The following is a 115,343-nucleotide window of genomic DNA, read 5'->3' on the forward strand; positions in this document are numbered from 1 at the left end:
GCAGGGAGCAATGATGCCGCAGATGCCGCACCAGATGCCGCAGGTGCAGGGAGCAATGATGCCGCAGATGCCGCACCAAATGCCGCAGGTGCAGGGAGCAATGATGCCGCAGATGCCGCACCAGATGCCGCAGGTGCAGGGAGCAATGATGCCGCAGATGCCGCACCAGATGCCACCGGGTGTGATGGGCGCAGAAGACATAGGAATGCAAATGCCGCATCAGATGCCACAGGTGCAGGGAATGGAAGAATCCCCAGGCATGTCTCAAAAGCCATTGATGCCTGGCTCGGTGATGGGAGCTTCCAATGATTGCGGCTGTGGAGGACCGCAATTTGCTCCTGGAGGCTTCGGACCTGGACCAGGATTTGGTCCAGGGCAGGGGTATGGTCCGGGATTCGGCTATGGCCCGGGACCTGGTTTCGGTCAGGGTTTTGGCCCAATGGACGGAGCGGCTTTCGGAATGCCAAGAAACATAGACGAAAGCAGTGAATACGACGGTTAATAATGGAGGAGACGATTTAGTTCAAAATCGTCTCCTCTCCTATTTGCAGGATCAGCTGCCATTTAAAATTGAAGAATTAAAGCCAATCAGAAAGAAGGTTTATTTACTGAGGACACAGGAAAGCTCCTTTATACTTAAAGGGTTTTCATCCTATCACCGTCTAAAGCTTCAGGAAGCATTCACCTCTTCATTAATGAAGGAAGGATTTTCAAAAACATATATTTTTTACGAAGTTGCCAAGGAACCGCCTTTGTTTTTTGACAGGACTTATTACGGCTGCTTGGAATATTTACCGCCTTCGAAAGAAGTTTTTACTTATTACCTGAAGACAGATCGTTTAGAAGGGCTGGAGCTGCTGAAGAAATTCCACGATACTACAGAGAAGCTCGTCAGCCGCTATCAAACGGTTGTACCGGCATATAGGCAGGTGGATAAGTGGAGAGAAAGAGCAACCCTTTTCCTTAATAATCTCCCTGTAGTAAGGTATTTTGTCCAAAAAGAAATTATTAATGAGCTATTAGCCTGGGCAGATTGGTCCTTAAAAGGCATGGAAGACGAAGCCTGGCTATTTCAGTCAGGGAAGCAGGTAATTCTGCACGGTGATGTAGCACATCATAATTTTCTCAGAGCAAAAGATCAATCTTTATATTTGCTCGATTTTGACCTGGTAGCAATAGGGTCTCCTCATTCTGATTATCTGCAGTATGCAAATCGCATCCTTCCTTATATGAATTGGTCCTTTGAAGATTTGAGAAAATACCCCATCTTAAAATCCAATCTTGAAGAAAAGGGTTTTCTTCATGCCTTGGCATTTCCTACTGATATATTCAGGGAATGGAATCGTGTAATAAGGGATAGATCATATCTTGATTCTGTGAAAATTCGTCCTGTTCTGGACTTAACTGTAGGCCAGTTTGCTGAAAGACAGCGTTTTATTAAAGCTCTTAAATATGCTGCCAATGACAAAAACTAATAATGCCCATTAAAAAATTGGACGTAAATGGACAGAATGAAAGCCTCTCTTCGCTCACAAGCTAAATAAGAGCAGAAATGCTCAAGGCTTGTAATATTAGCGAGGGGGGTTTTTCGCTTGCACAAGAAACTGCTTGCAGTGCCGATGGCTGCTATTTTATCAATGGGATTGACAGGATGCGGAATGAACGAAGATGCAGGTGTTGAACGGAACAATGAAATTGGTCAGCCCATGGGATATTACTCGAATGAGAATCACGGAAACCGCGGCGGCAATGCCCGGGTGGAAGATGGTACCGATAATGATGGGCCTCTGACAGAAATGATGGATCATACGCTTGGAGGCGAGGGGGAAAACAATCGCCATAACCAAGTAAACAATAATGCCAGAAGAGTCCGGAACGAAAATACCGGAAACCCTACTATTCCTATTGCGGACAGAGATCGCAGCTTTTTCATGAAAGATAATCGTTTTAGCCATAGTGATGCAAATTATCACGGGCATCTCGATGATAATACGCGACAAGCTAAAAATTCCTATTATCAGGCTTATGAAGGTGAGCTTGCTGAAAAAATCGGCGACGTTGCAGCATCTGTTCCAAACGTTGAGGATGTCCGTTCCGTGACCTATGGAAGCAATGTTTTGATTGCTGTGGATTTGGCTGATTACAGCAAGGAGGAAGAGACTAAATCAGCGATTCACGAAGCTGTTCAGCCATATCTGCGTGGAAGATCGACCACTGTTGTTACGGATGAAGGGACATTCAGCCGCTTAAGAAACATTGATAACAATCTTCGCGATGGCGGGCCAAGGGAGCAAATTGACTGGGATTTAAAGAGTCTGTTCCGTTAGATGATGTTTTTAAAGGGCAAAGTACTGCTTTGCCCTTTTTCAAATTTAATAAAAGTAAGGAGAGTATTTTACATAAAAAGTAATTGTGGGAGTCTTACTCATGCAGCTTTATATTTACATGACACTAAAGCAGAAACCAAACATAATAAAGAAAACACCCTCTCCATGCAGCACACAGCCAGGAAAAAAAGTGTTTTATGGTTATTTAATTAATGTCATAAAGAATTCAGCAATAAGTTGTTTATCTTTCTTATAATAGGCTATTTTCAAGTCATTTATATCTGATGGAACGTTTATGCTGTCGAAGAAATTATTTTCATTCACGACTGAAAATGCAGTATTCCATAAAGCTAAATAATACTCATTTTCAAGCTGTTTCCCCAAAAGATTTATCCAATCAGAAAATTCCATCCAAAAGGATTTATTACTCGTATTTAATTGAATGGATGAAGAATCATTCATTGTCAGAAAAATGATTTTTTCAGCATTTAATAAAGCGATTTCGAAATACTTCTTCAATGTACGATAATCAGCACTCTGCTTTATAAGCCGATATGGAATAATAAATGGAGAAGGAATTGAAACGAATGTGCCTCCGCCCTGGCGTGATTCAAGGTAATTTAACAATTCCAGTATCCGGATGCCTTCCCGAATAGAAGACCTGCTTACCCCGAGAAGTTCACTTAATGTCCTTTCTGGCGGAAGTTTTGCGCCATGGGTCAGCTCTTCTTCTTGTATATAATTTATAATGGAGCGGGTAACTTCTTCGAACATCCTGGGAACTGAACGGATTTGATAATTATTTTCCATTAATATTACCTCTTTTAAAGTCTTTTAATTAAATTCTAACAAAAAGGATAATGAAAGAATAGCAAATTTCTCTTGACTAAAAAGTCTAAATTAACTAAAATTTTAGTTAAGCAACTATCTATCTGATGATTTTGGTCAGACCATAATAAAAAATACCTCAAAGAAAAGACAATAGGAAATGCTGGTGATTATATGGCATTAAAGCCAATAAAGAAAAAAAAACTATTCGAAGAAATAATTAGTGCAATTGAGGAGTATATTCAGGCAGAAGGAATAGCACCTGGTGAAAAACTCCCATCTGAAAATGAACTATCTTCTTTGTTCCAGGTCAGCAAAACAGCAGTAAGAGAGGCTATGAGTGTTTTACAGGCTAATGGGATTATTGAAAAAAGGTCAGGGGCAGGTATTTTCCTGAAAGACCTTATGGGAGAAACCATAGGATTCAGGGTAAGCAACAATCTTCTTAATAAGAAAGAGATTCAGGAAATACTTGAATTTCGGAGGGGAATAGAAACTGAAGCTGTGGCACTTGCTGCAGAAAGGGCCACAGAAGAGGATATGAGAAGAATTGCCCTTGCACACGATAATTTAATAGAAGCCCATAAAGCAGGACGATTAGGTGTAGAAGAGGACTTCCAATTCCATTATTCAATTATTCTGGCATCAAATAATTCTATTTATAAAGAAGTGTTTGAGACAATTGCCGAGAAGTTTGAAGAAGGAATGCGTTTAAGCAAAATGCAGTCTTCCAATGTTCCTGGCCGCTTTGAAGCTGTTTCACAAGAGCATAAGAGTATTTTGGAATCCATTCAAAATAAAAATTCCAAGGATGCAGCAGCGGCTATGAGGAACCACCTTATTCAGAATGAAAGAAAGATCCTGACAAACATAAAAAAGTAGCAAAAAAGAATCGTATTTTCGATTCTTTAAGTATAATGGTCTGACCATAATATTTTATTATTATATTAATAAAAGGAGGCGATGGAATGAGTAATGTAGGTTTTCGAATTAGAAAGGATTTTGAAAGGGCCCCTTCAGAAGTACTAAAAGGGTATGAAGGGATAGCGACACCTAACATAGGGGATGTAATGGGAAGACTAAGTGCAATGGATTACAGGATAAAGCCTGTAAATAAACAAGGTATACACATTGTTGGAAGCGCTTTAACAGTCAGGACACATCCATCAGATAATCTGATGGTACACAAAGCGATGGACCTGGCTAAACCAGGTGATATTATCGTCATAGACGCATGCGGGGATATGGGAAATGCAATTTTGGGAGAATTAATGTGTCATTATGCTAAGGTGAAGGGGATTAAAGGGTATATAGTAGACGGTCCTGTCAGGGATCTAACCGGAATTGCCCAAATGGGTTTCCCTGTCTTTTCGAAAGGGGGATCACCTAGAGGTCCATATAAAGAAGGCCCTGGAGAAATCAATACTACTATTAGCTGTGGAAATGTGCCTGTTTCCCCAGGTGATGTTATAGTCGGAGATGATGACGGAATAATTGTAATTCCTAAACAAGATGCCTCTGCAGTATTGGAAAAAGCAAAAGCCTTAGCGAGTAAAGAGAAGGAAATTATTCAATCCATTTACGATGGTAAATGGGACCGGACATGGGTTGACGAAGTACTGCTGCAGAAAGGCTGTGAGATTATTGATTAACAATACTGAGCGATTTGAAAGGAAAAGCCTTGAGTTATTTATAAAAGAAGTTTTTTTAGGAGCCGGCCTGGATGATGGGCAGGCAGAAGTTATTGCACGGCATCTTGTGCTGGCCAATTTAAGGGGAGTTGACTCACATGGCATAAGCCGTGTCGAAATATACACAAAGCGATTGGAAAAAGGACTGGTGAACAAGAAATTTAATCCTGTGCACAGCTATGAAACACCTGTTAGTGCTCTTATTGACGCCCAAAACACTTCGGGAATACCTATTGCTACATATGGAATTGAATTAGCAATCAAAAAAGCGAAAAATTCCGGAATTGGCATTGTAGGCATAAATAATTCAAACCATTGTGGCATGCTTGCAGATTATGTAGCAAAAGCGGCAGAAGAAGATTGCATAGCAATTGCTGCAACTAATGCCCCAGCTAATATGCCTCCTTGGGGTGGAAAAGAGAGATTCTTTGGTACAAACCCAATTGCCTACGGAGTTCCAGCAGGAAAAGAAATGGATATCATATTTGATATGGCAACTAGCAAAGTGGCACGAGGAAAAATTATATTAGCACAAAAAAATAAACAGAAAATTCCTCTTGGATGGGCTCTTTCACCTGCAGGAGCACCTACAGAGGATCCAGAAGAAGCCTTAGATGGAGTTGTACTGCCTGTTGGAGGACATAAAGGATACGGGATTGCCTTTTTAGTTGAAACTCTATCTGCATTATTTACCGGTGCCGCGTTTGGCCCTTATATCGGGGACCTATATAAGGATATGGAAAATGCACAAAATACTGGTCAATTTTTTTTAGTAATGCGTGCAGATTTATTTCAGCCGCTGGAGATTTTTAAAAAGAGAGTGGATCAAATGATTGGAGAAATTCGAACACTGCCTTTAATGGAAGGAGCAGATAAAATCTTTCTGCCTGGCGAAATGGAAATAAAAAAATTAGAAGACCGTACAAAAAATGGCATCCCTATATCTAAAGAAGTCATCAGCGAACTATTAAGGGTTGCCAATCATTATAAAATCAGAACAGAAATTTTTAATAGCTTAGTATAAAAAATAAACATAGAGGAGAGATTTTAATGCGCTTAGCAACTATTCAAATCAACGGTAAGGAACAGACTGCAGTTATTACAAAAAATGGGGCAATTCCAATTGAGTCAATTAACAAAAATTACAACCAAAACTTTGAAATTAATTTTTTAAATATTCTATCAAATGGTCAATTAGAAGATTTGAAATTATGGGTTGAGACAAATTCTCAGGAGTTAGATGCTTCTGAACTGGCGGTTAAGAACAATGAATTAAAATATAGCCCTTTGTACAGACATCCACGTAAAATCTGGGGAATAGGTTTAAACTATGTTGAACACGCATCTGATTTAAGTGAAAAAGCCCCTAACACAGAACCTGCCAGCTTCATGAAGCCTGATACATCTATTATAGGTCCGGATGATACCATTTCCATTCCCTTGCAATCCGAAAGAACTACTGCTGAAGCAGAACTAGGCATAATTATTGGAAAAGAATGCAAGAATGTTGCGGAAGAGGATGCACCTTCTGTTGTGGCAGGTTTTACCACAATTATCGATATGACAGCTGAAGATATTCTGCAGCGAAATCCACGGTACTTAACTCGTTCAAAGAGTTTTGATTCATTTTTTAGCTTTGGCCCTCAATTTGTATCAACAGATGAAGTTGAGAATGTGTTGGAGCTTAATGTTTCAACTGTTATTAATGGGAAAATTCACCGAAAAAACACAGTAGCAAATATGACTTTCCGTCCATGGGACTTAGTATCATTTCATTCCAAGGTTATGACTCTTCTCCCTGGAGATATTATCTCCACTGGTACACCTGGTGCGGTAGTTATTCGGAATGGAGATATCGTTGAGTGTCATATTGACGGATTTGAACCTCTTGTTAATCCTGTTAAGGACTTGAAAGTTAAAAGCAAAACGGAAGAACAACAATTTGCCTAAGGATATAAGTTATTGGGCACTGTAAATTACTTTATAAAAGGCGCACAGTTCCTATTGTGCGCCTTTTCTCATATACATTATTAAAGGGACGAAAAGCCCCTTAGGAGTGTTTACAAACCCCATTTTCACAAAAACATTGAAACCTATGGCGAAAATCCTCATATGTTTGTGGTCCCAGAAAAAAGGGCTGTCGAATATGTCGGCAGCCTGAAAATTCCCCTGTATTTAATGATTTGTAATCTATTTTTCTGTTTTTTCTTTAACTGGTGCAAGCAGGAAATCGAAGTCACAGCCCTTGTCGGCCTGAAGAACATGCTGCTGAAACAATCTTGTATAGCCCCTCTCATGATATATGGGGGGAACCCAATCAGCTTTCCTTCTTTCAAGTTCCTTTTCAGAAACAAGCAATTCCAATTTTCTCTCTTCTACATCCAATTCTATAATATCCCCCGTTTTTACAAGGCCGATTGGTCCACCGACAGCAGCTTCAGGGGCTGCATGAAGTATGACAGTTCCAAATGCTGTGCCGCTCATACGGGCATCCGAAATTCTGACCATGTCTCTAATTCCCTGTTTTAAAAGCTTTTGGGGTATGGGAAGCATTCCGGCTTCCGGCATACCAGGAGCACCAACAGGACCGGTATTCTGAAGGACAAGAATATCAGTTGCCTGTATATCAAGCTCAGGATCATCAATTCTATTTTCCATATCTTTCACTGATTTGAATACTACCGCTTTTCCACGATGCTTTAGTAATGATTTGGAAGCAGCCTTTGGTTTAATGACTGCCCCGTTTGGTGCTATATTCCCCTTTAAAATGGCTATACCGCCGTCTTTATGTAGTGGTTTTTCAAAAGGTACAATAATATGCCGGTATACTTCCGACACAGTTACATCTTTTAAATTTTCTTTTAGTGTTGCACCTGTAACTGTCATTTCCTCAAGTTGCAGCAGGGACTCTATCTCTTTTAATACTGCGGGGGTTCCTCCTGCTTTATAGAAATCCTCCATTTGATATTGACCGGCTGGCCGAAGGTTGGCAATTAACGGTGTAGTCATGCTGATTTCATCAAATAAATGGAGCGGCAATTCTATGCCAAGTCTTCCCGCAATTGCAATTAAATGAATAACAGCATTTGTTGATCCTCCTACAGCCATTAGGGCTCGGATCGAATTCTCAAGTGAATTGCGTGTAATGATCTGGGACGGTGTAATATTTTTCTCAGTTAATTCAACAATTTTCCTGCCGGTTTCAATTGCATGTTTTAGACGGCGGTTTTCTGTAGCTGGGATAGCTGCACCCCCTGGAAGCATCATCCCCATCGCCTCCGCGCACACAGCCATTGTACTTGCGCTTCCCATAACCATACAATGACCTGCAGTTGGAGCCAATGCAGCATTAATTTCTTCTATTTCTTTCTCTCCCACACTGCCGCTCCGATATTCTTGCCAAAAGTACCGGCAATCTGAACAGGCTCCCAGGGTTCTGCCTTCATACTCGCCATTATTCATGGGTCCCCCGGTAATCATAATAGAAGGAATATCAGCACTTGCGGCACCCATCAGCTGAGAGGGAGTAACTTTATCACATCCCCCAATTAAAACAACACCATCAATCGGCTGAGCCCGAATCATCTCTTCGGTATCCATTGCAGCAAGGTTTCTATATAGCATTGTGGTTGGGCTTGTATTAATTTCACCGAGAGAAATAGTAGGAAAATCCAAAGGAATACCGCCGGCCATTAATACCCCTTTTTTTATCGCCTCAATTAGCGGCTCTATATGTGAGTGGCAGCGGTTGATTTCACTTTTGGTATTGCAGATCCCGATGACTGGCTTGTTAAAATCTTCAGGATCAAAACCAAGGTGGCGGTTAAACGCCTGTCGGATAAAACGGCTGAAGCCAGGATCTCCATAGGAGGTAAGTTTTTTATTATTTGTTGACAAAATAATCACTCCTTTTCGAATTTTTAATTTAATATTATGGTATGACCATATTATTCATTATTTAAATTATATTATCATATGTATTAGTAGAATTGAATAATTTTTCTGAAAATTAATGATAATAACTTCTTTATAAACCTAAAAGTGAAGGATAAGACAAAACGATTGAGAAAAAAACAAAATAACGTTGACAAAATTTTCAGATTTATTTAAACTAGCAATAAATAAAGCTAAATTTTAGATAAAGATACATTTGTTATCAATAAAATGGTCTGACCATATTAAATTACTAATATATTGAAGAAAATACCTTAGGAGGGGAATAATTGATTGAGTTGATAGAAATACATCAAAAATTCACAGATTCAAAGCTTCAGAGAATTGAAGAAGCGGTTTCTGCAGAAATCGAAAAGCATTTACTCACCAGCGATCTTCCCAAGAATGCCCAGATGGCAATTACTGCCGGCAGCAGAGGAATTTCTAATATAGTGATCATTTTACGGACTATCGTAAAAACATTAAAAGCAAAAGGGTTAGTGCCTTTTTTGGTACCTGCGATGGGCAGCCATGGAGGGGCTACTGCAGAAGGGCAAATTGAGGTATTGCACCATCTTGGTATTACCAAAGAATCTGTGGGCGCTCCTATAAAATCTTCTATGGAAGTTGAACACATTGGGGATACAGTGGAAGGTACTCCGGTATATATGGATCGCCATGCCTATTCTGCAGACGGGATTATTGTAGTAAACAGGGTAAAGGCCCACACTGCCTTCCGCGGGAGAGTAGAAAGCGGTTTGAGCAAAATGATTGCAATTGGCTTGGGCAAGATAAAAGGAGCTGCTTTTATTCACAGGGATGGTGCTATGAAAATGGCCAGCAATATTGAAAGTGTCTCCCGGGTTGCTCTTGAGAAAAGTCCAATTCTTTTTGGGTTAGCCATTGTTGAAAATGGATTTGATGAAACTGCTTTAATAGAAGGAATAGAAAAAAAAGAATGGCATAAAAAGGAAGCTGGACTTCTGAAAAAATCAAAATTAATGATGCCTAGCCTTCCTGTCGAAAGTGCAGATTTGCTGATCATTGAGGAAATGGGGAAGTGTTTTAGCGGAACGGGAATGGATCCGAATATTATAGGCCGGTGGCGCATTTCAGGAGTGGAGGAACCGGAAAGTCCCCGGATTAATCGTATCGTTGTCCTGGACTTGGCCGAGAAATCATTTGGAAATGCACAAGGAATCGGACTTGCTGATTTTACTACCGATCGCTTATTTAATAAAATCGATCGGAAATCGACCTACACAAATGCTCTAACCAGTACATATTTGCAGAGAGCTATGCTTCCTTTAATCTATCAATCTGAGAAAGATGCAATTGAAACAGCTTTGCAAAGCCTGGGACCCGGGATTGAAAAATCTGCACTGAAAATTATCCAGATACCGAACACTCTGCACTTAGGAAAGGTTTTAGTTTCTAATCCAGTAATAAACGAATTAGAACAATCTGGAAATGCTTGTGAAAAGGGTATTATTTCTGCTTTGGAATTTAATGAGAATGGTGACCTTATAAGAAAAATTACTGAATGATAAAAGGAGGAAATTAATGAAGTCATTAGCAGCAAAACAAAAATCAGCACTGGTTATTGATTCAAAAGACAATGTAGCTGTAGCTCTAACTGATTTGATAAAAGAGGATATATGTTCAGTTAGGATAGGCGAAAACGCAATCATAATTGAGGTTTTGGAAGATATCCCTTTTGGACATAAAATTGCCGTTAAAGATCTGGATGCTGATGAAGAGGTGTTGAAGTATGGCGAGGAAATAGGAAGAATGCACGCACCTATAAAAAAAGGCGGATGGGTACACAACCATAATATGTTTTGTGAAAGGGGGAAAAAAAGTGGCTGATACATTTTGGGGATACAGCAGAAAAAGCGGAAAAGTAGGGATTAGGAACCAAATCGCTATTATTCCATCTGTATTTTGCTCAGCAAAGGTAGCAGAAAGAATTGCATACCAAGTGCCAGGAACCGTCTATTTTCGCCATCCTGTTGGGTGCAGCCAAGTAGGTGAAGACCTGGAGGTAACGGCAAAAACGTTAATAGCCATTGGCAATAACCCTAATTTTGCAGGTGTAGTAGTAGTTGGTCTTGGATGTGAGCGTTTTTCGCCTTATGAATTGGCAGAAGGTATTGCTCCTTCCCAAAAAATGCTTGAAACAGTTGTTATTCAAAAAGAAGGGGACAGCATTGCTGCCATCCAAAAAGGGGTCAAGGCTGCAAGAGAAATGGTACAAATGGCTTCTAGGCAAAGCCGGGAGGAATTCCCTGTAAGTGAATTAATGATTGGTTTGAATTGCGGAGGATCTGATATGACTTCAGGTTTAATAGCTAATCCGGCTCTCGGTTATGCCTCAGACAAGCTTGTAGCTCAGGGAGGGTCTTCTATCCTAAGTGAAATAACAGAATTAATTGGAACGGAAGAAATTCTCGCAAGAAGAGCAATAAATAATGAAGTAGCAGAGTTGATTCGCAAAACCATTGATCGTACTGAAGAAAAGCTAAGGAAACAGACCCAGCAATCAAGCAATCAGGAGAGAACTCATTTAATCTCAAAAGGCAACTATGATGGCGGTTTATCAAGTGTTGTAGAAAAATCACTCGGGAGCATGAAGAAATCTGGAAATGCACCTTTTAGCGGGGTCATATCTTATGGGCATCAGCCAAATAAAAAAGGATTATTTCTGTTGGATTCACCTGGCCATGACGGTGAGGTTTCTACCGGTGAAGCCGCTGCGGGGGCGCACATGATTCTTTTTCCAACTGGACGGGGTACTCCAACAGGGTTCCCTGGAGTACCTGTCATTAAGATTACAGGAAACCCGAAAACCTATGAAAAAATGAAGGAGAATATCGATATTAATGCCGGAACAGTTTTGGAGGGAAGGAAAACTCTGGAACAGGCAGGTGAGGAAATCTATCAGGAAATATTAGAAGTTGCTTCAGGCAAGCAGGTCAAAGCTGAAGTTTTAGGGCATGATGAACAATTCTGTGTGACAAGGCTGCCTTAGAAGCTTAGTCAATTTTATGTAAGCGCTTCACACCGCAATGCTAAATTGAAAGGAGGGAAAGGACAGTTAATCTTTAGCACGAAATCATTAATAAATTATTTTAAAAATCAAGGGGGAATAAAAATGAAGAAGGCTTTTTCTGTGATAATTGGACTTGTACTTTTAATTGCTTTAGCTGGCTGCAGCGGAAAGACATCAGGTGATACAGGAGGTTCATCCAAAGGGGCTGATTACCCTAAGAAGAATATTAATGTAATCGTTGCATATGAAGCCGGAGGAGGAACAGATGTTGGAGCAAGAATCCTTATTCCCTATGTTGAAAAAGAACTTGGAGTAACTATGAATATACTTAATAAGCCAGGCGGCGGAGGCTGGGTCGGCTGGGGTGAATTGGCAAATGCGAAGCCCGACGGCTATACCATTGGTTATATAAACACACCAAACCTAATGACAGGATACTTAGATCCTAAATTAAACCGTAAGCAAAATCTAGAAAGCTTTGAACCTATTGCAAACCATGTGATTGACCCGGGTGCCATTGCAATCCGGACAGATGAAGACCGTTTTACAAATATTGAGGAACTAATTGAATATGCAAAGAATAACGAACTTACTGCGACATCTACTGGTGTTGGAAGTGATGATCATTATGCATCATTAAAAATCAATGATAAGTACGGAACGAAATTCAAGCCTGTTCATAATAAGGGGGCAGCTGACAGCCGTGCTTCAGTACTTGGAGGGCATGTGGATGTTTTATTTGCTAATGTTGGAGAACTGGCAAGCCTCCACAAAGATGGTGAAATAAAAATCATAGGGGTAATGGGGGAAGAAAAGTCACCATTCCTTCCAGAAGTTCCAACTTTATTAGAGAAAGGCTATGAAGTTACTTCATGGTCTGCAAGAGGATTAGCAGCTCCTGCCGGAATAGACCCTGAAATCCTTGAAGTTCTGAGAGCAGCTTTTGAGAAGGGCATAAAAAATGAAGAACAAAAAGAAAAAATGGGAGATATGGGATTACAGGTTGATTACAGTGATGGTGATGAGTACAAACAGCTGTTAAAAGATGATGAAGATGGTGTAAAAGCATTAAGTGATTTAATGGGCTGGTAAATAATATGGGCAGCCGGGATTAGCTCCCGGCCTGTCTTGAAAGGGGAGCAGTATTCATGAGGAAAAAGATTCATCAGGACATTTATATCAGTCTTGTAATGTTTATTATATCTGTCTTACTTTATATTCAAACTTTTAAAATGATAGAAGAAGCAGCGTTATTCCCAAGAATACTTCTGTTACTGTTTGCCGCTTTTGGAGTTTTTATTTTAATTGGCGGAATAAAAAAAACCAAGGCTTTACGCAATGGGCAAGCAGAAACCTATGAAGGCGATGAAGAAGCGCTTGATTTGCGCATTTTGAAAGCTCCGATTACTACATTGATAATTGTGGGTATTTATGTATTTCTAATGAATTTCATTGGATTTTTCCCGGCAACAATATTGTTTATGGCATCCTTTTTAGCATATATGAAAGTGAAAAGCTGGAAGGGATATGTTTTTACAATTGGCGGATTAAATCTATTTGTGTATTTGGTGTTTGTAATCCAGTTAAATGTACAGCTGCCTGCAGGAATTTTCTTTGAATAAGGGGGTGCGGTAACTATGAATGCAGATATAATGAGTCAAGTCCTGCAAAATTTAATATCATTTGAGGTGATGGCTGCTCTCATTATGGGAGTTGTCGGTGGCATCGTTATCGGTGCGCTGCCCGGTCTTAGTGCCACAATGGCAGTAGCATTATTAATTCCGATTACTTTTGCAATGTCACCTGTTGCCGGCTTAACAATGCTTACAGCGATCTATACTGCTGCGATGTATGGCGGATCGATTTCAGCCATTTTAATTCATACTCCAGGTACTCCGGCATCTGCTGCAACCAGTTTGGATGGATACCAAATGACTAAAAAGGGAAAGGGAGCAAAAGCTATTGGCATATCTACCATTTCTTCTATGATTGGCGGATTTATAAGTGCACTTGCTCTTCTTTTTTTAGCGCCGCCTCTCTCAAAAATTTCCTTAGCCTTTAGTGCTCCTGAATATTTTTTAATTGCGGTTTTTGGTTTGACCATCATTGGCGGACTTGCTGCAAAATCTATGGTGAAAGGCTTAACAGCTGGTGTAATTGGACTTCTTATAGGGTCTGTTGGAGTGGATATTCTAACAGGTTATCCCAGATTTACATTTGGCAGTGTCACGCTGGAATCGGGAGTTGCTCTTGTGCCAGCTATGATTGGTCTTTTTTCACTCTCACAAGTCATGATCCAAGCTGAAAAGAGAGGTAAGGGAAAACAGCAAAAAATATCTAAGGATGCATTATCGGGAAGTGTAATCCCTACAAAAAAAGAGTTCAAGAGTATATTTGTCACGATCATTCGTTCATCAGGACTCGGAACCTTTGTCGGGATGCTGCCGGGTGCTGGGGGAGATATCGGTTCTTGGGTAGCTTATAATGAAGCGAAGCGTTTCTCTAAAGATAAGGATAAATTCGGAAAAGGTTGTATAGAAGGGGTGGCAGCACCTGAAGCAGCAAATAATGCTGTAACCGGCGGAGCGTTAATACCGCTTATGACTCTTGGGATCCCTGGCAGTGCAACAACAGCTGTTCTTTTAGGCGGTTTAATGATACAAGGACTTGTTCCCGGTCACGAACTTTTTACAACCCATGCTGGCGTAACATATTCAGTTATTTTTGGATTTATTATAGCTAATGTTTTATTAGGTATTGTTGGATTGGCTGGTGCCAGGTTTTTTGTGAAGGTATCAAGTGTCCCTGAAAATATCTTAGGAGCAGTAATAATTGGGCTTTGTGCAGTTGGATCTTACGCTATCAATAATAATATTTTTGACGTATGGATCATGGTGGTATTTGGTGTAATCGGTTACTTTATGAGGAAAACAGGTTTTCACCCAGCACCTGTTGTTCTAGGCATGATCCTTGGGCCAATTGCTGAAAATGGAATGCGGCAATCCATGCTGATGGCAAAAGGCGACCTGCTTGCCTATTACATGGGACGGCCTATTTGTTTGGTTTTAATCCTCCTTATTATCCTGACACTCTTATCTCCTGTTTATATGAATTGGAGAAAAAAGAAAGGCACTCGAAACACTGATAATGATGGCAAAATAGAAGCCATCTAACTAATTGTGAAGGGGTCTGACCAAAGTGAATAAAAGAATAATTTATTTTGATAGAGTATTTGATGACTTCAAAAAAATCCTTATTGAACACAAGCCTGTGGAATTCGATTTGCTTTTCTGGCATGAAATGAATCATAGTGAACGTGAGAAAATACTTCCTGAGGCTGATTATTTGCTTGTTGCGACAGAGAAAATAGGTGATGAGGTGTTTTCAAAAGCGACAAAAGCCAGGTTTCTGCAGAAAACTGGGATTGGTGTAGATAACATTGATTTATCAGCAGCCAATACACACGGGCTACCTGTCTCCAATACTCCAGGAGCAAACGCAACGGGTGTAGCGGAACTGACGATTTTGCTAATATTAGCACTCTATCGGAAATTGCCAATTCTTAATAAGGAAACCAAAAATGGAAAGTGGCTAATGTGGGAATTTCGGCCGTCTTCTTTTGAGATGGAAGGAAAAACACATGGATTTATAGGGTTTGGCAATATTGGCCGTGAAACGGCAAAAAGGTCGAAGGCATTTGGTACAAACATTATTTACTATGATAAATATCGTGTATCCGAAGATCAGGAAAAAGAACTGGATGCTCAATATTTATCACTAGAAGAAGTGCTTAAAAATTCTGATATTATTAGTCTTCATATTCCGCTTATGCCTGAAACAGAGGGGCTTATTGGTGAATATGAATTAAACTTTATGAAAAAAAATGCAGTTCTCATTAATGTATCGAGGGGAGGGATTGTTCAGGAGGATGCTTTATATCATGCACTTTGTGATGGCACTATCGCAGGAGCAGGAATTGATGTGTGGGCAAGCGAACCTGTCAGCCCGGAACACCCACTGCTCACATTGGATAATGTAATTGCTTCACCGCATATCGGTGCAGGAACACGTGATACTCTAAATAGAGTCCTTAAAATGGCCTTTCAAAATATAAAGAGGGTTAATGATGGAGAAAAGCCGGAATATGTGGTTAATAATGGTGCCCTGAAAGAATTAAAACTATAAAAATAAACAAATTCAAAGCAGAGGGGATTTTATTATGGATTTTGGATTAGAGGGTAAAACAGCATTGGTTATTGCATCAAGTCAGGGGCTTGGAAAAGCTATTGCAGCTCAGTTAGTAAATGAAGGTGCCAACGTAATGCTGACAAGCCGTGATGAAGAAAAACTGCTTAAAGTAAAAGAACAGCTCCAGCAAGAGGGGAAAGGGAATGTGTCATTTTTCCGATGCGACATCACTAAACCAGTGGACATCAAGGCGCTAGTAAAGAAGACAAGAGATGACTTTGGGGGAATTGATATATTAATTAACAATGCCGGGGGACCTCCAGGGGGGACCTTTGATGCATTTGATGATGAGGATTGGCAGAAAGCCTTTGAGTTGAATCTATTAAGTTATATTCGGTTAATCAGAGAGGTTCTCCCTGACTTGAAAAAAGCAGGAGGCAGAATTATTAATATCGCATCTTCATCAATTAAACAGCCGATTCCAGGACTCATCTTGTCAAACACATTCCGCCTGGGGGTGGTAGGATTGGCAAAGAGCCTTGCTGAGGAACTGGCCCCTTATAATATTCTTGTAAATACAGTAGCGCCAGGAAGGGTAGCTACTGACAGAGTCGCGTTCCTGGATCAATTAAAAGCAGATAAACAGGGGGTGTCAAAGGAAGAAGTAGAGAAAGCATCCAAAAAGCAAATCCCGCTGGGAAGATACGGAGATCCAGAAGAGTTTGCGAAAGTAGTGACATTTTTAGCTTCTGATGCAAGCTCTTATGTAACGGGAAGTTCATTGCTGGTAGATGGCGGCATGGTGAAATCAATATAATTGATGAAATCTGAACAAATGAAACAGTATGGCCAATACGATAGGCAAATAAAAAGATTCGAGACTGGTATGATACTGGGCTTATGTCTTTTAATTTGCCTTTTTTGGCTTTTAAAGAATTCACTTTGATTTTCGTTCAAAATATTAATGATTTCCTCTCCATGCGATTTACTTAATCGACATGCTGTAATGAATCATTTGACGGTGCAAGCCTTGCTGCAAGAAAAAATTCATCGAAGCTAAACTATACATTAGGGATGAATATGGAAATATTGGTCATAATAACATTAGGAATTATAGTAATGATTAATAATCAATGCTTCAAGTTATAAATTAGAGGTGATCGATATTGAAATCCATATGGGGCATTCTTATTATTGCAGTTGCTTCTTTGTTTTTCTCTTTTAGTGCAGACGCAAGCAGCATTATAAATGAAAAGAGCAACTCTGTTCATGAAGTGGAATCTAACAGAGAGGAAAAAAACATTGAAGGTCCGCTTATGATAAAGGTCATTTTGGAGAGAGAATATCTGGATGGGGAAGTGAGCCAGGAAACGATAGAGGAAACCATATGGACTCTTGAAGATTTCTGGGCTAAATATGATCAATGGCAGCTTGTTGATATGGATATAGATTATATGGTATTTCGCAGGAAAATGGATGATATTTCACCGTTATTAAAAGCAAATGGTTATTTCGGTGTAACGGAGGACGGAACCCTTACCATTTTTAATGGAAAGCCGCAAAAAATGAATATTATTCAGTCGTTCTTTCAAATCGATTTAGGAAAATTAGAAAGCACAAAATGTGAAGAATTAAAAAAAGGAATACCTATTGTTTCGAAGGATCGATATGTGGAAGTTCTGGAAACCTTTAAAAGCTATACTGCCGGTGAAAAGCAGGAGAATTGAAAAAGCAGTGAAACATGCAAGGGAATGTGCTTCTCTTGCATGTTTCTGTTTTTAAAACAGTAAGATATTCTTATTTTTAAATATTGAAAACTGTCTAGCTCTAGTCCATTCCTTCTCAAGTTATCAAGGGTGAACAAGGCGTTTTTTCTTTTCTTAAAAACTGCATCCAATCATTGTAATGTTACTTATTTTTTGATAGCTTATACTTATGTAACATTAGTTGCAGGAGGGAATCTTGTGGAATATGTTGATCCTATTAAGGACATCAAAAGCATAAATAAAATTAAAGAGATATTAAGGCAGCAGTCACAGCGCGATCTTTTGCTTTTTGTATTAGGGATTAATACGGGCATAAGGGTCAGTGATTTGCTATCTCTGAAAATCAGTGATGTTTGGAATGGGACGGAGATAAAAGAGTTTATTTATTTAACAAATATAAATAGCAATGAAAATAAAGCATTTTACTTAAATAATAGCGTGAAAAAAGAACTGAAAAAGTATTTTACTCAGCATGATTTCTCTGAATGTGATTATCTCTTCAAATCGAAAAAGAACAACCAGCCCATTACCCGTCAGCAAGCTTACCGGATCATTAATAATGCTGCAAAAGAAGCTGGAATTTCAGGGAGGATCGGCACACATACACTTCGAAAAACATTTGGCTATCATGCATATAGAAAAGGGATTGCTATTTCAATTATTATGTCCATCTATAATCACCATTCTTCCGCTGAAACTTTGCGTTATCTCGGTATTGAAAGAGGCGGGAAGCAATTGGTAAAAGTCGATGTTAATCTATAGAATGAGTTCAATGCATTGGCTGAAAATAGAGCGTCGTGTGTAGCATATGGATTTAGGCCAACAGGTAATGTATCTATCCCCAGCCTGTTCAGCATATTATTCTTCGTGCCAAAATAGTTTATGGTACAATGAGGTACAGTTGAATCAGAGGAGAGAAAGCATTGTTTGAATTTGTAAGAGGCAGGCTCGATTATATTGGACCTGAATATGTAGTTGTTGAAAACAATGGAATTGGATACCAGATATTAACGCCTAATCCATTTAGCTATACACCGGAGTTCGGGCAGGAAGTCAGGATATTCACGTATCATTATGTACGGGAAGATATCATGGCATTGTACGGCTTTCAGACTCGTGAGGAGAAGACGCTGTTTACCAGACTGCTCAATGTTACCGGCATTGGGCCGAAAGGAGCTCTTGCGATTCTTGCTTCTGGTGAACCTGAACAGGTAGTGCAGGCGATTGAAAATGAAGATGAAGCATTCCTCGTTAAGTTTCCTGGAGTCGGAAAGAAAACAGCCAGACAAATGATTCTTGATCTGAAAGGGAAGCTTCCGGATATTGTCCCTGACTTTTTCCCTAATCTGTTTTCAGCGGAAAAACTTCAGGCTGAGAGCGGGCCTGCGGGAGATTTGGAAGAAGCCTTGCTTGCATTAAAAGCACTGGGCTATTCAGATAAGGAACTGAAAAAGATTACACCGGAGTTGAAAAAGGAAAAGCTGACAACTGACCAATACATAAAGAAGGCCCTGCAAAAGCTTTTAAAATTATAATTTATTGGAAAAGGCCGTTTCGTTTTATGCTGAATTAAGAAGGTGATTAAGTATGGAAGAGCGGATAATATCCGGTGAGGCTGATCTTCAGGATATTTCATTTGAACAGAGTCTGCGCCCGCAGACATTAAAGCAGTATATTGGTCAGGATAAAGTAAAGGAGAACCTCGAGATCTTTATTAAAGCCGCTAGAATTCGCGAGGAGACCTTGGATCATGTCCTTCTATATGGGCCGCCGGGTTTGGGTAAGACCACTTTGGCTGCTATTATTGCCAATGAAATGGGTGTAAATATCAGAACTACTGCAGGCCCTGCAATTGAAAGGCCAGGTGATTTGGCGGCGATCCTGACTGCATTGGAACCGGGTGACGTCCTGTTTATTGATGAAATTCATCGCTTGCCGCGGTCTATAGAAGAAGTTCTTTATCCCGCTATGGAAGACTTCTGTCTGGATATTGTTATCGGCAAAGGGCCAAGTGCCAGATCAGTAAGACTGGATTTGCCCCCTTTTACACTGGTTGGCGCGACAACAAGGGCAGGGTCGCTATCGGCTCCGTTAAGAGACCGGTTTGGCGTGCTAAGCAGGCTAGAATACTACACAGAAGAGCAGCTGACGAATATTGTTGTGCGTACAGCTGAGGTGCTGGATACAGGCATAGATCAAAAAGCAGCCATTGAAGTGGCGAGAAGGTCAAGAGGCACGCCCAGAATTGCAAACAGGCTCCTCCGGAGAGTCAGGGATTTTGCCCAGGTCAAAGCAGATGGCCAAATTGATGAAACACTGGCCAGGGAGGCTCTTGAGCTTTTGCAGGTTGACCGTTTAGGCCTTGATCATATTGACCATAAATTATTAAGAGGGATAATCGAAAAATTCCGCGGCGGACCTGTAGGCCTTGAAACCATTGCAGCGACCATTGGGGAAGAAGCGCATACGATTGAAGATGTTTATGAACCCTATTTGTTGCAGATTGGGTTTCTTCAGCGGACACCAAGAGGAAGAATTGTAACAGACCTGGTGTACCGCCATTTTCAAATGGAGGTGCCTGCTGATTGAGCGGCATATCAAAGTGGCTGATGGTCATTGGTGCGATCATTTTTGCCATAGGATTTATAAGCCAGTTTATTAATATTGGCAAGCTGCCTGGAGATATAGTGATCAGGAAAGGCAATACGATTTTTTATTTTCCAGTCGTTACGTCAATTTTGCTGAGCATTATTCTATCTGCCATCTTTTATTTTATTGGCAGGTTCCGGTAGTCTATATGAAGAACAGAAGGGTGACATCATGAAAGTAGATTGGTTTGATTTTCATTTGCCAGAAGAATTAATTGCACAAACGCCTCTGGCTGATCGGACAAGCAGCAGGCTAATGGTCCTTGATAAAAGAACCGGGGATATTCAGCATAGTGTTTTTAAAGATATTAAGAATTATCTTAAAGCAGGAGATTGCCTTGTATTAAATGACACAAAGGTTCTTCCTGCGAGGCTGTTTGGAGAAAAGACGGGCACTGGTGCAAATATAGAGGTGCTTCTTCTCAAACAGGTTGAAGGGGATTCCTGGGAAACGCTGGTTAAACCAGCCAAAAGAGTAAAAGAAGGAACTGAGATAACTTTTGGAGACGGCAAATTGACTGCTGTCTGCACTGGAACCTCAGATCATGGCGGCAGGGTACTTGAGTTCAGATACGACGGGATATTCTATGAGGTACTTGAGCAATTGGGAGAAATGCCTTTGCCTCCTTATATTAAAGAGCAGCTTGATGATCGGGACCGTTATCAGACGGTGTTTGCCCGTGAGCGCGGTTCTGCTGCAGCTCCGACAGCAGGATTGCATTTTACTGAACAGCTTCTTGAAGAAATAAAAGAAATGGGTGTGCATATTGCTTTTATTACTCTTCATGTCGGTCTTGGAACCTTCAGGCCTGTTAGTGTGGAGGATTTAAATGAGCATGAAATGCATGCCGAATTTTACCAGGTAACTGAAGGAACTGCACGGCTTTTAAATGAAGTGCGTGAACAGGGAGGAAGAATCATCAGTGTGGGGACTACTTCCACGAGAACTTTAGAAACCATTGCTTCTGCGCATAATGGCCGTTTTGAGGAAGCAAGCGGCTGGACTGATATTTTCATTTACCCTGGCTATGATTTTAAAGCGATTGATGGCATGATTACGAATTTTCACCTGCCTAAATCAACTTTAATTATGCTTGTGAGTGCACTGGCAGGCCGTGAGAACGTTCTGAATGCCTATAATCAGGCAGTTGAAGAGCGTTACCGTTTCTTCAGCTTTGGAGATGCTATGCTCATTTTGTAATATTATTTTGCCTTTCCCTGGCAGGAATAATGTGCTTTTAAATGGAAGGAGAACTGCAACTTGACTGCAATTCGTTATGAATTAATAAAAACATGTAAGCAAACAGGTGCCCGTCTGGGACGGGTACATACGCCGCATGGTTCTTTTGAAACCCCTGTGTTCATGCCCGTTGGAACACTCGCTACAGTAAAAACCATGTCCCCGGAAGAATTGGTGGAAATGGGAGCGGGCATCATTCTTAGCAATACTTATCATCTCTGGCTCCGGCCGGGTCAGGAAATCGTGGAAGAAGCGGGCGGCCTGCATAAATTTATGAATTGGGACAGGGCCATTCTGACAGATTCCGGCGGATTTCAGGTGTTCAGCCTTAGCGAATTCCGCAAAATTGAAGAAGAAGGCGTTCATTTCAGGAACCATTTGAATGGTGATAAACTGTTTTTATCTCCTGAAAAAGCAATGGATATTCAAAATTCGCTTGGATCTGATATTATGATGGCATTTGATGAGTGTCCGCCTTATCCAGCTTCTTTTGAATATATGAAGAAGTCAGTTGAAAGGACTTCCCGATGGGCTGAACGCTGCTTAAAAGCTCACAAGCGCCCGAATGATCAGGGGCTCTTTGGTATTATACAGGGCGGGGAATATGAGGAGCTGCGCAAACAGAGCGCGAGAGACTTAACATCTCTTGATTTCCCGGGGTATGCTGTGGGCGGATTATCGGTAGGCGAGCCGAAGGATGTAATGAACCGGGTGCTTGAATTTACAACTCCGCTAATGCCGTCTGATAAGCCAAGATACCTTATGGGAGTGGGATCCCCGGATTCTTTGATTGATGGTTCGATCAGAGGAATCGATATGTTTGACTGTGTTCTTCCTACCAGGATTGCGAGGAACGGAACATTGATGACAAGCAATGGCCGGCTGGTTGTTAAAAATGCAAAATTTGCAAGAGATTTTGGCCCTATAGACGAGAATTGCGATTGCTACACATGCCGAAACTACAGCCGTGCTTACATCAGGCATTTGATCCGCTGTGATGAAACATTTGGAATCAGGCTTACAACTTACCATAATCTTTATTTTCTGTTAAAATTAATGGAGCAGGTAAGACAGGCTATTAGGGAAGATCGCTTGGGAGACTTTAGAGAAGAGTTTTTCGAAAGGTATGGATTTAATAAGCCTAACGCGAAGAACTTTTAATCATAAAAAATTGAGTTCATTTTAGGGGCTTTTTCCTTTAATCGGGCTGATCTTTGAAAGGGGGGAAAACTATGGAGCTTTTAGGAACATTAGGACCATTATTGCTGATGTTTGTTTTATTCTATTTCCTGTTAATTCGTCCGCAGCAGAAACGCCAAAAGGCAGTTCAGCAAATGCAGAGTGATTTGAAAAAGGGAGATAAGGTTGTTACAATCGGCGGCCTTCATGGATTCGTTGATGCTATCGACGAAGACAAAGTGGTTATTAAATGTGGTGACGGAAGCCGTCTTACATACGATCGTGCAGCGATCCGCGAAGTAACGCAGGCAACTGGCGATGCATTAGCAAAATCTTAATATCAAAAAAGAAGGTCCTGAGCTGCAGGACCTTCTTTTTTATGCATTTCTTTTGGTGTTGAGATTCACTCCCAATATACCGCCCATCATGGCCGTAAGTGTGAAACAGGTGTGGTAAATCATTTGCTCCATATTAAATAAACTGTCATGTCCCAAATATTGAAAAAGAAAAATAACGATTGAATAAATAAGGCCGGTTAAGCCTCCGAGCAGCCAGCCTTTTTGCTTCCCTTTGCCTCCGGAAATGAACCCGCCTGCAAAAAGAGAAATGAATGAAACACCAGTAATAATATACTGCAAGGATGACTCCTGCAGTGATGTAAATCTCAAGAGCAGTGAAAAAATGAGACTGCCGGCAACGGCAATGGCAAAAATCGCAATAATACCATAAAGTACAGCGCTTCCAAAGTTCTTTGATTCTTCTATATGGACCCTCTCCCTTCTTAATGAGTGAACAGGAACAGCTTTCAACCCTTGAGGTAACCAGCCTTTTCCTTAGTACAAGCATATTCAGACAATGAAAAAATAGAATCGAAATTATTCAAAGAAAAAACCTCATATACTAATAAAAGTTCAAATATGCGGAAGAATAGAAAGGATTGCATCAAAAGGAGTGCTGTTGAAGTGGAAGAGTATCTAATCATCGTTGTAAGAACCTTATTTCTGTATGCAGTCATTCTTCTCATTTTTAGACTGATGGGCAAAAGGGAAATTGGGGAACTAAGCATCCTGGACCTGGTCGTCTATATCATGATTGCTGAACTTGCAGTTGTCGCGATTGAAACTCCGGATTCAAATATTTTTAAAAATGTGCTTCCCATGCTCCTTTTGATGGTTGTACAAATTGTATTGGCCATATTCTCCCTGAAGAGCAAAACATTCAGGGACGTAGTTGATGGCAAGCCGACCATTATTATTAATAAAGGAAAAATAGATGAAAATGCCATGAGGAAGCAGCGGTATAACTTTGATGACCTGCTTCTGCAGTTAAGAGAAAAAGATATTGCCAAAATCTCTGATGTGGAGTTTGCCATCCTTGAATCCTCCGGTACACTGTCAGTATTTGAAAGAAAAGGCAGTAAAGACGGGGGGATAACGATCCCTTTAATTATAGATGGCACGATTCAGAAAACTAATCTGGAAACGATAAATAAAAGTGACTTTTGGCTGCGTCAGGAACTTCGAAAAGAGGGGTATAAAGAGATATCCACTATTTCATTCTGCAGTTATGAAAATGGCCAATTTTATGTGGACCTGCTTGATGAAAGAAAATAAAAACAAGGTCAGCTCAGCTGACCTGTGAAATATTACTTAAATGCCAGTCTCGATATCATTTTGCCTATCCCCGGAATACGCACTAAGTCATTCTTTTTAATCAGCTTTAAGATTAATAAAAGGATGATGTAGACAATTGTGATAACTGCAGATATCAAAATAACCCTTAAGGCTGTATTCATGTCAGAGGCAAGGATGTCTTTTAGCATCCAGAAACCTAAGCCTCCTGATACAATCATAGCTATAAACGTTTTTATATAATCCCTTACGAAAAAAGTAAAAGAAATAGCTTTCAGAACGGTTGCAAAGTGAAGCATTGTCACCAGGACTGTACCTGTCAAAATCCCCATCGCAACTCCATTTATCCCAAATGCAGGCTGGCTGGCAAGAAGAAAGATAACGGCCGTCTTTACAACAGCTCCAATCAAGCTGTTGATCATGGCAGCACGGGCAAGATTCAATGCCTGCAAAGTTGCCTGAAGAGGTCCCTGATAATAATAAAACAGGAAAAAGGGCGCCATCAGTTTAATAAAATGAGAACCGCTTGAGGAGCCATACATCACTTCCATTAACTGATCGGAAAGGACGTAAAGAACCACCACTGCAAGGCCCCCGGTAATGAATGCGAATCGAAGAGCCTGCTGAAGCCGGTATTCGATCAGACGCATATTATTTTGGGAATTTGCCTCGCTTATAGCGGGAACAAGAGAAGTTGACAGAGAATAAGTAATAAACGATGGCAGCATCAGCAGAGGCATGGCAAAGCCCGTAAGAGCACCATACTGCTTCGTAGCCGCAGCTGCTGCCACACCTGCAAGTGCCAGACTCTGCGCTACCACAATCGGTTCAAAAAACCAGGCGACAGAACCGATCATTCTGCTCCCTGTCGTTGGGAGAGCAACGGTCATCAATTCGTTAAATGTACTTTTTCCGGAAGACACATATTTAAAAAATTGGTTCCTGACTCTGAATTTCTTTTTAAGCTTAAATGTGGTCATCAAATAAAGCAATGATGCAAGCTCCCCGATGACTGCTGCCAGCATGGCGCCCGCAGCCGCATATTCAATTCCATATGGCAGAAATGCTTTAGTCATTAAAGCGATCAGACTGATTCGGACTATCTGCTCAATCATCTGGGAATAGGCAGCAGGCTTCATGTTTTGCCTGCCCTGGAAATAACCGCGAATGACTGAGGAAACTGCAATGATCGGCACAATTGGAGCGATTGCCATCAAAGGCAAATGGGTCCGGTTATCAGTAAAGAGTGTCTCTGATAATAATGGAGCGAGCAAAATTAAAGCGGGAGTGAAAACAATGGAAAGCGAGATGGTAGTTGCCAAGGAAACAATTAATATTTTTTTAATTTTTGCTGTATCTCCTCTTGCCTCTGCCTCGGCCACATTTTTAGAAATAGCAACCGGCAGTCCAATCTGTGTGATGGTGACGACAAGAATCATGGTGGGAAAGGCCATCATATAAAGGCCAACACCTTCTTCTCCAATAAATCGGGCGATGACAATCCTGTTAATAAAGCCAAGGACCCTGGTCACCAGGCCTGCAGCGAGCAGGATCATGGTACCTTTAAGAAATTTGGACATTCAACTCCCTGCCTTCTCAAAATGGGTAATATCATATACAATTATCTATATGCAAGATAGAGGACAAAGCATGACAAGCTATCATAATTTCCATGTTATTAATGGCGGGGAGGCGGCTGAAAATGAAAATCGGCCATGAATATGATTATTTTCGCACTACGGTAAAGCCTGCATTGGAAAGCAAACTGGATGAATTCCGGCTTCTGGGATATAAAAAAGTGACTGAACAGGAACTTTGGGGTTATCTCACAAAGAAAAAGTGGAAAAAACCCCAAAAAAATGTCAGGCTATTTGAAATTGTGGAAGAAATAATGGAAGTGAAGGTGAGTGAATACATTCATTATGCTACCATCGAGGCTTTTAAAGAAGCTGAATTTGATTTAGATAACGAAGAAGAAAGAAAAAAACTATTAAAGTAGACAGGTGTTTCCAATTTTTTTCATGGTTTAACATGATATAAGGGAAATTGACAGGTTTTACAATCTGTTTCATAATGAAAAGCGGAGTAATCGGCTTTTTTCATGTAATTGGTTATACATAGAATGAAAGTTAAGGACGAGTAGTAAAAGTTTCAAACAGTAGTCTTAATTAACGGGAAGGCTTATTAGATAGTAATGCAGGCTTCACGTGCAGAAATGTATGGTAAATAATGCATCACGCCGCTGATGCAGTGCCTGCGGGCGATAGTTAAGGAGGATTTATTCAGAATGGTAAAGCGCAGCCGTATCGTTGCTTTTTTCCTGATTATTTTATTATTGGGAAGCTTGGCTGGGGCAACGACAAACAACATCTTAAAAAATATTAAGCTTGGACTTGATTTACAGGGCGGATTTGAGGTTCTCTATGAGGTAACGCCAAAAGATGGGCAGAAGGTGACTAAAGAAGTCCTAGCAAGTACTGCCGAAGCGCTCGACAGGCGAATCAATGTACTTGGAGTCAGTGAGCCGAATATCCAGATTGAGGGAGATAAGCGGGTCCGTGTTCAGCTTGCCGGTGTAACAGATCAGAATAAAGCAAGGGAAATTCTGTCCACAGAAGCTAATCTCTCATTTAGAGATGTTAATGATCAGTTGATGATGGATGGTTCAGATCTTGCTGAAAATGGTGCAAAGCAGACATTTGATGAAAATGGAAAGCCAAGTGTTTCATTGAAGCTGAAAAGCGCTGGAAAATTTAAAGATGTAACCCAAAAAATTGTCAATATGGGAGCGCCAAATAACCTGCTTGTCATTTGGCTTGATTTTGAAGAAGGCCAGGATTCCTTCCAGGCTGAGGCAGCAAAAGAAGACCCAAAATACTTATCTGCTCCACAGGTAAGCCAAATCTTTAATCAGGATACCGTTTCCATTGTGGGAAACTTTACAATTGAAGAAGCACAGACGCTGGCGGATTTATTGAATGCAGGATCCCTTCCTGTACAGCTCGATGAAGTTTATTCAACATCAGTAGGTGCTAAATTTGGTGAGCAGGCAATGGAAACGACTATTCTTGCCGGAATAATAGGAGTATTGATTATCTTTATCTACATGATTGCGGTATATCGTTTCCCTGGATTTATTGCAACTCTTACTTTATCGTTTTATATTTATCTGATTTTACTCGTTTTTGACTGGATGAATGGCGTATTGACGCTGCCTGGTATTGCTGCGCTTATCCTGGGGGTTGGTATGGCGGTTGATGCGAATATCATTACCTATGAGAGAATCAGGGAAGAAATGAAAGTGGGCAGAACAATCAAATCTGCTTTCCAGGCTGGAGAGAAAAATTCACTTTCCACCATCTTTGATGCAAATATCACAACAATTCTGGCAGCAGCCGTATTATTCTTGTATGGGACAAGTTCTGTAAAGGGATTTGCTACCATGCTTATAATAAGCATTCTGGCCAGCTTTATTACTGCTGTATACGGTACAAGGCTGCTTATGGGGCTTTGGGTCCATAGTAAAGCACTTGATAAGAAACCAGGCTGGTTTGGAGTTAAGAAAAGTGAGATCAAAAATATTGCGGAAAATTACGATACCCTTGATTTGCCGACCAAATTTGATAAATTTGATTTTGTAGGGAGCCGCAAGAAGTTTTTCATCCTTTCTGCTGTTTTAATTACTGCAGGAATAATTGTTCTTTCTATATTCCGCTTAAATCTTGGAATCGATTTTGTCAGCGGTACCCGGATCGAGCAGCAGGCAGGTGAATCCTTAACAAAAGAAAAATTCCAAGCTGAATTATCAGCTCTTGGAATCGAGACAGATGATATTGTCATCTCTGGAGATAATAATGAAATTGGTGTTGCTAGATTTAAAGATGTTTTAACTAAAGACGAAATAGCAGAAGTTAAAACTCAATTTCATGAAAAATTCGGTCAAGATCCGAATGTCAGCACAGTTTCACCAACTGTAGGAAAAGAACTTGCAAAAAATGCACTGAAAGCTCTTGCGATAGCCTCAGTAGGCATTATCATTTATGTATCCATTCGCTTTGAGGTCAAGATGGCCATTCCGGCAGTACTGGCACTTCTGCATGATGCCTTCTTTATTATCGCAGTATTTAGCTTTACACGCATGGAAGTGGATATTACCTTCATTGCAGCAATTCTTACAGTGGTCGGTTACTCAATAAATGATACAATCGTAACGTTCGACCGGATGCGTGAGAATATGCAGAAAAAGAAAAAACTCAAGTCATTTGAAGATATTGCGGATGTTGTAAACAAGAGTCTTCGCCAAACGCTTGGCCGCTCTGTAAATACTGTTTTAACGGTTGTATTTACAGTCGTTGCGCTGCTTGTGTTTGGAAGTGAATCAATCAGAAACTTCTCGTTTGCACTTCTTATTGGTTTAATAGCAGGTACTTATTCTTCCATTTTCCTTGCTGCACAGATTTGGGCAGTATGGAAAGGCAAGGAACTGAAAGAAAAAGGCGTTATTCATACTGTTAAAGAAAAACGCAAAGTCACTGACGAACCCCAAGTGTAATAATTACAAAAAACTCAGGCGAGTGCCTGAGTTTTTTTATTAAATCAGGATACTGTCTATTTTACAAATTTGGTTAATGATTCCGGGAAATAGGATAAACTAATAGCAAGATCAGGGAGGAAGGAAGTATCGCTTTGGAAAATAACGATCGTTTTAAGAAAGCTGAATTTGCAGCTATAATTGGCATCGTGGGCAATATTATTCTTGCCGCCCTCAAATGGGGAATTGGCGTTTATTCAGGAAGTAAAGCGCTGGTGGCGGATGCGGTCCATTCAGCTTCAGATGTTGCCGGATCTTTTGCTGTTTATTTGGGTCTGAGGGCTGCGAAACAGCCGCCGGATGAGGATCATCCATACGGTCATGGCAAAGCTGAATTGATAGCGGCCATAATTGTTGCCGTTCTGCTGTTCCTCGTGGGAATAGAAATCGGAAAATCATCATTTGAATCATTCTTTTCGCCAATTGAACCTCCAAAAGCAATTGCAATAGCTGCAGTGGTGGTTTCCATCGTTGTGAAAGAAGCTATGTTTCGTTATAAGTATAATTTGGGAAAGAAACTAAACAGTGATGCTTTAATTGTAAATGCTTATGAACACCGTTCAGATGTTTATTCATCAATTGCAGCTTTAATAGGTATTGGCTGTGCGATTATTGGAGGAAGAATGGGGATCGAATGGCTTGAGTATGCAGATCCTGTGGCTGGCCTCATTGTGTCCCTTATGATTCTCCAAATGGCATGGCGGCTTGGGAAAGAATCCATTCACAGCACACTTGATCACGTGCTTCATGAAGAAGATACTCTTGAAATGCGCAAAACGGCTGAATCCGTAGACCATGTTAAAAGGATCGATGAATTGCATGCCAGGGAGCACGGACACTATGTTATTGTTGATATTAAAGTGTCGGTGGATCCGAATATGACTGTTGAGGATGGACACCGGGTCGGCAAAGAAGTAAAACGCAAGCTGCTCCAATTGGAAAATGTGCAAAATGTCTTTGTGCACATTAATCCTTTCAGTGAAGAACATATAATTTAGAGAATATATCAGGGAGAGGATAGCATGAAATTTCAATGGACTTTATTATTTGGTTTTTTATTTGCGCTGATCGTGGCTGTTTTTGCAGTGATCAATGTCGATAATGTAACGGTAAACTACTTGTTTGGGGAAAGCCAGTGGCCGCTGATTCTAGTGATTTTAGGATCTGTTCTTATGGGTGGACTAATAGTAGGTTCTGTCGGCATTGTCCGCATTTACTCACTTCAAAGGCAAGTGAAATTACTAAAAAGGGAAAATGAAAAGCTGAAAGCAGGAAATTCTGTAAAAGATAATGCTGAGAAGGAAGAACTTGAAAAGGAGCTGGATAGGGATATACATTAAATGAACATGCTTGAGCTTATGCTCAAGTTTTTCTTTTGGTCTCAAAAAGTGACCTGCAGCACCTGTGTTTCTTTCCAGAATTGTATGGATTAACCCGATTTTAACTTATTGAAACACACCTTCCCCTCTTGTATAATTAATAAGCTGAGGGGTGAACGTATGTTACATTCAAGAACGCGATGGATTGTTCGGCAAACAGAGGAGGATAAAGTACAGCGGCTTTCAAAGGAACTGAATATTTCTCCTCTTGCAGCATCGCTTTTAATTAATCGCGGAATGGATACCGTTGATTCAGCACGGTATTTTCTGATGGATAATGAGCAGGAATTTCATGATCCTTTTTTAATGACAGATATGGCAATTGCTGTTTCCAGAATAAAAGAAGCTATTGAAAAACAGGAACCTATTTTAATTTTTGGTGATTATGATGCGGATGGTGTGACCAGCACTTCTGTCATTATGATGGCACTTAAAGATCTCGGTGCTGATGTCCAATTCTACATACCGAATCGTTTTACGGAGGGCTATGGGCCAAATATCCCGGCTTTTGAACATGCAGCCGAAATTGGCATCCGTTTAATTATTACTGTAGATACTGGAATCTCTGCTGTAAATGAAGCAAAAGCTGCAAAAGAGCTTGGAATGGATTTGATCATTACAGATCACCATGAGCCCGGCCCCGAGCTTCCTGAAGCATTGGCCATTGTGCATCCTAAGCATCCGGAGAGCAGATACCCGTTCCGGGAACTTGCCGGTGTTGGGGTAGCATTTAAGCTTGCACATGCGCTTTATGGTGAAATGCCTGAACACCTTTTGGAGATAGCTGCGATCGGCACAATTGCTGATCTTGTTTCTTTAACAGGAGAAAACAGACTTATTGCCAAGCGCGGGATTCAAAAGCTGAAATCAACTAAAAATACAGGTTTGAATGCTTTGTTTAAAGCGGCACGAATCGAGCTTCCATCCATTAATGAGGAAACGATCGGCTTTACAATCGGCCCTCGCCTCAATGCAGCAGGAAGGCTTGAAAGCGCGGATCCTGCTGTGGATCTGCTTTTGACAAATGATCCTTATGAAGCACAAGCCATTGCCGAAGAAATTGAAATGCTGAATAAAGAAAGGCAATCTATTGTCAATGACATTGCAGCGCAAGCGGTTCATGAGGTTGAAACAAATTTCCCAATCAGTGAGAATTCAGTTATTGTTGTCGGGAAAGAAGGCTGGAACGCCGGGGTAATCGGAATAGTAGCTTCGAAGCTTGTCGAAAAGTTTTACCGCCCGGCCATTGTCCTTAGTTATGACAGTGAAAAAGGGCTGGCGAAGGGTTCAGCAAGAAGTATAGAAGGTTTTGATCTGTTCAAGAATCTTTCTGAATGCCGGGATATCCTGCCTCACTTTGGAGGGCACCCGATGGCAGCGGGTATGACTTTATCCATTGATTCGGTTGATGATCTGAGAAGCAGACTGAATACTCTTGCAAATGAACAGCTGAGTGAGGAAGATTTTATTCCTGTAACCTCTATAGATGGGGTTTTCCATTTAAAAGATATCAATCTTTCTTCCATTGCGGAAATGCAGCTGCTTGCTCCATTCGGGATGGGAAATGCGAAACCAAAAGTAATGATAAAAGATGCTAATATTGCAGCTATGAGAAAGATCGGATCTGAACAGAACCATATTAAAGTCACAATCGAGAATGATGGATCTTCACTTGATGGCATCGGTTTTGGACTTGGGCATTTGCATGAACATATTTCACCATACTCCAAGCTGTCCGTTATTGGTGAATTATCCATTAATGAATGGAATAATATTAAAAAACCGCAAATTTTCCTGCAGGATATGGCAGTCAACTCCTGGCAGCTCTTTGATATCCGGAGTTTAAAACGGCTTGAAAGGCTCCAAAGTATCATTCCTGAGGCAAACACAACCTGGTTATTTTTTAATGAGGAATATATTTCTAAATATAAACCATTTGCAGGGGAAAACATGGTGAAAATAACATCTGCAGAAGACGCAGAAGACATAAAAATAGAAGGCTCAAATGTTGTACTGGCTGATTTGCCGCCTTCAAAGGAAATTCTTGCACAGGTTTTCTCCGGGAAAAAACCTGCCAGAGTTTATGCTCATTTCTATAAAGAAGACAGTGACTTTTTTAGCACATTACCAACAAGAGACCATTTTAAATGGTACTTTGCCCTTATTGCTAAAAAAGGTTCAATTGATATCAGGCGTCATGGGAATGATATAGCGAAGCATAAAGGATGGAGCAGAGAGACAGTAGATTTTATGTCTCAAGTGTTTTTTGAATTGGAATTTGTTAAAATAAATAATGGTGTCATTTCGTTAAACAATACATCCACTAAACGTGATTTAGCTGATTCACAAACTTATCAGCTTAAACAGGCACAATACACTCTTGAGAGCGATTTGCTCTATTCATCCTTTCAGCAGCTCAAAGACTGGTTTGATGAAGTTATGCAAGGGGCTGTAAAACTTGAGGAGGCAAAGGAAGAAAAATGGACTTAAAACAGTATATAACAATTGTAGAAGATTGGCCGAAGCCAGGCATTAAATTTAAAGATATTACAACTCTTATGGACAATGGTGACGCATATAAATATGCTACTGATCAAATTGTTGAATATGCCCGCGAAAAGAAGATTGACCTGGTTGTCGGCCCTGAAGCCCGCGGATTCATCATCGGCTGCCCTGTGGCTTATTCTTTAGGTGTAGGCTTTGCCCCAGTCCGAAAAGAAGGCAAACTTCCACGTGAAACAGTCAAGGTTAATTATGGCCTAGAGTATGGCAAAGATGTTTTAACCATTCATAAGGATGCCATCAAACCAGGGCAAAGAGTCCTGATTACTGATGACCTCCTTGCAACAGGCGGAACAATCGATGCAACTATCCAGCTGGTTGAAGAACTTGGCGGAGTAGTGGCAGGCATTGCATTCCTTATTGAGTTAACATACCTTGACGGGCGTAAAAAGCTCGACAACTACGACATTCTGACATTAATGCAGTATTAATTTTTTATATAAAGAGAGCGCCATTCGAAATGGGGCTCTTTTTAATTGGCTGTTTTATCAAGTTTGTTGCTTTTTGTATTAGATATGCTGAGCAGCCTGGAGCGGAATCAACGGACAATATCGATAAGTAAAAACAATAATTTATACGAAAAGAGCCTTTTAATTTATATTAGAAAATAGTTTATAAAGGGTTTCCAAATCCATTTATGGAAAAACAATAAAGGGATTCGGACAAAAAACGACAAAATTTTTGTTATTCCCATAAAAATAACAGTCTATCCCTTTACATCTTCACTTTTTTTTTCGATAATAGTAGCAATATTAATTTTTTTAATAACTTGTTATTCATTATCAATTTCAAAATTATTACATTATGCAACTGCATAAAATTCAGGGAGATAAAGGTGATTCCATGGCGAACGATCAAGTTCTGACCGCCGAGCAAGTCATCAACAGGGCAAAAGAATATTTAAACGATGAGCATGCAGAGCTTGTTAAAAAAGCATACGAGTTTGCCAAGCATGCCCATCGTGAACAATATAGAAAATCCGGTGAACCATACATCATCCATCCAATCCAGGTAGCAGGCATCCTTGCAGATCTGGAGATGGATCCATCAACGGTTGCAGCCGGCTTTCTTCACGATGTGGTTGAAGACACCGAAGTCTCATTGGAGAATATCGAAGAAGCCTTCAATTCAGAAGTGGCCATGCTTGTCGATGGTGTAACGAAGCTGGGGAAAATTAAATATAAATCTCAGGAAGAGCAGCAGGCTGAAAACCACCGGAAAATGTTTGTGGCTATGGCCCAGGACATCCGTGTAATCTTGATAAAGCTTGCTGACCGCCTTCATAATATGCGGACACTTAAGCATCTGCCTGCGGAAAAGCAGCGCCGCATTTCAAATGAAACACTTGAAATCTTTGCACCTCTTGCCCATAGGCTTGGAATCTCCAAGATTAAGTGGGAGCTTGAAGATACAGCATTGAGGTACCTAAATCCGCAGCAGTATTACCGGATTGTAAACCTGATGAAGAAAAAAAGGGCTGAGCGGGAAGAGTATTTAGATGATGTAATCAATGTTATGAGGAGCAGAATGTCAGAGGTCTCAATTAAATCAGAAATCTCGGGACGCCCTAAGCATATTTACAGCATCTACCGTAAAATGGCCCTTCAAAATAAGCAATTCAATGAGATATATGATTTGCTGGCTGTACGCATTGTTGTTAACAGCATTAAGGATTGCTATGCGGTTCTCGGGATTATTCATACTTGCTGGAAGCCAATGCCCGGCCGTTTTAAAGATTATATTGCCATGCCTAAACAGAATATGTATCAGTCACTTCATACTACGGTTATCGGACCAAAGGGCGACCCACTGGAAGTCCAGATCCGCACCATGGACATGCACAGAATTGCAGAGTTTGGTATTGCTGCACATTGGGCTTATAAAGAAGGAAAAAGAGTGAATGAAGGCTCTTCTTTTGAGGAGAAGCTGACATGGTTCCGTGAAATCCTGGAATTCCAGGATGATGCAGCCAATGCTGAAGAATTCATGGAATCATTGAAAATTGACTTGTTTTCCGATATGGTGTTTGTTTTTACTCCCAAAGGGGACGTCATCGAGCTTCCTTCCGGATCAGTCCCAATTGACTTTGCTTACAGGATACATTCAGAAATAGGAAACAAGACAATCGGCGCCAAAGTGAATGGGAAAATGGTAACCTTGGATTATAAGCTGAAAACCGGAGATATCATTGAAATTCTGACATCCAAGCATTCCTATGGGCCAAGTAAAGACTGGCTGAAGCTGGCTCAGACTTCACAGGCAAAAAATAGAATTCGGACGTTCTTCAAAAAGCAAAGAAAAGAAGAAAATGTGGAAAAAGGGAAAGAGCTGGTTGAGCGGGAAATCCGCAATATGGATTTCGAGCTGAAGGAAATCCTGACACCTGATAATGTCAAAAGGATTGCAGAGAAATTCAATTTCGCTACTGAGGAAGATATGTATGCTGCTGTTGGCTATAATGGGGTAACAGCTCTTCAGGTTGCCAACAGGCTTACAGAAAAATGGCGCAAGAAGCGCGACCTTGAACAAACCTCCGATATTACAAATGCTGTTTCGGAACTAAAGACATTTACTTCAGCTAAAAAGCGCGAATCCGGTGTCCGGGTTTCCGGCATAGATAACCTGCTCATTCGCCTTTCCCGCTGCTGTAATCCTGTCCCAGGGGATGAAATCGTCGGGTTTATTACAAAGGGCAGAGGTGTCTCTGTACACCGTGATGATTGCCCTAATATCGAAACGGATGATGCAAAACAAAGGCTAATCCCGGTAGAGTGGGAAACAGCATTAAATGACCGGAAAGAATATAATGTCGAAATTGAAATTACCGGTTATGACCGCAGAGGTTTATTGAACGAGGTTCTTCAGGCTGTTAATGAAACGAAAACCAACATTTCAGCCGTATCAGGCCGTTCGGACCGAAATAAATCAGCAACGATCAATATGTCCATTGCTATACACAATGTAAGCCACCTGCAAAGGGTTGTAGAGCGGATAAAGCAAATCCCTGATATTTATGCGGTAAGAAGGATTATGAACTAAAGGGAGCAGATAGAATGCGTGTTGTAGTGCAGCGAAGCAAAGAAGCCAGCGTAACGGTGGACGGAGAAACCGTTGGGAGCATCAAAAAGGGGTTTGTTTTGCTCGTTGGAGTCACCCACGAAGATAAAGAAGAGGACGCAGCTTTTCTGGCTGATAAGATTGCCAATCTTCGCGTCTTTGAAGATGATGCCGGCAAAATGAATCTATCACTGCTCGATCAGGAAGGTGAAATTCTTTCGGTTTCGCAATTTACACTGTATGGAGATTGCCGAAAGGGCAGACGGCCCAATTTCATGGATGCGGCCAAGCCTGCGCACGCCGTGAAAATCTATGATGCTTTTAATCGGTTTCTGGAAGCTAAAGGCCTGAAAGTCGAAACAGGTGAATTCGGCGCCATGATGGATGTTCAGTTAACCAACGATGGACCTGTTACCTTAATCTTAGAAAGCAAATAATGAACGCAAAAAGCCCCGGCATCCCAATTTGAGTGCCGGGGCTTTTTGGCTAATTCTTAAAATAGCGGGCAAGTCCCTGATAAATTCCTGCTGCTGCTGATTGCTGATACTGTGCAGAAGCAATCAGGGCTTCTTCTGCCGGATTGCTAAGATATCCGAGTTCAATCAGAACAGCATTGCGTTTGTTCTCCCTGATTACATGATAATCTCCGACTCTATAGCCCCGATCTCTCAGGTTTGTCATCGCTGTTACATTGGAGTGGATATTGGCGGCGATTTCCTTTTGGAAAGGATGATAGTAATAGGTAGTCGCTCCTCGTGCAGTTCTGTCCGGCGTACTGTCATAATGAATACTGATAAAAGCATCTGCATTGTGATGATGTGAAATGCCTACTCTCGAAGGCAGCGGCAAATAGGTATCCCCGCTCCTGGTCAGAATGACATTAGCACCTGCAACCCTTAATTTTTCGGCAAGCACTTGAGCGGTCCTGATAGTAATGTCCTTTTCACGTGTTCCTCGTGCTCCCGTTGTACCATTATCACGGCCTCCATGACCGGGATCAATGACAATAGTTTTATTATTCAGATGCTTTTCTGCTCCAGGCTTTGTTACTGCAGGTGCAGATCCTTTAACTGAAACGATCCAGCCTGCTACAAAACCCTTTCCGCCGTTTGGCAGGCGAATTTCATACCAATCATTATTCAGGCTCATTATTTCAAAGCTGTCCCCTTTATTTGCCCTGTGGACGACAGCTGAATGGGTACTCGCTTTTTTTCTAATATTTGATCCGTTATGTAAGATAATTGCAGAACTGCCGTTTACATTTTGCTGAGATGAGCCGGAGTTCTCTTCGGCTGTTATGTCTATGAACCAGCTTGCCGCCCATCCATAAGAACCAGGCTGATATTCAATCTTTACCCAATTATCAGCTTCTTCATGAATGGAGAAAGCTTGGCCTTTGGCAACTGAACCAATTGGTTTTCCATTTAAAGATGCTTTGTTTCTTACGGTTAAAGTGGTTGCTGTTACAGTGCCTGTTTTTCCGGATGAAGCCTGTTTTGGTTTGCTTTCTGATTGTGAGGATTGAAACGTAATAAATTGGCTGCTGATCCATCCTGTAATTCCCGAGAAAGAGATCTCTGTCCAGCTGCCATTTTGAGAAAGAACAGCAACTGTCTCCCCCGAATTAAGTTTGCCGATGATGTCACTTTGAAGAGAAGGCTTGTTCCTCACATTTAGAGAGTCTGCTGTGATCTTCCCGGTTTGACTGCTGCTGGATGAACTTTTCTTTTGTGTGCCGCTGAATTGGACAAATTCATTTGCCACCCAGCCATCTCCATATGGAGTTTGAATCTTAACCCAGCTTCCTTCTGTGCTCTTGACCTTATAGGCTGTGCCTTTTTGGATAGTTCCCAGAACCCCGTAACTTGTACCAGGTCCCTTTCTCACCCTAAGGCCATCTGTTGTGATAACCGCCTGGGAATTTTCACCTGCCGTTTTTTCTCCTGTCTGATTTGAAGTCAAATTGGAAACAAGCCAGCTTGCTACATAGCCATTTTCCCCCTGGAAATTAATTTTAATCCATTCTCCTTCACGGGAAAGGATGTTAAATTGATCGTCTTTTTGGGCTTGTCCCAGAATGGGGTAGCTTAAACCTGGTCCTTGACGGACGTTAAGATTGCTGGTGGTGATTGTTACAAAACTGTTTTCAGCTTTAACCTGTGTTTCAGTTTGTGTTATGCCGGCAAAAAGCATAAGGCATATCACGAGAATAAGTGGCTTTCTTTTCTTCAACAGGCTGCCTCCTTTCATAATTAAAATCCTTATTAAAAGAAAAACAAACAAGGTGCCGGCAGTCAAGAGAACTTTGGTCCTAAAATACTTCTCCATCGTGTGCAATATCCCTTCTAATATCGGAATATCAGCGATCAATTTTAGCTGGGAAATTAATTTGTCCCTTATGAAACATTTCAACTGAAAATGGCAAGAATAGAACAGACTACATAAAAAAGGGTGAGCACAATGAGATTTGGAGAAAAAGGAATGTCTGCACAATCTGGTGAAAATCAGCTGTTTGGGGTGGATTTTCATGATTTTATACAAAAAGAACAGAACTCAAACATGATTGAACTCGCGTCAGAGTTTGGATTATCTCTTAGGGATGTAAGAAAACTGAAAAAAAGGCTGGAACGATCATAGCATGTTTTTAGTCTTGACATTGAAGGAAATGCTCCGTATTATAATATAAATAAAATGACAAAACAATTAAATGTCTAGCTGCAGCGCCCGACCAAGGCGTTCATGCTTTTCGATAATAAACCATTGATGGAGAAGAGTAGTTAAACCCCACATGAAAAGAGAGAGAATGCCGCCCGGCTGAAAGCATTCTCACATGATGATTTAACGAAAGAACACTTCGTAGGTTTCTCTCTGAAAAGGATTCATCTTTAGTAGGAGCTGAACGTTAACAGGCGTTAACTGTAAAAGAGGAAGTCTATTTATAGGCTTCAACTAGGGTGGCACCACGGGAAAAACCAAACTCTCGTCCCTTGTATTTAATATACAAGGAGGCGGGGGTTTTTTTATTTTTGCGATTGCAAATCTAAGAATTTTATACATACTTATCATTTTGCATTAGGAGGTAATTTTCATGTCAATTCGAATACCGAGGGGAACGCAGGACATTCTGCCTGGAGAAGTTGAGAAATGGCAATTGATTGAAGAAAAGGCAAGGGAGCTTTGTGAGAAGTTTCAATATCGTGAAATCAGAACACCTATATTCGAACATACAGAATTATTTCTTCGCAGTGTGGGAGATACAACGGATATTGTTCAAAAAGAGATGTACACGTTTGAAGACCGCGGCGGCCGCAGTCTGACCCTTCGTCCTGAAGGAACAGCTTCAACTGTAAGATCATTTGTTGAGCATAAAATGCATGGCGATGCAAGCCAGCCTGTAAAGCTTTACTATATGGGGCCTATGTTCCGTTATGAACGCCCGCAAGCTGGTCGCTTCCGCCAGTTTGTCCAGTTCGGCGTCGAAGCGATCGGCAGTGCTGATCCGGCAATTGATGCAGAAGTAATTGCACTGGCAATGTCACTTTATAAAAGCATGGGCCTGCAAAAGCTTAAATTGATTGTGAACAGCCTGGGAGATAAAGAAAGCCGAACTGCACACAGAGAGGCCCTGGTCAACCACTTTAAGCCGCGGATCGGTGAGTTTTGCCAGGATTGCCAGAACCGTCTTGAGAAAAATCCAATGCGCATCCTGGACTGTAAACAAGACCGTGAACATGAATTTATGAAATCTGCTCCATCCATTATTGATTATTTAAACGATTATTCAAAAGCCTACTTCGAGAAGGTTCAAAAGTATTTAAAGAACCTGGATATTGACTTTACGGTTGATCCAAATCTTGTTCGCGGCCTGGATTACTACAATCATACTGCCTTTGAAATTATGAGTGATTCCGAAGGTTTTGGAGCTATAACTACTCTTTGCGGCGGCGGACGATACAATGGCCTTACTGAGGAAATTGGCGGTCCAGAAGCGCCGGGAATTGGATTTGCTTTAAGTATAGAGCGATTCATTGCTGCGCTTGAAGCGGAAAAGGTCGATTTGCCTCTTGTTAAGAGCATTGATTGCTACCTTGTATCCCTTGGGGAGGAAGCAAAGGATTATACAGTCGGCCTTCTTCAAAAACTTAGGATGGCAGGATATTCTGCTGAAAGAGATTATCTTGACAGAAAAATTAAAGCGCAGTTCAAAGCGGCAGACCGTTCAAATGCGAAGTTTGTTGCTGTCCTGGGCGAAGATGAACTTAAAGCGAATAAAATTAATGTAAAATCGATGGAATCAGGGGAGCAAACAGAGGTTGAACTTGATTCGTTTATAGAGAAATTCACAGCACTTTATCAATCATAAACTTGTGTTTACAGGAGGAATTAGTATGTTTGGGCGAACGTATTTTTGCGGGGAAGTAACGGAAAAAGCGATAGGAGAAAAAGTCAGCTTAAAAGGCTGGGTGCAAAAGCGCCGGGATTTGGGCGGTCTGATCTTTGTAGATCTTCGTGACCGCACTGGCATAGTTCAGGTTGTATTTAATCCGGAAGTTTCCCCGGAAGCTCTTGCAGCGGCTGAAAAAATCCGCAATGAATTTGTGCTTGATATAGAGGGAGAAGTAATTGCGCGCGAAGAAGGCACCATCAATGAGAACTTGAAAACAGGGCGGATTGAGATTAAAGCAGAGAAAGTGACGATAATCAATGAAGCAAAAACACCTCCTTTTGTCATTGATGATAAAACGGATGTTTCCGAAGATGTCCGCTTAAAATACCGTTATCTGGATTTGAGACGTCCAGTTATGTTTGATACCTTTAAAATGCGTCATCAAGTAACAAAAGCTATGAGGAATTTTCTTGACAGCGAAGGGTTTCTTGATGTAGAAACACCGATCTTAACGAAGAGCACCCCTGAAGGAGCCCGTGATTATTTAGTTCCAAGCCGTGTGCATCCGGGTGAGTTCTATGCTCTTCCGCAATCCCCTCAAATCTTTAAGCAGCTATTAATGGTCGGCGGATTTGAACGCTATTACCAAATTGCCCGATGCTTCCGTGATGAAGACCTGCGGGCAGACCGCCAGCCTGAATTTACTCAGGTCGACATCGAAATGAGTTTTATGAGCCAGGAAGAAATCATCGGCCTGATGGAAAACATGATGGGAAAGGTCATGAAAGAAGTAAAAGGCCTCGATGTCCAGCTTCCATTCCCGCGCATGACCTATCAGGAGGCGATGGACCGTTTTGGATCTGATAAGCCGGATACACGCTTTGGAATGGAATTGACGGATCTATCGGAAATAGTAAAAGATTCAAGCTTCAAAGTATTTGCCGGAGCAGTCGCTTCCGGTGGGCAGGTTAAGGCCATTAATGTGAAAAATGGCGCAGGAAAGTATTCTCGAAAAGATATTGATGCTCTGACAGAGTTTGCAGCTGTATATGGTGCAAAAGGACTTGCGTGGTTAAAAGCTGAAGAGGACGGATTAAAAGGCCCGATTGCCAAGTTTGTGACCGAGGAAGAGCAAAAATCATTCTATTCCGCTTTAGCGGCAGAACCAGGAGACTTGCTCCTCTTTGTTGCTGATAAGAAGAATGTTGTCGCTGATGCACTTGGCGCTCTCCGTATAAAGCTTGGAAAAGAGCTGGAGCTGATTGATCAAAGCAAATTTAATTTCCTTTGGGTTACAGACTGGCCGCTTCTGGAGTACGATGAAGAAGAAGGCCGCTATTATGCAGCCCATCATCCATTTACAATGCCTGTCAGAGAAGATTTAGAACTTCTTGAAAAGGATCCTGCTGGGGTCCGTGCACAAGCATATGACCTTGTATTAAATGGCTACGAGCTTGGCGGCGGTTCATTGCGTATTTTCGAAAGAGATGTTCAGGAGAAAATGTTCAGTGTGCTCGGATTCTCAAAAGAGGAAGCTGTAGAACAGTTTGGATTCCTGCTTGAAGCATTTGAATACGGCACTCCTCCGCATGGCGGTATTGCCCTGGGATTGGACAGACTCGTTATGCTATTGGCCGGCAGAACAAACCTGAGGGATACAATTGCATTCCCTAAAACTGCAAGTGCGAGCTGTGTGCTTACAGAAGCTCCCGGGGAAGTCAGCCAGTCGCAGCTTAATGATTTGAATTTAGCACTTAATTTGAAAAAAAGTGAGTAATTTCCTATTTAATGGTTAATTTGCCGAAAAATTTATTTTTCAGAAAGTTAAACCGGGAAGTTACTCCTGACTTTTAGGGAAACTTTCATATCTAAAGGAATAAAATGGATATATTTGTCCATATCACCTCCATTTCAACAGCTTGAAAAAGACGAAATCGTGTGATATGATTTTATCAATAAATAAAGAGTCCTGATGTGTTCGTTGTAAAACCTGAAATTTTGACCAACATTATTCCTTCGGGAGTCCGGAGTTTTCCAGCAGCGTAAATGCCTCATGGATGAGGACTTACAAACGCAGGAAACAGGACACCCACCTGCTGAGTGCGGGTTCAAAACGAGGGCATCAACAGCGACGGCACGATTGGGACTCTTTAGTACATACGGATATTAAAAATCCATGCCAGCGGGCATGGATTTTTTGTTTGTCCTCTTCATTATGAGCGCTGATAAGAAGGTAAGGTTTAAATAAGATAACGCTGTGAACACTATTGGGGAGAAGTTTTGACTGGCTGTTTTCGCAAGGTTTGCTGCATTTTTCATCTTATTTACTGAGTTGATTGGACCGGAAGGTGCGAGATCCTCGAAAATGCTATCACATTTTCTTCGTGCGGTGTCTACTCAAAGAAGCTTATTCAAAGTCCTGCGGGAGTAGCGGGACAGGTGAGACCCCGCAGACGCGCAGCGTCGAGGAGGCTCACCGCCCGCCCCGCGGAAAGCGAGCATCCTGGAGCGGAAATCAACGGACAACATGAATATGCAAAAAAAAAACAATTAATACGAAAAGAGCCTTCTGGTTTTATATTAAAATGTTAATATCATTAATCCCATAGAACTACTTGCTTTAATATTCAAGTATGATATATTCATTATCGGGTATAAGATAAAACATGCTTATTAAATAACATCTGATGGAGTTGATATATATGCTTCACCAATTTTCCAGAAATGAATTGGCTATTGGCAAAGAAGGCCTCGAAAAAATGAAAAATAGTACCGTTGCAGTACTGGGCATCGGCGGAGTTGGCTCCTTTGCAGCGGAAGCATTGGCGCGTTCCGGTGTTGGCCGGCTTGTGCTGGTTGATAAAGACGATGTCGATATTACCAATGTGAACAGACAGGTCATCGCTTTATTATCCACTGTCGGGAAACCAAAGGTGGACTTAATGAAAGAAAGAATCAAGGATATCAATCCTGACTGTGAAGTTATTGCTTTGAAAATGTTTTATACAGAAGAAACCTATGAACATTTCTTCGATTACGGTCTGGACTTTGTAGTTGATGCTTCCGATACAATTGCCTATAAAATTCATCTAATGAAAGAATGCTTGAACAGAGGGATTCCAATGATCTCAAGCATGGGTGCTGCAAATAAGATGGATCCAACCAGATTCCAGATTGCTGATATCTTCAAAACTCATACTGACCCGATTGCCAAGGTTATCCGCACGCGCCTGAGAAAAGAAGGAATCAGAAAAGGCGTTCCGGTTGTATTTTCCGATGAAAGCCCGATTGTAATCCGGGAAGATGTCCGAAAAACAGTAGGAAAAGATGATGCTGAAATCAGAAAGGCCAAAATGCCGCCATCTTCTAACGCATTTGTTCCTTCTGTTGCAGGTTTAATCATGGCCAGCTATGTAACCAGAAAACTCTTAAGCGATATAAAAATTGCACGTGTAAACGACTGAAAAGAGACCGGCCTTTTGCAGGCCGGTCTTTGCGCGTTTAAATGTTCTGAAATCCCTGCAGTTAATGAACTGCTCTTTTCTCTTCTATGCTGTCATGCTTAAGCAGCTGGTCTGCTTCTTTCAGGATGCTTGCCATTTCCTCATATTGCAAAAGGTGATTTTTATATTCCGCTTCTTTTTCCTTCAACTTATTAATTAACTGCTCATTCTGAAGCTTTAAGTGAACTTGTTCTTCGTGCAGACGTTTATTTTCCTTCATTTGCTCTGGGTTAGGCTGTGTTTTGGCGTAGTTTTTTAAGAAGTGTAAGACTTGAGACAAATTGGCTGGCGGAACAGCACCATAAGTTTTATTGGTTTGGGTGCCGGCAGAATTCCTTGTCTCTTCTTCGGATCTAAGATCTTCCCTTTTGGTAATGACCATGTTCCAGCGATATTGGCAGGCTGCAACTGTACGTCCGAGCTTCGTACTTGCCTTCTTAAAGGCTGATGCTTTTGAATCGCCATTTGATGTATATTCAAGGACTGTCTCTTCGAGTAATTGATCCTCTTCCGGCTTCCATAAGTCTTTCCGTTCCTTCATTTCTTTGATCACCTCGAAAATACGATTGTTAGGTTTATCGTCACCTTAATAGATGAAAATATTCCATTCTCAGCTGGTGAAAGGTAAAATAGCAAGGAGCAAATCTAATTTTGATCCCGGCCTTAAAAGATGTCTGCAAAACGGACAAAACATTATTAGCTGGGAGGAGGATGAATACATGGATGTTCTTGTAGAAATACAGGAAGTTACAAAAGTGATAAAAGGAAAAACAATAATTGATTCTGTCAGCTTTGACGTGAAAAAGGGAGAGGTATTCGGTTTCCTTGGCCCAAACGGTGCTGGTAAAACCACCACTATTCGAATGCTGGTGGGTTTGATCGGCATTACTTCCGGTGACATAAAAATTCTCGGCAGCAGCATTAAAACAGATTTTGAAAAGGCAGTTTCCCATATTGGAGCCATTGTAGAAAATCCTGAGATGTATAAGTTTTTATCAGGTTATCAAAATCTAATCCATTATGCACGAATGTCAAAAGGAGTGACAAAGGAGAAGATTGATGAGACTGTCGAGCTGGTAGGCCTGACGGATCGGATTCATGATAAAGTGAGGACATACTCGCTTGGAATGAGGCAGAGACTTGGTCTGGCGCAGTGTCTTTTGCATGATCCCAAAATCCTCGTTCTGGATGAGCCTACGAATGGGCTTGATCCGGCAGGCATCAGGGAGATTCGGGATCACCTGAGGATGCTGGCGAGAGACAGAGAAATGGCTGTCATTGTTTCCAGCCATTTATTATCTGAAATGGAAATGATGTGCGATAGAATCGGCATTATTCAAAACGGGAAGTTGATTGATGTTCAGCACATCAGTGATTTTGTGCAGGGGAAAGAAAAGGTTTATGAAGTAGAAGTGGATGACCCTGACAACGCACAAATAATGTTGAAGGATATATACCCTGAATTGCCTATACAGGTCACAGAAAACAGAATGTACCTTCCACTCGTCCGTGAACGCATACCTGAGATGGTAAAAGGGTTGGTCCGGAAAGATATTAATATTTTTGCTGTCCGTGAAGTAACCAAAACATTGGAAGATCGCTTCCTGGAAGTTACTGAGTACAAGGGAGGTGCCGAAAATGCTCGGACTGATTCAAAATGAATGGATGAAGATTTTTAGGCGTTCAGGGACTTATGTCATGATTGGACTGCTTTTAATCATGACGACTGTTGCAGGCGCTTTTATAAAATATCAGGAAAGCGGGGGGACGGTCCCGGATAATACGGAATGGAAAAGGGGTTTGCAGACTCAAAACGAAAGCTATCAAAAACAGCTTGAAGAGATGGGAGAAACGGTTCCCAGAGATATGAAGGAACAGTATCAGAGGGAGATTGCCCTTAATGAATACCGAATTCAGCATGATATTTCACCGAATGAGGAATACTCTGTCTGGGGATTTGTATCCGATACCTCACAGCTGATTGAATTTGCCGGCTTGTTTACCATCATCATTGCCGGAGGGATTGTGGCAAGCGAGTTTAGCTGGGGAACCATTAAACTTCTTTTAATTAGGCCTATCAAAAGAGTGAAAATCCTAGGAGCAAAGTATATTACCGTGATTATGTTCGGTCTGATGCTGCTGGCCGTCCTCTTCGGATATTCAGCACTTCTTGGCGGGCTCCTCTTTGGATTCCCTGAAAAAGCAATTCCTTATTTATATTATTACAATGGCACTGTGGAAGAACAAAGCATGGGACTTCATCTGATAGCTTATTATGGCCTTAAATCCATTAACATGCTTATGCTTGCAACCATGGCTTTTATGATTTCGGCAGTTTTCAGGAATAGCTCTCTGGCAATAGGACTTTCTCTGTTTCTGATGTTTATGGGAGGACAAGTCACAAGACTGATTGCCATGAAGTATGATTGGGCAAAGTACAGCCTTTTTGCCAATACGGATCTTCTTCAATATTTTGAAGGAGTGCCAATGGTTCAGGGGATGACGCTAGGATTTTCGATCATGATTATTCTTGTCTACTTCCTGCTTTTCCAGGTGCTTGCATTTTATGTATTTAATAAAAGAGATGTTTCTGCTTAGAAGTAAATAAGAAAAGGTCTGGCATCATAGCCAGACCTTTTGCTATTTAAGGAGTTTTTCATAAATTGATGCTAATGCCTGTTCAAATTTGCCTGTTTTCTTAGGCTGATAATATACCTTGTTTTTTATTCTGTCCGGCAAGTACTGCTGTTTGACCCAGCCCGTTTCATAATCATGAGGGTACAGATATCCGATGCCTCTTCCGAGCTCCTTTGCTCCTTTGTAGTGGGCGTCCTTCAGATGATCGGGGACTTCACCGCTTTTGCCTGCGCGAATATCTGCCATGGCAGAATCCAAAGCTATGTAGGCGGAATTGGATTTTGGAGACAAGCAAAGCTCTATGACCGCATTTGCAAGCGGTATCCTTGCTTCCGGAAATCCAATTCTTTCGGCTGTTTCGACGGCTGCGAGAGTCCTGGCTCCGGCTTGGGGTGATGCCAGGCCGATATCTTCATAGGCAATAACCAGCAGTCTTCTGCTTATGCTCTGCAGATCGCCTGCTTCAATTAATCTGCCCAAATAGTGAAGCGCAGCATTTACGTCGCTTCCGCGGATAGACTTTTGAAAGCCGGATAATACATCGTAATGGGCATCCCCATCCTTATCGTGTGTAAAGCTTTTGCGCTGAATGCATTCCTCGGCAACGGACAAGTCAATTTTAATGATGCCTTCTTCATCCTCTTTTGTTGAAAGCACAGCCAATTCCAAGGCATTAAGCGAGCTTCTGACATCCCCGTTTGAAGCAGTGGCCAGATGAGTTAGAGCTTCATCGGTAACATCGGTTTGTTTATTGCCGAGGCCTCGTTCCTTATCCTGTAAGGCTCTTGCCAGTGCTTTTTTTATTTCATCTGCAGACAGCGGCTTCAGTTCAAAAATTTGACACCGGCTTCTGATCGCAGGGTTTATTGCATGATATGGGTTGCTGGTTGTGGCGCCAATTAAAGTGATGCTGCCATTTTCCAGATAGGGAAGCAGAAAATCCTGTTTGCCTTTATCAAGCCTATGGACTTCATCCAGCAGCAGAATGACCTTACCCGACATTTTTGCCTCTGCTGCTACCACTTCCATATCTTTTTTATTATTAGTCACTGCATTTAAAGTGCGGAAAGCATATTTGGTGCTTCCAGCAATGGCACTTGCAATCGACGTCTTGCCTATACCTGGAGGCCCATACAGAATCATCGATGAGAGCTGCTTAGCCTGCACCATGCGATAAATAATTTTTCCTTCTGAAACAAGATGCTCCTGGCCGATGATTTCATCTATCGTTCTCGGCCTCATCCGGAATGCAAGAGGTTTAATGTTCAAAGTTATCACTCCAGCCTTTTGCCGGCAGTTTGCAGTCTGCCTATCAATTTTCAGCAAAGCTTCCGCTTTCTATTTAAGATACCATAACATTTCCTGCTGCGAAATCAATTAGACCGCCATTGCCAGCGTCCGGGATTCAATCCCTCGCGCCCCTTTTCTCCCTAAAATATGCTATAATGTCAAAAGTCTATAATCTTACTAAGGATTAAAACTTAATATATTTTTTGCAGGTCATGCGGGGAGCGTTGGGGACATGTTACTGAAAAATAAAGGGCAATTCGGTCCCAGGTTTTTGGTGTATCTAACAGGACTGCTTGTCATGAGCCTGGGTATTGTTTTGTTAATAGTGGCTGATATAGGGGCAACCCCCTGGGATGTTCTGCATGTTGGGCTGTACTACCAGCTTGGACTGACGATAGGCAGCTGGTCCATCATTGTCGGGATTTTCATATTAGCTGCTGCAGCACTAATTTCAAAGGAATTTCCACAGGCCGGTGCATTCTTGAATATGATACTGATTGGTCTGTTTATTGACGCCTATTTGCTTTTGCCATTTATGCAGACACCAAATGGTCTTGCGGGGAAAATGGCTATGTTTGGTTTTGGTATAGTTGTTTATTGCTATGGGATGGGAATGTATATTTCGGCTCAGCTCGGAGCGGGGCCGAGGGATAGCCTGATGATTGCATTGACAGCAAAAACCGGCTGGAAGGTTAGAAATGTCAGAGCCTTAATGGAAATTGCTGTGCTGACAGTTGGATGGCAGCTGGGAGGACCTGTTTTTTGGGGCACCATTGTACTCAGTTTGGCAGTCGGGCCGATTGTCGGATTAGCTTTGCCGCAGTGCCAGGCTTTAACTGACCGGTTTTTGGCAAAACTTAAAGAAAAGGATATTTATTCGAATCAAATGCTTAAAGAAAAGGATAGAGGTGCAAGCTGATGAAAATATCTACTAAAGGCCGTTATGGTTTAACTATAATGATTGAATTAGCTAAAAAGCATGGGGAAGGTCCCACTTCGTTGAAATCGATTGCCCAGACGAATGACCTGTCTGAGCATTATCTGGAGCAGCTTATTGCTCCGCTTCGGAACGCCGGCCTTGTTAAAAGTATCCGCGGTGCATACGGCGGATATATTTTAGGCAAAGAGCCGACAAAAATTACCGCCGGGGATATCATCAGAGTTCTGGAAGGACCGATTAGTCCAGTGGAAGGAATTGAAGATGAGGAGCCTGCAAAGAGAGAACTTTGGATGCGAATTCGTGATGCTGTGAAAGATGTGCTTGATAACACAACGCTTGAAGATCTTGCCAGCCATACAGATACCGGAGAATCGGATGCCTATATGTTTTATATTTAGGTCATAATCAGGGAATAATTTTTGTTGAAAATAAAGCAGCAGGATGAAATGAAGTAGGTGAAAAAATTTGGAAAGAATATACCTTGACCATGCCGCAACTTCGCCAATGCACCCTGAAGTGATTGAACGGATGACTGAAATCATGAAATCTGAATATGGAAATCCCTCAAGCATTCATCATTTCGGACGGAGTGCACGCCATATTGTCGATGAAGCAAGATCTGCTTTAGCAAACAGTATTGGGGCAAAAGCCAATGACATTATTTTTACAGGCGGCGGAACAGAAGCAGATAATCATGCGATTTTTGGAACGGCTGAATCCTGCCGCCATAGGGGCAACCACATTATCACAACTCAAATTGAACATCATGCGGTTTTGCATGCATGTGAGGAGCTTGAAAGACAGGGCTTTGAGGTAACGTATTTGCCTGTTGATTCAAATGGGCGTGTTTCTGTAAAGGACGTAGAAGATGCTTTACGGGAGGATACCATACTTGTAACTATCATGTACGGAAATAATGAAATAGGGACTCTTCAGCCGATTAAGGAAATAGGCGGGTTATTGGAAGAGCATCCTGCGAAATTCCATACCGATGCTGTACAGGCTTATGGAATTGAAAAAATTGATGTGCAGGAATTGAGAGTGGATTTGCTTTCCGTCTCCGCCCATAAAATCAATGGCCCAAAAGGAATCGGCTTTTTATACGCCCATCCTGATGTGAAGCTTGCTTCACGGCTTTTTGGCGGTGAACAAGAAAGGAAGCGGCGGGCAGGAACGGAAAATGTTCCTTCTATTGCAGGCTTCCAGGAGGCTGTCCGGATCTCTCAGAAGGAGATGGAAGCAAAGCGGGAAGAGCTGCATTCTTTTAAGATGCTGTTCATGGATAAAATGAAGCAGGAAGATGCTGTTTTTGAGCTGAACGGATTGCTTGATTATTCCCTCCCTCATGTTTTAAACTTAAGCTTTCCCGGAACAAATGTTGAAGCCATGCTGGTTAATCTTGATTTGGCTGGAATAGCAGCATCAAGCGGGTCGGCCTGTACTGCTGGCTCCATCGAACCATCCCACGTCCTTGTCGGCATGTTTGGAAAAGGATCAGATAAACTGCAAAATTCCATCCGTTTCAGCTTCGGCCTTTTTAATACAAAAGAACAAGTCGAACAAGCAGCAGAACAAACAGCCAAAATCGTGAAACGGCTGGCTAAATAGATAAGATAATGGAAACATGCACGTCATAGCGTGGTTTCTGAAGATTTGAGGTGAAAGAGATGAACAAAGATCCAAAGGATACCCGGGTAGTGGTTGGTATGTCCGGAGGCGTTGATTCTTCTGTGGCGGCCCTGCTTTTGAAAGAACAGGGTTACGATGTAATCGGCATCTTCATGAAAAACTGGGATGATACAGACGAAAATGGTGTTTGTACCGCTACAGAGGACTACAATGATGTCATCCGAGTATGCAACCAAATCGGCATCCCCTATTACGCAGTCAACTTCGAAAAGCAATATTGGGATAAAGTATTTACCTACTTCCTTGAAGAATACAAGGCAGGGCGGACACCTAATCCGGATGTTATGTGCAATAAAGAAATTAAATTTAAGGCATTTCTTGAACATGCTATGAGCCTTGGCGCCGACTATCTGGCGACAGGACACTATGCACGTGTGGAATTCAGAGATGGCGAATACAAAATGCTGAGAGGTCTTGATGATAATAAGGACCAAACCTATTTCCTGAACCAGTTGACACAGGAGCAGCTTGAGAAAGTGATGTTCCCGATTGGCGACATTGAAAAATCCAAAGTTCGTGAACTTGCAAAAGAAGCCGGTTTGGCAACTGCAGCAAAGAAAGACAGTACGGGAATCTGCTTTATTGGTGAGCGCAACTTCAAGGAGTTCCTTGGGAATTACCTTCCGGCGCAGCCCGGAAACATGGAAACCATGGACGGAAAAGTTGTCGGCAAGCATGATGGCCTCATGTATTATACCATTGGACAGCGGCATGGACTTGGCATTGGCGGAGCAGGTGAACCCTGGTTTGCAATCGGTAAAGATCTAAAGAGAAATGTCTTGTATGTTGGACAAGGCTTCCACAATGAAATGCTCTATTCAGACTCCATTACTGCTGTTAACGCCAGCTGGGTAACAAACTCAGAACAGCCGCAGGAATTTGAATGTACGGCTAAGTTCCGATATCGTCAGGCTGACAGCAGGGTAAAGGTTCAAACACTTGGAGATGGCAAGGTCAAAGTTACTTTTGAGGAGCCAATCCGGGCTGTTACCCCTGGTCAGGCAGTTGTCTTTTATGATGGAGACGAGTGCCTTGGCGGCGGAACAATTGATGAAATTTTCAAGGATGGCAAACAGCTGGATTATGTCGGTTAAGAAAAGACTGGACCCCGATTCTTATCAAAGGATCGGGGTTTTATTACGGGAATAGAAGACAGCGGAAAAGGTGAATTCAAATATGCTATACTTTGATTTGAATGGAGTGATGGATAATGGATAAAAACCAAATGGGTATTCAATATATGCAAGAAGGAAAATGGGAAGAAGCAGCGAAGGTTTTTATGGAAGCAATTGAAGAGAATCCTTCAGATCCTGTGTCATATATTAACTTTGGAAATGTGTTATCTGCCGTAGGAGAAAACGAGAAAGCGCTGAAGTTCTATGAGAAAGCAATAGGACTTGATGAAAATGCCGGTGCTGCTTACTACAGTGCGGGGAATTTATATTATGAATTACAGCAGTTTGACGAAGCTAAAAAGATGTTTGAAACAGCACTGCAAAAAGGCCTGGAAACTGCAGATAATTTCTTCATGCTTGGCATGTCCCTTACAGCCCTTGACCAGGGCAGACTGGCTTTGCCTTATTTGCAGCGAAGTGCGGAGCTGAATGAAAATGACGCCGAAGCACATTTCCAATATGGATTATGCCTGGCACAGCTGGATTACATTGATGAAGCGATCGGGCAGATGAAAAAGTGCATAGAAATTGAGCCAGAGCATGCAGATGCTTATTATAATCTTGGAGTAGCATATGGATTTAAGGAAGACGAAAATGAAGCACTTGCTTACTTTAATAAGGCACTGGAAATTCAGCCGGACCATATGCTTGCTGGCTACGGAAAAAAGCTGATTGAAAAGGGCGGCAGTGAATTGAATTAAAGTTGTTTTTAGGGGAGGGAATGGAAATGGAAAAACAGGATTCCATGGATCTTTTTGCCGAACAGGGGAAGTTCATAAAGGGCAGACATCTGGTCACAATCTTTCATAATGAGCAAAACTTATATACGGTTGTGCGCATTAGGGTTGATGAAACGAATGACTCTTATGATGAAAAAGAAGCGGTCATTACCGGCTATCTTCCAAAGATGCATGAGCATGAAACCTATATTTTTTATGGTGAATTCAAAGACCACCCTAAGTTCGGCATCCAATTCCATGCAAGCCATTACAGGAAAGATCTTCCCCAGACGAAACAAGGCGTAGCCAATTATTTATCAAGTGAATTATTTAAAGGGATTGGCAAGAAAACAGCCGAGCAAATCGTGGAGACACTTGGAGAAGATGCGATTACTCGTATTCTAAACCAGCCGTCCCTCCTCGATAATGTTCCCAAGCTGTCACCTGAAAAAGCTAAATTGCTTTACGATACGCTGATGGAACACCAGGGCCTTGAGCAAGCCATGATCGCTCTTAATCAATATGGGTTTGGCCCGCAGCTTTCCATGAGAATTTATCAGGTGTATAAAGAAATGACGATTGAAGTCATTCAAAATAACCCTTATAAGCTGGTTGAGGATATAGACGGGGTCGGCTTTGGCCGAGCTGACGAGCTGGGATATCAAATTGGCATATCAGGCAATCATCCTGACCGTATTAAAGCTGCCTGCCTCTACATACTTGAAACGGAGAGTATGCAGGCAGGCCATGTTTATATTGAAGCAAAGCCTCTTCTGCAAAGTGTGAAGAAGCTGCTGGAAGAAAATAAACGTGATTTGATTGAATACAAGGATATATCCAATGAACTGATTAAGCTTGAAGAGGAAGGGAAGATCATGGCTGAAGGCCAGAAAATTTTCCTTCCATCTCTTTATTTTTCCGAAAAAGGACTAGTAACCAATATTAAGCGGATCCTCAAGCAAACCCAGTATGACGAACAGTTTCCGGAGTCGGAATTTCTTTTGGCCCTTGGAAATTTGGAGGAGCGCCTGGGTGTCCAATATGCCCCAACTCAAAAGGAAGCCATTCAAACAGCTCTTATGTCTCCTATGCTGATATTGACCGGCGGGCCGGGGACAGGAAAAACAACCGTTATTAAGGGGATTGTTGAGTTATATGCCGAGCTGCATGGCTGCTCCCTGGAACTGAAAGATTATAAAAAGGAAGAGCCCTTCCCCTTCCTGCTGGCAGCCCCTACAGGAAGGGCTGCAAAACGGATGGCGGAATCAACAGGGTTGCCAGCTGTAACGATTCACCGTCTTCTTGGATGGAATGGGTCTGAAGGATTTGACCGGCACGAGGAGAGTCCGCTGGAAGGCAGGATTTTAATTGTAGATGAAACATCAATGGTTGATGTTTGGCTTGCAAATCAGCTTTTCAAGGCTCTTCCTGAAAATATGCAAGTAATACTGGTTGGTGACGAAGACCAGCTGCCTTCAGTGGGTCCCGGCCAGGTTTTGAAGGATCTTTTGCGCTCAGAACGCATTCCAACTGTCCGTTTAACAGATATATACAGGCAGGCTGAAGGGTCTTCAATTATTGAACTGGCACATGAAATGAAAAAAGGCAAGCTTCCTGAGAACATCACTGCGCAGCAATCGGACCGTTCATTTATCAAATGCCAGCCGGGCCAAATTGCTGATGTTGTTGAAAAGGTTGTCCTTAATGCCAAAAAGAAAGGTTATTCATCTAAAGATATTCAGGTGCTTGCCCCAATGTACCGCGGACCTGCAGGCATCGACAGACTAAACGAAATACTGCAGGAAATACTGAATCCAAATCCCGATGGATCGAGGAAAGAGCTGCCCTTTGGTGATGTGAAATACAGAATTGGCGATAAAGTCCTTCAGCTTGTCAACCAGCCTGAGAACAATGTTTTTAACGGGGATATGGGTGAGATTGTTTCTATTTTTTACGCAAAGGAAAATACGGAAAAACAGGATATGATTGTCGTATCCTTTGATGGTGCGGAAGCTACATACACAAGGCAGGATTTGAACCAGATCACTCATGCCTACTGCTGCTCTGTCCATAAATCGCAGGGAAGTGAATTTCCGATTGTCATAATGCCTGTTGTTAAAAGCTATTACAGGATGCTGAGAAGGAATCTCCTTTATACCGCCATTACCCGCAGCAGACAATTTTTGATATTGTGCGGCGAAGAAGATGCATTAAAAATGGGTGTGGAACGTGCGGATGAACAGGCACGCTTGACCACTCTTTCTGAAAAGCTGAGAGATGCAATCCAGTTTAATGATGAAACAGGGCTTGAAGATACAGCGGTGTCTTCTCTTGCGGAAACACTTTCTCTCGAAGAAAAGCTTCTCCAAGCCGATCCAATGATAGGAATGGGAAAAATAACACCGTATGATTTTATGGAAAAAGAATATAGCTAAGAAGAGCAGTCTACAATAAAAGACTGTTCTTTTTTGTATATCTAAGCAATAGACATGCAATTTGGCGGTTTTATCTAAATAAATAAAGGAGAGATAAATGTGGAAAAGAAAAGCAGAACTTCTCTTCTCAATCTCCATGGAGTAAAACGACGCAGACAGCCGCGGCAGGACTATGAGTTTTCAGAGGAACTGTCAGACGGCGGGGAGCGCAGCGAGCGTTTTAATAAGCCAAGGTACAGCGGAAAGTAGACTTATGCAGGCTTTCTAATCCGTTCTTAACAATATTTTTTGGCTCCCATGGGAATGGTTTTCCGTTATGTTTTTTTCGGGACAGTGAAAACTATAAATGTTCGGGAAGGCGGGATTCTCTTTGCGGACATTTTCTTTATTAAAAGGGCTGCCGGTGTTTGAGCTGAAAACCGGCAATAAAACAGGCGATATCTGTGATTTATCCATTTCAGGAACCGGAAAAGTTCAGGGATTACTGCTGCGAAAGGGCGCATTTCTGAAAAAGACCTATATCATCAATATTGAAGACGTGGCATCTTTCGGCTGGGATGGAGTGATGATTGAAGATACCTCTGTTCTGCAGGCAATTCCTAAACATGATGATTATACATGTGAAACCAATAACCGGTTAACCGGCAAAATGATTATGAGCCGGGAAGGAGAACGGCTGGGTTTGCTTGAGGATGTATACTTTAAGGAAGAATTGGGCACGATTGTAGGGTACGAACTGTCGGATGGCTTCTTTTCAGATGTGCTGGAAGGAAAACGTGTCATAAAAACCGATGACCCGCCTGCAATTGGAAAAGACGCCATTATTGTAAATGTAAAATAGTGAGGTGTCTTTTTCGTGCTGAAATGTCCAAATTGCCAGAGCAAAGATATTGGTAAAATCGGGATTAACCAATATTATTGCTGGAATTGCTTTATTGAACTATCCTTGTCCAAAGGGATCATTAACACCCATCAAGTAGAGGAAGATGGTACGCTCAGCTCCCTTGATGATTTATTTGAAGAAGAAGAGCGCCGGTTTCTTTCGTAAGAATTAACGGAAGAGGTGAACCAGTTTGAACAAAATATTAACCTCTGCAATGATGCTTGGAGCAGGCATGGCTGCTTATAATTATGTTCAAAAGAATAATATGATATCAGGCCGAAAAATGAAACGCATCCAGAAAAGAATAACCAAAGCTTTATTTTAAATGATCAAGGCTGGTTCTTAAAAAAGGGCCAGCTTTTTTTCGCAGCTCCATGCTTATCATATTGAATAAGATGCATAATTCCCATGGAAGCTATCACAATAATTACAAGGAGGGGGGCCATATTGAATATTCAAATGAAATGGTATTACCGGCTTGGATTTCTGCTTCTCTTGTTTATTGTGATTTTAGTTTTCCTAAAGCTCCAGGCATTATGGATGCCCGTTCTGGAAATCATTTTTGCCGTATTCATTCCTTTTGTCATTGGGGCATTTATTACATATCTTCTTCACCCGATCGTGGAAAAATTGCATGAAACGGGGCTTCACAGGGGGCTTGCCGTTTTTATTATATATTTTTTGTTCTTCGGGGGAATTGGCCTTATCCTATATAAAGGGATTCCGGCTTTTATTCATCAATTGCGTGATCTGGCGGAAAATGCACCTCAATTTGCAAATCAGTACCGCGGGTGGATCGACGCGATTCAGAGTAAAACATCAACATGGCCAGATGGCCTGCAGACCAGGATTGATGAGGTTATTGCTGCTGTAGAGCAACGATTAAATAATCTTTTATCAAAGGTAATCACATTTTTTCTGAATGTACTGAACTACGCTGTGATTATCGCAGTTATTCCCTTCATTTCCTTTTACCTTCTTAAAGATTTTTCGATTATGAAAAGAGCTGCCTGGTACTTGACGCCAAGAAAATGGAGGAAGGAAGGCGTGTTATTCTTAAGAGATATAGATAAGTCCCTCGGAAGCTATATCAGAGGACAGCTTCTGGTATGTGCAGCCATTGGGGCGATTTCTTCTCTGCTATTCTGGGTTTTTGATATGCGCTATCCTCTTTTGCTGGGCACAATTATAGGTGTTACCAATGTAATTCCTTATTTTGGTCCAATTATCGGAGCGGTTCCGGCTGTCATCATTGCTTCAGCTTTATCGGTTAAAATGGTCGTAATAACTATTGGGATTATTATTGTTCTTCAATTCCTTGAGGGGAATATCCTGTCACCCCTGATTGTTGGAAAAAGTCTTCATATGCACCCTCTTCTCATTATGCTCGCACTGCTGGCCGGCGGAGAAGCTGGAGGGATATTGGGCTTGATTATTGCAGTTCCGATTTTAGCTGTCATTAAAGTAAGTATGATACATGCAAAAAAACACTTTTCAAAAAATAAACAGTCAAAAATCAGCGGAACCTCATCATGATGTTGACAACAATAAAGGTAAATCGCTATAATGCGTCTATAAAGTTATATATTAAACATTTTGACGGAATGAGTATGTTATAGGCCATCTGCGTGAATGCATTGCTGCGTTCATAAAAGAGAGGGAGTTCCATGGCTGAAAGAACTTCCAGATGAAGGATAACAGAAAGCTAATCCTGAGTGCAGCTAATCCCTGCCGTATTTCCGCGTTAAGGATCTGAGAGATGGAAGATTGTCTAATGAACCGGATAAGGATCTGGCCTTTATACTATTAACTTCCATAATCAGGGTGGTACCGCGAGCAAGCTCTCGTCCCTGTCCAGGGATGAGGGCTTTTTTTGTTGTTTTTAGAAGTTTTTACATATTTTAGGAGGTTGGTTAGAATGAAACAATTATCAGGTGCTGAAATACGCCGAATGTTCCTGGATTTCTTTAAAGAGAAAGGACACGCTGTTGAACCGAGCGCATCCCTCGTTCCTCACGAAGATCCTTCCCTTCTCTGGATTAACAGTGGTGTCGCCACTCTGAAAAAATATTTTGACGGCCGTGTCATCCCAGAGAACCCAAGGATTACAAATGCCCAAAAATCCATCCGCACCAACGATATCGAAAATGTCGGCAAAACAGCAAGACATCATACTTTTTTTGAAATGCTGGGCAACTTCTCAATTGGTGATTACTTTAAAGAAGAAGCAATCATCTGGGCTTGGGAGTTTTTGACTGATAAAAAATGGATTGGCTTTGCTGAAGAAAAGCTTTCAGTTACGATTCATCCTGAAGATGATGAAGCTTTTAACATCTGGCGGGAAAAAGTGGGAGTGCCGGAAGAGAGAATTATCCGTTTGGAAGGAAATTTCTGGGATATTGGAGAAGGCCCAAGTGGTCCAAATACAGAAATCTTCTATGATCGCGGTACTGAATACGGAAATGACACAGAAGATCCTGAACTTTATCCCGGCGGTGAAAACGATCGCTATTTAGAAGTTTGGAACCTTGTGTTTTCTGAATTCAACCATAATCCAGATGGCACTTATACGCCGCTTCCTAAGAAAAATATTGATACCGGGATGGGGCTTGAGCGGATGGCATCTGTCGTTCAAAATGTTCCTACCAACTTTGATACAGACTTATTTATGCCGATTATCCGGGGAACGGAAGAAATCTCAGGCCGGAAATATGGAGCATCAAAAGAAACGGATGTTGCATTTAAAGTTATTGCTGACCATATCCGCACAGTGGCATTTGCAGTGGGTGACGGTGCTCTGCCTTCTAATGAAGGACGGGGCTATGTATTAAGAAGATTGCTTCGCCGTGCTGTCAGATATGCTAAACAAATTAATATAAACGAGCCATTTATGTATGAATTGGTGCCTGTGGTAGGAGAAATTATGCATGACTTCTATCCGGAAGTAAAAGAGAAAACAGAGTTTATCCAAAAGGTCATCAAGAACGAAGAAGAACGTTTCCATGAAACACTTCATGAAGGTCTTGCCATTCTTTCATCTGTTATCAAGAAAGAAAAGGAAAAAGGCAGCGATACGATTCAGGGTGAAGACGTTTTCCGTCTTTATGATACGTACGGATTCCCTGTTGAGTTAACAGAGGAATATGCTGAAGAAGAAGGTATGAAAGTGGACCATGCCGGATTTGAAAAGGAAATGGAGGGACAGCGTGAGCGTGCACGTTCAGCACGTCAGGATGTAGATTCCATGCAGGTCCAGGGCGGTGTATTAGGAGAGCTGAAAACCGAAAGCAAATTTGTCGGATATGATAAGCTTCAGACAGAAGCCATAATAGCTGCAATTGTGAAGGATGGGCAATTAATTGAAGAAGCTCATGCTGGTGATGAGATTCAGCTGATCCTGAATGAGACACCATTTTACGCAGAGAGCGGCGGACAGATTGCTGACCAGGGAACTCTTGAAGCAGAAGGATTAATGGTTTCAATTAAGGATGTTCAAAAAGCTCCGAATGGACAAAATCTTCATAGAGCTGTCGTTGAAAAAGGAACGCTGAAGGCTGAAGCATCTGTACTGGCTGCCGTAAATGAGCAAATCCGTTCAAAGGTAATCAAAAATCATACTGCAACTCACTTGCTTCATCAGGCTTTAAAGGATGTTTTGGGAGGCCATGTTAACCAGGCTGGTTCTTTAGTAGGGCCGGATCGCCTGCGTTTTGACTTCTCTCATTTTGGGCAAATTACTTCTGAAGAGCTTGAGAAAATTGAAGCGATTGTCAACGAACAAATTTGGCAAAGCCTTGAAGTTGAAATCAACTACAAGGACATTGAAGAGGCAAAGGCAATGGGGGCTATGGCTCTATTTGGTGAGAAATATGGCAAGATTGTCCGGGTTGTTCAGGTTGGTGATTACAGTCTCGAGCTTTGCGGCGGATGCCATGTTCCTAATACTGCTTCCATCGGATTGTTCAAGATCCAATCGGAAAGCGGAATTGGCGCTGGAACTCGCAGAATAGAAGCAGTAACTGGCGAATCTGCATACAAGCTAATGAATGACCAGATTACTGTATTAAAAGAAGCTTCAGGCAAATTAAAGACCAATCCAAAAGATTTGTCCGCAAGAATTGATGTGCTGCTTGGAGAAATGAAGCAGCTGCAGCGTGAAAACGAATCTTTATCAGCGAAATTGGGCAATATTGAAGCAGGGAGCCTGGTATCAAAGGCAAAAGAAGTCAATGGCATTACCGTTCTTGCTGAGAAGGTCCAGGCATCAGACATGAATAACCTGCGCAATATGGCTGACGATTTAAAACAAAAACTCGGATCTGCAGTTGTTGTATTAGGCAGTGTAAACGAGGGAAAAGTGAATATTATTGCCGGGGTGACAGATGATCTGATTAAAAAAGGCTTCCATGCGGGCAAAGCGGTCAAAGAAGTTGCTGCAAAATGCGGCGGCGGAGGCGGAGGCCGTCCGGACATGGCTCAGGCTGGCGGAAAAGACCCGGAAAAACTTGAAAGTGCTCTGCAATTTGTAGAAGAATGGGTTAAATCCGTTTGATATCCCAGTAAAGTAGTGTAAAATGGAGGTAACCAAGAGAGATTGTTCATCATCAGGAAGAAACAGCTTGTTCTTCACCATGTTTTCCTGTCAGGAACAAGATCATTTATTGATCGCTCTGTATATTCAGGCGGCAGGCCAAACAGTTATGAAGAGGGGGACAAGCGGGTAATGAACCGGATTCAATCCGGCAAATATAACCTATCCTATCCTTCATGCAGAAAAGCGAGGTGTAAGATATGAGCTCATTTGACAAAACAATGAGGTTTAACTTTCCTGAAGAACCAATCGAACAGGATGTGAATGAAGTTCTGTTTCAAGTGTATGGTGCCCTCCAGGAAAAAGGGTATAATCCTATAAACCAAATTGTCGGTTATCTGCTGTCCGGGGATCCGGCTTACATTCCCCGCCATAAGGATGCACGCAATATCATCCGTAAACTTGAACGGGATGAGATCATCGAAGAATTGGTTAAATCATACTTAAAACAGCAGCGTGAGGGGTAAACATGCGGACTATGGGACTGGATGTCGGCTCTAAGACAGTCGGCGTCGCTCTAAGCGATGCGCTCGGATGGACAGCGCAGGGCTTGGAAACCATCAAAATCAACGAGGAAGAAAAAGAGTTTGGTTTTGAAAGAATTGGTGAAATAATAAAAGAGCATGAAGTCAGTAAAATTGTTGTCGGTTTGCCTAAAAATATGAATGGAACCATTGGCCCACGCGGTGAAGCCAGCCAGTTCTTTGCTTCAGAGCTGGAGAAGCTATTTGGCCTTCCGGTCGTATTATGGGACGAGCGTCTCTCAACAATGGCAGCTGAAAGAGTTTTGCTTGAAGCGGATGTCAGCCGCAAGAAACGGAAAAAAGTCATTGATAAAATGGCAGCCGTAATGATTTTACAAGGCTTTTTAAATAGCCAAATTTAATGAGGTGAACAGAAATGAACCATGGAGATAACAACATTACTGTAATTGACGAGGAAGGCAACGAGCAGCTTTGCGAAGTATTGTTCACGTTTGATTCCGAAGAATTCGGAAAGTCATATGTCCTTTACTACCCAGTGGGGGCAGATGAAAATGATGATGAAGAAATTGAAATTCACGCATCAGCATTCAGCCCAAGCGAAGATAGCAAGGATGGCGAGCTGCAGCCGATCGAGACAGAAGAGGAATGGGATCTAATTGAAGAAATGCTAAACACATTCCTTGATGAGCAGGAAGATTAATTATACTGGCCCCCGGGCCAGTTTTTTATTTGCTTCTTTTTCGGCTGGAGCTGAATAAACCGAAAGTGCAAAATGTGGAAAAAAATGGCGAATCTTTTTGGTTTTTGTAATATCCTGCGACTTCCAAAAGAAAATATAGTATAATAAGCCCGTGATGTCTCAGGAACAAAAAGAAAATACAATTTCTTAGGCCAGTTGGCAAGAAAACGTGCAGTTAATTTACAATGCTGTTTTTGCAAAGTTTTTTGCTTTTATAATATTATTTACTGAGTTGATTGCAGCGGCAGGCGCGAGACTCCAGCGGGAGTAGCGGGACAGGTGAGATCCCGCAGACACGAAGCGGTGAGGATGCTCACCGCCTGCCCCGAGGTTCGCTGAGCATCCTGGAGCGGAAATCAACGGACAATATTGAAAGGCGAAAATAAACAAATTATACGAAAAGAGCCATTTACAAAGCTAAGGTCTTTGGAACGGGGGGATATGTGATGTCGGCAGACGATCAAAAAGGGAAAAAAGAAATAATACGCGAAAAAATGATTGAGCGCCAAGGTGAAGCAAAAGTAGTCCGTAAAATTGTACTGATAGTTGCAATCATATTATTAATCTCAGCTGCTGCAGTGCTCGGCGGCGGATATTTTTATATTAATTCAGCTTTAAAGCCTGTTGATCCCGATAATAGTAAGCCGAAAAAAGTAGAGATACCAATCGGGTCTTCTGTTACAGGAATCGGCACAGTCCTTGAAGAAAATGGAATTATCAGGGATGCACGTGTTTTTAAATATTATGTGAAATTTAAGAATGAAGCTGGATTCATGGCAGGAGAATATGAATTGAAGCCTTCCATGAATATGAAGGAGATTCTGGATAGCTTGAAAACAGGTAAGGTAATGGAAGAAGTTGCTTTCAAGATCACCATTCCAGAGGGAAAACAGCTTGAGCAGATAGCAGGGATCATTGCAGAAAAAACTGATAAAAAACCAGAAGATGTGTTGAAAAAACTTAATGAAAAAGCTTTTATTAAGTCTTTAATGGCAGAATATCCTGGATTGCTTACAAAGGAAATCCTGGGTGAGAATATTAAATATCCTCTTGAGGGATATCTATTTCCGGCAACCTATCCTTTTTACAAAGAAGATCCGACTATAGAGGAAGTTGTCAAAGTTATGCTTGATAAAACGGCTTCAGTTATTAAAGAGTATAGCGGTGATATGGAGAAGCAGGAATATACTCCGCACAAATTATTGACAATGGCATCGCTCATAGAGGAAGAAGCAACGGCGAAAGTAGACCGTGATCAGATTGCGAGTGTTTTCTACAACAGGATTGACACAGGAATGCCTCTGCAGACAGATCCAACTGTTCTGTATGCACATGGTGAACATAAATCAAGGGTCCTATATAAAGACTTAGAAATCGACTCACCATACAACACGTATAAGTACCCTGGACTGACGCCCGGTCCAATTTCAAATGCAGGAGTTTCCTCAATTGAAGCAGCATTGGTGCCTGCAGAAACGGATTACCTTTACTTCCTTGCTACATCATCAGGAGAAGTTCTTTTCTCAAAGACATTGGATGAGCATAATCAAAAAAAAGCACAGCATATATCAAATAATTAAATTGGGAAAAGGGGAATGTGCAGATATAGCATTCCCCTTTTACTTATGGTAAAATAGATCAGGTGTTTTAATGTCTTTAAGATAGCGTAAATCACGGACAAGCATGGATACAGGCTCAACTAAGCCGGAATGCAGCACAGCGCATTTTCACATCCTATCTGTGAACGCTATTTTTTCATGTCTAAATAAAAAAACGGCTGAGACCTGAGTGTCTCTTAGAGCCGCAGCTTGACAATAAAATTCCATCTGATCGAGGTGATGCCAGCTTGATGAACGATAAGCTGCATGCATATATAGAGGAAATAATACCTGAAAGATCCCAGTTACTGGACAAAATGGAGCAGTACGCCAAAGAGCATAATGTTCCAATCATGGAGCTGGCAGGAATTGAAGCGATGCTTCAGCTTTTGCGCATTCAAAAACCGAAAATGATTCTCGAAGTAGGCACGGCAATTGGCTATTCAGCACTCAGAATGGCGTTCGCAGTTCCTGAATCGAAAATTGTTACTATTGAACGCGATGCGGAACGTTACCAGCTTGCCGAAAAGTATATAGAAGAAGCCGGGAAAAAGGAGCAAATCATCATCATTAAGGGAGATGCCCTGGAAGTCGAAGAAGATGTTGAAAAGCACGGACGCTATGATGCTATATTTATTGATGCAGCAAAAGGCCAATATCAGCGGTTCTTTGAAATCTATTCACGTTTTCTCTCAGATGGCGGTGTGATTATAACAGACAATGTCCTTTTCAAAGGCCTTGTGTGTGAACCAGATATAGAAAATAAACGTATCCGGAATATGGTTAGAAAAATTGATGTGTTTAATAAATGGCTAATGAGTCATCCTGAATATCATACAGTTATTTTGCCTGTTGGGGATGGCGTGGCAATTAGTAAAAAGAGGTGATTATAATGAATAAACCTGAACTGTTGGTAACGCCAACAAGTGTTGAAGATATCGGGCCCCTTGTGTCTGCGGGTGCAGATGCCTTTGTTGTAGGAGAACAGCGGTATGGACTGAGACTTGCAGGGGAATTCACAAGGGGAGATGTGAAAGAAGCGGTTCAACTTGCACACAAGCATGGGAAAAAAGTGTATGTGGCGATGAACGCTTTATTTCATAATGATAAAGTGCCTGAACTTGAAGGCTATATCAGTTTTTTAGATGAAATAAATGTTGATGCAATCATTTTTGGAGATCCTGCTGTATTAATGGCCGCCCGCTCGGCTGCGCCGGACATGAAGCTCCATTGGAATACAGAAACTACTGCAACAAACTGGTATACATGCAACTACTGGGGCAGAAAAGGTGCAAAACGCGCAGTCCTTGCAAGAGAGATTAATATGGATGCCATCATTGAAATAAAAGAGAATGCCGAGGTGGAAATTGAAGTGCAGGTTCATGGCATGACTGCCATGTTCCAATCAAAGCGCTCCCTGCTGGGCAATTATTATGAATACCAGGGGAAAGCCCTGGAAGTGGAAAACCGCAAACAGGAAAAAAATATGTTCCTTCACGATAAGGAACGGGAAAATAAATACCCGATTTTTGAAGATGAAAATGGCACTCATATCATGAGTCCTAATGACATCTGCATTATAGATGAACTGCAGGAAATGATTGAAGCGGGCATTGATTCATTTAAAATTGACGGGATATTAAAAACTCCTGAGTATATTGTTGGAGTGACTAAACTCTATAGAAAAGCTATAGATCTATGTGTCGAAAATCCGGACCAATACGATGAAATAAAAGATGGTCTTCTCACTGAAGTTGAAGAAATTCAGCCGGCGAATCGTCCGCTTGATACCGGATTCTTCTTTAAGGAAACTGTCTACTAATTTGACTATATTAAAAAGAAAGAGGAGGAAGCTCTATGGCAGCGGTAAAAGAAAAAATTTCCGAAATTGTCAACGGCAAACGGGTTATTGTAAAAAAGCCTGAATTGCTTGCTCCGGCTGGAAACCTTGAAAAGCTGAAGATTGCCGTCCACTATGGTGCCGACGCTGTGTTTATCGGCGGACAGGAATACGGCCTTCGTTCAAACGCAGGCAACTTCACTTTTGAAGAAATGAAAGAAGGCGTAGAATTCGCCAAAAAATACGGAGCAAAGATCTATGTTACAACTAATATTTTTGCTCATAACGATAATATTGATGGTCTTGAGGAATATTTGCTGGGCCTTAAGGAAGCAGGAGTTGCAGGAATCATTGTGGCAGATCCGCTGATCATTGAAACCTGCCGCCGTGTTGCACCGGAGATAGAAGTGCATTTAAGCACACAGCAATCCCTCTCCAACTGGAAGGCAGTCGAGTTCTGGAAGGAAGAAGGATTGGAGCGTGTCGTCCTTGCGCGTGAAACAAGTGCGGAGGAAATCAAAGAAATGAAGGAAAAGGTTGATATTGAAATTGAAACCTTCATTCATGGGGCGATGTGTATTGCCTACTCCGGTCGCTGCACACTCAGCAACCATATGACTGCACGTGATTCCAACAGGGGCGGCTGCTGCCAGTCCTGCCGCTGGGATTATGATTTGTATCAGCTTGAAGGAGAAAATGAAGTACCTTTATACAGCGAAGGAGATGCTCCTTTTGCGATGAGTCCTAAAGATCTTAAGCTGATTGAATCAATTCCGCGTATGATCGAATTGGGAATTGACAGTTTAAAAATTGAAGGACGCATGAAATCCATCCATTACATTGCAACAGTAGTAAGCGTGTACCGCAAAGTGATTGATGCCTATTGTGCAGATCCGGATAACTTCCAGATTAAGCAGGAATGGCTTGAAGAGCTTGATAAATGTGCAAACCGCGAAACAGCGACCGCTTTCTTTGAAGGGGTTCCCGGGTATAAAGAGCAAATGTTTGGAAATCATAGCAAAAAGACGAATATCGATTTCGTCGGGCTTGTGCTGGATTACAATCCGGAAACACAAATTGTTACCCTGCAGCAGAGAAACAAATTTATGCCTGGAGAGGAAGTAGAATTCTTCGGCCCTGAAATTGAAAACTTTACACAAGTCATCGATAAAATATGGGATGAAAAAGGCAATGAGCTTGATGCAGCGCGCCATCCGCTTCAAATTGTTCAATTTAAAGTTGATAAGCCGGTATACCCTGACAACATGATGCGAAAGGAGCTCTAATCAATGAAACGCAAACCCGTTGTAATTGGGGTGGCCGGCGGTTCCGGCTCAGGAAAAACGAGCGTAACTAAAGCGATTTATGACCGATTCAAGGGGCACTCAATCCTTATGATCGAACAGGATTATTATTATAAGGATCAGACTCATCTGCCCTTCGAGGAAAGGCTGAAGACAAATTATGACCATCCGCTTGCATTTGACAACGACCTGCTTATTGAACATATTGAAAGCCTGCTGAAATATGAGCCGATAAGAAAGCCTGTATATGATTATGCCATGCATACAAGGTCTGAAGAAGTAATTGAAGTCGAACCAAAGGATGTCATCATCTTAGAGGGCATTCTGATTCTTGAGGATGAGAGGCTCCGTAATCTGATGGACATGAAATTATATGTAGATACAGATGCAGACCTGCGGATCATCCGCCGCTTATTCAGGGATATAAAAGAGCGGGGACGCACCATGGATTCAGTCATTGAACAGTATGTAAATGTTGTACGGCCAATGCATAATCAATTTATTGAGCCCACGAAAAGATATGCTGACATCATTATTCCCGAAGGCGGGCATAATTACGTTGCCATTGATTTAATGGTCACAAAAATTCAAACAATTCTTGAACAAAAGTCATTTTTATGAAACAATAGCATTGAAAATGTTCTATAGGACTTATCCTTTTACCGAGTGGCTTTTTTAGATCTATTGCTTGTCCTGGTTCAATATAACCGTCAGCTAAATCTTTCAGAGCCGGTCAATATAAAAAGATGATCTGCGCGCCCTTTAACAAAGGACGCGCTCCTGTTCATTTTCTTGATAATATGATAAAAAGAAGTACATACATTATAGAACACATCCTTTTAAAGGATGTGTAATTCGAAGGAGTGAAGGTTTTGGCTACAGAAAAGGTTTTCCCAATGACACAGGCAGGTAAAGAAAAACTTGAGCAGGAACTTGAATACTTAAAATCGGTTAAACGCAAAGAAGTAGTTGAACGTATAAAAATCGCAAGAAGCTTCGGAGATCTTTCCGAGAACTCGGAATATGATTCAGCAAAAGAAGAGCAGGCATTTGTTGAGGGCCGGATTACTACTCTTGAAAATATGATCCGCAATGCAAAAATCATTCAAGAGGAAGAAATGGCTGGAGATATCGTTGGACTTGGCCGTTCCGTTACGTTCGTGGAGCTTCCGGATGGAGACGAAGAAACTTATACTATCGTAGGAAGTGCCGAGGCGGATCCTTTTGAAGGTAAAATCTCAAACGATTCACCAATTGCCAAGAGCCTGATTGGACGTACAGTCGGAGACGAAGTTACCGTTCAGACTCCTGGAGGAGAAATGAACGTACGCATTGTTTCCATTAAATAAGAATAGCTGGTTTGAAATCAGAAAACCTCGTCAAGACTTTTGACGAGGTGTTTTTTATGTGGAGAAAAAGAGCAGTTGGCTGGCTAATCGTTAGTTTCATAATTCTTTGTTTTTTAATGGGAAGGCTTATACAGCTGCAGCTTGTTTCAACAGAGCATTTTACAGGCAGGGAAATCAATCTTTTGGAAGCAAGTGTCCGTCAGCGCTCCCAGGAAATGATTATCGATGCCGGGAGAGGGGATTTTCTTGATCGCAGCGGTAATCCCATGACATTTGAAAACAAATCTGTTCTTATATTATTCCCCTTCCTCGCAAGAATGGATTGGGATATAAAAAAGATATCTGAAATTACGGGTGCTTCGGAGTATTCTTTGCGTCATTCTGTTGAGAATGCAAAAGAACCTTTTGCATTTGGAAGCCCGCAGCCCATTCAGCTGTCTTACGATCAAATGGAGAAAATCAATGATTTGAAAATTCCGGGTGTCTTTGCTGTTGAAAAGAAATACAGCCGTTCCGAAAAACCCGCATCCCAGCTAATTGGAATTACCGGCCAAAATCAGGACGTCCTTAATGAAAGGTACCCGGACAAAAATCTGTCTCCTGACACAATGATCGGCATTACTGGCATGGAGAAGAGCTTTGATGAATTTCTGCTTCCTGAAGGGGCATCAAAACTTGTTTATCATGTAGATGGAACAGGCGGACCCCTGTTTGGCATCGATGTAAAATATGTTGAACCGGCAAATCCCTTTTATCCGGTTAATATTAGGACAACTTTGGACTATGATTTGCAAATGATGGCTGAAAAATTGGCGGATCAGCATGGGATTAAAAAAGGCGGTATTGTCCTGCTTGATATAGAGACTAATTCAATTTTGGCAATGGTGTCGCGTCCATCCCTTAATAAACATAATCCATTTGATGAAGAAAGCAGAGGGACGATTAATCATATGATTAAACAGCAGATCATGGGATCGGTTTTTAAAACGGTAGTGGCAGCAGCCGCAATTGACCATGGTCTGGACGACCCTAAAAGGCAATTTGACTGCAGCAGGAAAATAAATGGGGAGCCGGATCTTAAATATCAGCATGGCATGCTGAATTTCGATGAGAGCTTTGCCAGGAGCTGTAATAATACATTTGCATCCATTGCTAAGGAATTAAAAGATATTAACCCGGATCTCCTTGAGGAGTATGCAGACAAACTGTCATTAATAGGTCCTGTAAGCTGGGAGGGAGATATTTATCACTTCAGCGATTTTAAACAGCTTCAGGACGAAGAAAAAGGACGGGTGTTTCTGTCTGAAGATGCTAAGAAAGACAGTAATTTTGCAGGCATGACAGGAATTGGACAGCATGAGGTGAGAGCTACTCCACTTGCTGTTGCCAACATGATGGCAGCTATAGCCAGAGGAGGAGAGAAAGAAATGGTCCGGGTTGCGTCAGAAATTGAATATAAAAACAGTACATCTCTTATAGAATTCGAGAAACAGAAGCTGCAGGGAGAAATAATTGCCCCGTTTACCGCTATGAAGCTTCAAAGGCTGCTAAGGGAAGTCGTAATCAATGAAGAAGGGACCGGCCGCTGGTTTAAAGAACTTCCTTACGAAGTTGCAGGCAAATCCGGCACTGCCGAAACGGGCATAATGGCAGATGGAAAGCAGCTTCACAATAAATGGTTCGCGGGTTATTTTCCATATAAAAATCCAAAATATGCCCTTGTAACTGTAAATCTGGAGGTTACTGAAGACACAGGAGGAGTGAATCCGCTCTTTGCTGATATAGTCAAAGAAATCTATAACTATAATCATAACCAGGAAACTCCTCCATTGGGCTCTGCAGACCAGTAAACAAATATGGTATAGTGTAACTTTCCGAATACTTCTGTCGTCCATTTAATTGCCGGCAGTACAGGTGTCCATAGGTTATTTCTTTTAACATAACCTGATTCCGTGTTAGAATGTTGACAGCCGCTGTTTGAGTAAAGTAATCCTCATTTTTTATATTAATTTCTTTCAAAGTATGTAGATTTGTGCACTAAGTATATGCACTGAGTTGATCTTCGCTGTGGGCACTTTACTTCTGCGTGAAGTGAGGGAATGCGAGACCCCACAGGCAAAGCCGAGGAGGCTCGCAGGACTCCCCGCGGGTTCGCTGCGTGCCTGGAGCGGAAATCAACAGACTAAATTATAAGTGAAAATTATATTATATTAGTGCATTAAACAGTTCATTTTGATATTTACTTGTAATTCTGACAGATTGGGGAGGAGAAAGTCTTGAAAGGGAATAACAGAGAATCCCGTTTTGGTAAACGGGAAAAAAGAAAAAAAACCAATATCATCTTAAATAGCCTTATTGCACTTGTCATCATCCTTATTATTGTTGTATCAGCCAAGATATTCTTCGGCGGTAATAATGACCAGGCACTTCCTGCCGATGAACAGACAGCATCTGAATCGAAGCAAAATGAGAAAAACAAGGGCAATGATATAGAGCAAAACGAGGATAAAGACGAAGAGGAAGCAGATAAAGAGTCTGAAGAAGAAGAAAAAGAAACAGAAGAGAATGCTGAAGAGGAACCTGAAGAAGATAAAGAACAAGTCGTAACAGAAGGCGGAAGCGGACCTGACGTTGAAAAAACGATTGAAAATCCATCATGGAAACCAGTCGGAACCTCTCAAACGGGAGAGCATACTGCTGTCTACGATCAAAATCATGCAGATTGGCAGGAGATGCTCAGTGCCATTTCTTATGCGACAGGTGTTGATCAGGGGAATATGACTGTTTGGTTCCTCGGAAATAATGGGCCCAATAGCTCTGTTGGGACAGTTTCCACAAAAGATCAAAGTGAAAAGTACCGTGTCTATATAGACTGGGTTGACGGAGAAGGATGGAAGCCATCCAGAGTAGAGGTCTTAAATGCAATAAATTAGTTAATAAGGACGCCAAGGCGTCCTTATTTTTTTGCTTTATAGTGAACCACCGCCGAGAAATAAGTCCTTCCATTCTCATCAAGATGCATTTGATGCGATACGTGGTGGACAGATAAAAGGATGGCTTTATTATGCTCAATCTGTAAATTTATCTTCTTTTCAAGCTCCTTTATAGTAGGAGCCTCATAAAACTCAACCTTATCTTCTATCAAATCAAACTGGAAATTCATCGTGATTCCCCCTTCCCTTCGATACTATCTTTTATTTTATGGGGTGAGTTTTAGTCTGGCAACTTTCAAAACCTGAGAGGTTAATGCATGAATTATTTACGAATATGGCAAACATCCCGTCTATGATGGTAGAATAGAGTTTGCATAAATCATATGGGCAAACTAATTCCATGAATGTAATCAAAGCATAGAAAGAGGTCTTAAAATGAAAATAGCTATTATTGGAGCAATGGAAGAGGAAGTTACTTTACTTAGAGATAAAATAGAAGATAAGCAACAGGATACTATTGCAGGATGCGAGTTTACAGCAGGAAAAATGAGTGGTGCGGATGTTGTGCTGCTCCGTTCTGGAATAGGCAAAGTAAATGCAGCCATGTCGACTGCCATCCTTTTGGAGCGGTACAAGCCGGATTATGTCATTAACACCGGTTCAGCTGGAGGATTTAATCCTGAACTGAATGTGGGAGATACGGTAATTTCGACTGAGGTTAGACATCATGATGTAGACGTTACCGCTTTTGGCTACGAATATGGACAGGTACCTCAATTGCCGGCAGCATTCGAAGCCGATCACAGCCTCGTGCAGATTGCTGAAGCATGCGCCAAGGAAATCGGGGATATCCAGGTTGTAAGAGGGTTAATTGCAACAGGTGACTCCTTCATGAGTGATCCTGCAAGAGTGGATTATATCCGTGATAAATTTACAGACCTTCAGGCAGTAGAAATGGAAGCAGCAGCGGTTGCTCAGGTTGCGCATCAGTTTGAGACTCCTTTTGTTGTCATCCGTGCCCTGTCAGACATTGCAGGAAAAGAATCTGATGTTTCATTTGAGCAATTTTTGGAGAAGGCAGCACTTCATTCTGCTACACTTGTAATGAAGATAGTAAATGCCATTAAGAATAACAAATAACTTTAAAAAGGGATAATCTCTTCCCTATTTTTCCTATCTTACATTATTTACATCACCTTCAAACTTGCTAAGTATGTTAAAGTAGAAACATAGTCTTTCTTAGAAGGTGATAATAAATGATGAACGAAGCAAAGAACTTATATCAAAAAATGGTTGATTTCAAGCGGTTTGCAATTACAATGCTCGCTATCGGATCGTTTTTTTACATTGGCTTAATTATCCCTGACACTGCAAATACAGTTTCTGATTTATATTTAATGGCTGGATCTTCTTCAGCTTTCCTTATAGGCTCAATCCTTTTCTTTATCCTTTCCAGACGATGCAGAACGAAATTGAATGAAACGGATGAAGGTCAGGAATACCTCATGAGAAAATAAGTAAAATCAACGTCCGGATATCCGGGCGTTTTTTTCATTGGCTATTTTCGTAAAGTATGTTGCTTCTTAATAACGAACACCGCACGAAGGAAATGCGTCAGCATTTTCAAATGCCCCTAGCGAAGAGCAACTCACTAAACTACACCCTGCAGCGGAAATTAACAGGCTGTATTTATAAAACAAAAAAATAAAATAAAAATTTATCAAAAAAGGTTTACAAACTGCATAATCGTGGATATAATTACCAGTGTAAGTGAAAATTCTAAAAAGGAGGTCGAATGAAATGATGTTAACTGCAATTGTATTAGGAACACAGCTAAATAAATATTGTACAAATTCGACCTACATGGAATGGATCGCTTAGATTTGCTTTATTGACATTACATATCCATGCCGCAGGGAGAATTGTGCCCTGCGGTTTTTTATGCCTTAATGGCAGGCCGCTGGGAGTATATCTCTTTGCGGCTTTTTTGTGCCTTTTGGCAGGATATGAAAGAGGAGGTGGAATATCTAATGACATTAAATATCTTATTTTTAACAGTCACGATAAAAAAACGTCACGTATCAGCAGAAGATGTTGTTCGTGAACAAATGGCTAAAAAAATTATTGAACAAAACCGTGATCGTCAATTCTCAATTTACCGTCCATTTTAATTTCAGTGACAAAAAAACAAGAAAGGTGGTTTGTTAAATGATTTACATTTTACAAGGACGTCAGGCAATTTTTTGGGTGGAGAAAGATTCCACCTAACAAAGCTGTAACCGGTTAGGAGGTAAGGAGCGTGTCTTTGCATATATTAATTTTAACCTTGAAATTCCGAAAGAAAAGGAACTGATCCACTTGATGCTGATTAACAGAATGTTCACATTCCTCCCGTTTTCTGAAGCAGAAACCATGTTACATTAAAGAAAATAAGGAATTAAAAAAGGGGTGTGGAGGATGTTCTGGATCGTAATGGGATTAGTTGTGTGCGGTACTGTCGGCTGCATCATTTCTGCTGAGGTAAGCGTAATAGAGTAATATGAAATATAAAAAAAGGACTGACTTCCGGATTGAGAAGTCAGTCCTTTTTGTTAGGGTAAATCCAGAGAAATAGGACAATTCCAGAAACTGCGAGCAATATCAGCAAGGTCTTTAAAGAAAAACCTTCAAAAATAAACTTTGCAAGGCTGTCAAGAAAAACAATAAAAAATACGAGGGCTAAAATTATTCTCTGACCATTCAAATTATCAAGACCTCTTTCTTCCTGATTGTTTATATAACTTGAAACGGAGCTATGTATACCGCACGCAGGCGATAAAAATTATACCATGAATAATTATATCCTATCATCATAGCGAAAAGCTTTATTGAAGGACTATTGGCTGAAAAAGTGAGGGGCGGAATTTTTTCTGAGGAAATTATCTGAATTGGACAGACAAAAACAACTCCATCCATACATAGGAATTAGTTATAGGCATTTTTGAACGCATTATAAGCGGGGGTGGAACGATGTCCGGTATTTTAACTGCACTCGGGTTTTTGGTTAAGGAGATAGTGTTTCTTGTATCTTATGTAAAAAATAATGCATTTCCTCAACCGCTGTCTCCTGCAGATGAAAAGAAATACCTGCGTTTGATGGCTGCAGGCGATTCGCATGCCCGTAATATGCTTATTGAACATAATCTAAGGCTCGTTGCCCATATTGTAAAGAAATTCGAAAATACAGGGGAGGATTCTGAGGATCTGATTTCAATAGGGACAATTGGACTGATAAAGGCCATCGAGAGCTATTCGGAAGGGAAAGGCACAAAGCTTGCCACCTATGCAGCCCGCTGTATTGAGAATGAGATACTGATGCACTTACGGGCACTGAAGAAGACTAAAAAAGATGTATCCCTTCATGATCCTATTGGGCAGGACAAAGAAGGCAATGAAATATCTCTTATTGATGTTCTTAAGTCGGAATCTGAGGATGTTATTAATACGATTCAGCTAAATATGGAGCTGGAAAAAGTGAAGGAGTATATTGATGTTTTAGATGACAGAGAAAAAGAAGTCATTGTCGGCAGGTTCGGACTTGACCTGCAAAAAGAAAAAACACAAAGAGAAATTGCCAAAGAGCTTGGCATTTCAAGAAGTTATGTCTCCAGAATTGAAAAGAGAGCATTAATGAAAATGTTTCATGAATTTTATCGGGCGGAAAAAGAAAAAAGGAAAAGTAACAGCTAAAGGGACAGTTTGACTGTCCCTTTAGTTATTTAATTCTGCCGTTTTTCAATAGGAGCTTCCAGTTCTCCCCGCTGTCTGCAGATTCATATACATCTTTTAAATAAGTTGAAACAGCAAGCTTTCCGTCAGATTTATGTTCGGCAGCAATGTATGTAATAGGGTTGTCATAGCTGAGAAAAGGGATTTTAACCTGTGAGTTTTCCATCGTTTTAAGATCGATTTTGCTCATTTGGACCTTTTCCTGATCTGCATAGGCATAATACAAGCTGTTTTCCGTAAATGCGAGGGCTGTAGCCATAATTGGCTCAGATACTAACTTTACAGTTTCCCCTTTATCCTGTGAGTAAAAGATGCCGCTTCTTGTTGACATGGCCATGATTTCAGGATTAGTTGGATGTGCTGCAATCATACCAAGTGTGTCGGCCTCAAGTCCTTTTAAGCTGACTGGATCCCATGTTTTTCCTGCGTCCTGAGAGCGGTATACACCTGCCTTGAGTTCATCGTTATTTTCCTGATTGATCATATAGATTAGATTGGTATCATAGCCTGCAGCTAGAAAAGGAAAGGAACTTGTTCCGCTAAAAGCCAGTTTCTTGAAAGAGGCTCCTTTATCTGTACTTTTCACAATTCCAAGAGGGTTTTTTATAACGGAATTCTTATCAGGATGGCCGCTGACAATAAATCCATCTTTGACAGCCTGAAATCCCATATAGTCATGGTTAAGAGAAGTCGTCTCATGCCAAATGCCATCTTTGAAAAATTTTAAGCCTTCGCTGGATGAAAGGTAAAGTCCGGCATCATTTCCGGGATATCCAATTCCTTGAATATGCTCGATTTGCTGGGCTGAGGCCTCAATAATAGTATAATCAGTTGCTTCTGAAGTTTTATTTGAAGGTTCATCAGCAGTTTTCTTACTTTGCTCATCCTCCACAGAACAGCCGGCAGTGAGCAATAAAAGGAGAACCGCCAAAATCGTTCTGCCATGTTTCATTTGTTTCACTCCAATCCATAACTTTCAATGGTTATAATTATCGATGTCATTATATAGTATTTCAGCAAAAAATAAAAAACCCTTGCCTGTGGAAGGGTTCAAATTAATGGCTACCTGTTATGAATGAAGAAAAAACTTATTTCTCTCCTGATACTTGATATCGGAAAGGTGTTTTGTCATTTTGCCAGACCCCTTACAGGCAGGGCAGGTTTTCTTTATGAATTTACATGCTGTTATGCTGCCTGTGCCTTTGCATTTTTTGCAGATTGAGATAATCTTCATTTAACACTCCTCCCATAAAATTCCTTCTAGTATATTCTATGAATTATTCTAATAGAGGTGCTAAGAAAACATCAGTTTTAAACCGTGATTTAGTACAAAAGCCTAAGCGATTGTCCATTTAATACATATCTTAGTAATAGAAGGCGAAGGGAGGTAATTGGTTATGCCTTATGGTTATGGCGGGTATCCTGTTCCCCCTCCTTATCCATGCGGTTATTATGGCGGAGGCGGGTTCTGGCTGGCCCTCGCAGTTGTCCTGCTGATCCTGCTGCTTGTTTTTGGGGGATTTGTTTATTATGGCGGCTATTTCAGGTAGCGATAACCAGCAATTGGCTCATATCTTAGGATATGGGCTCTTTTATGTGTTATTTTATAGAAATTTCGGAAAAATCAAGGTATAATATTTCTGCAGCCGAAACTTTTTAAGGGGGGATTATATGACTGCAACAGCATATTCGTCCGTGTGGGATTTAGATGTTTTTTTTAAGGGTGGAAGCGACTCAGCTGAATTTAAACAGCATTTACAGGAAACAAGAAAACATATTGATTCATTTTCTAATCTAATACATAATTGGGAGCCTTCTAACTCAGCTGAAGATGCCGATGAAATAAGTAAAATTATTGAGCTGTTTCAGCAGACGGCAAGAAAAGTGCGCCAGGCCGGAGCCTTTGTCAGCTGTCTTCAGGCACAAAATACCGAAGACAAAAAAGCGAAAGACCTTAGAGGCGCAACTACGGAATTGAGTGCAGGTTTTCAAAACGCTTTAACTGTATTTGATCAGAAGCTGGCAAGTTTAGATCACGGTGCATGGGAGCAAATAATAGGTGATCAAAATTTAAATGAACTCTCATTTGTATTAAGCGAGCGTCGCGAAAAAGCCTCAGAAAAGCTTTCGCAGGAGGAAGAGACTGTCATTAATGCTCTTGCTGTTGATGGTTACCATGGATGGGGCCAGATGTATGACGTAATAGTAGGAAACATAAAGATTCCATGCACTGAAAATGGTGAGATAAAACAGCTGTCAGTTGGGCAGGCTTCCAATAAGTTTTCAAGCCCTGACCGAAAGTTGCGCAAAGAAGTTTTTGATAATTGGGAAAAGTCATGGAACAGCCAGTCTGACTATCTATCCAAGACTCTAAATCACTTAGCCGGTTTTAGATTAAATGTATATAAATTAAGAGGCTGGGATGACTTTCTTAAGGAACCGCAGGATTTAAACAGGATGAAAAAAGAAACCCTGGAGACAATGTGGGGGGTAATTTCCCGAAATAAAGCACCTCTTGTTAAATATTTGGAGAGAAAGGCAAAGCTTTTAGGTTTAGAGAAATTAAGCTGGTATGACCTGGATGCGCCGCTCTCCGAGTCAGAAACGAAATTATCCTATCAGGAGGGCGCAGAATTTATCCTTGAGCAGTTTGCCCAATTCGGAGAAGAGATGACCTCCTTTTCTAAAAAAGCCTTTGAAGAAAAGTGGATTGAAGCTGAGGACCGTCCAGGAAAGGCGCCAGGCGGTTTTCATACTTACTTTCCTGAAGACAGCCAATCAAGAATTTTTATGACATACTCAGGGACACCATCCAATGTTTCTACCCTTGCACATGAACTCGGGCATGGTTTTCATACATATGCAATGAGAGATCTTCATTTGCTGAATCGAAATTATGCCATGAATGTTGCAGAGACAGCTTCTACTTTTGCAGAAATGATTGTCTCTGATGCCGCAGTGAAAAAAGCAGGGTCAGAAGAAGAGAAGCTGGCACTATTAGAAGATAAAGTACAAAGATCTGTTGCACTGCTAATGAATATCCATGCGCGATTCCTGTTTGAAACCAGATTCTATGAAGAAAGAAAACAGGGAAATGTGAGTGCCGAACGCCTGAATGACATCATGGCGGCAGCCCAAAAAGAGGCTTATGGCGACGCGCTTGATGAGTATCATCCGTCCTTCTGGGCTTCAAAACTGCATTTCTTTATTACTGGCGTGCCATTCTATAATTTCCCATATACTTTTGGGTATTTATTCTCGCTCGGAATCTATGCACAGGCACTAAAAGAAGGGAAAGGATATGAAGAAAAATATATAGCGTTATTAAAGGATACTGCATCGATGACAGTTGAAGATTTAGCGATGAAGCATTTAAATGCTGATTTAACCAAGCCTGAGTTCTGGGAAAGTGCCGTGCAATTATGCATGGATGATGTGGAAGAGTTCCTGGCATTAACAGGTGATAAATAAAATATAGAAGCCGCGCTCTTATTTTGAGCACGGCTTTTTTACATTTTTTTCAGCCTGAAAGGGCTTATCATTAAAATTGAAAGTATCAGCATTATGAAAAGGAATATAGGTGAAGGCCAATAAGGGACAGCCAGAAAACATAAAGTGGCGAGGCATCCGGAAGCTGTTATTGGCAGGCCGGTAAAATAGCCGTTATTCTCACTAATGTTAAACCGGGCGAGCCGCAAAGCTCCACATCCTATATATAGAGCAGTCAGGAAGGCGCCGGGTGCCCCGAATGCATAAAGTACTCCCAAGTAAAGGAGCAGTGCAGGTGCAACTCCAAACGAAATAATGTCACTCATCGAATCCAGCTGCTTTCCTAATTCCGATTCAATATTCATTTTCCTTGCTGCCATCCCATCAAATCGGTCAGCAAGAGCTGCGATAAAGATCAGCAGCACACTCAATTTCAAATTGTCATTAATAGAAAATAGTATAGCAAAGCACCCTAAGAATAAGTTAGACAGTGTTAAGATATTGGCAGTCTGAGCCTTTAGCTTCTTAATGGTTAAATCAAGAACATCCTGAGAAAACATATCGAACACTCCTTGCAGCGGGGAATCACAGCTTGCAGACTTTAGGAAGTTTTTCTAACAGTTATGTGTAAATGTCTTTTGGCAAATGGGAACTATCGGGAAGGGCAGAAAAAGAAGTAATCTGCAAATTTACTGAAGCTAATAATAAAAAAAGCGCCAAATCTGAGGAAGTCTATGGCAAACTTAGTTTTATATGTTATATAATAATATTTTATTCTATGCTTTTTATGCCTGTTCGTAAAGAACATATTTAGTTAGGGGGCATTTCCTTTGTTAAAACCTGTATATCGACTGCTGATTGAATTGACAAATGGAAGATGGACATCCGGTATACTTCAGAAATTTGCACAATCAAGTTTAAGCAGGAGGGTCATTCCTTCATTTTCAAGAATTTATAATATTAATGAGAGTGAAATGGAAAAAAAACTGCATGAATATCCAACACTTCATGAGTTTTTCATTAGAAAGCTGAAGGAAGGGGCACGAGTAACCGATGAGAGCCCTGATTCAGCAGTAAGTCCTGTAGATGCTGTAATCGAAGATATTGGGGATATCCGGGAGGATCGTATAATTACAGTAAAAGGGAAGAACTATTCCATCTCTGAGATGCTTGGTGCAAATAAAGCAGGGAAATATGCAGGCGGCACTTACATGATCTTTTATTTAAGTCCGAGCCATTACCACAGGATACACAGCCCGGTCACTGGAAAAGTAGCAGATCAATGGATTCTGGGGTTAAAATCTTTTCCGGTTAACAAATGGGGTTTAAAATATGGAAGAGAAACGCTTTCTAAGAATTTCCGGAGCATAACGGAAGTAAAGCATGGTGATTCAGCAATCGCAATTGTGAAGGTGGGTGCTATGTTTGTAAATTCCATCGAACTTACCCATGAAGGGGATCAGCTTGAAAAAGGAAAGGAAATGGCCTATTTTACATTTGGCTCTACCGTCATTCTCTTATTTGAGAAGGGGAAATTCCAGCTTGAAAAGTCAATTAAGACTCCTGCTCATATTAAAGTAGGAGAGCGGATTGGAATTCTATTGTGATTGTGCAGGCCAATTGTTGCGGTCTTAAATATGGAGAATAAAAAAAGCCCTATTCAGGGCTTGTCCATTTTTAGGATGTAACTTTTATTCTGTTTGATAGTGAACGACGGTGGATTTCTGTTTCAATTAAACGGATGAAGTCTTTGCTTAGCTGCAGTTCCTTTGCTTTATAATAGGATTCGATTAATAATTCATCTGACAGTTTACGCATTCCTGTCCCACCTCCAGGTCCTTGATATTTCAGTTCTAAAAGAATTATTTTATACATATAATGTAAGATTTTATGTTGTACCCCTACTCTAGCAAATTAAAACGATTAGAACAACTGTTCTCTTATCCACAGGAAACCGTGGATAACCTGTGATTATTTTGTTTATAAAAAGGGAAAAAGTATTAAAATCATATTGGATTATGTGCATAAAGTTATCCACAGGTGTGAGGAGCAGTTGATTTTTGTCGAAAAATTTTTATTTTAAGGGTGAATAACAACTATTCCGTGGAAATTTACTGAGTTTTGAGTGTCTTTCCCCATTTTGTGGAACCGTATAAAATAGAACTGCCTGATTGTATCCGTCATTCTTATTTTGAAAGAGCGGGTGAAATTGGGTATGATGAAATCGGTGTTTTATCCAGTGAAAGGCTGCAGACCCTAATTGTCCTTAAAGACGGTGAATTAGTTGAGGGCAGTAGAAACATTTTTGCCGGACAATATGAATAAATGATTGAGGTGTAAATATAGTGTTAAAGCAATTTTTGCCTAATCAGCATGTTAAAAGTATTTTTGAAATAACTCCACACAGTTTACAGGAAAAAGGAGTTAAAGGGATAATCACGGACCTGGATAACACTCTAGTCGAATGGGACAGGCCGAATGCAACACCGAAGCTGATTAGCTGGTTTGAAGAAATGAAGCAAAGCAACATCAAGGTTACCATTGTGTCTAATAATAATGAAAATCGTGTAAAGGCTTTTTCCGATCCCCTTGATATTCCGTTTATTTATCAGGCTAGAAAGCCAATGGGCAGGGCCTTCCGGAGAGCTCTATCCGAAATGGGGCTGAGAAAAGAAGAAACAGTAGTGATTGGAGACCAATTGCTGACTGACGTGCTGGGAGGAAACAGAAGCGGTTTCCATACTATTTTGGTCGTACCTGTAGCTCAAACTGACGGATTTGTTACGAAATTTAACCGTCTGGTGGAGAGACGGATTTTAAATTGGTTCAGAAAAAAAGGAATGATTCAGTGGGAGGATTAAAAAGTGAGTGAAGAACAATTTGTTTGCGTAGGCTGTGGAGTAAAAGTTCAGTCAGATAACCCTGATGAGTTGGGTTATGCTCCTCAATCAGCTCTGCAGAAGGAAACAATTATTTGCCAGCGCTGTTTCAGGCTGAAGCATTATAATGAAGTTCAGGATGTAAGCTTGACTGATGATGATTTTCTGAAAATCCTGAATGAAATTGGACAAAGTGATGCACTTATTGTGAAGATTGTGGACATTTTTGATTTTAACGGCAGCTGGCTTCCAGGTCTTCACCGTTTTGTGGGCAGCAATAAAATCCTTCTGGTTGGGAACAAAGTTGACCTGCTTCCAAAGTCCGTGAAGACAAACAAGCTGATTAACTGGATGAAGCAGGAATCAAAACAGCTGGGGCTGAAACCGGAAGAGGTTTATCTGGCTAGTGCTGCAAAAGGGTACTCCATTAACGAAATTGCAGCAGCCATCGATCATTATCGGGAAGGAAAAGACGTTTATGTAGTAGGATGTACTAATGTAGGTAAATCGACTTTCATCAATCGTATATTAAAAGAAGTAACAGGTGAGGGAGATGTCATCACTACTTCCCACTTCCCAGGGACGACTCTTGATATTATCGAGATACCTCTATCTGACGGAAAGGCTTTAGTGGATACACCAGGTATAATTAACCATCATCAGATGGCCCATTATGTAGATAAAAGGGATTTAAAGGTGATAACACCTAAAAAGGAGATTAAGCCTAAGGTTTACCAGCTGAATGAAGAGCAGACCCTGTTTTTTGGCGGACTGGCCAGGTTTGATTACATTGCTGGCGGCCGGCGGTCATTTGTTTGCCATTTCTCCAATGAATTAACTATTCACCGCACCAAAACAGAAAAGGCGGATGAGCTATATGAGAATCATGCGGGAGAAATGCTAACGCCGCCAAGAATAGAGCAGATGGAAACCTTCCCGGAACTTGTGAAACATGAATTCACAATAAAAGACCCGAAAACGGATATAGTATTTTCAGGACTTGGCTGGATAACGGTAAATGAGGGTGGGGCCAAGGTAGCTGCATATGTTCCCAAAGGTGTCCATGCCATGATAAGGAAGTCTTTAATTTAGGCTGTGTTTTGCATTTGCTTACGCTTTTCAAAAGGGGTGAGGATTTTTGAAAAAGCTGTTTGGAGTGATTGGGGATCCAATTTCCCATTCAATGTCCCCTGCTATGCACAATGAATTATTTAAGATTTACAATATTGATGCTCATTATCAGCCATTTCATGTATCCAGGGGAAATCTGAATGACGCTATTAAAGGGTTCAGGGCAATCGGCATTGCGGGATTTAATGTTACAGTACCCCATAAGGAGGCTATCATTCCTCTTTTAGATGAACTGGATCCTCTTGCTGAGGCAATTGGGGCAGTTAATACAGTGGTCAATCAGGAAGGTAAGCTAATAGGCTGCAATACGGATGGAAGCGGATTTGTAAAAGGCCTGCTGAATCAAAACCAATCAATTAATGACAAAAAGGTTCTGATAGTGGGGGCAGGCGGGGCTGCAAGAGCCATTTATTTTACAATTGCTAAAGAAGCCCCGGCGCTTTTGGACATTTGCAATCGGACTCCTGAAAGGGCAGAACAGATTTTGAATGATTGCCCTTTTGAGGTTCCTGCTCGTGTGCTGAACCGGCAGAAAGCAGAGGAAAGTCTGGAAACATACGATTTAATTGTTCAGACTACATCAATTGGAATGCATCCGGAAATTGGCCAAAGCCCGCTTTCGGTACATAATCTTAAGCCTGGAGCCTTTATCAGTGATATCATCTATAATCCGCTGCAAACCAGGCTTTTAAAGGAAGCTGCCGTAAAGGGCGCCGGAGTTCAGAATGGTATTGATATGTTTGTGTATCAGGGAGCCCTTTCTTTTGAAATGTGGACTGGCATTGGGCCCGACATTGAAAGAATGAGACAAAAGGTTTTAAATCAGCTGGGAGGATTATTATGCTAACAGGAAAGCAAAAGCGTTTATTGCGATCAAAAGCGCACCATTTAAACCCTATTTTCCAAGTGGGAAAGGGCGGGGTTAATGAAAACATGATTAAGCAAGTAGGAGAAGCACTGGAAGCCCGTGAGTTATTAAAGGTTTCAGTCCTTCAAAACTGTGAAGAAGACAGAGATACGGTAGCACATCAGCTGTCAGAAGGCGCGAAGGCTGATGTTGTCCAAATCATCGGAAATATAATTGTTTTATACAAAGAATCAAAAGAAAACAAACAAATCAACTTGCCGTAAGCTTCGGGGAAATTAAACTGAATGTATGGAGGAGTGTAAATGGAAAAGGTAGGCATACTTGGAGGGACCTTTAATCCGCCTCATTTAGGGCATCTCATTATTGCAAATGAGGTAATGTCTTCCCATGGTTTGGATGAAGTATGGTTTATGCCGAACCATGAGCCTCCCCATAAAAAGAGGTCAGACAATGTCAGCAGCCGTGATCGAATAGAAATGCTGAAACTGGCATTGCAGAATCATCCTGGCTTTAAAATGGAGTTGATTGAGCTGGAGCGGGAAGGTCCTTCATTTACCTACGATACGATCAGGATTTTGAAGGAACACTATCCTCAAAAGCAATTTTATTTTATTATTGGAGCTGACATGGTTGAATACTTGCCCAAGTGGCATAACATTGACAAACTTCTTGAATTGATTACCTTTATAGGAGTAAGGCGGCCATCTTACAATTTGCAGACTTCGTATCCGATTCTTTATGCTGACGTTCCTGAAATGGGAATCTCCTCAAGTATGATCAGAAGCCGTGTAAAGGAAGGCGGTACTGTACGATATCTGGTACCGGATTCTATAAGGAGTTATATAAAGGAGAATCATTTATATGAATCGTGAAACAGCTCTGGATATTGTAAAGGAGCAGCTGACTGAACATCGCTACCTTCATACAGTCGGAGTGATGGAAACAGCCATTAAACTTGCAGAGAAATATGGCGCTGATAGTAAGAAAGCTGAATTGGCAGCCATTTTTCATGATTATGCTAAGTTCCGCCCTAAGGAAGAAATGAGGGAAATTATCATTAAGGAAGGTATGCCAGCCGAGCTTTTGGATTACAATAGTGAACTTTGGCATGCTCCTGTCGGTGCTTTTTTGGCTGAGAAAGAAGCGGGAATCCATGATAAAGAGGTACTGGATGCAATAAGATATCATACTTCTGGGAGACCGGGAATGGCACTTCTTGAAAAGATCATTTATCTTGCAGATTATATTGAACCTGGAAGGCATTTTCCGGGAGTTGACGAAGTGCGTGATTTAGCACAGACGAACTTGAACAAGGCTTTAATAAAATCTGTTCAAAATACCATCATGTTTTTGATGAAAAAAGGGCAGCCTGTATTTCCGGCTTCCTTCGAAACTTATAATGACCTTGTAATGAATAAGGAGGATTGATCAAATGAAAGAAAATACTATGCTGATGACGGCAGTAAAAGCAGCGGATGATAAACGTGCAGAAGATATAACGGTTCTTAATATGAAGGGAATTTCCCTGATTTCGGACTACTTTGTTATTTGCCACGGAAACTCTGATAAACAAGTGCAGGCCATTGCTCGGGAAATGAAAGAAAAATCAGAAGAACACGGGTTTACGGTTAAGCGAATGGAAGGCTTTGATGAAGCAAGGTGGATTCTGGTTGATATGGGTGATATTGTTGCACATATTTTCCATAAGGATGAAAGAAGCTACTATAATCTGGAAAGACTCTGGGGGGATGCCCCGGTCGAAAACGTTCAGGGCATTCTTAACCAATGAGCTACGGAAAGTTCGCTTATCTCTATGACAGGCTGATGGAAGATGTTCCTTATGACAGCTGGATTAAATTGGTCAATGAAAAGCATGCGGAATTTAATGTTTCAGGCAAACAATTACTGGATCTTGCATGCGGCACAGGACAGCTTTCCATAAGGTTAAGTGAACAGGGCTATAATGTAACCGGTGTGGATTTATCAGAGGATATGCTGGCTGTAGCTCAATCAAAGGCGGAGCAGAAAGGTCTGAAAATCCCCTTTTATCTGCAGAACATGGCAGAGCTTGTAGGGTTTAGTGAATTTGATATTATTGGCATCTTTTGTGATTCTCTGAATTATCTGGAGACAGAATCAGATGTGAAGAACACTTTCCGGCGGGTCCATAGCTATTTAAAAAACGATGGTCTATTTATTTTTGATGTTCATTCCATTTATAAAATTATGCAGATATTTATGAACCAGACCTTTGCTGAAAATGACGAGGAAATTTCATATATCTGGCACAGCTTTCAGGGCGAATACCCCAATTCTGTAGAGCATGATCTTTCATTTTTTGTTCTGGACGCAGAAACAGGAAAGTATGACCGATATGACGAACTTCATTTGCAGCGCACTTATCCTATTGATCAATATAAAAGCTGGCTTGAGGAATGCGGTTTTGACCTTGTTGACGTTTCAGGAGATTTTAAAGAAGGACCGCCAGACACCCAGGCTGAACGAATCATTTTTATTGCAAAGAAAAGACACTAAAAAAACAGCCGGGTTCTCGGCTGTTTTTTTTAAAATAGTGAAGGATTATTTCCATTAACGTCGAATAGCTAGTGGAGAGAATACTGCTTTTTTACTTCGACAAGATCTTCGTCAAACTTGGAATGTGTCGCCTGGAATAAGTGTTCAAATACACTGCCGAGCTCGCTTTCAAGAATTTTAATTCCCTCTCCTGTAATTCCTCCTTTGACACACACCTTTTCCTGCAATGTAGGCAATGTATAAAAACCTTTTTTCAGTAATTCCCCAAGCCCGATCAGCATTTCTCCTGCAAGCTTTGTAGCTGTTTCATTATCAATCTCCGTTTCCGCAACTGCCGCATTGATGAAGCGCTGTGTCAAGTAGCTGAAAAAGGCAGGTCCGCAGCTGACAATATCCGAAGAAACCCTGGTAATCGCTTCCTCTATAAAGACAGGTGTGGAGATGCTTTCAAAAAGCTTGTTAAGTTCCCCTTTCCATTGCTCGCTGCACTGTTCACCGAATGATAATAATGACACCCCTGATAAGGCCCGGTTAGTAATGCTTGGAATCGCCCTCGCTGCTGAGCAAGGCACAATTGATTCAAGCTGTTTTACACTAATAGGGCTGGTTATGGACACTACACATTTATCTTCTGACAGGAACGGCAAAATATCCTGAACGACATTATATACATCATGAGGCTTTACACAAATAAAGATCAGCGAAGAACAATGAGCGGCCTCTCTTGCATTATTTACAACGGTAATTTCCTGATGTGTTTCTTTTATTTCCTTCGCTTTTGCCACTGTCCGATTAGTTATAGTCATGGAGGCCGGGGAAACGGCTCCTCCATCCAGGAAGGCCTCGGTCAAAATTCTCCCCATATTACCTGTGCCAATGATTCCGATTTTCAATGCTATATCCCTCCTTTAAAAGCAGGCTCTCTCATATAACGATATGTATCAAAAAAACATTTATTCCAAAAAGAAAGGATGATCCATAGTGCCCGAATGGCTAAAAACCTATAAATTTTACTTTGCAGGAGGTGCGATTGCATTGGCTGCACTCCTCTATCATTTTTTAATGCCCGTTCAGGAGACTGAAGCATTCCCTGAGATTGAACAGTCAATTTCTTTGAATGGAGAAGAAGGTACAGAAAAAGCAGGTGATATGCAGGCTGAACAGGTGCCACAGGCGATGAAAGCAGATATTAAAGGAGCAGTAAAAAAGCCGGGAGTGTACGAAGCAAAAGAGGGTCAAAGGGTAATAGACCTGCTGGAAAAAGCAGGGGGACTGACAGAAAAAGCGGATAGCACTAAAATTAATTTTGCCCTGAAAATTACAGATGAAATGGTGATATATGTTCCGGAAGAGGGTGAAATTCTTGAGGAGACGCGGGCGGGAGCCGGAAATGGCGAGGTTAAAGGACAGCAGGATAGCGGAAAGGTAAATTTAAACGGGGCGGATGAAACAGAATTGCAGACATTGCCGGGGATTGGCCCCTCTAAGGCTGCAGCCATAATTGAACACCGCGATACAAATGGACCCTTTAAGGATATTGAGGATTTGAAATTAATATCAGGGATAGGGGAAAAAACCTTTGAAAAACTCAAAGAGCATATTAGTGTAAACTAATTTCATTCCATTGACCTGCACAAGCTTGAGGCTTACACTTATTGAGAGAAAGAGATATATTTTAATTCAGGGCAAACAAGCCTGTGTAAAGGGGAGAGACAGATGGACCGGATTTCCTGGAACCAATATTTTATGGCACAAAGCCATTTGCTTGCTTTGAGGAGCACATGTACAAGACTTGCGGTCGGAGCAACCATTGTAAGGGATAAGAGAATCATTGCAGGCGGCTATAATGGATCAATTGCCGGCGGTGAACATTGTGTTGATGAAGGCTGCTATGTTATTGATAACCATTGTGTCAGGACCATTCATGCGGAAATGAATGCGATTTTACAGTGTGCAAAATTTGGGGTGCCGACAAGTGATGCAGAAATATATGTAACTCATTTTCCGTGCCTTCAATGCTGCAAAGCAATTATACAGGCGGGAATTAAAACAGTTTACTACGCACAGGACTATAAAAATCACCCTTATGGAATTGAACTCTTTGAGAAGGCTGGTGTGAAATCTGTCCAGGTGGCGGCTGAAAAAGTATCCTTCGATGACAGCATACAGGAAAAACGTGATTTTATAGAGGATTTAATCCATGAGCTTGAAAAAAGCGGTAAAAATCAGGACATTTTGAAAGGCTTTAAAGAAAAAAAGGACAAGCTTTTTCAAAATTAATCCATTAAAGAAGCAGCACCTTCAATGATAAGTTGCTGCTTCCCTTCAAAAAAACTAAAGGAGCAAATGATATGAAAGGCAGATGGATCTACGCAGCTGCTGCCTCACTCCTGGGAAATTTGACATCATTACTTCATCCGGCGATTACTGTCATTTTTTCCCTTCTTGCCCTTTTCCTTTTAAAAAGAAATATCTTGACTAAACAGAACATGACCATCCTGATTTTGATTTACCTTTCCTTTATCATAAGGAGTGAATTAGCGGCAGAATATAACAGGACAAGTCTTACAGGAAATGAGGGTGATTTTGTAATTACCCTGTCAGAATCAGTGAAGATAGATGGGGACCTTCTCACAGTCCTAGTTGAATTGACCGAAAAAAAGGAAAAGCTGGCTGCCAGATATAAGATTAAATCCGAAGCAGAACAAAAAATCCTTTCAGACCATCTGAGGATAGGCATGACATGCCGGGTTAATGGCACATTACAGACTCCTCCAACATCTACAAATCCTAATTCCTTCAGCTACAAGGATTACTTAAACCACAATAGTATCTTTTGGATCCTCGAATTGGAACAGTTAAACCTCTCAGATTGCACCCACAATAAAAGCCGCATCACATTACCTATTTTAAAAATGAGGGAGATGGGCACAAATCATATTTTAGAGCATTTCCCTGAACAGACAGCTCCGCTTTCAATCGCACTTGTCTTCGGTGATCGGAGTTTTATTGATAAGGATATTATCGCTTCTTATCAGAAAATCGGAATTATTCATTTGCTTGCAATATCCGGACTCCATGTAGGAATGCTGGCTGGTATGTTTTTTCTTGCAGGAGTACGTGCCGGGATCACCAGAGAAAAAATGACCAGTATCCTAATAATGGTTTTGCCGGTATATGCAATACTTACAGGTGCTGCACCGTCTGTAATGCGGGCTGTGTTTATGATGCTTCTTGTTTTACTGGCAAAGAAGCTGAAGGCCCCTATTCAATTAGCTGATGTTATCTCCATTGTGTTTGCCGGCTATCTTTTTATCTCCCCTTTTATTATCTATAATGCGGGGTTTCAGCTGTCTTTTGCTGTGGCCTTATCGCTTATTCTCTCAGCTCCTGCCATACTCAAAAAATTCACTCATCCTCTCTCTGCCCTCCTGTCTGTTTCCCTTATTTGCCAGATAGCGGCCATTCCGATCCTCCTTTGGCATTTTTATGAGGTATCGATTATTTCCATAATTGCCAATCTGATCTTTGTGCCTTTGTATTCTTCCGTAGTCCTGCCTGTGGTATTAATTTTATTTATTTTTGATTTATTAACTGGAGGAAGGGCAGATTTCTTACTTCATGTATTGGAAAAAATGATCGCTTTTCTTAATTGGATTGCTGAAATGCTTTCCGCCATTCCTAATTCGACCCTTATACTTGGCAGGCCATCCCCTTTAATGCTGATTATATATCTTCTGCTCATTCCCGCATTCTTTGCCGGCTGGGAAAGGTCAAAAAACAAAAAAGCTATTATTAAGAACGGTGTGCTTCCTGTTCTTGCGATAGTAATTCATTATTTTGTAAATGTGTTTACACCAGCTGGTGAGATTACATTTATTGATGTTGGGCAGGGTGACAGCATCCTGATAAAGCTTCCGTATGGGAGAGGGAATTATTTGATAGATGCAGGAGGTGCGCCTATGTTTGAGACAGAGGAATGGAAGATGCGAAGCGACCCATATGAAACAGGAAAGGACACAGTAGTGCCTTTTCTGAAAAGCAAAGGGATCAGTAAAATAGATAAACTTTTTCTCACTCACGGGGATATGGACCACATTGGCGGAGCATCAGCTGTTCTGAAGGAAATGAAGGTAAAGTCTGTTGTGTTTCCACAGGGAGCTGAGTTCTCGGAGGCTGAAAAGGATTTGGTTGTACAGGCTAAAAATAACAAAAGTGAAATTTTCTTCACTAAAGCCGGAGATAGCTGGCTCATAGGAGATTCCGTCTTTCGAGTTTTGTCCCCGTTTGGCGGGGAGATGGGGGACGGTGTTGGCAAAAATGATGGATCTATTGTCCTTTTTGCCAAAGTTGGAGGGTTAAACTGGCTGTTTACCGGAGATTTGGAGGAACAGGGGGAAGGTCAGCTCATAAAGTCTTATCCCAAGTTGAGAGCTGATGTATTGAAAACCGCACATCATGGAAGCAGAACCTCCTCAACAGATTTATTTCTCGCTGGATTGAAGCCGCGGATTGGCGTTATTTCTGCAGGCAGGAACAACAGGTATGGGCATCCTCATAATGATGTAATGAGAAGGATGAATGACTATAATGTCAAAGTATTGAGAACCGATAAGCAAGGGGCAATTACCTATTTTTTTAAAGGGGATTCAGGAACCTTTTCAGTGCAGCTTCCATAGTATATGTTAGAAAGCATCAGCTTCCAGACTTGATAATGCTTCATCGGAATTCCGTCCAAAAAAAAAGAGGCTGCTGAGGCAGCCTCAATGTGTCAGCAGTATTGTGACACATTAGTGTATGTAGCCATTAAGCTCCTAAAAATTTAATGACTGTTGCAATAATAAATAACGTTGCGAAGAAACCGAATGATACGATGAATCCTACACCAGAGTCGATTGCATCATTACGTTTGCTTTGGACGTTCTTTTCAAATTCGTTCACAGTCTACCCCTCCTATTTCCTATATAGTATAAGTCATTCAAATGAAAAAATCTAGAGTTCGCCTGCCCTTTTCCTGCATTAGCAGGAGTTGTCACAAATATGACGAAACATCATGGGAATAATAACTAACAAAGGTGCACCGCAGCTTCCTGAGTTTCCCGGGCCTCAAGGATGCAGCGTTCTATATAGATTGGAAATTGGCGTTCATGTGGGCGCCAATTTCTTATGTCTTGTCAAATTGCCATCGCTTCTTTAGGATATATAGTGAATATATTGTTTGGCGAACGGAGAGAAGAAATTGGTTTTTGATATTTGGAACAGAATTAAAGCGAAAAGTTTTGCTCCTATTTATTTATTATACGGAACAGAACCTTATCTTATAAACGAAACGAAGCAGCTTCTGATCAGCAATGTGCTAAGTGAAGAAGAAGCTGATTTTAATTTATCCTCTTATGACCTTGAGGAAACCCCCATTGATACAGCGCTTGAAGATGCGGAGACATTTCCTTTTATGGGTGAAAGAAGACTGATCTTTTTACATAACCCGGTTTTTTTAACGTCAGAGAAATCGAAAGCTAAACAGGAGCATAACCTGGCTAAGCTTGAAGCCTATATTAAAGAACCTGCTCCATATTCAGTGGTGGTATTTTCCTCTTCGGCAGAAAAACTCGATGATCGGAAAAAAATAACCAAACAATTGAAAAAAACGGCTGCAGTACTTGAAGCCAAGAAATTAAATGAAGGTGAATTGAAAGCCTGGATCAGGGAAAGGGCAGCATTAAACGGTGTGCAGATTGATGAACCGGCTGTTGAGCTGATTTTGACATTGGCAGGCGCCAACCTGTTTATTCTGACCAACGAGATCGATAAATTAGCCCTATATGCGAATGACACAAAGCGGATAGATGAACAAATGGCAGAAAAAATGGTATCACGGTCTTTAGAGCAAAACATTTTTTCTCTTGTGGATAAGGTGGTTCACCGAAAAATAGAAGAAGCCCTGAGAATTTATTATGATTTATTAAAGCAAAACGAAGAGCCCATTAAGATTTTATCTGTTATTACAGGGCAGTTCAGACTGATTTATCAGGTGAAGGAGCTTGCCAGGAGAGGCTACGGCCAGCAGCAGATTGCCGGCTATTTAAAGATTCATCCTTTCCGGGTGAAGCTGGCGGCCGGACAGGCTCAACTGTTTGCAGATGAAGAACTGGCAGCGATCATAAGCTTGCTTGCTGATGCGGATTATCAAATGAAAACAGGGGGCATGAATAAAACCATGCTGATTGAAATGTTCCTGTTTCGTCTGCAAAGTCAGGCACTCAGAAAATAGAAAAGCGGGAGCGCCTTGCCCGAAATGTGGAGGCGACTGCTCAGGGACGACAAGCAAGACGAGCCCTGCAAGAAGGTGTTCTTTCCTTCTGGAAGGGATTAGGCTGGTCTTTCGTCCCTAGGAGCGGAAACTAGACAAGCTTGTGACCTCGAGGGGGGTAGGCGCTGGAGCTAGACAGTTCTCGAAGTACAAAGTTATAAATTCTGATTACATAAAAAAAGCGGTCCGCAATTTGGGCCGCTTTTTTATGTAAAATAAAAGGCTATCCCTTAAGATAGCCGATATCTTTAAACATTACGCATTTAAAGAGTTCATTTTTTTCATTAAACGAGACTTTTTACGGGCAGCAGCATTTTTGTGGATAAGACCTTTTGCAGCAGCTTTGTCCAGTTTACGAGCAGCATCAGCGAAAGATTCAGTTGCAGCAGCAGAATCGTTGTTTACGATTGCAGCATCAACCTTCTTAACAGCTGTACGCATTGCTGATTTAACAGTAGCGTTTTGAGCGTTGCGAGCTTCGCTAGTTTTAACACGCTTGATAGCAGATTTAATGTTTGGCATTCCATTCACCTCCTGAAAAAGCATCGAGATTCTATAACTCGACATTCACGTTCATTAACAAATTCAGAACAAGTGATATTTTATCAAACACGGGGGCATAATGCAATACTCTGTACTTAAAATTACTGAAGGATAAATCGGGAAGTTCATTCTTTTTCTGCATGTTTTTGCAAATTAAAGGCAAAGATAGTATATATCTGAATTTTAGTAATTTGTCTGTTTTTTTCCAACCTAATAAGCTGAGATTGTGAGGGATACATGTGAAGGAATCCATAGATTTAAGCCAGTACTCAGTTCGAACGGATCTTGCCATTGAAGCCAGGGAAATGGTGATTTCCGGCAGGCAGAAAGACAATGTTCACGAGCAGGAGAATCTTTCTCAAATAGAAGGCGTCATAATTAAAGAAAAAGAAGAAAACGATATTAAAATTTCCTTTGTGGAAGTAACAAAGGAAGGAGCAGAGGCATTAGGAAAAAAAGAGGGCAAATATCTTACCCTCGAAGTGACGGGCATACGCCAGCAGGATACGGAGCTTCAGCACAAAGTGGAGACTGTATTTGCAAGTGAATTTTCCCAATTTATAAAGCAGCTGGGCATTAATGAAAATGCATCCTGTTTAATTGTCGGACTGGGCAATTGGAATGTCACTCCCGACGCATTGGGGCCGCAAGTCTGCGAAAATCTGCTTATTACAAGACATCTCTATCAGCTGCAGCCTGAAAGCGTAGAAGAAGGCTACCGGCCGGTCAGTGCTATTTCTCCAGGGGTTATGGGCCTGACAGGAATTGAAACAAGTGACATTATTCATGGCATTGTTGAAAAAACAAAGCCCGACTTTGTCATTGCGATTGATGCTCTTGCTTCCCGATCAATTGAAAGAGTCAATTCTACTATCCAAATTTCGGATACAGGGATTCACCCTGGTTCTGGTGTAGGGAATAAACGAAAAGAAATAAGCAAAGAGACTTTAGGTATACCTGTCATAGCGATTGGCATCCCAACAGTTGTTGATGCCGTATCCATAACAAGCGATACAATTGATTACATCCTGAAGCATTTCGGCAAGGAAATGAAAGAAGGCGGCCGTCCATCACGTGCCTTGGCTCCTGCAGGAATGACTTTTGGAGAGAAGAAAAAGCTGACAGATGAGGACCTCCCGGAAGAGCATCATAGAAAAACCTTTCTGGGCATGATCGGAACCTTGCCTGAAGAGGAGAAGCGGAAGCTTATTTATGAAGTTCTGTCTCCTTTGGGTCACAACCTTATGGTGACGCCAAAGGAAGTGGATGTATTTATTGAAGATATGTCAAACTTAATTGCCAACGGTTTGAACGCAGCGCTCCACCAGAAAGTGAATCAGGATAATGCCGGATTTTATACAAGATAGAAAATATCCTGTTCTATCTTCTCTAGCAAAGTCATAACATTTACTAGACTAGCAAGGAGAGGTGGAACAATGAAACCTTTTAAAACGAACGGATTTGTAGTAACTATCCAAGGGACAAGCCTGCTGAAGGCTATTGGCGGATTTCTGCTTTTTCTATTTATGATATTTTCCATAAGCGGAGCAATAACTTCCTTAAAGCCTGAATACCGAATCAGTTCATCTTCAGTAAATTCTGCAGCGAACAGCCTGACAGGAGAAATGCTTTATCGTTTTCTCGGATGGGAAAATCACGCATTTCTCCAGGGGGTTTCTGAAAGCAGTTCTCCCCCGGGCTTTGCCAATTTAATTTTTCAGCTATCCACGAATGTCAATTTGGATGATCCCAGAAGTCTTCTGGGAAGGGAGCTTCCTTTTTTCTCGATTTATGACAGTAAAATTCTGGTTGCAGGTGAGGGAACAGATTATACAAACATGCCTGTAGAATCTTCTCCGCCTTTAGAAGTACTCATGGCCGAACAGGAGGCAGCCCTGCAAAACACCGAAGGGCTTGAGCCGTCTGGAGATAAGAAGCAATCAAATGCCCCGCCGGTGTCTACAGGAGATAAAAAACCGGTCTATGTATACTTTTCGCATAATACTGAATCCTATCTACCATATCTGAAGGGTGTCACCAACCCTGATGCTGCCTACCATTCAAAAATTAATATTACTAAAATCGGTGACAAGCTTAAGGAAGAGATGGAGAGCAAAGGAATCGGCACCTTTGTGGATAAAACGGATATTCAGGGGAATTTAAACAAAAAGGGCTTATCATACGGACGCTCATATCAGGAATCCAGAGAGGTAGTTCAGGCAGCAATCACTTCCAATCGGGATCTGGCTTATTTAATCGATATTCACCGTGATTCAAAAAGAAAAAAAGATACTACAAAAGAAATTAACGGAGAGTCTTATGCCAAGCTGGCTTTTATTATTGGAGGAAATAATCCGAATTATGAAAAGAACTTAAAATTTGCAAAAGAGCTGCATGATAGACTGAGCGTCAAGTACAAAGGATTAAGCAGGGGAATAATGAAAAAAGAAGGCGCAGGGACAAATGGCAACTTTAATCAGGATTTATCAGGCAATGCCATACTCATTGAGTTTGGGGGAGTCGATAATACGTTTGAGGAGTTAAACCGATCGGCCGAAGCACTCGCGGAAGTGTTCAGTGAATATTATTGGCAGGCCGAGGAAGTGAATTCACCGGCTGGCGGTGAATCAGAAAAGAATTAATTATAGGATGATGCGGAATGAAAATGTTTATGCTTAAAGCTCTTTTTCTGGCAGCGCTCATGTTTGTCTCTGTGTTATTCGGAATGCAGCAGGCAAATGAAGGAATTCACAGAATGAAGGGATTCCATGACGGGGATTTCAAAAGTGCCCTGACCATAAATGAAAACAATGAAGGCGAAGTTCAGGCTTCTGTCCTGGGGAATGATGTGTCAAGCCATGATCTTCAGAAGAAAAGGGAAAAGCTTGAAGAAATGAAAGCATATAATTTCTTTTCATCTTTAGGAAAAAGCATATCCGAAGGCATATCAGAGCTGACAGAAAAATCGGTCGCAATCATCACAGACTTAATAACAGGGAAATAGGCTGCTCAGGAGGGCAGCCTTCTATTTTTTTGGAAAATTAGCGGCTTAAAGCTTAGCATTGAATCTTCACAAACCTACTGATATAATCAAAAATAGTGTATAAACTAAAAGGACTATTTTAAAATTGACCACACTTAGCTCCAGGCGCCTGTTTAAGGCGCTTGCGCTTTTCTTAAAAATAAGAAGGTCTGAAATTTTAACGTCGATAGCTGTCTAGCTCCAGCGCCTACCCCCTCGAGGTTGTCGGGGGTGGGCAAGGCGCTTGCGCTTTTCTATAGTAGGAGTTGAAATAATATACAATGAACAGAGAAGAGAGATTAAAAAGACAAGAGAAAATAAGGAATTTTTCGATCATCGCCCATATTGACCATGGTAAATCGACTTTGGCCGACAGAATTCTTGAAAAAACCAATGCGCTGACTTCACGCGAAATGAAGGACCAGCTCCTTGATTCCATGGATCTTGAAAGGGAGCGCGGCATTACGATCAAGCTGAATTCCGTTCAGTTAAAATATAAAGCGAAAGATGGAGAGATATACACTTTCCACTTAATAGATACACCGGGACACGTCGATTTTACATATGAAGTATCCCGAAGCCTTGCAGCATGTGAAGGAGCCATTCTGGTTGTGGATGCAGCTCAGGGTATTGAAGCGCAAACCCTTGCCAATGTTTATCTGGCCCTGGATAACGATCTTGAGATTCTTCCAATTATTAATAAGATCGACCTGCCAAGTGCGGATCCGGAAAGGGTTCGAAATGAAATTGAAGAAGTTATCGGCCTGGATGCATCTGAAGCAGTACTTGCTTCAGCAAAGGCTGGAATTGGAATAGAAGAAATTCTTGAACAGGTCGTTGAAAAAGTTCCTGCTCCAGTAGGGGATCCGGATGCCCCATTAAAGGCTCTTATATTTGATTCCCTTTATGATGCCTACCGCGGTGTAGTAGCCTATATCCGTGTGGTTGAGGGTACGGTAAAAGTAGGGGATAAAATTAAAATGATGGCAACCGGCAAAGAATTTGAAGTCACAGAGGTTGGTGTGTTTACGCCAAAATCAACGCCATTGCCTGAATTGTCAGTTGGAGACGTAGGGTTTTTGACTGCTGCAATCAAAAATGTTGGTGATACACGTGTGGGTGATACCATTACAAGCGCGAAAAACGGTGCTGCAGAAGCTCTTCCTGGATACAGAAAGATGAACCCAATGGTTTATTGCGGACTTTATCCAATTGATAGCGCCAAGTTCAATGACCTGCGTGAAGCGCTTGAAAAGCTGGAGCTGAATGATTCCGCCCTTCAGTTCGAACCGGAAACTTCACAGGCACTCGGATTTGGATTCCGCTGCGGTTTCCTTGGATTGCTTCACATGGAAATTATCCAGGAGCGCATTGAGCGCGAATTTAAAATAGATTTGATTACAACAGCACCTAGTGTTATCTATGATGTTATCATGACAGACGGCACTGAGGTTAAAGTGGATAACCCATCCAATATGCCTGACCCTCAGAAGATTGACCGTGTTGAAGAACCTTATGTAAAAGCTACAATGATGGCTCCGAATGATTATGTGGGAGCCATAATGGAACTTTGCCAGCAAAAGCGCGGCATCTTTATTGATATGCAATACATGGATGAAACCAGAGTAAACATTATATATGAAATTCCTTTATCGGAAATTGTTTATGACTTCTTTGATCAGCTGAAATCCAATACAAAAGGATATGCCTCTTTTGATTATGAATTAATTGGATACAAGCCATCAAAACTTGTTAAGATGGATATTCTGTTAAATGCAGAAAAGGTAGACGCATTGAGCTTCATCGTTCATAAGGATTTTGCTTATGAAAGAGGAAAAGTAATCGTTGAGAAGTTAAAAGAGCTAATTCCCCGTCAGCAGTTTGAGGTTCCTATTCAAGCGGCGATCGGCCAGAAAATTGTAGCCCGCTCAACCATTAAAGCCATCCGCAAAAATGTATTGGCTAAATGTTACGGCGGAGACATTTCCCGTAAGCGTAAATTATTGGAGAAGCAGAAGGAAGGTAAAAAGCGGATGAAGCAGGTTGGTTCTGTTGAAGTTCCGCAGGAAGCTTTCATGGCCGTTTTGAAGATGGACGATAATACCCCTAAAAAGTAAAATAGTTGCTTTGTTTTAAGAGGTTAGATATGCTGTCATAATAATAACAGCACTAGCCTCTTTTTATTTAGGAAACTGCTGTATATGAATGTTGATTGAATGATGGAAAGTAGTGAAATGAATGATTAAAGCAGCTTATATACACATCCCCTTTTGTGAACATATCTGCCATTATTGTGATTTTAATAAAGTGTTTTTGAAGAACCAGCCGGTTAAAGAATACCTTGACTCTCTTGACAAAGAGATGGATCTTGCTTTGAAAGAAACACCGGCATCGCGCCTGGACTCCATCTTTGTCGGAGGCGGCACACCCACTGCACTGAACGGGAAGCAGCTTGAACAGCTTTGCAGCACAATTAAACGTCAGCTTCCCTATGACTCTTTCACAGAATATACATTTGAAGCTAATCCGGGAGATCTCTCTAAGGAAAAGCTTCAAATATTGCATGATGCCGGAGTCAACAGGCTCAGCTTTGGTGTCCAGACCTTCAACGATGAACTCTTAAAAAGAATTGGAAGGTCACACCGGGCAAAAGATGTTTTTCAGTCAATTGAAGCTGCAAAACAAGTAGGTTTCGATAACATCAGCATCGATCTGATATACAGTCTTCCCGGCCAGACACTTCAGGACTTTAAAGATACACTTGAAACATCATTTACATTGGATATTGTTCATTATTCGGGCTATTCTCTAATCATTGAGCCCAAGACGGTATTCTATAATCTGATGAGGAGAGGGAAACTGCCTACACCCGGAGAAGATGTGGAAGCTGAAATGTATGACTTATTGATGGAGCAAATGGACAAACATGGATTTGCCCAATATGAAATCAGCAATTTTGCCAAACCTGGCTATGAGAGCAGGCATAACATCACTTATTGGGATAATGAATGGTACTTCGGCTTTGGGGCAGGTGCGCATGGCTATGTTAATGGGCTTCGCCGTTCAAACCACGGGCCCCTGAAAAAATATATGGAGCCAATTGAAAAGGGCCAGCTTCCGATCCTTGAAGAACATAAGGTGCCCCTTGAAGAACAGATGGAAGAGGAAATGTTTCTTGGGCTGAGAAAAACTGCAGGTGTCTCAATTAGTCGCTTTAAAGAGAAATTTGGCAAAGACCCGCTTGTGCACTTTGAAAATCAAATTAAACAGCACACCGAAAAAAAATTAATTATTGCCGGGGAAGAGCATATTAAATTGACAAGGCGGGGCCGATTTCTCGGAAATGAAGTATTTCAGTCCTTTATAGGGTAATCTGCCTGGGGATTCCTTCAGGAAAAAAGGAAGCCAAATTATTGACACTGCACGTATGATTTGATAATTTATTAGTAGAATTAGCACTCGGGGGCAAAGAGTGCTAACAGAGGTGATAACTGTGTTAACAGATCGTCAATTATTAATTTTTCAAGTAATTGTTGATGATTTTATTCAAACTGCACAGCCTGTAGGGTCGAGAACTCTGTCGAAAAAAGAAGAAATTTCTTTTAGTTCCGCAACGATCAGAAATGAGATGGCTGATTTAGAGGAACTTGGGTTTATTGAGAAAACACACACCTCATCGGGGAGGATTCCATCTGAAAAAGGGTACCGCTACTACGTGGATCACCTTTTATCCCCGCAAAAATTAAATCAGCATGATATCCACAAAGTACAATCGATCTTCGCGGAAAGAATTTATGAGCTGGAGAAAATTGTTCAAAAATCGGCAAAAATTCTATCTGAGCTGACTAATTATACATCCATAGTCCTCGGGCCTGCAGTAAGGGATAACAAGCTGAAGAGAATTCAGATTGTTCCTTTGAATAAAGAAACAGCGATAGCAATTATTATCACAGATACAGGCCATGTGGAAAACAGAATGTTCCACTTGCCGGAAAACATTGATGCAGGTGATTTGGAAAAAGTCGTCAATATCCTTAATGACCGTCTTGCCGGTGCACCATTGGAAAGTCTGAACAATAAGTTATATAAAGAGGTTGCCGTACTTTTAAGGCATCATATCAATAATTATGATCTAATGCTGAATTCAATTGCCGATACAATAAAGATACCGGCCTATGATAAGCTTTTCTTCGGCGGTAAAACAAATATGCTCAGCCAGCCGGAGTTTCATGATATTGAAAAGGTTAAAAACCTCATGAATATGATCGAGCAGGAAAAAGGCATATATGATTTACTGAGTAAAAACAAGTCAGGGATCAATATTAAAATCGGCCGGGAAAATAATAATTCAGCAATGGAAAACTGCAGTCTGATAACAGCAAGCTATTCAATCGGCACCGAACAGCTCGGCACAATTGCCATTCTGGGCCCTACCCGAATGGAGTATTCAAGAGTCATCAGCTTATTGAACTATATCAGTGCAGACTTATCATCTGTTTTATCCAAGTTGTATCAAAACAGATGATGGTGGAGATATTGATTAAGGGTGGAAAAACCTTTCCACTCCTTTCCTTATGTTTTTTATTCTATAATACAGCCATTCTTTAAGGGAGGTGAACATGTTGGCAGAAGAGAAAGAGACATTGAGTCATGAATTAGATGAACAAACCAACGAACCTGAAGGAACTGAAAATGAGGCTCCTATTGAAGAGGTATTTGCAGAGGCTGATGAAGCAGAAGCAGGTCCTGATGAGGGAACTGATTCAGACCGTACAGCAGCAAATGCAAAAATAGCTGAATTGGAAGGTAAGCTGGAAGAGGCTGAAAATCGCATCTACCGTCTTCAGGCAGATTTTGAAAATTCCCGGCGCCGTGCAAGGCTGGACCTTGAAGCGTCTCAAAAATATAGAGCACAAAGCTTAATCTCTGATTTGCTGCCTGCGCTTGACAATTTTGAAAGAGCACTTCAGATGGAAGCTGAAAATGAACAGGCTAAATCTATTCTTCAAGGAATGGAAATGGTTTATCGAAGCTTGGTGGAGGCTATAAAAAAAGAAGGCGCAGAACAGATTGAGGCAGTCGGGAAAGAATTCGACCCTCATATGCACCAGGCTGTAATGCAGGTAGAAGATGAGAATTTTGATTCCAATATCGTGGTCGAGGAGTTCCAAAAAGGCTACAAGCTAAAGGATCGGGTCATTCGTCCATCAATGGTTAAAGTAAATCAATAATTACATATTTGGGGAGGTAAAGAACATGAGCAAAATTATCGGAATCGATTTAGGTACAACAAACTCATGTGTCGCTGTACTTGAAGGCGGCGAACCGAAAGTAATTCCAAATCCGGAAGGCAACCGTACAACGCCATCAGTTGTAGCATTTAAGAACGGCGAGCGTCAGGTTGGTGAGGTGGCTAAGCGCCAGTCTATTACAAACCCGAACACCATCATGTCCGTTAAACGCCATATGGGTACAGATCATAAAACAGAGGTTGAAGGAAAGGAATACTCTCCGCAAGAGGTTTCTGCTATTATTCTTCAATATTTGAAATCTTATGCAGAAGACTATCTTGGCGAGAAGGTTACTAAAGCGGTAATCACAGTTCCAGCATATTTCAACGATGCTGAGCGTCAGGCTACAAAGGATGCAGGCCGAATTGCCGGCTTGGAAGTTGAACGAATCATCAACGAACCGACTGCTGCGGCGTTGGCATATGGACTTGATAAAATGGATGAAGACCAGACTATCCTTGTTTATGACCTTGGCGGCGGTACATTTGACGTATCTATCCTTGAGCTTGGCGATGGTGTATTTGAAGTAAAATCCACTGCCGGGGATAACCGTCTTGGCGGAGATGATTTTGACCAGGTAATTATTGATTACCTCGTTGATCAATTCAAAAAAGAGAACGGCATTGATCTTTCTAAAGATAAAATGGCTCTGCAGCGTTTAAAAGATGCTGCTGAAAAAGCGAAAAAGGATCTTTCCGGTGTAACTTCAACACAAATTTCACTTCCGTTTATTACTGCCGGAGAAGCTGGACCTTTACACCTGGAAGTGACACTTTCAAGAGCTAAATTTGAAGAGCTGTCAGCAGATCTTGTTGAACGTACAATGGGACCTACACGCCAGGCATTAAAGGATGCTGGTTTGACTCCTTCAGAAATCGATAAAGTTATCCTTGTCGGCGGTTCAACGCGTATTCCGGCTGTACAGGAAGCAATCAAAAAAGAAACAGGAAAAGAACCGCACAGAGGAGTTAACCCTGATGAGGTTGTAGCTATGGGTGCAGCTATTCAGGGCGGTGTCATCACTGGTGATGTTAAGGATGTTGTCCTTCTGGACGTAACACCTTTGTCTCTTGGAATTGAAACAATGGGCGGAGTGTTCACTAAGCTGATTGAACGCAATACAACTATTCCAACATCAAAATCCCAGGTGTTCTCAACTGCTGCTGATAATCAGTCTGCTGTTGATATCCATGTTCTTCAAGGGGAGCGCCCAATGGCAGCGGATAACAAAACACTTGGCCGTTTCCAGCTAGGGGATATTCCTCCAGCACCGCGCGGTGTGCCTCAGATCGAAGTGTCTTTTGATATCGATAAAAATGGTATCGTAAACGTACGCGCTAAAGACCTTGGCACAAACAAAGAGCAAGCCATTACGATCAAATCATCAACAGGATTATCTGATGAAGAAATAGAAAAAATGGTAAGAGAAGCTGAAGAAAATGCTGAAGCTGATAAGAAACGCAAAGAAGAAGTTGAACTCCGCAATGAAGCGGACCAGCTGGTATTCACTACTGAAAAGACTCTAAAAGATCTTGAAGGCAAAGTGGATGAAGCAGAAGTGAACAAAGCAAATGAAGCTAAAGATGCACTAAAAGCTGCAATTGAAAAGAACGATCTGGATGAAATCCGTACTAAGAAAGATGCTTTACAGGAAGTTGTCCAGGCGTTAACAATGAAGCTTTATGAGCAGGCGCAGGCTGCTCAGGGAGCTCAGGGCGCAGAAGGTGCTGAAAGCAAAAATGGTGACGATAACGTTGTAGATGCTGAGTTCGAAGAAGTTAAAGACGATAAATAACCTCTGAATCTTTTAAGTCAAAGTCAGGTCTTTCTTGGCTTTGGCTTTTATTTTTGATACAATAATCTTTATGTGAAATGAATCGGGGAGTGGTAATCATGAGTAAAAGGGATTACTATGAGGTTCTCGGAATCAGCAAGGGTGCATCCAAGGATGAAATTAAGAAGGCTTATCGAAAGCTTTCAAAGAAATACCATCCTGATATTAACAAAGAGCCTGATGCTGACGAGAAGTTCAAGGAAGTTAAAGAAGCATATGAAGTCCTAAGCGACGACCAGAAAAAGGCCCACTATGATCAATTTGGCCATACTGACCCTAATCAGGGCTTTGGCGGAGCCGGTTTTGAAGGTTTCGGAGGATTTGAAGACATTTTCAGCACCTTCTTCGGAGGGGGCTCCCGCAGGCGTGATCCTAACGCTCCAAGACAGGGTGCAGATTTACAGTACACCATGTCCTTAACTTTTGAGGAAGCAGTATTTGGCAAAGAGACCGATATTGAAATTCCGCGTGAAGAGACGTGCGATACATGCAGCGGGTCAGGCGCTAAACCGGGAACTAAGCCGGAAACATGCCGTCATTGTCATGGATCAGGTCAGTTGAATGTTGAACAGAATACGCCATTTGGCAAGATCGTAAATAGAAGAGTTTGCCATTACTGTAATGGTACCGGCAAAGAAATCAAAGAAAAGTGCACAACCTGCCGTGGAGCCGGTAAAGTGCAAAAACGCAGAAAGATACACGTGAAAATTCCTGCAGGCATTGATGATGGCCAGCAGCTTCGCGTAGCAGGCCAGGGGGAACCAGGTGTTAACGGAGGACCTCCAGGCGACCTATATGTTGTATTCCATGTTCGGTCACATGAGTTCTTTGAGCGTGACGGTGATGATGTTTATTGTGAAATGCCTATAACATTTGTGCAGGCTGCCCTCGGCGATGAAATAGAAGTGCCGACACTGCATGGGAAAGTAAAACTTAAAGTCCCTTCAGGCACACAAACAGGAACCAAATTCCGTCTGAAGGGAAAAGGTGTGCCAAATGTAAGAGGATACGGAACAGGAGATCAGCACATTATTGTCCGTGTTATTACTCCGACAAAGCTGACCGAAAAACAGAAGCAGCTTTTAAGCGAGTTTGCTGAAGTCAGCGGAACAGTTCCACAGGGAGAACAGGAAGAAAGCTTTTTTTCTAAAGTAAAACGAGCCTTTAAAGGTGAATAAAGGAATGGGAGTTGGTAGTAGTGAAATGGTCAGAAATCAGTATTCATACTGCAAATGAAGCTGTTGAACCGATTTCGAATATTTTGCATGAAGCCGGAGCAAGCGGAGTTGTAATAGAGGATCCTTTAGAACTTGTAAAAGAAAGAAAGGATCAATTCGGTGAAATCTACCAGCTCAATCCGCAGGACTATCCTGAAGAAGGCGTAATTGTAAAAGCATATTTGCCAGTAAACAGTTTCCTTGGGGAAACAGTTGATGAAATAAAAGAAGCAATTAATAACCTCATTTTATTTAACATCGATATTGGCGCAAATAATGTCAGCATTAGTGAGGTAAATGAAGAAGAATGGGCTACTGCCTGGAAAAAATATTATAACCCTGTAAAAATTTCAGAACGCTTTACCATTGTCCCAACCTGGGAGGATTACACACCTGTCAGCAGTGATGAACTTATCATAGAGCTTGACCCGGGCATGGCCTTTGGAACTGGGACACACCCCACAACGGTTATGTGTATCCAGGCTCTTGAAAGAACAGTAAAACAGGGAGATAATGTTGTAGATGTAGGAACAGGATCGGGTGTTTTAAGCATTGCTGCAGCTATGCTGGGTGCAGGGAAGGTAAAAGCCCTTGATCTTGATGAAGTGGCAGTAAATTCAGCTAAATTAAATATTAAGCTGAATAAAGTGCAGAATATAGTGGATGTATCACAAGGGAATCTGCTCGACGGTGTCAGCCAGGGAGCAGATGTAGTTGTTGCCAACATCCTTGCAGAAGTAATTCTTCGCTTTACAGATGATGTTGCGTCAGTCGTAAGGGAAGGCGGATACTTCATCGCTTCAGGCATTATCCAGCAGAAGAAACAGGAAGTTAGGGATGCTATTTCCGCTGCAGGGTTTGAAATAGAAGAGACCATACAAATGGAAGATTGGGTTGCCATTGTAGCAAGGAGAAAGTAATTAGAAAAACACCGGCTTCCCGGGATGGGAGGGGCCGGAGCTGGATATACCGTAAAAAGGGGGTAATGAACTTACCCTCCTTTTTACAGTTGAAAGGATCTTGAACAGGTAAGAAAGAGGGTGCCGATTGTGCAGCGGTATTTCACAGAAAATGCAGTTAAAGATAAGTACTTTCATATTACAGGAGAAGACCGTCATCATATAGTGAAGGTAATGCGCATGAAAGAAGGCGACAAAATTATCTGTGTCGATCCATCCCAAAATAGTGCACTTTGCTCAATTGCAGAAATTACCGATGAACATGTGGCTGCAGAAGTTGTACAATGGATTGAAGGATCTTCTGAGCTTCCTGCAGATATTACTATTGTGAGCGGACTGCCTAAAGGGGATAAGCTGGAGTGGATCATTCAAAAGGGCACTGAGCTGGGAGCGCGCCGTTTTATCCCTTTTACTTCAGCTCGTTCAGTAGTAAAATGGGATGCTAAGAAATCAGTGAAGAAAGCAGAGAGATGGCAGAAGATTGCTAAAGAAGCTGCTGAACAGTCACATAGGAGCATAGTGCCTGAAGTGCTTGCACCGCTTGATTTAAAGTCATTGCTGAAAATATCAGCTGATTATTCATATAAATTGATTGCCTTTGAGGAAGAAGCGAAGCAGGGAGAGGACTCTGTGCTCTATAAAACACTTTCTTCCATGAACAAAGGAGAATCACTTTTAGTTGTATTCGGACCTGAAGGCGGTCTTGCAGATAATGAAGTTTCATTGCTGCTCGAAGCAGGCTTTCTTGCCTGCGGTTTGGGACCGCGTATTTTAAGGACAGAGACAGCGCCTCTCTACTTGCTGTCAGCTGTTTCCTATCATTTTGAATTAATGGGGTGAATATAGATGCCTGCAGTTGCATTTCATACACTTGGCTGCAAAGTCAATCATTACGAAACAGAAGCCATTTGGCAGCTGTTCAAAGAAGCTGGCTATGAACGGACAGACTTCGAATCCGTTTCAGATGTTTATGTGATTAATACATGTACGGTTACTAATACCGGTGATAAGAAAAGCCGTCAGGTAATCAGAAGGGCAATCAGAAAAAACCCTGATGCCGTTATCTGTGTAACAGGCTGTTATGCACAAACCTCACCTGCCGAAATTATGGCAATCCCTGGAGTTGATATCGTTGTAGGGACTCAGGATCGGGTGAAAATGCTTGAATATATCGAGCAATATAAACAAGAACGGCAGCCGATCAATGGCGTCGGAAACATCATGAAGAACCGTGTCTACGAAGAGCTTGATGTGCCGGCATTTACTGATCGGACACGTGCTTCCCTTAAAATTCAGGAGGGCTGCAATAACTTCTGCACATTCTGTATTATTCCCTGGGCGCGCGGCTTAATGAGATCAAGAGACCCGAAAGAAGTAATCCGGCAGGCTCAGCAGCTTGTTGATGCCGGATATAAAGAAATCGTCCTGACTGGAATCCATACAGGCGGATATGGCGAAGACATGAAGGATTACAATCTGGCTATGCTTCTTACGGATCTGGAAGCTCAGGTAAAAGGTCTCAAACGTTTAAGAATCTCTTCAATTGAAGCCAGCCAAATTACCGATGAAGTCATTGAAGTTATGGATAAGTCCAAGGTCGTGGTAAGGCACTTGCACATTCCTCTGCAGTCAGGCTCAAATACGGTTCTTAAAAGAATGCGCCGCAAATATACCATGGAATTTTTTGCTGAGCGTCTCGAGCGCTTGAAGGAAGCTCTTCCAGGTTTGGCTGTTACATCTGATGTTATCGTAGGCTTCCCGGGGGAAACAGAAGAAGAATTTATGGAAACCTACAACTTTATTAAAGAGCATAAGTTCTCTGAGCTTCATGTATTCCCGTACTCAAAGCGTACAGGAACGCCTGCGGCAAGAATGGACGACCAGATCGATGAAGAAGTCAAAAACGAGCGTGTTCATCGCCTGATTGCTCTGTCAGATCAGCTTGCAAAAGAATATGCTTCTCAGTACGAAGGTGAAGTTCTCGAAGTGATCCCGGAGGAAAGCTTTAAAGAGAGCAGTGACAGCAATTTATTTGTCGGATACACGGACAATTATTTAAAAATCGTCTTCCCGGCAACAGAAGAAATGGTAGGCCAGATCGTAAAAGTGAAAATTACAAAAGCTGGCTACCCATACAATGAAGGTCAATTTGTAAGAGTTCTAGATGAATTGAACGAAACAGAAGAGGCGGCAGTTTAAAGGAATTACCTTTTGGTAGTTCCTTTTTTTTATAAGCGGTAATTGTTTAGTTTATTGCTTATTTGTTTAGAATCACTGAGTTGATTGGAGCGAAGGGCAAATCCTCGAAAATGCATTCGCATTTTCTTCGTGCGGTGTTTAGTCAAGGAAGCTTAATCATTGTCCTGCGGGAGACCCCGCAGGCGAAGCTGAGGAGCTCTGTTCCTCCCCGCGGAAAGCAAGTGTCCGAAGCGGAAATCAGCGGGCTGAATTCACAAGCATAGACATCATCTATGAGAAACGTGACTTTGATAAATTTATTAATATCTTTTGGGAAAACTACTTTCGAAAACGATTACAAAAAATATAAATAGTGCTCGATATTTTTTTATCTAAGTGATATTATGAAGAGGTACGTACAACTGTTTTTTTAAAGGAGTAGTTATAATGACAAATAACGTAGCAAAAATGATCGATCATACATTACTAAAAGCCGATGCAACAAAAGATCAAATAGAAAAAATCTGTGCGGAAGCTAAAGAATATAATTTCGCTTCTGTTTGTGTTAATCCGACATGGGTTAAACTTTCAAGCGACCTGCTTAACGGAACCGAAGTGAAGGTCTGCACAGTTATAGGATTCCCGCTGGGAGCTTCAACACCTGAAACAAAAGCATTTGAAACAAAGAATGCTATTGAAAACGGTGCAACAGAAGTAGATATGGTCATTAACATTGGCGCTTTAAAAGGCGGAGACAATGAGCTGGTTGAACGGGACATCCGTGCGGTTGTAGATGCTGCAAAAGGAAAAGCATTAACCAAGGTTATTATCGAAACTTGCCTTCTGACTGAAGAAGAAAAAGTTAGAGCATGTGAGCTATCTGTAAAAGCTGGTGCTGACTTTGTTAAAACATCTACAGGATTCTCAACTGGCGGCGCAACAGCTGAAGATATTGCCCTAATGAGAAAAACTGTCGGACCCGATCTTGGCGTAAAAGCTTCGGGCGGAGTAAGAAGCGCAGAAGATGCACAGAAGATGATTGAAGCAGGTGCAACGAGAATCGGAGCAAGCTCTGGCGCTGCTATTGTCAACGGTTTAACAAGCGATTCGGATTACTAAGAAAGCGGAAGGCGCCCGTTTATAAAAAACGCAGACTAAAACAGCTACGTCCTCCCAAAAGCTGCCGCTTTTGGTCGTGCGATGTATCGCTGCCGCAGCTTTCCTTGTCCTGCGGCAACGTCTGCATGACCCGCATCGAGCAGGCCCCAAGCATAAGACAAGCCGGCTGAAAGGTTGTTCTTTAACCTTTTGCACGGATTGAGAGAAATGTTGAGGCGACTGCCCAGGGACGACCTAGCATAAGGCGGTCCCTGTAAGAAGGTGTTTTTTCCTTCTGGAAGGGAACGGCTTAGACCCGAGAGTCCCTAGGAGCCAAAACTAGACAAGCTTAGACCCGTGAGCCGATGGCGCCTGGAGCTGGTTCTAAAATATAATAATTGCTGCAGGAAAATGCCGGGAATTCCCGGCATTTTTTATTTATTATCGGCCGTGCAGTCTAATGACAAACCTTCCAAAATGATTTGCAAATGGGAGAACAAGCAGGGAAGATATTACATTAAATAAAACACTGATGTGTGCAAGCTGCACATCCGGGGAACTGGCTGCACTCTCTCCTAAGACAGCAAGGACATGAATAAAAGGATAAAAGGCCGCCACACCCAAACAGTTCAGCCAAATATGGGCAAAGGCAGTCAGTTTTGCTTCTTTTCCTGAACCGATGGATGCTAAATATGCGTCTACACATGTACCTATATTAGATCCAAGCATTATGGCAATGCCGGTATCCAAATCCATTGCGCCAGCAGTTAAAAACCCCATTATAATGCCAGTTGTTGCCGTGCTTGATTGGATGATAGCCGTAAGGACAATTCCGGCAGCCACAGCGAACAAATAATTCCCATCCAAAGTAAGCAGCCAGTGGCTGACCATATCATTATCTTTAACAGAACCAGCAAGGTATTCAAACCCGCGCATTGCAGCAAAAACCGCTGATAATCCAAGTAATGCCAGACCGGAGCTTCGCAAGCTCTTATTCTTCATTACAGCCAGGATGCTCCCGGCAGCAGCAAGCGGAACAATATATGATTCAATATTAAAAGTGATTAACTCTGTCGTAAATGTTGTACCTATGTTGGTTCCTAATATGATGCCAATCGTCTGGGGAAAAGTCAGCATTCGTGCAGAAACCATTCCAATTGTTATAATCATTACCGCTGAACTGCTTTGCAGGACAGCCGTCACGATTGTGCCCATCACAGTGCCTTTCCAAGGTGAATTAGTCACAGCTGCCAGCCAATTCTTTAATGAACCTGCAGATAAATTAAAAAGACCCGACCGTAAGAGTGTCATACCATAAATAAATAACCCGATTAGCAGAAAAAATAATAACAGCTGGACCAAGCAGCATTCACCCCCTACATTTAATACTATGGAACACCCTGCCGGGACATGCTTATGTACAAAAAATTGTTTAGCTTGTCAGGAATGGGGTACTAAATAATCACAAACTAATAAAAATCAATCCCGCAGCAGGCTAAATACTGTTGACCTTGATAAGCTGTTATATTATAATTGCAAGGTACATGGAATAAACCATGTTGTTGATGTAAGTGTGTTGTGCTCGGAGGGAGGGAAAGAGAATGTCTAAAACCGTCGTTCGTAAAAACGAATCGCTTGAAGATGCTCTTCGTCGCTTCAAACGTTCAGTATCAAAAACTGGTACTTTGCAGGAAGCAAGAAAGCGCGAATTCTACGAAAAACCTAGTATTAAACGTAAGAAAAAGTCTGAGGCTGCTAGAAAGCGTAAGTGGTAAGAGAGGGTGTATGTAATGAGTCTTCTCGAGCGTTTAAATGAAGATATGAAACAAGCGATGAGGAATAAAGAAAAAGAAAAGCTTACTGTTATTCGTATGATTAAAGCTTCGCTTCAAAATGAAGCAATCAAGCTTGGTGAAGATCTTAACGAAGAACAGGAGCTAACTGTCCTTTCTCGCGAAGTTAAACAACGCAAGGATTCCCTCCATGAATTTGAAAAAGCAGGTCGTGAAGATCTTGTTGAAAAAATTCGTACTGAACTTCAGTATGTCGAATTATATATGCCAAAACAGCTCTCTGAAGATGAAGTTTCAAAAATTGTTGCAGAAACAATCGCAGAAACAGGTGCTTCTTCAAAAGCTGATATGGGAAAAGTGATGGCTGCTATCATGCCTAAGGTAAAAGGCAAAGCAGATGGATCACTAATAAATAAACTTGTACAACAACACCTTTCATAAAACTATGCATTAAAAGACCGAAAGCCAATGGCTGACGGTCTTTTTTACTTTCGTAACAGCAAAAGGCCGGGTTGAATGAATTACTCTTGTTTCTGGGTTATACTAAAGCTGTAGCAGATTTCTGAATAAATAAAAATGAAACTTTTTAATGATTCAATCGTACATACATATAGAAATCACTTTTGCGGATAAAGGGGGGAAAGATTTGATTGCCAGAAGAGCAATAACCGCCTTTGCATTGTTTTTTGCTCTGCTGCTGCTGGGAAGCCCTTTTCAAGGAAAAGCCGATAATGAAAAAGTGCTGATTGTTCCTATCGAAGAAACGGTGGAGAAAGGGCTATATGCATTTTTAAATAGAGCGGTGCAAACAGCTGAAGAAGAAAATGCATCAGCCATAATATTTGAAATAAATACACCCGGAGGGGCAGTGGATGCAGCCGGGCAAATTGGCAGGCTGTTAACCTCAACAAATGTAAAAACAATATCTTTTGTCAACAAGCAGGCCTTATCTGCAGGTGCCTATATAGCTTTGAATACGGATAAAATATACATGGTACCTGGTTCAACAATGGGTTCAGCCGCAATTATTGACCAGCAGGGAAATACAGCTGGCAAGAAAGCAGAATCATACTGGTTTGCGGCAATGCAGAGTGCTGCCTCACAAACGGACAGAGATCCTGTTTATGCCCTTGCTATGGCGGATGAATCGGTGGATCTGCCTGAATTGGGGGCACCGAAAGGAAAGCTGCTTACCCTCACAGCTGAACAGGCTGAGCAGGTAGGCTATTCGGAAGGTACGGTAGATTCAAGGGCGGAGCTACTGAAAGTGCTCGGATTTAATGAAGCTAATATACAGACAATTGATGAAAGCTTTGCAGAAAAGGTTGCCCGTTTTATTACGCACCCTGTCGTTATACCAATTCTATTATCCATTGGAAGCCTCGGGCTGGTTCTGGAGCTGTATTCACCGGGTTTCGGCATCCCTGGATTAATGGGATTGTCGTCCCTGCTTCTGTTCTTTTATGGCCATATGGTCGCCGGGCTGGCAGGATATGAGACCTTAATTCTGTTTGTAATAGGCATTGGTTTAATAATAGCTGAGTTTTTCCTTCCTGGAGGAATAGCGGGAATAGCCGGTATAGCAGCAATACTTGGGAGTCTGTTCCTGGCTTCGGATAATATGGCCCATATGGGAATGTCTATTTTAATTGCTATGGGAGTTTCAATATTGGCATCTATATTAATGATAAAGGTGTTTGGTAAAAAGATGAAATTCTTTAAAAAAATTATTTTAACCGATAGCACAAATACTGAAAAAGGTTATATCTCAAATAAGAGCAGGCTTGAACTGATTGGCCTTGAGGGTTATGCACATACTGCTCTAAGGCCTTCAGGTACTGTAATTATAGGCGATGAGAGAATTGATGTTGTCAGTGAGGGAGCCTTTATCCTTAAAGGGGCAAAAGTAAAAGTTGTTAAAGCGGAAGGTTCGCGTATTGTTGTCAGAGAAATATCTAAGCTTGATTTAGATAAATAAAATCATCAGGAGGTAAGATTATGTTAGAAGCAGGAACAGCAGCAATATTGGTTGCCGTTGTACTCGGTGTTATATTGCTGGGGATATTATTCACCTTTGTACCGGTTATGCTGTGGATATCAGCATTGGCAGCGGGTGTCAGAGTCAGTATCTTTACATTAATCGGGATGAGGCTTCGACGGGTTATACCAAGCCGTGTCATTAACCCGCTAATTAAGGCACACAAAGCAGGGCTGAATGTATCAACAAACCAGCTGGAAAGCCATTATTTAGCCGGAGGTAATGTTGACAGGGTTGTGAATGCATTGATTGCGGCCCATCGTGCAAATATCGATTTAAGTTTTGAGAGAAGTGCCGCTATTGATTTGGCAGGCCGAGATGTTTTGGAAGCAGTACAGATGAGCGTTAACCCTAAAGTAATTGAAACTCCTTTTATTGCAGGGGTGGCGATGGATGGTATTGAGGTAAAAGCAAAGGCCAGAATTACTGTAAGGGCCAATATTGACCGCCTTGTTGGGGGAGCTGGAGAGGAAACAATCGTGGCGCGTGTTGGAGAAGGAATCGTATCTACAATCGGATCATCAGATAATCATAAAAAGGTTTTGGAAAATCCGGATATGATTTCTCAGACTGTTCTTTCAAAAGGTCTGGATGCAGGCACTGCTTTTGAAATTCTCTCGATTGATATAGCGGATGTGGATATCGGCAAAAATATTGGTGCAGAACTTCAGACTGAACAGGCTGAAGCAGACAAGAAGATTGCCCAGGCTAAAGCCGAAGAAAGACGTGCTATGGCCGTAGCTCAGGAACAGGAAATGAAAGCCCGTGTTGAAGAAATGAGAGCGAAGGTTGTGGAAGCAGAGGCACAGGTGCCGCTTGCCATGTCAGAAGCGCTGCGTTCCGGAAATATCGGGGTAATGGACTATATGAATATCCAGAACATCTCGGCTGATACCGAAATGAGGGATTCAATCGGCAATATGAGTGACGACGGCAAAAATGGCCGGAAAAATGACTAAATGATCCCATAAAGGGAGAAGGGAGGAAACTCTCTTGGAATTTTTATTGGAGAATCCTTTTATTCTAATTGCTGTCATAGCTTTCATTTCCTCCTTTTTCAATAAAAAGAAGGAGGAGAAGCCAGTTAAACAGGCTCCCCGTTCAGTACAGCAAGAGAACCGGGCACAGGCGGAAAGAACTTCTGCAGATCCTGCTTTGGCCGAAGTGCTGAAAGAGGAAAAAAGGAAGCTGACCGAGGAATCCAGAAGAATAGAGGAAGATTACAGACAGCGTAAACAGCAGGCAGAACAAAGCATGAAGGCTCTCCAGAGTCAGCAGAGAGCTGCTGAAAGAAAAGCAAGCGCAATATCGAGAACAGCAGCCAATACAAAAACAGGATACCCGGTGGAAGCCTCAGGAGCTGGAAAGTTTGAGCCGCAGAAACAGTCGCTTGTTGACGGGATTATCTGGTCCGAGATTCTTGGACCTCCAAGATCAAAAAATCCTCACAGGTCTCTCAACAGAAAGCGGTAAAAAATAAGTGCTAGAACCTTCGTTCATTTCATAAATATGAGATGAAAGGGGGTTCTTTTTTTATGGCAAAAAAGTGGGGACAATTCGTCCGCGGCTGGATGACTAAAAATATGGAGCTTCCTCAAGATGTCATGATGGATCTGCCCCGCATTACAATGATTGGGCAAATCCATATCTATATAGAAAACCACAGGGGATTACTGGCTTTTTCAGATAAGGAATTAAGACTGCTATTAAAGCAGGGGCAGCTATTAATAAGAGGGAAAGCCTTCGTCATAAAAACGATATTGCCGGAAGAAATACTGCTCGAGGGAAAAATTGATTCAGTAACTTATATTACAGACACTGATTAAGAATTCAGGGGGAAGGAAATGAAGAACCAGTGGATCGAATTTTACAGGGGCCTTGTAACAGTTAAAGCAAGCGGGAAAGGAATAGAAAGATTTATTAATGCTCTTACCCGGAGCGGAATCAACATCTGGAATGTAAAGAACCATGGCACGCAATCAGTCACCTTCAAAATGAAATTGGAAGATGCAAAAAAAATAAGGAGCCACGCCAGGAACAGCGATTGCAGAATCGAGTTCCTGCAGCGGGCAGGAGCACCGTTCCTTATGAAAAGGCTGCTGAAAAACAGCGGATTTGCAGCTGGTGCCCTCGCGTTTTTTGCTGTTATTCTCCTTTTATCCAATATGGTTTGGGGCATAGAGATTAAGGGGGCAAATCCTGCAACTGAATATCAGATCATCAAAGAATTGGACAAGATGGGGGTTAAAAAAGGAAAGCTGCAGTTCTTTGTAGATAACGTGGAGTCTATTCAGCGGACTCTATCCAACAATATTGAGGCAATAACATGGGTTGGCGTGGAGTTAAAAGGGACAACCTACCATTTACAGGTAGTTGAGAAAAATGAACCTGAGAAACCCGAGTATTTAAGCCCGCGTCATCTGGTAGCCAAGAAGAAAGCTGTCATTGTAGAAATGTTTGTTGAAGAAGGACGTCCGGTCGTCGATATTCACGATCATGTTCAGCCAGGACAGCTTTTAGTCTCAGGGATAATCGGTAAAGAGGGCCAAACGGAGACTGTTCCTTCAAAAGGGGAGGTTTTCGGGGAAACATGGTATAAATCTGAAGTCATTCTTCCGCTTAAGAGCACATTCAAAGTCTTCAGCGGCAATGAAAAGGTTAAGCATAGCTTTACAATCGGAAATCTTGAAATTCCTATATGGGGTTTTGGAAAAACGGAGTTTGAAGAGTATGAATTAGAGGAAAATGAGAAAGCAGTAAAGTTCCTGAAATGGGAACTGCCTGTTTCATATGTAAACAAGACATTTCGTGAAAGAGAGCAAGTCACCAGAATATATTCCAATAAAGAGGCTTTTGAAGCTGCGAAAGATTTGGCAAGAAAAAAAATAAAAAGCAGCTTAGATGAAAATGCTAAAGTTAAGGGAGAAAAAGTTTTGCACCAATCAATTGACAATGGTAAAGTAACTATAGCAATACATTTCCAAATTATTGAGAATATTGCAGAAGGACAACCAATTATTCAAGGAGATTCGGAATGACAGAAGACTTGAAAACAATGAACCTGCAACTTGAAGATCCTAATGAAGCCATTGCATTATTAGGCAATTCAGATGCAAACCTAAAAATTATTGAGCAAGAACTGAATGTCTCCATCGTAACCAGGGGAGAATCCGTTTATGTGTCTGGTGAAATGGAGAAGGTAGAATTGGCTGGAAAGGTTCTGGATAAACTGCTTTATGTAATCCGGAAAGGAATAAATATAAGCCAGAGAGATGTTATGTATGCTCTTCAAATGGCAAACAAGGGAACACTGGAGTATTTCAGCGATTTATACGAAGAAGAAATCACCAAAAATGCAAAAGGAAAGTCTATTCGTGTTAAGACATTAGGACAGCGGCAATACATTCATGCAATCCGCCAAAATGACCTGGTTTTTGGCATAGGGCCAGCAGGAACAGGAAAAACGTATTTGGCAGTTGTCATGGCTGTCAATGCTTTGAAAAATGGGAATGTGAAAAGAATCATTCTTACCCGCCCTGCAGTCGAAGCAGGGGAAAGCCTTGGCTTTCTGCCAGGAGATCTGAAGGAAAAAGTAGATCCTTACTTACGGCCCTTGTATGATGCTTTGCATGATATATTAGGTGCAGAGCATACGCAAAGAATGATTGAAAGAGGCACGATTGAAATTGCACCGCTGGCTTATATGCGCGGAAGAACTTTAGATGATGCCTTTGTCATACTGGATGAAGCGCAAAATACAACTCAGGCACAAATGAAGATGTTTCTAACCAGGCTGGGCTTTGGTTCAAAAATGATTATTA

General features: G+C 41.5%; 118 protein-coding genes, 1 other RNA gene and 1 other annotated feature (1 of these 120 only partly in view). Of the genes, 104 read left to right on the forward strand and 15 right to left on the reverse strand.

All coding sequences use genetic code 11. The features are described 5' to 3' along the window. The 3 genes from AC3WTL_RS11725 to AC3WTL_RS11735 form a co-directional block, all read left to right on the forward strand. The coding region (locus AC3WTL_RS11725) for a hypothetical protein (protein WP_492369438.1) at positions 1–502 on the forward strand (502 nt) is incomplete at its 5' end. Next, complete coding sequence (locus AC3WTL_RS11730; RefSeq protein WP_222497662.1) at positions 486–1,475, forward strand: phosphotransferase; 990 nt, start codon at positions 486–488, stop codon at positions 1,473–1,475. The genes AC3WTL_RS11725 and AC3WTL_RS11730, both read left to right, overlap by 17 nt. Positions 1,476–1,592: 117 nt before the next feature. Beyond that, positions 1,593–2,327, forward strand: a complete 735-nt coding sequence (locus AC3WTL_RS11735; RefSeq protein WP_222497663.1) for a YhcN/YlaJ family sporulation lipoprotein — start codon at positions 1,593–1,595, stop codon at positions 2,325–2,327. 201 nt (positions 2,328–2,528) lie between these two features. Here AC3WTL_RS11735 and AC3WTL_RS11740 read toward each other — a convergent pair whose 3' ends face one another. Further along, positions 2,529–3,137 carry a FadR/GntR family transcriptional regulator gene (locus AC3WTL_RS11740; protein WP_242069061.1) on the reverse strand — a complete coding sequence of 203 codons (609 nt, stop codon included), beginning with the start codon at positions 3,135–3,137 and terminating at the stop codon, positions 2,529–2,531. Between the two features lie 192 nt (positions 3,138–3,329). Here AC3WTL_RS11740 and AC3WTL_RS11745 point away from each other — a divergent pair, with 192 nt between their 5' ends. The 4 genes from AC3WTL_RS11745 (at position 3,330) to AC3WTL_RS11760 (ending at position 6,796) form a co-directional block, all read left to right on the forward strand. Beyond that, positions 3,330–4,037, forward strand: coding sequence for a FadR/GntR family transcriptional regulator (locus AC3WTL_RS11745; RefSeq protein ID WP_174750028.1), 708 nt, complete (start codon positions 3,330–3,332; stop codon positions 4,035–4,037). Positions 4,038–4,123: 86 nt separating this feature from the next. Continuing rightward, positions 4,124–4,807, forward strand: coding sequence for an RraA family protein (locus AC3WTL_RS11750; RefSeq protein WP_163145193.1), 684 nt, complete (start codon positions 4,124–4,126; stop codon positions 4,805–4,807). Continuing rightward, entirely contained in the window at positions 4,800–5,870 is a 1,071-nt protein-coding gene (locus tag AC3WTL_RS11755; protein WP_174750025.1) for an Ldh family oxidoreductase, read from the forward strand. The genes AC3WTL_RS11750 and AC3WTL_RS11755 overlap by 8 nt, the downstream gene beginning before the upstream one ends. A 26-nt stretch (positions 5,871–5,896) precedes the next feature. After that, the gene (locus tag AC3WTL_RS11760; protein WP_174750022.1) at positions 5,897–6,796 is read left to right on the forward strand and encodes a fumarylacetoacetate hydrolase family protein; all 900 of its coding nucleotides are present in this window, start codon (positions 5,897–5,899) and stop codon (positions 6,794–6,796) included. Between the two features lie 240 nt (positions 6,797–7,036). Here the strand turns inward: AC3WTL_RS11760 and AC3WTL_RS11765 are convergent, their stop codons facing one another. Further along, positions 7,037–8,743 carry an IlvD/Edd family dehydratase gene (locus AC3WTL_RS11765; RefSeq protein ID WP_222497665.1) on the reverse strand — a complete coding sequence of 569 codons (1,707 nt, stop codon included), beginning with the start codon at positions 8,741–8,743 and terminating at the stop codon, positions 7,037–7,039. A gap of 326 nt (positions 8,744–9,069) precedes the next feature. Here AC3WTL_RS11765 and AC3WTL_RS11770 point away from each other — a divergent pair, with 326 nt between their 5' ends. The 16 genes from AC3WTL_RS11770 to yajC all read left to right on the forward strand — a co-directional run bounded on the left by AC3WTL_RS11770 (position 9,070) and on the right by yajC (position 23,190). Continuing rightward, positions 9,070–10,326 (forward strand): nickel pincer cofactor-dependent isomerase, group 22, encoded by a 1,257-nt coding sequence (locus AC3WTL_RS11770; protein WP_492369439.1) that lies wholly within the window; start codon positions 9,070–9,072, stop codon positions 10,324–10,326. Between the two features lie 16 nt (positions 10,327–10,342). Then, entirely contained in the window at positions 10,343–10,648 is a 306-nt protein-coding gene (locus tag AC3WTL_RS11775) for a UxaA family hydrolase (protein ID WP_163145188.1), read from the forward strand. Then, complete coding sequence (locus tag AC3WTL_RS11780) at positions 10,641–11,810, forward strand: UxaA family hydrolase (RefSeq protein WP_222497668.1); 1,170 nt, start codon at positions 10,641–10,643, stop codon at positions 11,808–11,810. The genes AC3WTL_RS11775 and AC3WTL_RS11780 overlap by 8 nt, the downstream gene beginning before the upstream one ends. Before the next feature lie 123 nt (positions 11,811–11,933). Next, positions 11,934–12,923 (forward strand): tripartite tricarboxylate transporter substrate binding protein, encoded by a 990-nt coding sequence (locus AC3WTL_RS11785; RefSeq protein ID WP_222497669.1) that lies wholly within the window; start codon positions 11,934–11,936, stop codon positions 12,921–12,923. 56 nt (positions 12,924–12,979) lie between these two features. After that, positions 12,980–13,453: a tripartite tricarboxylate transporter TctB family protein gene (locus AC3WTL_RS11790; RefSeq protein WP_163145185.1), complete on the forward strand. Its 474-nt coding sequence runs from the start codon at positions 12,980–12,982 to the stop codon at positions 13,451–13,453. Between the two features lie 15 nt (positions 13,454–13,468). Further along, a complete protein-coding gene (locus AC3WTL_RS11795; RefSeq protein WP_197213298.1) occupies positions 13,469–15,004 on the forward strand; it encodes a tripartite tricarboxylate transporter permease in 1,536 nt (511 codons plus the stop codon). A 25-nt stretch (positions 15,005–15,029) separates the two neighbouring features. Next, positions 15,030–16,016, forward strand: a complete 987-nt coding sequence (locus tag AC3WTL_RS11800; RefSeq protein WP_222497670.1) for a 2-hydroxyacid dehydrogenase — start codon at positions 15,030–15,032, stop codon at positions 16,014–16,016. Positions 16,017–16,050: 34 nt separating this feature from the next. Beyond that, on the forward strand, positions 16,051–16,836 hold the full coding sequence (locus AC3WTL_RS11805) for an SDR family oxidoreductase (protein WP_248348334.1): 786 nt from the start codon (positions 16,051–16,053) through the stop codon (positions 16,834–16,836). Positions 16,837–17,260: 424 nt separating this feature from the next. Beyond that, a complete protein-coding gene (locus AC3WTL_RS11810) occupies positions 17,261–17,746 on the forward strand; it encodes a BofC C-terminal domain-containing protein (RefSeq protein WP_396021332.1) in 486 nt (161 codons plus the stop codon). A 237-nt stretch (positions 17,747–17,983) separates the two neighbouring features. Beyond that, complete coding sequence (locus AC3WTL_RS11815; RefSeq protein WP_222497673.1) at positions 17,984–18,547, forward strand: tyrosine-type recombinase/integrase; 564 nt, start codon at positions 17,984–17,986, stop codon at positions 18,545–18,547. A 161-nt stretch (positions 18,548–18,708) separates the two neighbouring features. Further along, positions 18,709–19,320: a Holliday junction branch migration protein RuvA gene (gene ruvA / locus AC3WTL_RS11820; protein WP_197213308.1), complete on the forward strand. Its 612-nt coding sequence runs from the start codon at positions 18,709–18,711 to the stop codon at positions 19,318–19,320. A gap of 52 nt (positions 19,321–19,372) precedes the next feature. After that, a complete protein-coding gene (gene ruvB / locus AC3WTL_RS11825) occupies positions 19,373–20,374 on the forward strand; it encodes a Holliday junction branch migration DNA helicase RuvB (RefSeq protein WP_222497674.1) in 1,002 nt (333 codons plus the stop codon). After that, on the forward strand, positions 20,371–20,577 hold the full coding sequence (locus AC3WTL_RS11830; RefSeq protein ID WP_222497676.1) for a DUF2905 domain-containing protein: 207 nt from the start codon (positions 20,371–20,373) through the stop codon (positions 20,575–20,577). Before ruvB ends, AC3WTL_RS11830 begins: the two co-directional genes overlap by 4 nt. A 28-nt stretch (positions 20,578–20,605) precedes the next feature. Then, the gene (queA, locus tag AC3WTL_RS11835; protein ID WP_048011595.1) at positions 20,606–21,634 is read left to right on the forward strand and encodes a tRNA preQ1(34) S-adenosylmethionine ribosyltransferase-isomerase QueA; all 1,029 of its coding nucleotides are present in this window, start codon (positions 20,606–20,608) and stop codon (positions 21,632–21,634) included. Positions 21,635–21,694: 60 nt separating this feature from the next. Continuing rightward, positions 21,695–22,834: a tRNA guanosine(34) transglycosylase Tgt gene (gene tgt, locus AC3WTL_RS11840; RefSeq protein ID WP_048011594.1), complete on the forward strand. Its 1,140-nt coding sequence runs from the start codon at positions 21,695–21,697 to the stop codon at positions 22,832–22,834. A gap of 71 nt (positions 22,835–22,905) precedes the next feature. Further along, complete coding sequence (yajC, locus tag AC3WTL_RS11845) at positions 22,906–23,190, forward strand: preprotein translocase subunit YajC (RefSeq protein ID WP_009333093.1); 285 nt, start codon at positions 22,906–22,908, stop codon at positions 23,188–23,190. A gap of 39 nt (positions 23,191–23,229) precedes the next feature. On the opposite strand, the gene AC3WTL_RS11850 is transcribed toward yajC, so the two are convergent. Beyond that, a complete protein-coding gene (locus AC3WTL_RS11850; protein ID WP_222498082.1) occupies positions 23,230–23,616 on the reverse strand; it encodes a TIGR04086 family membrane protein in 387 nt (128 codons plus the stop codon). 198 nt (positions 23,617–23,814) lie between these two features. Here AC3WTL_RS11850 and AC3WTL_RS11855 point away from each other — a divergent pair, with 198 nt between their 5' ends. Beyond that, positions 23,815–24,465 carry a DUF421 domain-containing protein gene (locus AC3WTL_RS11855; RefSeq protein ID WP_222497677.1) on the forward strand — a complete coding sequence of 217 codons (651 nt, stop codon included), beginning with the start codon at positions 23,815–23,817 and terminating at the stop codon, positions 24,463–24,465. A 32-nt stretch (positions 24,466–24,497) separates the two neighbouring features. Here the strand turns inward: AC3WTL_RS11855 and spoVB are convergent, their stop codons facing one another. After that, on the reverse strand, positions 24,498–26,063 hold the full coding sequence (gene spoVB / locus AC3WTL_RS11860; protein ID WP_048010360.1) for a stage V sporulation protein B: 1,566 nt from the start codon (positions 26,061–26,063) through the stop codon (positions 24,498–24,500). 122 nt (positions 26,064–26,185) lie between these two features. Between spoVB and AC3WTL_RS11865 the strand changes: the two genes are divergently transcribed. The 8 genes from AC3WTL_RS11865 (at position 26,186) to dtd (ending at position 36,509) form a co-directional block, all read left to right on the forward strand. After that, positions 26,186–26,482 (forward strand): post-transcriptional regulator, encoded by a 297-nt coding sequence (locus AC3WTL_RS11865; protein ID WP_222497678.1) that lies wholly within the window; start codon positions 26,186–26,188, stop codon positions 26,480–26,482. Between the two features lie 288 nt (positions 26,483–26,770). Further along, positions 26,771–29,035 carry a protein translocase subunit SecDF gene (gene secDF, locus AC3WTL_RS11870; RefSeq protein WP_492369440.1) on the forward strand — a complete coding sequence of 755 codons (2,265 nt, stop codon included), beginning with the start codon at positions 26,771–26,773 and terminating at the stop codon, positions 29,033–29,035. A gap of 134 nt (positions 29,036–29,169) precedes the next feature. Beyond that, a complete protein-coding gene (locus AC3WTL_RS11875; protein WP_248348336.1) occupies positions 29,170–30,072 on the forward strand; it encodes a cation diffusion facilitator family transporter in 903 nt (300 codons plus the stop codon). Positions 30,073–30,096: 24 nt separating this feature from the next. Continuing rightward, on the forward strand, positions 30,097–30,414 hold the full coding sequence (locus AC3WTL_RS11880; protein ID WP_048010356.1) for a LapA family protein: 318 nt from the start codon (positions 30,097–30,099) through the stop codon (positions 30,412–30,414). 159 nt (positions 30,415–30,573) lie between these two features. Beyond that, positions 30,574–32,943, forward strand: a complete 2,370-nt coding sequence (gene recJ, locus AC3WTL_RS11885; protein WP_492369441.1) for a single-stranded-DNA-specific exonuclease RecJ — start codon at positions 30,574–30,576, stop codon at positions 32,941–32,943. Further along, on the forward strand, positions 32,934–33,446 hold the full coding sequence (locus tag AC3WTL_RS11890) for an adenine phosphoribosyltransferase (RefSeq protein WP_048010354.1): 513 nt from the start codon (positions 32,934–32,936) through the stop codon (positions 33,444–33,446). Before recJ ends, AC3WTL_RS11890 begins: the two co-directional genes overlap by 10 nt. Before the next feature lie 412 nt (positions 33,447–33,858). After that, entirely contained in the window at positions 33,859–36,054 is a 2,196-nt protein-coding gene (locus AC3WTL_RS11895; RefSeq protein WP_061791146.1) for a RelA/SpoT family protein, read from the forward strand. 14 nt (positions 36,055–36,068) lie between these two features. Continuing rightward, positions 36,069–36,509, forward strand: a complete 441-nt coding sequence (gene dtd, locus AC3WTL_RS11900; RefSeq protein ID WP_048010352.1) for a D-aminoacyl-tRNA deacylase — start codon at positions 36,069–36,071, stop codon at positions 36,507–36,509. A gap of 49 nt (positions 36,510–36,558) precedes the next feature. On the opposite strand, the gene AC3WTL_RS11905 is transcribed toward dtd, so the two are convergent. Then, the gene (locus AC3WTL_RS11905) at positions 36,559–38,304 is read right to left on the reverse strand and encodes an N-acetylmuramoyl-L-alanine amidase family protein (RefSeq protein WP_492369442.1); all 1,746 of its coding nucleotides are present in this window, start codon (positions 38,302–38,304) and stop codon (positions 36,559–36,561) included. 249 nt (positions 38,305–38,553) lie between these two features. On the opposite strand from AC3WTL_RS11905, the gene AC3WTL_RS11910 reads away from it, so the two are divergent. The 5 genes from AC3WTL_RS11910 (at position 38,554) to AC3WTL_RS11930 (ending at position 43,923) form a co-directional block, all read left to right on the forward strand. Beyond that, the gene (locus AC3WTL_RS11910; RefSeq protein WP_163143348.1) at positions 38,554–38,709 is read left to right on the forward strand and encodes a hypothetical protein; all 156 of its coding nucleotides are present in this window, start codon (positions 38,554–38,556) and stop codon (positions 38,707–38,709) included. Positions 38,710–38,823: 114 nt separating this feature from the next. Further along, positions 38,824–39,063, forward strand: a binding site (T-box leader). 97 nt (positions 39,064–39,160) lie between these two features. Further along, positions 39,161–40,435 carry a histidine--tRNA ligase gene (gene hisS / locus AC3WTL_RS11915; protein ID WP_492369443.1) on the forward strand — a complete coding sequence of 425 codons (1,275 nt, stop codon included), beginning with the start codon at positions 39,161–39,163 and terminating at the stop codon, positions 40,433–40,435. A 25-nt stretch (positions 40,436–40,460) separates the two neighbouring features. Continuing rightward, on the forward strand, positions 40,461–42,236 hold the full coding sequence (aspS, locus tag AC3WTL_RS11920) for an aspartate--tRNA ligase (protein ID WP_222497685.1): 1,776 nt from the start codon (positions 40,461–40,463) through the stop codon (positions 42,234–42,236). Between the two features lie 186 nt (positions 42,237–42,422). After that, positions 42,423–42,610: non-coding RNA, 6S RNA (gene ssrS, locus AC3WTL_RS11925), on the forward strand. A gap of 551 nt (positions 42,611–43,161) precedes the next feature. Beyond that, the gene (locus tag AC3WTL_RS11930) at positions 43,162–43,923 is read left to right on the forward strand and encodes a tRNA threonylcarbamoyladenosine dehydratase (RefSeq protein WP_222497687.1); all 762 of its coding nucleotides are present in this window, start codon (positions 43,162–43,164) and stop codon (positions 43,921–43,923) included. A 61-nt stretch (positions 43,924–43,984) separates the two neighbouring features. Here the strand turns inward: AC3WTL_RS11930 and AC3WTL_RS11935 are convergent, their stop codons facing one another. Beyond that, entirely contained in the window at positions 43,985–44,503 is a 519-nt protein-coding gene (locus AC3WTL_RS11935) for a hypothetical protein (protein WP_248348342.1), read from the reverse strand. A gap of 178 nt (positions 44,504–44,681) precedes the next feature. Between AC3WTL_RS11935 and AC3WTL_RS11940 the strand changes: the two genes are divergently transcribed. Next, positions 44,682–45,623 carry an ABC transporter ATP-binding protein gene (locus AC3WTL_RS11940; protein ID WP_222497690.1) on the forward strand — a complete coding sequence of 314 codons (942 nt, stop codon included), beginning with the start codon at positions 44,682–44,684 and terminating at the stop codon, positions 45,621–45,623. After that, the gene (locus tag AC3WTL_RS11945; protein WP_492369444.1) at positions 45,601–46,560 is read left to right on the forward strand and encodes an ABC transporter permease; all 960 of its coding nucleotides are present in this window, start codon (positions 45,601–45,603) and stop codon (positions 46,558–46,560) included. The genes AC3WTL_RS11940 and AC3WTL_RS11945 overlap by 23 nt, the downstream gene beginning before the upstream one ends. A 42-nt stretch (positions 46,561–46,602) precedes the next feature. Here the strand turns inward: AC3WTL_RS11945 and AC3WTL_RS11950 are convergent, their stop codons facing one another. After that, positions 46,603–47,868, reverse strand: a complete 1,266-nt coding sequence (locus AC3WTL_RS11950; RefSeq protein WP_492369445.1) for a replication-associated recombination protein A — start codon at positions 47,866–47,868, stop codon at positions 46,603–46,605. Between the two features lie 253 nt (positions 47,869–48,121). On the opposite strand from AC3WTL_RS11950, the gene AC3WTL_RS11955 reads away from it, so the two are divergent. The 24 genes from AC3WTL_RS11955 (at position 48,122) to AC3WTL_RS12070 (ending at position 70,569) form a co-directional block, all read left to right on the forward strand. Continuing rightward, the gene (locus AC3WTL_RS11955) at positions 48,122–48,808 is read left to right on the forward strand and encodes a YczE/YyaS/YitT family protein (RefSeq protein WP_197248242.1); all 687 of its coding nucleotides are present in this window, start codon (positions 48,122–48,124) and stop codon (positions 48,806–48,808) included. Further along, positions 48,808–49,227: a cysteine metabolism transcriptional regulator CymR gene (gene cymR / locus AC3WTL_RS11960; protein ID WP_009333072.1), complete on the forward strand. Its 420-nt coding sequence runs from the start codon at positions 48,808–48,810 to the stop codon at positions 49,225–49,227. The genes AC3WTL_RS11955 and cymR overlap by 1 nt, the downstream gene beginning before the upstream one ends. Positions 49,228–49,294: 67 nt before the next feature. Beyond that, the gene (locus AC3WTL_RS11965) at positions 49,295–50,437 is read left to right on the forward strand and encodes a cysteine desulfurase family protein (RefSeq protein ID WP_222497693.1); all 1,143 of its coding nucleotides are present in this window, start codon (positions 49,295–49,297) and stop codon (positions 50,435–50,437) included. A 59-nt stretch (positions 50,438–50,496) separates the two neighbouring features. Next, entirely contained in the window at positions 50,497–51,612 is a 1,116-nt protein-coding gene (gene mnmA, locus AC3WTL_RS11970; protein WP_222497694.1) for a tRNA 2-thiouridine(34) synthase MnmA, read from the forward strand. A 116-nt stretch (positions 51,613–51,728) separates the two neighbouring features. Then, on the forward strand, positions 51,729–52,394 hold the full coding sequence (locus tag AC3WTL_RS11975) for a tetratricopeptide repeat protein (RefSeq protein ID WP_222497696.1): 666 nt from the start codon (positions 51,729–51,731) through the stop codon (positions 52,392–52,394). 26 nt (positions 52,395–52,420) lie between these two features. Next, entirely contained in the window at positions 52,421–54,847 is a 2,427-nt protein-coding gene (gene recD2, locus AC3WTL_RS11980) for an SF1B family DNA helicase RecD2 (RefSeq protein WP_492369446.1), read from the forward strand. A 99-nt stretch (positions 54,848–54,946) separates the two neighbouring features. Continuing rightward, positions 54,947–55,096 carry a hypothetical protein gene (locus AC3WTL_RS11985; protein WP_197087702.1) on the forward strand — a complete coding sequence of 50 codons (150 nt, stop codon included), beginning with the start codon at positions 54,947–54,949 and terminating at the stop codon, positions 55,094–55,096. A gap of 121 nt (positions 55,097–55,217) precedes the next feature. Next, positions 55,218–55,688, forward strand: coding sequence for a PRC-barrel domain-containing protein (locus AC3WTL_RS11990; RefSeq protein WP_222497700.1), 471 nt, complete (start codon positions 55,218–55,220; stop codon positions 55,686–55,688). Between the two features lie 15 nt (positions 55,689–55,703). Further along, positions 55,704–55,895, forward strand: a complete 192-nt coding sequence (locus tag AC3WTL_RS11995; RefSeq protein WP_035331236.1) for a YrzR-like zinc ribbon domain — start codon at positions 55,704–55,706, stop codon at positions 55,893–55,895. Positions 55,896–55,920: 25 nt separating this feature from the next. Continuing rightward, a complete protein-coding gene (locus tag AC3WTL_RS12000) occupies positions 55,921–56,055 on the forward strand; it encodes a YrzQ family protein (protein WP_222497702.1) in 135 nt (44 codons plus the stop codon). A gap of 122 nt (positions 56,056–56,177) precedes the next feature. Next, positions 56,178–57,266 carry an AI-2E family transporter gene (locus AC3WTL_RS12005; RefSeq protein WP_222497703.1) on the forward strand — a complete coding sequence of 363 codons (1,089 nt, stop codon included), beginning with the start codon at positions 56,178–56,180 and terminating at the stop codon, positions 57,264–57,266. A 382-nt stretch (positions 57,267–57,648) separates the two neighbouring features. Then, positions 57,649–60,282, forward strand: a complete 2,634-nt coding sequence (gene alaS / locus AC3WTL_RS12010; protein ID WP_222497704.1) for an alanine--tRNA ligase — start codon at positions 57,649–57,651, stop codon at positions 60,280–60,282. A gap of 42 nt (positions 60,283–60,324) precedes the next feature. Further along, positions 60,325–60,525 carry a hypothetical protein gene (locus tag AC3WTL_RS12015; RefSeq protein WP_197248227.1) on the forward strand — a complete coding sequence of 67 codons (201 nt, stop codon included), beginning with the start codon at positions 60,325–60,327 and terminating at the stop codon, positions 60,523–60,525. Continuing rightward, the gene (locus AC3WTL_RS12020; protein ID WP_009333061.1) at positions 60,522–60,788 is read left to right on the forward strand and encodes an IreB family regulatory phosphoprotein; all 267 of its coding nucleotides are present in this window, start codon (positions 60,522–60,524) and stop codon (positions 60,786–60,788) included. Before AC3WTL_RS12015 ends, AC3WTL_RS12020 begins: the two co-directional genes overlap by 4 nt. Before the next feature lie 2 nt (positions 60,789–60,790). Further along, positions 60,791–61,207: a Holliday junction resolvase RuvX gene (gene ruvX / locus AC3WTL_RS12025; protein ID WP_174749524.1), complete on the forward strand. Its 417-nt coding sequence runs from the start codon at positions 60,791–60,793 to the stop codon at positions 61,205–61,207. A gap of 14 nt (positions 61,208–61,221) precedes the next feature. Continuing rightward, on the forward strand, positions 61,222–61,506 hold the full coding sequence (locus AC3WTL_RS12030; RefSeq protein WP_009333059.1) for a DUF1292 domain-containing protein: 285 nt from the start codon (positions 61,222–61,224) through the stop codon (positions 61,504–61,506). A 485-nt stretch (positions 61,507–61,991) separates the two neighbouring features. After that, positions 61,992–63,125 (forward strand): endolytic transglycosylase MltG, encoded by a 1,134-nt coding sequence (gene mltG, locus AC3WTL_RS12035; protein ID WP_222497705.1) that lies wholly within the window; start codon positions 61,992–61,994, stop codon positions 63,123–63,125. 269 nt (positions 63,126–63,394) lie between these two features. Beyond that, positions 63,395–64,030, forward strand: coding sequence for an O-methyltransferase (locus AC3WTL_RS12040; protein WP_227888326.1), 636 nt, complete (start codon positions 63,395–63,397; stop codon positions 64,028–64,030). Positions 64,031–64,035: 5 nt separating this feature from the next. Then, positions 64,036–64,965, forward strand: coding sequence for a peptidase U32 family protein (locus AC3WTL_RS12045; protein ID WP_222497706.1), 930 nt, complete (start codon positions 64,036–64,038; stop codon positions 64,963–64,965). Between the two features lie 35 nt (positions 64,966–65,000). Then, the gene (locus AC3WTL_RS12050) at positions 65,001–66,269 is read left to right on the forward strand and encodes a peptidase U32 family protein (protein WP_492369447.1); all 1,269 of its coding nucleotides are present in this window, start codon (positions 65,001–65,003) and stop codon (positions 66,267–66,269) included. 3 nt (positions 66,270–66,272) lie between these two features. Then, the gene (gene udk, locus AC3WTL_RS12055; protein WP_076257413.1) at positions 66,273–66,908 is read left to right on the forward strand and encodes a uridine kinase; all 636 of its coding nucleotides are present in this window, start codon (positions 66,273–66,275) and stop codon (positions 66,906–66,908) included. A gap of 251 nt (positions 66,909–67,159) precedes the next feature. Continuing rightward, positions 67,160–67,636 carry a transcription elongation factor GreA gene (gene greA / locus AC3WTL_RS12060; RefSeq protein ID WP_009333053.1) on the forward strand — a complete coding sequence of 159 codons (477 nt, stop codon included), beginning with the start codon at positions 67,160–67,162 and terminating at the stop codon, positions 67,634–67,636. Between the two features lie 56 nt (positions 67,637–67,692). Further along, positions 67,693–69,486, forward strand: coding sequence for a peptidoglycan D,D-transpeptidase FtsI family protein (locus tag AC3WTL_RS12065; protein ID WP_492369448.1), 1,794 nt, complete (start codon positions 67,693–67,695; stop codon positions 69,484–69,486). Positions 69,487–69,912: 426 nt separating this feature from the next. Next, entirely contained in the window at positions 69,913–70,569 is a 657-nt protein-coding gene (locus AC3WTL_RS12070; protein WP_492369449.1) for a YrrS family protein, read from the forward strand. A 23-nt stretch (positions 70,570–70,592) separates the two neighbouring features. On the opposite strand, the gene AC3WTL_RS12075 is transcribed toward AC3WTL_RS12070, so the two are convergent. Next, positions 70,593–70,799 carry a YrzA family protein gene (locus AC3WTL_RS12075; RefSeq protein ID WP_252219463.1) on the reverse strand — a complete coding sequence of 69 codons (207 nt, stop codon included), beginning with the start codon at positions 70,797–70,799 and terminating at the stop codon, positions 70,593–70,595. Positions 70,800–71,004: 205 nt separating this feature from the next. Here AC3WTL_RS12075 and mtnN point away from each other — a divergent pair, with 205 nt between their 5' ends. From mtnN to sigK, 4 genes are all read left to right on the forward strand, one after another. Further along, positions 71,005–71,709 carry a 5'-methylthioadenosine/S-adenosylhomocysteine nucleosidase gene (mtnN, locus tag AC3WTL_RS12080; protein ID WP_248348349.1) on the forward strand — a complete coding sequence of 235 codons (705 nt, stop codon included), beginning with the start codon at positions 71,005–71,007 and terminating at the stop codon, positions 71,707–71,709. A gap of 116 nt (positions 71,710–71,825) precedes the next feature. Beyond that, positions 71,826–72,086: a YrhC family protein gene (locus AC3WTL_RS12085; protein WP_492369450.1), complete on the forward strand. Its 261-nt coding sequence runs from the start codon at positions 71,826–71,828 to the stop codon at positions 72,084–72,086. 513 nt (positions 72,087–72,599) lie between these two features. Continuing rightward, positions 72,600–72,740: a YrzI family small protein gene (locus AC3WTL_RS12090; RefSeq protein ID WP_076257467.1), complete on the forward strand. Its 141-nt coding sequence runs from the start codon at positions 72,600–72,602 to the stop codon at positions 72,738–72,740. An 838-nt stretch (positions 72,741–73,578) separates the two neighbouring features. After that, positions 73,579–74,298: an RNA polymerase sporulation sigma factor SigK gene (sigK, locus tag AC3WTL_RS12095; protein ID WP_048010323.1), complete on the forward strand. Its 720-nt coding sequence runs from the start codon at positions 73,579–73,581 to the stop codon at positions 74,296–74,298. 25 nt (positions 74,299–74,323) lie between these two features. Here sigK and AC3WTL_RS12100 read toward each other — a convergent pair whose 3' ends face one another. Next, the gene (locus AC3WTL_RS12100) at positions 74,324–75,289 is read right to left on the reverse strand and encodes a F510_1955 family glycosylhydrolase (RefSeq protein WP_248348354.1); all 966 of its coding nucleotides are present in this window, start codon (positions 75,287–75,289) and stop codon (positions 74,324–74,326) included. Between the two features lie 445 nt (positions 75,290–75,734). Here AC3WTL_RS12100 and AC3WTL_RS12105 point away from each other — a divergent pair, with 445 nt between their 5' ends. Both AC3WTL_RS12105 and AC3WTL_RS12110 read left to right on the forward strand, forming a co-directional pair. Further along, the gene (locus AC3WTL_RS12105; RefSeq protein WP_252219457.1) at positions 75,735–75,887 is read left to right on the forward strand and encodes a hypothetical protein; all 153 of its coding nucleotides are present in this window, start codon (positions 75,735–75,737) and stop codon (positions 75,885–75,887) included. Positions 75,888–76,008: 121 nt separating this feature from the next. Beyond that, positions 76,009–77,808 carry a M3 family oligoendopeptidase gene (locus AC3WTL_RS12110; RefSeq protein WP_252219454.1) on the forward strand — a complete coding sequence of 600 codons (1,800 nt, stop codon included), beginning with the start codon at positions 76,009–76,011 and terminating at the stop codon, positions 77,806–77,808. A gap of 38 nt (positions 77,809–77,846) precedes the next feature. On the opposite strand, the gene pssA is transcribed toward AC3WTL_RS12110, so the two are convergent. Beyond that, positions 77,847–78,386 (reverse strand): CDP-diacylglycerol--serine O-phosphatidyltransferase, encoded by a 540-nt coding sequence (gene pssA / locus AC3WTL_RS12115; RefSeq protein ID WP_252219451.1) that lies wholly within the window; start codon positions 78,384–78,386, stop codon positions 77,847–77,849. A 270-nt stretch (positions 78,387–78,656) separates the two neighbouring features. Between pssA and AC3WTL_RS12120 the strand changes: the two genes are divergently transcribed. Then, positions 78,657–79,433: a phosphatidylserine decarboxylase gene (locus AC3WTL_RS12120; protein WP_394580034.1), complete on the forward strand. Its 777-nt coding sequence runs from the start codon at positions 78,657–78,659 to the stop codon at positions 79,431–79,433. 70 nt (positions 79,434–79,503) lie between these two features. Here the strand turns inward: AC3WTL_RS12120 and AC3WTL_RS12125 are convergent, their stop codons facing one another. After that, the gene (locus AC3WTL_RS12125; RefSeq protein ID WP_035331211.1) at positions 79,504–79,644 is read right to left on the reverse strand and encodes a sporulation histidine kinase inhibitor Sda; all 141 of its coding nucleotides are present in this window, start codon (positions 79,642–79,644) and stop codon (positions 79,504–79,506) included. Positions 79,645–79,968: 324 nt separating this feature from the next. On the opposite strand from AC3WTL_RS12125, the gene AC3WTL_RS12130 reads away from it, so the two are divergent. Genes AC3WTL_RS12130 through AC3WTL_RS12170 form a run of 9 tightly spaced genes read left to right on the forward strand, consistent with a single transcriptional unit; the run spans position 79,969 to position 85,239 of the window. After that, complete coding sequence (locus tag AC3WTL_RS12130; protein WP_252219445.1) at positions 79,969–80,151, forward strand: hypothetical protein; 183 nt, start codon at positions 79,969–79,971, stop codon at positions 80,149–80,151. A 20-nt stretch (positions 80,152–80,171) separates the two neighbouring features. Continuing rightward, positions 80,172–80,687, forward strand: coding sequence for a YqeG family HAD IIIA-type phosphatase (locus AC3WTL_RS12135; RefSeq protein ID WP_061791112.1), 516 nt, complete (start codon positions 80,172–80,174; stop codon positions 80,685–80,687). A gap of 3 nt (positions 80,688–80,690) precedes the next feature. Further along, positions 80,691–81,797, forward strand: a complete 1,107-nt coding sequence (yqeH, locus tag AC3WTL_RS12140; RefSeq protein ID WP_252219442.1) for a ribosome biogenesis GTPase YqeH — start codon at positions 80,691–80,693, stop codon at positions 81,795–81,797. 46 nt (positions 81,798–81,843) lie between these two features. Next, positions 81,844–82,683, forward strand: coding sequence for a shikimate dehydrogenase (gene aroE, locus AC3WTL_RS12145; protein WP_252219439.1), 840 nt, complete (start codon positions 81,844–81,846; stop codon positions 82,681–82,683). Then, positions 82,677–82,967: a ribosome assembly RNA-binding protein YhbY gene (gene yhbY / locus AC3WTL_RS12150; protein ID WP_248348356.1), complete on the forward strand. Its 291-nt coding sequence runs from the start codon at positions 82,677–82,679 to the stop codon at positions 82,965–82,967. The genes aroE and yhbY overlap by 7 nt, the downstream gene beginning before the upstream one ends. Positions 82,968–83,006: 39 nt before the next feature. Beyond that, positions 83,007–83,576, forward strand: a complete 570-nt coding sequence (locus tag AC3WTL_RS12155; RefSeq protein WP_222497720.1) for a nicotinate-nucleotide adenylyltransferase — start codon at positions 83,007–83,009, stop codon at positions 83,574–83,576. Further along, positions 83,566–84,132: a bis(5'-nucleosyl)-tetraphosphatase (symmetrical) YqeK gene (yqeK, locus tag AC3WTL_RS12160; protein WP_048010313.1), complete on the forward strand. Its 567-nt coding sequence runs from the start codon at positions 83,566–83,568 to the stop codon at positions 84,130–84,132. Before AC3WTL_RS12155 ends, yqeK begins: the two co-directional genes overlap by 11 nt. A gap of 4 nt (positions 84,133–84,136) precedes the next feature. Continuing rightward, on the forward strand, positions 84,137–84,493 hold the full coding sequence (gene rsfS / locus AC3WTL_RS12165) for a ribosome silencing factor (RefSeq protein ID WP_048010312.1): 357 nt from the start codon (positions 84,137–84,139) through the stop codon (positions 84,491–84,493). Then, positions 84,490–85,239 carry a class I SAM-dependent DNA methyltransferase gene (locus tag AC3WTL_RS12170; protein ID WP_197248203.1) on the forward strand — a complete coding sequence of 250 codons (750 nt, stop codon included), beginning with the start codon at positions 84,490–84,492 and terminating at the stop codon, positions 85,237–85,239. Before rsfS ends, AC3WTL_RS12170 begins: the two co-directional genes overlap by 4 nt. A gap of 68 nt (positions 85,240–85,307) precedes the next feature. On the opposite strand, the gene comER is transcribed toward AC3WTL_RS12170, so the two are convergent. After that, a complete protein-coding gene (comER, locus tag AC3WTL_RS12175) occupies positions 85,308–86,132 on the reverse strand; it encodes a late competence protein ComER (RefSeq protein ID WP_248348359.1) in 825 nt (274 codons plus the stop codon). 88 nt (positions 86,133–86,220) lie between these two features. On the opposite strand from comER, the gene AC3WTL_RS12180 reads away from it, so the two are divergent. The 3 genes from AC3WTL_RS12180 to AC3WTL_RS12190 all read left to right on the forward strand — a co-directional run bounded on the left by AC3WTL_RS12180 (position 86,221) and on the right by AC3WTL_RS12190 (position 89,918). Further along, positions 86,221–86,853 carry a helix-hairpin-helix domain-containing protein gene (locus tag AC3WTL_RS12180; protein WP_222497724.1) on the forward strand — a complete coding sequence of 211 codons (633 nt, stop codon included), beginning with the start codon at positions 86,221–86,223 and terminating at the stop codon, positions 86,851–86,853. 102 nt (positions 86,854–86,955) lie between these two features. Next, the gene (locus AC3WTL_RS12185; protein ID WP_222497725.1) at positions 86,956–87,519 is read left to right on the forward strand and encodes a ComE operon protein 2; all 564 of its coding nucleotides are present in this window, start codon (positions 86,956–86,958) and stop codon (positions 87,517–87,519) included. 71 nt (positions 87,520–87,590) lie between these two features. Next, on the forward strand, positions 87,591–89,918 hold the full coding sequence (locus tag AC3WTL_RS12190) for a DNA internalization-related competence protein ComEC/Rec2 (RefSeq protein ID WP_252219436.1): 2,328 nt from the start codon (positions 87,591–87,593) through the stop codon (positions 89,916–89,918). Positions 89,919–90,045: 127 nt separating this feature from the next. Here AC3WTL_RS12190 and AC3WTL_RS12195 read toward each other — a convergent pair whose 3' ends face one another. Then, positions 90,046–90,180, reverse strand: a complete 135-nt coding sequence (locus AC3WTL_RS12195; protein ID WP_035331183.1) for a YqzM family protein — start codon at positions 90,178–90,180, stop codon at positions 90,046–90,048. A 298-nt stretch (positions 90,181–90,478) separates the two neighbouring features. Between AC3WTL_RS12195 and holA the strand changes: the two genes are divergently transcribed. Continuing rightward, positions 90,479–91,510 (forward strand): DNA polymerase III subunit delta, encoded by a 1,032-nt coding sequence (gene holA, locus AC3WTL_RS12200; RefSeq protein ID WP_197248195.1) that lies wholly within the window; start codon positions 90,479–90,481, stop codon positions 91,508–91,510. Positions 91,511–91,804: 294 nt separating this feature from the next. Here the strand turns inward: holA and rpsT are convergent, their stop codons facing one another. Next, on the reverse strand, positions 91,805–92,071 hold the full coding sequence (gene rpsT, locus AC3WTL_RS12205; RefSeq protein WP_035331179.1) for a 30S ribosomal protein S20: 267 nt from the start codon (positions 92,069–92,071) through the stop codon (positions 91,805–91,807). 260 nt (positions 92,072–92,331) lie between these two features. Between rpsT and gpr the strand changes: the two genes are divergently transcribed. The 13 genes from gpr (at position 92,332) to deoC (ending at position 107,712) form a co-directional block, all read left to right on the forward strand. Beyond that, complete coding sequence (gene gpr / locus AC3WTL_RS12210; RefSeq protein ID WP_048010305.1) at positions 92,332–93,459, forward strand: GPR endopeptidase; 1,128 nt, start codon at positions 92,332–92,334, stop codon at positions 93,457–93,459. Between the two features lie 69 nt (positions 93,460–93,528). Then, positions 93,529–94,734 (forward strand): stage II sporulation protein P, encoded by a 1,206-nt coding sequence (gene spoIIP, locus AC3WTL_RS12215; RefSeq protein ID WP_163143524.1) that lies wholly within the window; start codon positions 93,529–93,531, stop codon positions 94,732–94,734. Between the two features lie 17 nt (positions 94,735–94,751). Further along, positions 94,752–95,096 carry a YqxA family protein gene (locus AC3WTL_RS12220; RefSeq protein WP_222497727.1) on the forward strand — a complete coding sequence of 115 codons (345 nt, stop codon included), beginning with the start codon at positions 94,752–94,754 and terminating at the stop codon, positions 95,094–95,096. Positions 95,097–95,395: 299 nt separating this feature from the next. Continuing rightward, complete coding sequence (gene lepA / locus AC3WTL_RS12225) at positions 95,396–97,231, forward strand: translation elongation factor 4 (RefSeq protein WP_163143521.1); 1,836 nt, start codon at positions 95,396–95,398, stop codon at positions 97,229–97,231. A 121-nt stretch (positions 97,232–97,352) separates the two neighbouring features. Further along, a complete protein-coding gene (hemW, locus tag AC3WTL_RS12230; protein WP_048010301.1) occupies positions 97,353–98,486 on the forward strand; it encodes a radical SAM family heme chaperone HemW in 1,134 nt (377 codons plus the stop codon). A 121-nt stretch (positions 98,487–98,607) separates the two neighbouring features. Then, the gene (hrcA, locus tag AC3WTL_RS12235) at positions 98,608–99,639 is read left to right on the forward strand and encodes a heat-inducible transcriptional repressor HrcA (RefSeq protein ID WP_159344239.1); all 1,032 of its coding nucleotides are present in this window, start codon (positions 98,608–98,610) and stop codon (positions 99,637–99,639) included. 94 nt (positions 99,640–99,733) lie between these two features. Then, complete coding sequence (grpE, locus tag AC3WTL_RS12240) at positions 99,734–100,345, forward strand: nucleotide exchange factor GrpE (protein WP_197213383.1); 612 nt, start codon at positions 99,734–99,736, stop codon at positions 100,343–100,345. A gap of 25 nt (positions 100,346–100,370) precedes the next feature. Beyond that, positions 100,371–102,200: a molecular chaperone DnaK gene (gene dnaK / locus AC3WTL_RS12245; RefSeq protein ID WP_252219427.1), complete on the forward strand. Its 1,830-nt coding sequence runs from the start codon at positions 100,371–100,373 to the stop codon at positions 102,198–102,200. Positions 102,201–102,298: 98 nt separating this feature from the next. Beyond that, on the forward strand, positions 102,299–103,417 hold the full coding sequence (gene dnaJ, locus AC3WTL_RS12250) for a molecular chaperone DnaJ (RefSeq protein ID WP_163143518.1): 1,119 nt from the start codon (positions 102,299–102,301) through the stop codon (positions 103,415–103,417). 20 nt (positions 103,418–103,437) lie between these two features. Next, positions 103,438–104,376: a 50S ribosomal protein L11 methyltransferase gene (gene prmA / locus AC3WTL_RS12255; RefSeq protein ID WP_197213387.1), complete on the forward strand. Its 939-nt coding sequence runs from the start codon at positions 103,438–103,440 to the stop codon at positions 104,374–104,376. Positions 104,377–104,505: 129 nt separating this feature from the next. Further along, positions 104,506–105,255, forward strand: a complete 750-nt coding sequence (locus tag AC3WTL_RS12260) for a 16S rRNA (uracil(1498)-N(3))-methyltransferase (RefSeq protein ID WP_048010296.1) — start codon at positions 104,506–104,508, stop codon at positions 105,253–105,255. Between the two features lie 6 nt (positions 105,256–105,261). Beyond that, positions 105,262–106,614: a tRNA (N(6)-L-threonylcarbamoyladenosine(37)-C(2))-methylthiotransferase MtaB gene (gene mtaB, locus AC3WTL_RS12265; RefSeq protein ID WP_197213394.1), complete on the forward strand. Its 1,353-nt coding sequence runs from the start codon at positions 105,262–105,264 to the stop codon at positions 106,612–106,614. Between the two features lie 426 nt (positions 106,615–107,040). After that, positions 107,041–107,712, forward strand: coding sequence for a deoxyribose-phosphate aldolase (gene deoC, locus AC3WTL_RS12270; protein WP_095245644.1), 672 nt, complete (start codon positions 107,041–107,043; stop codon positions 107,710–107,712). A 420-nt stretch (positions 107,713–108,132) separates the two neighbouring features. On the opposite strand, the gene AC3WTL_RS12275 is transcribed toward deoC, so the two are convergent. Beyond that, complete coding sequence (locus AC3WTL_RS12275; RefSeq protein ID WP_492369451.1) at positions 108,133–109,053, reverse strand: Na/Pi symporter; 921 nt, start codon at positions 109,051–109,053, stop codon at positions 108,133–108,135. A gap of 239 nt (positions 109,054–109,292) precedes the next feature. On the opposite strand from AC3WTL_RS12275, the gene rpsU reads away from it, so the two are divergent. The 8 genes from rpsU to AC3WTL_RS12315 all read left to right on the forward strand — a co-directional run. After that, positions 109,293–109,466 (forward strand): 30S ribosomal protein S21, encoded by a 174-nt coding sequence (gene rpsU, locus AC3WTL_RS12280; RefSeq protein WP_009333009.1) that lies wholly within the window; start codon positions 109,293–109,295, stop codon positions 109,464–109,466. A 15-nt stretch (positions 109,467–109,481) separates the two neighbouring features. Then, positions 109,482–109,925: a GatB/YqeY domain-containing protein gene (locus AC3WTL_RS12285; RefSeq protein WP_035331153.1), complete on the forward strand. Its 444-nt coding sequence runs from the start codon at positions 109,482–109,484 to the stop codon at positions 109,923–109,925. A 205-nt stretch (positions 109,926–110,130) separates the two neighbouring features. Next, entirely contained in the window at positions 110,131–111,462 is a 1,332-nt protein-coding gene (locus AC3WTL_RS12290) for an NfeD family protein (protein WP_250800963.1), read from the forward strand. Between the two features lie 20 nt (positions 111,463–111,482). After that, positions 111,483–112,481 (forward strand): flotillin-like protein FloA, encoded by a 999-nt coding sequence (gene floA, locus AC3WTL_RS12295; RefSeq protein WP_048010291.1) that lies wholly within the window; start codon positions 111,483–111,485, stop codon positions 112,479–112,481. Between the two features lie 34 nt (positions 112,482–112,515). After that, positions 112,516–112,995: a YqfB family membrane protein gene (locus tag AC3WTL_RS12300; protein WP_492369452.1), complete on the forward strand. Its 480-nt coding sequence runs from the start codon at positions 112,516–112,518 to the stop codon at positions 112,993–112,995. Positions 112,996–113,057: 62 nt separating this feature from the next. Continuing rightward, complete coding sequence (gene yqfC, locus AC3WTL_RS12305; protein WP_035331147.1) at positions 113,058–113,348, forward strand: sporulation protein YqfC; 291 nt, start codon at positions 113,058–113,060, stop codon at positions 113,346–113,348. An 18-nt stretch (positions 113,349–113,366) separates the two neighbouring features. Further along, positions 113,367–114,560, forward strand: coding sequence for a sporulation protein YqfD (gene yqfD, locus AC3WTL_RS12310; RefSeq protein ID WP_492369453.1), 1,194 nt, complete (start codon positions 113,367–113,369; stop codon positions 114,558–114,560). Then, positions 114,557–115,343 carry the 5' portion of a PhoH family protein gene (locus AC3WTL_RS12315; protein WP_048010287.1) on the forward strand. Its footprint extends 179 nt past the window's final position, so the window shows 787 of its 966 coding nt (coding positions 1–787); it begins with the start codon at positions 114,557–114,559; its stop codon lies off the right edge, out of view. The genes yqfD and AC3WTL_RS12315 overlap by 4 nt, the downstream gene beginning before the upstream one ends.

This window comes from Cytobacillus sp. EB106-05-05-XG126 (assembly GCF_058791715.1).

Bases quoted from the DNA above. Each gene is read 5' to 3' on its own strand.
- AC3WTL_RS11880 (WP_048010356.1), top strand. From the start codon at position 30,097: ATGAAATTTCAATGGACTTTATTATTTGGTTTTTTATTTGCGCTGATC.
- AC3WTL_RS11935 (WP_248348342.1), bottom strand. From the start codon at position 44,503: ATGAAGGAACGGAAAGACTTATGGAAGCCGGAAGAGGATCAATTACTC.
- AC3WTL_RS11785 (WP_222497669.1), top strand. From the start codon at position 11,934: ATGAAGAAGGCTTTTTCTGTGATAATTGGACTTGTACTTTTAATTGCT.
- alaS (WP_222497704.1), top strand. From the start codon at position 57,649: ATGAAACAATTATCAGGTGCTGAAATACGCCGAATGTTCCTGGATTTC.
- AC3WTL_RS11910 (WP_163143348.1), top strand. From the start codon at position 38,554: ATGTCTGCACAATCTGGTGAAAATCAGCTGTTTGGGGTGGATTTTCAT.
- yajC (WP_009333093.1), top strand. From the start codon at position 22,906: ATGGAGCTTTTAGGAACATTAGGACCATTATTGCTGATGTTTGTTTTA.
- AC3WTL_RS12220 (WP_222497727.1), top strand. From the start codon at position 94,752: ATGAAAATGTTTATGCTTAAAGCTCTTTTTCTGGCAGCGCTCATGTTT.
- AC3WTL_RS12050 (WP_492369447.1), top strand. From the start codon at position 65,001: ATGGCAGCGGTAAAAGAAAAAATTTCCGAAATTGTCAACGGCAAACGG.
- AC3WTL_RS12105 (WP_252219457.1), top strand. From the start codon at position 75,735: ATGCCTTATGGTTATGGCGGGTATCCTGTTCCCCCTCCTTATCCATGC.
- yhbY (WP_248348356.1), top strand. From the start codon at position 82,677: ATGCTAACAGGAAAGCAAAAGCGTTTATTGCGATCAAAAGCGCACCAT.
- AC3WTL_RS11750 (WP_163145193.1), top strand. From the start codon at position 4,124: ATGAGTAATGTAGGTTTTCGAATTAGAAAGGATTTTGAAAGGGCCCCT.
- AC3WTL_RS12020 (WP_009333061.1), top strand. From the start codon at position 60,522: ATGAGCTCATTTGACAAAACAATGAGGTTTAACTTTCCTGAAGAACCA.
- grpE (WP_197213383.1), top strand. From the start codon at position 99,734: ATGTTGGCAGAAGAGAAAGAGACATTGAGTCATGAATTAGATGAACAA.
- ruvB (WP_222497674.1), top strand. From the start codon at position 19,373: ATGGAAGAGCGGATAATATCCGGTGAGGCTGATCTTCAGGATATTTCA.
- recD2 (WP_492369446.1), top strand. From the start codon at position 52,421: ATGGAAAAACAGGATTCCATGGATCTTTTTGCCGAACAGGGGAAGTTC.
- spoIIP (WP_163143524.1), top strand. From the start codon at position 93,529: ATGAAACCTTTTAAAACGAACGGATTTGTAGTAACTATCCAAGGGACA.
- mnmA (WP_222497694.1), top strand. From the start codon at position 50,497: ATGAACAAAGATCCAAAGGATACCCGGGTAGTGGTTGGTATGTCCGGA.
- hisS (WP_492369443.1), top strand. From the start codon at position 39,161: ATGTCAATTCGAATACCGAGGGGAACGCAGGACATTCTGCCTGGAGAA.
- AC3WTL_RS11945 (WP_492369444.1), top strand. From the start codon at position 45,601: ATGCTCGGACTGATTCAAAATGAATGGATGAAGATTTTTAGGCGTTCA.
- AC3WTL_RS11895 (WP_061791146.1), top strand. From the start codon at position 33,859: ATGGCGAACGATCAAGTTCTGACCGCCGAGCAAGTCATCAACAGGGCA.
- AC3WTL_RS12065 (WP_492369448.1), top strand. From the start codon at position 67,693: ATGTGGAGAAAAAGAGCAGTTGGCTGGCTAATCGTTAGTTTCATAATT.
- AC3WTL_RS12185 (WP_222497725.1), top strand. From the start codon at position 86,956: ATGGACCGGATTTCCTGGAACCAATATTTTATGGCACAAAGCCATTTG.
- AC3WTL_RS11790 (WP_163145185.1), top strand. From the start codon at position 12,980: ATGAGGAAAAAGATTCATCAGGACATTTATATCAGTCTTGTAATGTTT.
- AC3WTL_RS12190 (WP_252219436.1), top strand. From the start codon at position 87,591: ATGAAAGGCAGATGGATCTACGCAGCTGCTGCCTCACTCCTGGGAAAT.
- AC3WTL_RS12100 (WP_248348354.1), bottom strand. From the start codon at position 75,289: ATGAAACATGGCAGAACGATTTTGGCGGTTCTCCTTTTATTGCTCACT.
- AC3WTL_RS11775 (WP_163145188.1), top strand. From the start codon at position 10,343: ATGAAGTCATTAGCAGCAAAACAAAAATCAGCACTGGTTATTGATTCA.
- sigK (WP_048010323.1), top strand. From the start codon at position 73,579: ATGTCCGGTATTTTAACTGCACTCGGGTTTTTGGTTAAGGAGATAGTG.
- dnaJ (WP_163143518.1), top strand. From the start codon at position 102,299: ATGAGTAAAAGGGATTACTATGAGGTTCTCGGAATCAGCAAGGGTGCA.
- pssA (WP_252219451.1), bottom strand. From the start codon at position 78,386: ATGTTTTCTCAGGATGTTCTTGATTTAACCATTAAGAAGCTAAAGGCT.
- AC3WTL_RS12125 (WP_035331211.1), bottom strand. From the start codon at position 79,644: ATGCGTAAACTGTCAGATGAATTATTAATCGAATCCTATTATAAAGCA.
- AC3WTL_RS11940 (WP_222497690.1), top strand. From the start codon at position 44,682: ATGGATGTTCTTGTAGAAATACAGGAAGTTACAAAAGTGATAAAAGGA.
- AC3WTL_RS11760 (WP_174750022.1), top strand. From the start codon at position 5,897: ATGCGCTTAGCAACTATTCAAATCAACGGTAAGGAACAGACTGCAGTT.
- yqfD (WP_492369453.1), top strand. From the start codon at position 113,367: ATGAAGAACCAGTGGATCGAATTTTACAGGGGCCTTGTAACAGTTAAA.
- AC3WTL_RS12045 (WP_222497706.1), top strand. From the start codon at position 64,036: ATGAATAAACCTGAACTGTTGGTAACGCCAACAAGTGTTGAAGATATC.
- lepA (WP_163143521.1), top strand. From the start codon at position 95,396: ATGAACAGAGAAGAGAGATTAAAAAGACAAGAGAAAATAAGGAATTTT.
- yqfC (WP_035331147.1), top strand. From the start codon at position 113,058: ATGGCAAAAAAGTGGGGACAATTCGTCCGCGGCTGGATGACTAAAAAT.
- cymR (WP_009333072.1), top strand. From the start codon at position 48,808: ATGAAAATATCTACTAAAGGCCGTTATGGTTTAACTATAATGATTGAA.
- rpsU (WP_009333009.1), top strand. From the start codon at position 109,293: ATGTCTAAAACCGTCGTTCGTAAAAACGAATCGCTTGAAGATGCTCTT.
- AC3WTL_RS12090 (WP_076257467.1), top strand. From the start codon at position 72,600: ATGACATTAAATATCTTATTTTTAACAGTCACGATAAAAAAACGTCAC.
- AC3WTL_RS12040 (WP_227888326.1), top strand. From the start codon at position 63,395: ATGAACGATAAGCTGCATGCATATATAGAGGAAATAATACCTGAAAGA.
- AC3WTL_RS12155 (WP_222497720.1), top strand. From the start codon at position 83,007: ATGGAAAAGGTAGGCATACTTGGAGGGACCTTTAATCCGCCTCATTTA.
- AC3WTL_RS11930 (WP_222497687.1), top strand. From the start codon at position 43,162: ATGCTTCACCAATTTTCCAGAAATGAATTGGCTATTGGCAAAGAAGGC.
- AC3WTL_RS11795 (WP_197213298.1), top strand. From the start codon at position 13,469: ATGAATGCAGATATAATGAGTCAAGTCCTGCAAAATTTAATATCATTT.
- spoVB (WP_048010360.1), bottom strand. From the start codon at position 26,063: ATGTCCAAATTTCTTAAAGGTACCATGATCCTGCTCGCTGCAGGCCTG.
- AC3WTL_RS12075 (WP_252219463.1), bottom strand. From the start codon at position 70,799: ATGAATTTCCAGTTTGATTTGATAGAAGATAAGGTTGAGTTTTATGAG.
- dtd (WP_048010352.1), top strand. From the start codon at position 36,069: ATGCGTGTTGTAGTGCAGCGAAGCAAAGAAGCCAGCGTAACGGTGGAC.
- aspS (WP_222497685.1), top strand. From the start codon at position 40,461: ATGTTTGGGCGAACGTATTTTTGCGGGGAAGTAACGGAAAAAGCGATA.
- AC3WTL_RS12030 (WP_009333059.1), top strand. From the start codon at position 61,222: ATGAACCATGGAGATAACAACATTACTGTAATTGACGAGGAAGGCAAC.
- yqeK (WP_048010313.1), top strand. From the start codon at position 83,566: ATGAATCGTGAAACAGCTCTGGATATTGTAAAGGAGCAGCTGACTGAA.
- AC3WTL_RS11890 (WP_048010354.1), top strand. From the start codon at position 32,934: ATGGACTTAAAACAGTATATAACAATTGTAGAAGATTGGCCGAAGCCA.
- ruvX (WP_174749524.1), top strand. From the start codon at position 60,791: ATGCGGACTATGGGACTGGATGTCGGCTCTAAGACAGTCGGCGTCGCT.
- queA (WP_048011595.1), top strand. From the start codon at position 20,606: ATGAAAGTAGATTGGTTTGATTTTCATTTGCCAGAAGAATTAATTGCA.
- AC3WTL_RS11955 (WP_197248242.1), top strand. From the start codon at position 48,122: ATGTTACTGAAAAATAAAGGGCAATTCGGTCCCAGGTTTTTGGTGTAT.
- AC3WTL_RS11740 (WP_242069061.1), bottom strand. From the start codon at position 3,137: ATGGAAAATAATTATCAAATCCGTTCAGTTCCCAGGATGTTCGAAGAA.
- rpsT (WP_035331179.1), bottom strand. From the start codon at position 92,071: ATGCCAAACATTAAATCTGCTATCAAGCGTGTTAAAACTAGCGAAGCT.
- AC3WTL_RS12085 (WP_492369450.1), top strand. From the start codon at position 71,826: ATGATGAACGAAGCAAAGAACTTATATCAAAAAATGGTTGATTTCAAG.
- AC3WTL_RS11745 (WP_174750028.1), top strand. From the start codon at position 3,330: ATGGCATTAAAGCCAATAAAGAAAAAAAAACTATTCGAAGAAATAATT.
- mltG (WP_222497705.1), top strand. From the start codon at position 61,992: ATGTCGGCAGACGATCAAAAAGGGAAAAAAGAAATAATACGCGAAAAA.
- udk (WP_076257413.1), top strand. From the start codon at position 66,273: ATGAAACGCAAACCCGTTGTAATTGGGGTGGCCGGCGGTTCCGGCTCA.
- AC3WTL_RS11865 (WP_222497678.1), top strand. From the start codon at position 26,186: ATGAAAATCGGCCATGAATATGATTATTTTCGCACTACGGTAAAGCCT.
- AC3WTL_RS12285 (WP_035331153.1), top strand. From the start codon at position 109,482: ATGAGTCTTCTCGAGCGTTTAAATGAAGATATGAAACAAGCGATGAGG.
- AC3WTL_RS12170 (WP_197248203.1), top strand. From the start codon at position 84,490: ATGAGCTACGGAAAGTTCGCTTATCTCTATGACAGGCTGATGGAAGAT.
- deoC (WP_095245644.1), top strand. From the start codon at position 107,041: ATGACAAATAACGTAGCAAAAATGATCGATCATACATTACTAAAAGCC.
- dnaK (WP_252219427.1), top strand. From the start codon at position 100,371: ATGAGCAAAATTATCGGAATCGATTTAGGTACAACAAACTCATGTGTC.
- floA (WP_048010291.1), top strand. From the start codon at position 111,483: ATGTTAGAAGCAGGAACAGCAGCAATATTGGTTGCCGTTGTACTCGGT.
- recJ (WP_492369441.1), top strand. From the start codon at position 30,574: ATGTTACATTCAAGAACGCGATGGATTGTTCGGCAAACAGAGGAGGAT.
- hemW (WP_048010301.1), top strand. From the start codon at position 97,353: ATGATTAAAGCAGCTTATATACACATCCCCTTTTGTGAACATATCTGC.
- AC3WTL_RS11975 (WP_222497696.1), top strand. From the start codon at position 51,729: ATGGATAAAAACCAAATGGGTATTCAATATATGCAAGAAGGAAAATGG.
- mtaB (WP_197213394.1), top strand. From the start codon at position 105,262: ATGCCTGCAGTTGCATTTCATACACTTGGCTGCAAAGTCAATCATTAC.
- mtnN (WP_248348349.1), top strand. From the start codon at position 71,005: ATGAAAATAGCTATTATTGGAGCAATGGAAGAGGAAGTTACTTTACTT.
- rsfS (WP_048010312.1), top strand. From the start codon at position 84,137: ATGAAAGAAAATACTATGCTGATGACGGCAGTAAAAGCAGCGGATGAT.
- secDF (WP_492369440.1), top strand. From the start codon at position 26,771: ATGGTAAAGCGCAGCCGTATCGTTGCTTTTTTCCTGATTATTTTATTA.
- AC3WTL_RS11805 (WP_248348334.1), top strand. From the start codon at position 16,051: ATGGATTTTGGATTAGAGGGTAAAACAGCATTGGTTATTGCATCAAGT.
- AC3WTL_RS12110 (WP_252219454.1), top strand. From the start codon at position 76,009: ATGACTGCAACAGCATATTCGTCCGTGTGGGATTTAGATGTTTTTTTT.